The organism is Microbacterium deferens (assembly GCF_045517775.1).
Taxonomy (GTDB): domain Bacteria; phylum Actinomycetota; class Actinomycetes; order Actinomycetales; family Microbacteriaceae; genus Microbacterium.
On record NZ_JBEUWT010000004.1, the window covers coordinates 113389 to 204760 of the forward strand.

Sequence of the window (91372 nt, forward strand, 5' to 3'; positions counted from 1 at the left end):
CCGCCGGGAGCGGGCGAAGACCGCACGCCTCATCGAGGAGGCGCGCGCCGAGGGACGGGCAGCATCCGCCCGGCCGCGCCTCGGCGGCGACGCCGGCCCCCGCGCGGCGGAGGCACAGTCCGAAGCCCCGCCGCAGGACGAGGCGCCGACCGGCGGCCCGCGGGTGCCGCTGCGCCGCCGCGACGCGCGACCGTCCGCGCGGCTCGTCGCGGGTCTGCTGATCGGCGCGGCGACACTCGCCGGTGCGGGTTTCTCGACGGGCGACGCTCAGGCGGCCACGACGCGGGAGCTCACCGGTGTGGACGTTCGCGTCGAGATCACTCCCGCCCCGGACCCCGGGGCCACCAGCGAGCCCACGCCGACCCCTCAGCCCTCGAGCACGATGCCGACCACGGGGCCGGGAGGCGCGACCCCGCTGCCGCCCACCGGCGGCGGGATCGATGCCGGACTGCTCGCGCTGGGCGGAATCCTGGTGGCGGGCGGGATCGCCGCCGGAGTGGCCGTGCGCGCGCGCCGACGCTGATCGGCGCGGCGCCGCCCCGAGGAGCGGGTCAGGCCGTGAGGCGCGCGACGGCTTCGGCCGCCGGCACCACCTCTCGGTCGCCGGTGCGACGATCCCAGAGCTCGACCTCGCCGTCGGCGGCGCCGCGTCCGACGATCACGATGCGCGGCACGCCCACGAGCTCGGCGTCACCGAACTTGACGCCGGGAGAGACCTTCGGGCGGTCGTCGTAGAGCACGTCGAACCCGGATGCTTCCAGGTCGGCCGACAGCGACGCGGCGAGCTCGAAGGCGGCAGCATCGCGCCCGGTGGCGACCACGTGCACGTCGAACGGCGTGACGGACGCCGGCCAGATGAGGCCCTTGTCGTCGTTGTTGAGCTCGGCGATGTTGGCGAGGATGCGGGTGACGCCGATGCCGTAGGAGCCCATGGTGACGGTGACGAGCTTGCCGTTCTCGTCGAGCACCTTCAGGCCGAGCGCCTCGGCGTACTTGCGACCGAGCTGGAACACGTGCCCGATCTCCATACCGCGGGCAAGACTCACCGGGCCCGAACCGTCGGGCGCCGGGTCGCCCTCGCGGACGGTGGCGACCTCGATGAAGCCGTCGGCGGTGAAGTCGCGACCGGCGACGAGGGAGTGCACGTGCTTCTGATCGATGTTGGCGCCGGTGATCCACGACGTGCCGTCGACGACGCGCGGGTCGAGGAAGTAGCGGATGCCGGTGGCCGATTCCTCGCCGAGGATCGGGCCCGTCTCGGACCACGGTCCGATGTACCCCTTCACCAGGAGCGGGTTGCGCTCGAAGTCCTCCGCCGTGGCGGCTTCGACCGCGGCGGGCGCGAAGGCGACCTCGACGCGCTTGTCGTCGACGTCGCGGTCTCCGGGGAGCCCGACGGCGACGACCTCGCGGGTGCCGTCGAGGTGGGTGAGGGCGAGCACGACGTTCTTGAGCGTGTCGGCGGCCGTGTAGTCGCCGTCGAGCGTCGCGTTCGCGTGGTCGACGAGCGTCTGGATGGTCGGGGTGTTCGGCGAATCGAAGATGACGGGTGCGGGGAGGCCGTCGAAGGCGATCGGCTCGGGAACGACGGTCGTGAACGCCTCGACGTTCGCCGCGTACCCACCCTCCGAGCGCACGAAGGTGTCTTCGCCGATCGCGGTCGGGTGCAGGAACTCCTCGGACTTCGATCCACCCATCGCGCCGGCGTCGGCCGCGACGATGACGTACTCGAGCCCGAGCCGCTGGAAGATGCGTTCGTAGGCGTCGCGCTGAGCCTGGTACGACGCATCGAGACCTGCGTCACTCGCGTCGAACGAGTAGGCGTCCTTCATCGTGAACTCGCGCCCGCGCAGCAGGCCGGCGCGCGGCCGGGCCTCGTCGCGATACTTGTCCTGGATCTGGTAGATCGTCAGCGGCAGGTCTTTGTAGGAGTTGTAGAGGTCTTTCACGAGCAGCGTGAAGACCTCTTCGTGCGTGGGCGCGAGGAGATAGTCGGCACCCTTGCGGTCTTTCAGACGGAACATGCCGTCGCCGTACTCCTCCCACCGGCCCGAGAGCTCGTAGGGCTCGCGCGGCAGGAGCGCCGGGAAGTGCACCTCATAGGCGCCGGCATTCGCCATCTCGTCACGGATGATCGCCTCGATCTTCGCCTTCACCCGCAGTCCGAGCGGCAGCCAGGCGAAGATGCCCGGCGCCTGGCGGCGGATGTATCCCGCCCGCACCAGCAGTCGGTGACTGGGAACCTCGGCATCAGCCGGGTCTTCGCGGAGCGTGCGGAGGAAGTAATGCGACAGACGTGTGACCACGGTTCGAGTTTACGGGCGCCGGATGCTGCGCCTCACCCGCCTGTCGCATCGTTCCGTGCGGCTCAGCTCCCGACGGTGTCGATGATGGCGCTCGCCACCTCTGCCGCGACTCTGGAGCGATCGTTCTCCGGCACACTGATCGGCATCGTGTACCTGACCCAGTTGCCATCCGCAAGGACGTCGACGATGCAGGCGTTGAGTTCATCAGGCTGGCACAGAGCTGTCGCCGCGTCCGTCGGCGCAGAACCGGGCAGTGGGATCTGCTCTCCCGAGACCGCCTCCCGATAGGCCCACTCGCCGCCGGGAAGCCATGTCACGGATCCGTAGTCCGCGGCAGTCCACAGGTCGGCGCCGCCCTCGCGGTAGAAGCAGGGCGTCGCACCCCAGAAATCCGAGATCATCCACGCCTTGATGCTCCAACCGCCGTCGGGATTGCCGGTCTCGATCCCCGAGACCCCGAGGATCGCCTCGAGACGAGTGGTCGGCAGAACCGCCGAGCAATCGCCGGAGACGGGGCTGGTTCCCGTGGGCGGCGTCCACGAGCGAGGAGAGATCTGCGAGCCGCGCACACGCTCACGAACGGCTTCGACCGCGGTTGAGCCTGCCGCTGTCTGCAGCGCCGGATCGTCGAAGCCGGTGCGGGGTTGCCCGACGACCTCGACGAATGCGCCGTCGAACAATTCGCACGGGGAGCCCCCTTCGCAGGAGTCACCGCTTCCGAGCGTTTGCTGCCGGTCTTCCACGGCACCGGCGGCGTCGGGAACGAGTGTGACAGTGGCCCACCCCGTGCTCCCCATGCCCGACGTGCCGTATTCGCAGTACAGCGCGCCTGCCTGCGCAAAGGCGAACTGAGCCGGCCCGGCGACCCAACTCGCCCCACCCGCCGACCGTGGCAGGGCGGACGCAACGGGTGGCACCTGGCCGTCGAAGAACACCGCGACGTCTGCCGCAACGTCGTCGCAATCGAAAGCAAACCGCGACGACGGCGCAGTGACGACCCGCTCGGGAGGTGCGGCCGTCGCCGTCGGGGTGAGCGACGGCGTCGCGCTGCGCGTGGCGGTCGGTGTCGGCGTGGACGTCGGCGTCGAAATCGGTTCGGTCGCTTCCCCCATCCGCAGGACGTTGGCCGCGCCGATCGCCGTGCCGGCGAGCCCGGCGACGAGCACGACGGCCACCGTGGAGGTGATGATCGCACGCCGGTGCGCGCCGGCGGGCTTGATGCGCTTCGTTCCGGCCATCAGGCGCGAACGCATCGCATCGTGCTCGGCAGCGCTCAGCTGGTCGTCGTTCATGCCCATGACGCCTCCAATGACGTGATCTCGTCGCGCAGCTTCGACTTCGCGCGCGAGAGGCGGGATTTGACGGTCCCTGCCGGGATCCCGAGCACCGCAGCGGCGTCACGCTCGGAGTACCCCTCGAGCACGGTCAGGACGAGCACGCTCTGCTCCTTCGCCGGCAGCCGCTTCAACGCCGCCAGCACACCGCTCTCGTCGTGAGCGCCGGGGTGCTGCACGTCGCGGATCGGCGCGCGCTCCAGGAGAGCGGCGTACCGGCGTCCCGAGCGCTGGAGGTTGCGCGCGCTGTGAGCGACGGTGTTGAGCAGCCACGGCAGCGGCGACCCGTCGACGAGGCGCACCGATGCACGCTTGCGCCACAGCTCGAAGAACGCGATGGTCACCGCATCCTTCGCATCCTCCCGCGACGACAGCAGACGCAGGGCGTGCCGGAACAGCCGCCCCTCGTGCCGGTCGAAGAGGGCGGCGAGGGCGGCATCGTCTCCGTCGCGGACTCTCGTCCACAACGCGGCGTCGTCTGTATCCACACTTCCTAGTGTCCGCGAACCGCGAAATGGTTCACGACGGTCGGGGCCCGATGATCACAGATGGGTATCGACGCCGTACGGGTGCGGAAGGACGCTCTCGCTCCGGGCTCATGGACGACACAGGAGGAGCCCGTTCCCGGCGATGCCTGCGGAGGAGCGGCCTAGCCTGGAGTGATGACAACCGTGCTGCTCACCGGCTTCGAGCCCTTCGCGGGTGACGCGACGAACCCCTCGGGCGACGCCGTCCGAACCGTCGCTGAACGGTGGACGGGAGCGGAAACACTGGTGACCGAGGTACTGCCCGTGACCTTCGCCGGTGCCGCCGAACGCCTCAGGGTGCTGATCGCCGAGCACTCCCCCGATGTCGTCATCGCCACAGGGCTCGCGGGAAACCGTGCGCAGGTGACACCGGAGCGCGTCGCGATCAACCTCGCCGACGCCCGAATCCCCGACAACGCGGGCGCGCAGCCGCTCGATGAGCCATCCGTGCCGGGATCACCGGCCGCCTATTTCGCGACGCTGCCCGTCAAGGCGATCGCCGCGGCCATCGCCGATGCGGGGATACCCGCATCGGTCTCGCACTCCGCCGGAACCTTCGTCTGCAACCACGTCATGTTCACCGCCCTCGACGCCGTCGCCTCGCAGCACGGCGTGAGAGCGGGCTTCGTGCACGTGCCGTGGGCGGCAGAGACCGCACCGGAGGGCGCACCCGCCCTGCCTCTCGCAGAGATCGTGCAGTCGCTCGAGGTCGCCGTGCGCGTCGCGGTGGACGCGCGCGGCGATGCGCGCATCACCGGGGGCACGCTCGACTGAGATCGGGCACTGCCGCAGCATCCGACCCTGCCAGCGCCGTGTCGCGAGCGGAGGAGAAGTCACGGGCGGAGGACCCGAGGCGGCTCGCTCCTCCTCCCCCGGTGAGATGTCCTCCACCGGTGACGCGGATGCTGCGTCAGCGACGCCCGACGTGCAGCACGGCGCGCACGATCAGCCCGGCGGCGAGCGCCCAGAACGCCGCGCTCACCCCCGCGATCGCGATGCCGGATGCGGCGACGAGGAAGGTGACGACGGCCGGCACCCGCTCGCCCGGGTCGTCGATCGCCTGCTGGATCGCCGAACCGAACGCCCCGAACAGCGCCAGGCCCGCGACGGCCGGGATGACCCCGACGGGGGCGAGCAGCACGAGAGCGGCGAACGCGGCGGAGAGCGCACCGAGCACCAGGTACGAACCCCCCGCGGAGACACCCGCGACCCACCGGCGCGTCGGGTCGGGGTGGGAGTCGGGGCCGGCGGCGATCGCCGCGCTGATCGCGCCGAGGTTGACGGCGTGCCCGCCGGCGGTCGCGGCGGCTGCCGTACCGAGACCCGTGACGAGCATCGCCGGCCGCCACGGGATCTCGTAGCCGAAGCTGCGCATGACCGCCACGCCCGGCACGTTCTGCGACGCCATCGTCACCACGAAGAGCGGAAGCCCGATGCCGATGACGGCGCCCACGGTGAAGGTCGGAGCGGTGAACTCCAGTCGCGGCAGGAGCGCCGCAGCATCCGTCCCCACTCCGGTGCGTGCGAGCTCGACCGCGACCACCACGATCGCGGCCACGAAGGCCAGGGGCACCGCCCAGCGCGGCAGCAGCCGCGAGAAGACGAGCCACACGACGATCACCGGCGCCACGCCCCAGGGGTTGGCGACCAGGCCGCCGAACGGCGCGACGCACAACGGCAGCAGCACTCCGGCGAGCATCGCCTGGGCGATCGACGGGGGGATGCGGGCGATGAGCGCGCCGATCGGCGGGAACAGCGCGGTGAGCAGGATCAGCGCCGCCGCGACGAGGAACCCGCCGACGGCGGCCGACCATCCGCCCTCGACCGCGCCGGTCGCCGCGAGGAGGGCGACGCCGGGTGTCGACCAGGCGATCGTGATCGGCATGCGGAAGCGCCAGGCCATCACGATGCAGCCCAGCCCCGCCGCGAGGGTGACGGCGAGCAGACCGCTGGCCGCCTGTCCCGGCGTCGCGCCGACCGCGCGAAGCCCGGTGAGCACCACCGCGAACGTGCTCGTGAACCCGACGAGGGCGGTCACGACACCCGCGATGATGGGTCGCGACAACGAGGCGGTGGGCGGGGCGGACGGCGTCGACGACGCGGCGGACGGTGGCACGGCGGACATGAGGTCGAACGCTACCGCACCGGATCCTTCCGCCGACAACCCGGCGTCGCCGCCGAAGTGTCGACGAAAGTCGTCAGGCCGTGATGACCTGCGCGGTTCCGATCTGGGCGTCGGGGCCCATCTCGGCGGCCATGCGGTTGGCCTCCTCGATGAGGGTCTTGACGATGTCGGCCTCGGGCACGGTCTTGATGACCTGGCCCTTGACGAAGATCTGCCCCTTGCCGTTGCCGGAGGCGACTCCGAGGTCGGCCTCGCGCGCCTCACCGGGACCGTTGACGACGCAACCCATGACGGCCACGCGCAGCGGCACGGTCATGTCTTTGAGCCCCTCGGTCACGTCGTCGGCGAGCGTGTACACGTCGACCTGGGCGCGCCCACAGGACGGGCACGAGACGATCTCGAGCTTGCGCTCGCGCAGGTTGAGCGACTGCAGGATCTGGTGACCGACCTTGACCTCTTCGGCCGGCGGCGCCGACAGCGACACGCGGATGGTGTCGCCGATGCCCTCGGAGAGCAGGATGCCGAAAGCGGTGGCCGACTTGATCGTGCCCTGGAACGCGGGGCCCGCCTCGGTCACGCCGAGGTGCAGCGGCCAGTCGCCCATCTGAGCGAGCAGACGGTAGGCCTGCACCATGATCACCGGGTCGTTGTGCTTGACCGAGATCTTGAAGTCGTGGAAGTCGTGCTCCTCGAACAGGCTGGCCTCCCAGCGCGCGCTCTCGGCGAGCGCCTCAGGGGTGGCCTTGCCGTACTTCTCGAGCAGACGGGGGTCGAGCGATCCGGCGTTGACGCCGATCCGCAGTGACACGCCCGCGGCCTTCGCGGCCGCGGCGATCGAACCGACCTGGTCGTCGAACTTGCGGATGTTGCCCGGGTTGACGCGCACCGCGGCGCACCCGGCGTCTATCGCCTGGAAGACGTACTTCGGCTGGAAGTGGATGTCGGCGATGACGGGGATCTGGCTCTTCTTCGCGATGATGTGCAGCACGTCGGCGTCGTCCTGCGACGGCACGGCGACGCGCACGATCTCGCAGCCGGATGCTGTCAGCTCGGCGATCTGCTGCAGCGTGGCGTTGATGTTCGTGGTCGGTGTCGTCGTCATCGATTGGACGCTGACGGGAGCGTCACCGCCGACGAGGACCTTACCGACCTTGATCTGACGGCTCTTCCGGCGGGGGGCGAGAACCTGGGCGACTCGCGGCATCCCTAAATTGACTGCAGGCACGTGCCCAGCCTACGCCGGGCGACCTGCGAAGAGGCCGAAGCCGGTGTGGTACGTTCGGCGCATGTCCGCGAACCGCTCCTGGTGGCCCACCGTTTAGGCGGTGGGCGTTCGCACGTTGACAGACCGCCCGCGAGGCGGTCTTTTTCGTTAGGCAGCCGCGTCGGGCGACCGCCCCTTCCGACGAAAGACCGACCATGACCGGCCCCGCACCCCTCTCCCGCCTGCACGCCCTCGCCGCGGGAACCGAGCCGTTCGCGCTGATCGCGCGCGACGGCCGCACCGTCGAGATCCTCACCGGCGACGTCGTCGACGTCTCGCTCCTCGCCGACATCCCGCTCACCGACACCGACGGGACCGCTCGCGAGATCCTCGCCCTCGTCCCGTACCGCCAGGTCGTCGAGCGCGGCTTCGTCTGCCGCGACGACGACGCGCCGCTGCGGTGCCTGGTCGTCGACGAGCACGTGGCGGTGACGCGCGACGAAGCTCTGGCCGCGCTGCCGTCCGAACCCGTGCCGTTCGAGGATGCCGGGTTCGACATCGCCGACGAGGAGTACGCCGACATCGTCCGGCGGGTGATCTCCGACGAGATCGGCCGCGGCGAGGGCGCGAACTTCGTGATCCGTCGCGACTTCACCGCCCGGGTCACCGCCGACGAGCGCACGGCCGCGCTGACCTGGTTCCGCGCCCTGCTCGAGCACGAACGCGGCGCCTACTGGACCTTCGCCGTCATCACCCCCGGTCTCGTCGCCGTCGGAGCGAGCCCCGAGGCGCACGTGATCGCCCGCGAGGGCGTCGTGACGATGAACCCGATCTCGGGCACCTTCCGCCACCCCGCGGGGGGCGCGACGGCCGAGACCCTGAGCGAATTCCTCTCCTCGACGAAGGAGACCGAGGAGCTCTTCATGGTCGTCGACGAAGAGCTCAAGATGATGAGCGCCGTCTGCTCCGACGGCGGACGCATCACCGGGCCGCATCTCAAGGAGATGTCGCGCCTGACCCACACCGAGTACGTGCTGCGCGGGCGCAGTCGCCTCGACCCCCGCGACATCCTGCGCGAGACCATGTTCGCCCCCACCGTGACCGGGTCGCCGATGCAGAACGCCTGCGCCGTGATCGCGCGCCACGAGCGAGGGCCTCGCGGGTACTACTCCGGCGTCGCCGCCCTCTTCACACCCTCCGCGACGAAGGACGACGGCGCCACCCACGATCTCGACGCGCCCATCCTCATCCGCACCGCCTATCTGTCCGACGGGCAGCTGCGGGTGCCGGTCGGCGCCACCCTCGTCCGCCACTCCGACCCCGACGGCGAGGTCGGCGAGACGCACGGGAAGGCCGCGGGCGTGCTGGGAGCCATCGGCGCGATCGCTCGCGACGTGCCCGTGGCGCAGCATCCGACCGCCGACCCCGACTCCCCCGCCGCCGTCGAGCGCCCCTCTCTCGCGGACGACCCCGCGGTGGCCGAGCTGCTGTCGTCGCGGAACTCCCGGCTCGCACCGTTCTGGATGAACCCGCAGGAGAGCGAGGTCGTCGGTCCCTTCGCCGGACGGCGTGCCCTCGTCGTCGATGCGGAGGACCGCTTCACCACGATGCTCGCCCATCAACTGCGCCACCTCGGTCTCGAGGTCGACATCGCGCCCTGGGCCGACGTCACCGACGCGCAGATCGACGACGCCGAGCTCGTCGTGTCCGGCCCCGGTCCCGGTGACCCCCGCGACACCTCCAGCGCGCGCATCCGCCGGATGCGCGAGGTGGTGGAGCGCCGACGCGAGGCGGGCACCCCCCTCCTCGCCGTCTGCCTGAGCCACCAGATCCTCGCCGACTCGTTCGGCCTCGACCTCGCTCCGCTGGAGCGCCCGCACCAGGGCCTGCAGAAGACCGTCGACGTCTTCGGCGAGGAGGCGTCGATCGGCTTCTACAACACGTTCACCGCTCGACGGTCGGATGCTGCGCGCACGGGTGACGTCGAGATCGCGGCCGATCCGGTCACGGGCGACGTGTACGCGCTGCGCGGGGCGGGTTTCGCGTCGGTGCAGGGGCACCTCGAGTCGATCCTGTCGCGCGACGGCATGCGCACCCTCGAGAGGCTGGTCGCCCAGGCTCTCGCCTGAGCTGTCGTCAGACGATCGAGATCGGGTTGAACAGGTCGGCGAGCACCAGGATTCCGCCCATCCCGACCAGCAGCACCACGACGACCAGCGTCACCGGAACGAGCTTGGTCGCATCCACCGGTGTGCTGACGCGGTTGCGAAGACGCGCCCAGAACCGCTTGACGCCGTCCCACAGGGCAACGACCACGTGCCCGCCGTCGAGCGGCAGCAGCGGGATCAGGTTGAACACGAACAGGGCGATGTTCAGCGACGCGAGGAGCTCGAGGATTCCCGCAGCGCGATTCTGGATCGGCGCATCGACCGCGGCGATGTCGCCGGCGAGGCGGCCCGCCCCGACGACGCTCAGCGGTCCATTGGGGTCGCGCTCCTGCCCGGTGAAGAGGTCGACGGCGGTCTCGTAGACCCGCACGGGAAGCTGCGTCATGACACCCGCAACCGCGCCGAGCCGTTCGAAGGTCATCTCGGTACCCACCCACACGGGCTGCGCCACGAGCGCGGTCTGCGCGCCGACGCCGATGAACCCGACCTCCTCGGTCTGCACCGCACCGTCGTCGCCGACGACCGCGCGCCCGAGATCGTCGGTGACGGCGCGAGTGGTCAGCGCCGGGGTGATCGAGAGAGTCTTCTCGACGCCGTCGCGCGAGATCACGATGGGGAGCGCCTGATTCGGCGACTGCTGGATGATGGCCGACGCATCGGCGAACGTCGACACGGGGGTGCCGTCGACCGAGACCAGCACGTCTCCGGGCAGCACCCCGGCCTCGGCGGCGGGAGCCACCGGATCCGACGCGACGCAGTCGGTGCGACCCGCATCTGCCGAGATCACGCATTCGTTGACCGAGGCCAGGGTGGTCGTGGCCGTCTGCACCCCGATGCCGCTCGCGAGAACCGTGAAGATCACGATCGCCAGCAGCAGGTTCATGACCGGGCCGCCCAGCATGATCACGACGCGCTTCCAGACCGGCAGTTTGTAGAAGACGCGGTCTTCGACCCCGACGAGCGTTTCGTCGTTCGCCGCGCGCGCGTCCTGCACCATCGTGGCGAACATCGCGCGCATGCGACCGCGGGGCTTGCCGGCGTCGGCGTCGTCGGAGGACGGCGGATACATGCCGGCCATCGAGATGTAGCCGCCCAGGGGAAGGGCCTTGAACCCGTACTCCGTCTCGCCGATCCGCTTCGACCACAGGGTCGGCCCGAACCCGATCATGTACTGCCCGACGCGGACGCCGAAGAGCTTCGCGGGAACCAGGTGCCCGACCTCGTGCAGCGCGATCGACACAGCCAGTCCCACCACGAGCAGGACGACTCCGACGATGAAGGCAAGGGCGGTCACAGCGATCACCGTACTCCGGCATGTCTTTGAATGGGCCGAGCGTGCCGACCCTTCCCCCGCAGCCGGTCGCACCGTGGCGCGCTAGCCTGGCGGGATGAGCACACGGGCGGCGCGCGCGATCCGCGGCGCCGTGTTCGCGGGCATCGCCACGGTCACGGCCGCTGCCGCCCATACCCTCGGCGGCGGCGCCGCGCCTTCGCCCCTGTTCTGCGCGATCCTCTTCGCCCTCGCCGTTCCCCCGACCACGGCTCTCGCCTCACCGCGACCGGCTCCCGGGCGCGCGGCACTGGCGGTCGGCGCCGGCCAGCTGCTCTTCCACGGAGCCTTCGCCGTGGTGGGCGACATCGGAACCGTGGCGGCGACCGCATACGCGACACGCGGCCATGTGCACGGGGCCGCCTCGACGTGGACGATGGATGCGACGGGGGTCGCCGGCGTCGACATGACGCTCGCCCACGTGCTCGCCGCGATCGTGACGATCGCCCTCGTCTGCCACGGGGAGTCGCTGCTCGCGCGGATCGGCGCCTGGGTCATCCGCCGGGCCTGCGCTGCGGTGGCCGTGCCGTCCGCGTCCGCCGTCCTCCGCCGTGTCGATGCGCTTCCCACCCGACCGCGCGCCCGGGCGGTGCTGCCGCCCGGACTCGGACGCCGAGGACCACCGACCCCTCTCCCGGTCCCCTTCGCCGCCTGAGCGCGGCGTCCCTTCGCTGCGGCATCCGCGGCACCCCCACTTTCGGCGATCGCCGCAGCCGCGTATGCGCGCGGCGTCGCCCGCATCCGAGAGAGAACCATGACTTCCACCACCCGTACCCGCATCCTCGCCGGCGTCGTGCTGGGGGCGGCCCTCGCCGTCGCCGTCCCGCTCGCCGCATCCGCCCACGTGCACGTGACCCCCGAGAACGCGTCGGCCGATGCATCCACGAGCCTCACGTTCTCGTTCAGCCACGGCTGCGACGAGTCGCCCACCACCTCGATGATCATCGACATCCCCGAGGGCGTCACGAACGTCGTGCCCGTCGCCGACGCGAACTGGACGATCGAGCGCGACGTCGCAGACAACGGCACCGTCTCGCGCGTCACCTACTCCGCGGTCGCGCCCGTCGAGAACGGGATCAAGGGCGAGGTGAGCCTCGACGCCCGCTTCAGCGCAGAGCTCGCCGAGACCGACGTCGCCTTCCCCGTCACGCAGGTGTGCGTCACCGGGCAGACCGCGTGGACCGAGGTGGCCGCCGAGGGAGCCGACGAGCCCGAATCGCCCGCACCCATCGTCTCGGTCGGAGCCGTCTCAGCGGGCGGCGACGAGCACGCCGGCCACGGGGCCACGGCGGAGGACGACACCGCTGATGCCGTCGACGCCGCCCCGGCCGCCTCACTGCGCGCCGACCCGACGGCCCTGTGGCTCGGCGGCGCAGGGCTCGCCCTCGGCGCGATCGCCCTGGTCGTCGCGGTGACGGCGCTCGTGCGTCGACGCGCCTGACACACCCGTCACGGCCGCCTCGACACGGGGCGGCCGTGACACCGCGCTCTCGGGAGCCGACGCGCGCGGGTGCGAGAATGGATGCAACATGCCGACCGCTGCCTCGAACCTCCCTCCCGTGCTCCGACCGGAGCACCCGCCCGTCCGTAGCCTCGACGAACTGGCCCGCCGGTTCGCGACGCGCGTCGACGGCGACACGTCCTCGGTCACCCTGACGGGCATCACGCTCGCCACCGCCGACCTGCGGCCCGGCGAGGCCTTCGTGGCCATCCGCGGCGTCAACAGCCACGGCGCCTCCTATGCCGCGACCGCGGCCGAGAAGGGCGCGGTGGCCGTCATCACCGACGATGACGGGTCCCGTCTCGCCGCCGACGCGGGCCTGCCGATCGTCGTGGTCGACGATCCGCGCGCAATGCTGGGCGCGCTCTCGGCCTGGATCTACGGCACCGGGCCCGAAGACGACCTCCCCGTGCTCTTCGCCACGACCGGCACGAACGGCAAGACGAGCGTCTCGCACCTGCTCGAGGGCATCCTCGGCCAGCTCGGCGTCGTGACCGGACTCTCGTCGACGGCCGAACGTCACATCGCGGGCCAGGTCATCGTCTCGCGCCTGACGACCCCCGAAGCATCCGAATTCCACGCCCTCCTCGCCCTCATGCGCGAGCGCGGCGTCGAAGCCGTCGCCGTCGAGGTGAGTGCGCAGGCCCTCAGCCGTCATCGCGTCGACGGAATGCTCTTCGACGTGGCGGCGTTCACGAACCTCTCCCACGACCACCTCGACGACTACGCCGACATGCGCGAGTACTTCGAGGCGAAGCTGCCCCTCTTCCGCGCCGACCGCGCCCGCCGGGCGGTCGTGTCACTCGACTCGGTGTCGGGCCTCGAGGTGCGGGACCGGGCCGAGATCCCCGTCGTGACCATCGCGACCCCCGACATCGCCGAAGACGCGGATGCCGCGTCGGGTGCGGACTGGATCGTCGAGATCGTGGACGAGCGGCAGGATGGCACGCAGTTCCGCCTCCGCGGTCCGGAAGGACGCACACTCACGACGGTCGTGCCCGTGATCGGACGCCACATGGCAGCCAATGCGGGCCTGGCGATCGTCATGATGCTCGAAGCGGGCTACACCTGGGACGCCCTGGTCTCGGCCCTCGACGGCGGCCGCGTCGACGCCTACCTCCCCGGTCGCACGCAGCTCGTCTCGGGCCAGCGCGGTCCCGCCGTCTACGTCGACTTCGGCCACTCCCCCGACGCGTTCGAGAAGACCCTGGCCGCTGTCCGTCGCGTCACACCGGGGCGCGTGCTGATGCTCTTCGGCGCCGACGGAGACCGCGACGCGACCAAACGCCACGACATGGGCCGCACCGCCGTGGAGGGAAGCGACATCCTCGTCGTCACCGACCATCACCCCCGGCACGAGAACCCCGACACCATCCGCGCGACCCTCGTCGAAGGGGCGCGACGCGCACGACCCGACGGCGAGATCCTGGAGTTCTCACCCCCGGAGCGGGCCATCGTCGAGGCCGTCGCACGCGTCGGCGAAGGCGACGCGATCCTCTGGGCGGGCCCGGGGCACCAGGACTACCGAGACATCCGCGGCAGCCGCACCCCGTACTCCGCCCGCGAGCTCGCCCGTCGCGCCCTGCGCGCCGCCGGCTGGCCCGTCGCCGAGCCGCACTGGCCCGTGCCGTACCCCGACGACTCGACGCCGAGCTCCGATCCCGAGCGGCTCTTCGACTCGCGCTGACCAGCGGTGATCAGGATGCTGCGGCGATCGCCCGATCCGCGGCATCCCGAGCCCAGCGCTCCGCGTCGGCGAGCGTCTCGCGGGTGAGTTCGGCGGGCGCCTCGTGCGACTCGACGACACGTTCGATGAGCTCCACGATCCCGGGGAAGGGAAGTCGACCCTCGTGGAACGCGTCGACGGCCTGCTCGTTCGCCGCGTTGAACACCGCGGGATAGGTGCGCCCGGCACGGCCGACGCGCTTCGCGAGAGCGACCGCGGGGAACGCCTCCTCGTCGAGGGGCTCGAACGTCCATGACGTGGCGGTCGTCCAGTCGAGCGGGCGCCCCACGCCGGCGACGCGCTCGGGCCAGTCGAGGCCGAGGGAGATCGGCAGCCGCATGTCGGGTGGCGAGGCCTGGGCGATGGTGGACCCGTCGACGAACTCGACCATCGAGTGCACGATCGACTGCGGGTGCACCACCACGTCGATGCGGTCGTAGGGCACATCGAACAGGAGATGGGCCTCGATGACCTCGAGCCCCTTGTTGACGAGGGTGGCGGAGTTGGTGGTCACCACCCGCCCCATATCCCACGTGGGATGCGCCAGCGCCTCAGCGGGGGTCACCCGCGAGAGCGAGGCACGCGAGCGGCCGCGGAACGGACCTCCCGAGGCCGTCAGCACGAGGCGGCGCACCTCGTCGGCGGTGCCCGAGCGCAGGGCCTGGGCGATCGCCGAGTGCTCCGAGTCGACCGGCACGATCTGGCCGGGAGCGGCGAGCGCCGTGACCAGCGCTCCGCCGACGATCAGCGACTCCTTGTTCGCCAGCGCCAGGGTGCGTCCGCTCTCCAAGGCCGCGAGCGTGGGGCCGAGGCCGACCGACCCGGTGATGCCGTTGAGCACGACGTCGGCGTCCACATCGCGCACCAGCTGCTCGGCCTCGACCGCCCCGAGCGCGGTGTGCTCGACGTCGAACTCTTCCGCCTGAGCGCGCAGACCCGCCCGGTCCGTGCCCGCGGCGAGCCCGACCACCTCGAACCGCCCGGGGTTTGCCCGGATGACGTCGAGTGCCTGAGTGCCGATCGAGCCGGTGGATCCGAGGATGAGAACGCGCCGCATGCGGTCAGCCTACGGCGCGCTCCCCCGACTCAACCGGCGGCAGGCTCGGCGCTGGCGATCTGGAGCACGAACACGAGCGCTTCGCCCGCGAGCGCGTTGCTCGAGGTGCCCGCGACGCCGTAGCCGCACGAGGCCGGCATGGCGACGAGCACGGTCGAGCCGACCGTCTGCCCCTCGAGCGCTGCCTTGAAGCCCGGAACGACGGCGTCGGTCGTGAACGGCGCGGGGTCTTCCGGCGCCCAGGCCGAGTCGAAGGCCGAACCGTCCGACCACTTCAGACCCGAGTAGTAGACCTCGACCGCAGCGCCGGGCTCGACCACAGCGCCGTCGCCCTTCTCGAGAACCTCCACCGAGACCGTCTCCGGAGGCGCCGTCTGCGGAACGGTGACCGTGGGGAGGGCTCCGTCGTTGAGGACCACCGTGGGCGCCTCGCCCGTGAAGTCGCCGGCGACGCACCATTGCGAGGCCGGGGTGGCGTCGAGGATGTCGAGCACGTAGATCTGCGCGCCGCCCTGGTCGCTGGCCGGGAGTGTCGCAACGACGCGCGAACCGACCGGGGAGCATCCGAACAGCTGCGCGAGCACGCTGTCGGAGGTGATCTGCTGCGGCTGAAGGGGGGTGTCGGCGTACCCTGCGCTACCGAGCTGCTCGCCCGAGGCCGCGTCGAAGGCCGTCAGCGCGTAGGAGAGGTAATCGCCGTCGGCGATCTCGGCGCCGTCGCCCTCGCTGACCACCGTGCGCTCGACACCGGGCACCTCGAGGGGCGATGAGAAGGACGCGGTAGCCTCGGCACCGAAATCACCATCGACGGTCACACCATCGGACGCGGCGCCCGACGGCGCGGCGGCGGCACACAGACCGGTGCCCGCGCTGGCGGTATCGGTCGCATCCGGAGTAGAGCCCCCCGCGCACCCCGCGAGAAGGAGCACCGCTGCGGCGGCGACGGACAGGGAGGCGATCGGACGGAAGCGCACAGGAGACCTCTCGGCAGACGAAGGGGAACCACACCATCCTTCCGCATCGCGCCTTTGCCCGCGCTGTGAACCCCATGCCCGAGTGCGCATGGAATCCGGAGTAGCCTCGTTGGGTGACTCCCGACGACGATTCCGCGCGCGCCGAGGAAGAAGCATCCGCACCCGTCACGCGGATGGGTGCCACCTACGCGCTCGGCCGTTTCGTGCTGGCTCCGCTCGCTCGGCTGGTCTACCGGCCCCGCGTCGAAGGCCGCGCGAACGTGCCGCGCACCGGCCCCGTGATCTTCGCGAGCAACCATCTGTCGTTCATCGACTCGATCGCGATTCCCGTCGCCGCGCCGCGCCCCGTGCACTTCATGGCGAAGTCGAGCTACTTCGACCGCTGGGCCTCGCGACAGTTCTTCACGGCGATCGGCGCGATCGCCGTGCAGCGCGGCGCGGGCCAAGCGGCCCTCGACGCCCTCGACCAGCAGCGCAAGATCCTCGACGACGGCCGCGCGGTGGCGCTCTACCCCGAGGGCACCCGCTCGCTCGACGGCCGCCTCTACAAAGGCCGCACGGGAGTGGCGTTCCTCGCGCTGCAGACCGGCGCCCCCGTCGTTCCCGTCGGCCTCATCGGTACGGACGTCGTCATGCCCGTCGGGGCCCGCATGCCGTCGGTGAGCGAGCGGATCACCGTGCGGTTCGGTGAGCCGCTCGATCTGTCCCGCCACGGTGCGGCGACATCGGGGCGCGCCCGCCGCGGAGCGACCGACGAGATCATGGCGGCCATCCACGCCCTCTCCGGCCAGGAGCTCGCGGGCGTCTACAACGAGGTGCCGGCGCAGAACCCGATCGAGCGGATCAAGCGCGCCCTCCCCTTCGAACGCCTCTGAACAGACGTTCACGTCGGTGCTCTTGACACACCGACCGGTGCGCGGGAGATTCTCCCCAGGCCCGCGCATCGGTGCGCGCGGCGAACAGAGGAGTCATCGTGAAGAAGTTCATCAACGACCCGGCGGATGTGCTGGCGGAGGCTCTGCGCGGCATCCAGGCGGCGCACCCCGATCTGCGCGTCGATCTCGACGATCGCGTGATCTACCGGGCTGACGCGACGCGGGCCGGGAAGGTCGCCCTGGTCTCGGGAGGCGGGTCGGGGCACGAGCCTATGCACGGCGGGTTCGTCGGAGTCGGGATGCTCGACGCCGCGTGCGCCGGTGAGGTGTTCACCTCGCCCACGCCCGACCAGATGCTCGCCGCGACGAAAGCGGTCGATTCGGGGGCGGGCGTGCTCCACATCGTGAAGAACTACACCGGCGACGTGCTGAACTTCGAGATGGCGGCAGAGCTCGCCGCCGCCGAGGGCATCAGGGTCGAGTCGGTGGTCGTCGCCGACGACGTCGCCGTGCAGGACTCGCTCTACACCGCCGGCCGCCGCGGCGTCGGCACCACCGTGGTGTTGGAGAAGATCGTCGGGGCGGCCGCCGAAGAGGGCGCCGATCTCGACGCGATCGTGGCTCTCGCGCAGAGGGTCAGCGACAACGGACGCTCGATGGGAGTCGCACTGACCAGCTGCACGGTTCCCGCCGCGGGCAAGCCCACGTTCGATCTCCCCGAGGACGAGATGGAGGTCGGCATCGGCATCCACGGCGAGCCGGGCCGCCGCCGGGTCCCCCTGGCCTCGGCCGCTGAGATCGCCAAGCTCCTCGTCGACCCGATCCTCGCCGACTTCGATGCCACCGGACCGGCGATCGTGCTGCTCTCGGGGCTCGGCGGCACTCCCCTCATCGAGCAGTACCTCATGTACGGCGAGATCGCGCCGCTTCTCGAGCAGGGCGGCGTCGAGGTCAAGCGTTGCCTGGTCGGCGACTACATCACGAGCCTCGACATGGCCGGGATCGCGCTGACCGTCGTGAAGGCCGACGACGAACTCCTGCGACTGTGGGACGCGCCCGTGGTCACCCCCGGCCTGCGATGGGGTGCGTGACGTGGCGGGGGATGCGAGCACCCACGACCTGATCGTCTGGATCGAGCGCTTCCACGACCTCGTGCGAGAGCATCAGGCTGAGCTCACCGAACTCGACTCCGTGATCGGAGACGCCGACCACGGGTCGAATCTCGCACGTGGGATGGATGCCGTCGTCGCCAAGGTCCGGGCGGACGCCCCGACCACGCCCGCCGATCTGTTCAAGACCGTCGGGATGACGCTCGTCTCCACCGTCGGAGGGGCGAGCGGCCCGCTCTACGGCACCTTCTTCCTGCGATTCGGCGGGTCTGCCGGGGCGTCCGAATCGCTCGACGCCACCGCTCTCGGCGCTGCGTTGCGCGCCGGGCTCGACGGCGTCGTCGCGCGCGGAAAGGCGGCGCCGGGCGACAAGACGATGATCGACGCGCTCACACCCGCCGCCGATGCCTGGGACACCGCGGCGGAGGGCGGAGCCTCCCCCCGTGACGCGGCGATCGCGGCACGGGATGCTGCGCGGGAAGGGCGGGACGCCACCATCCCGCTCGTCGCGCGGAAGGGCCGGGCGAGCTATCTCGGCGAGCGCAGCGCCGGGCACCTCGATCCCGGTGCAGCCTCGACGACGCTGTTGATCGAGGCCCTCTCCGACGCGTTGACGACGCCATGATCGGCATCGTCGTCGTCTCGCACAGCGACGCCCTCGCTCGCGCGGCGGTCGATCTCGCCCTGCAGATGGGCGGAGACGCTCCCCCGACGATCGAGATCGCCGCCGGCGTCGACGGCGGTTTCGGCACCGACGCGGTCGCGATCGCGGCGGCGATCGACCGGGCGTCGGGCGAGGACGGCGTGCTCGTCGTCATGGATCTGGGCTCGGCGATCCTCAGCACCGAGATGGCGACGGAGTTCGCCTCCTCGACCGGGCGCGTCGTGTTGAGTCCCGCGCCGTTCGTCGAGGGACTCATCGCCGCCGTCGTGCTCGCGGCCGCCGGAGCCGATCTCGACACCGTCGCCGCTGAGGCCCGGGAAGCCCTCTCGGCCAAGCACGATCAGCTCGGCCCGCCCGAGCCGGCCGCTGCGGACCTGTCGCAGGAGGCGCCGGCGGACGCAGCATCCGAGGAGCATTTCGACGCGGTGATCGACAACCCCTCCGGACTCCACGCCCGTCCTGCGGCGCTGTTCGTGAAGGCGGCGAGCCGGCACGACGCGATCGTCGAACTCGCCGACCTGGATCGCGGGGGCCCGCCCGTCCCGGGCCGCAGTCTCATCGCGCTCATGGCGCTCGGGGTGCGACCCGGAACCCGGGTGCGCGTCAGCGCGAGCGGCCCGGAGGCGCGCGCTGCCCTCGACGAGCTTCGTGCGCTCGTCGAAGACGGCTTCGGCGAGCGCTGACTCAGCGCCCGACGATGGCGAGCAGACGTCGCGCGAGGGTCTCCTCGACGACGAGCTCGGTGATGATCCCCGCCGCGAGCGCCCCGCGGAGGGCGTCGAGCTTCGACAGGCTCGATACGACGCAGAAGCGGGTCGGGATGCGCCGCACGCTCTCCAGGTCGGGCCCGCTCGATCGGGCGTTCAGATCGATGCCGTCGCTCGATCCGTCGAGCCGGTAGAACACCGTCGCGCAGTCGCCGACGACGCCGGCACGCTCGATCGCGCGAAGGTCGATGTCGTCGAAGTAGTCGCCGGAGTAGACGTGCGAGGGCACCTCCGCGTGCGGTGATCCGAGGCCGAACACGAACACGCTCACACGCTCCTGCATGTCGAGCACCGCCCGGATCGACCTCTCACGCCACATGGCGTCCTTGGTGAGCGGGTCGTCGAACAGTGCGGGGACGGGGAACTGGTGCACCGACGCCGAGAGGGCCGACCCGAACCGGTCGAGGATCTCCCCGGCATACGGGATCCCCGACGTCCGCACGTTCGCCGCCCCGTTCATCTGCACGATGTGGCTGTCGTGGGTGACCTTCGCCTGCAGGTGTCGTCCCACCACCGACAGGGTCGCGCCCCAGGCGACACCGATTGTCATCGACGAATCGAGCCGGTGCGCGAGAATCCGTGCAGCCGACAAGGCGGTTCTTTCCAGGCGGTCGGCCTCGCTGATGCGCTCCGGCGTCGGCACGACGTGGGCGATGACCCCGAACCGCTCCGCGAGCCGGCGCTCGACGAGGCTCCGCGCGTCCTGCGGTGAGTGGACGTTGATGGTCACGAGCCCGACATCGCGCGCGTGGGCGAGCATTCTCGACACCGACGAGCGCGAAACGCGCATTTCATGGGCGATCGCGTCCATCGTGAGGTCCTGAAGGTAGTAGAGCTGGGCGGCGCGCAGCGCGTCCTGCTCGCGGCTGGCCGCAGCATCCGTCGACATCATTGACTCCTGGCGTCGGGCCGCACGACCCGATTCTCCCCTAGTTTGCACATTCGTGCACGACGGTTGCAAGGACGTTCAATCGGGGGCAGGCTGTCGCATGTACCTCACGAAAGGCCTACAAGTGACTACGTCGACGCCGACCACTCCCGTCCGCCAGGACGTCCAGACCCTCCGTGACCGCGGGGAGGTGGATGTACTCATCATCGGCGGCGGCATCAACGGCCTCGCCACCCTCCGCGACCTCGCGCTCCAGGGCGTGAGCGTCGCACTCGTCGAGCGCGGCGACTTCGTCTCGGGAGCATCCTCCGCGTCCAGCCACATGGTGCACGGCGGAATCCGCTACCTCGAGAACGGCGAGTTCCGTCTCGTCAAGGAGGCGGTGACCGAGCGCAACGACCTGCTGAAGACCGCCCCGCACTACGTGCGACCGCTGCAGACGACGATCCCCGTCTACAAGACGTTCTCGGGCATCATCTCGGCGCCGTTCCGCCTCCTGATCACGCACGGTCGCGGCAAGCCCAACGAGCGCGGGGCCGTGCTCATCAAGATCGGCCTGGTCATCTACGACACCTTCTCGCGCAGCGGCGGCACGGTTCCCCGCCACAAGTTCGTCGGCCGGAAGAAGTCGCTCGCCGAGTTCCCCGAGATGAACCCGGCGCTGAAGTACACGGCGACCTACTACGACGCATCGATGCACGACCCCGAGCGCCTCGCACTCGACGTGCTGCACGACGGCATCGTCGCCGGCGAGGGCCGCGCGACGGCCGTGAACTACGTCTCGGCCGTGGGCTCGGGCGACGGCGCGGTGCGCGTGCGCGACGAGCTGTCGGGCGAGGAGTTCGACGTCCGCGCCAAGGTCGTCGTCAACGCGAGCGGCCCCTGGACCGACCTCACGAACGGAGCGATCGGAACGGCGTCGACCTACATGGGCGGCACCAAGGGCTCCCACGTCGTGCTCGAGAACGAAGAGCTCCTCGCCGCCACCAAGGGCCGCGAGATCTTCTTCGAGCACTCCGACGGCCGCATCGTGCTCATCTACCCGCTCAAGGGCCGCGTGCTCGTCGGCACCACCGACATCGACGCCGATCCCGCGAAGCCCGTCGTGACCACCGATGCCGAGATCGACTACTTCTTCGACCTCATCGGCCACGTGTTCCCGAAGATCGAGGTGAACCGCTCTCAGATCGTCTACACCTTCTCGGGCATCCGCCCGCTCCCCCGCCACGACGACACCGCACCCGGCTTCGTCTCGCGTGACTACCGCATCGTGCAGGACTCGCAGGGCGGTCTCCCCGTGCTCAGCCTCGTCGGCGGCAAGTGGACCACGTTCCGCGCACTCGCCGAGCACCTGAGCACCAAGACCCTCGAGCTCCTCGGCCGCTCGCACCGCATCGGCACCGCCGGGCTCCCGATCGGCGGCGGCGCGGGCTTCCCGCGCAGCGTCTCGGCCCGCAAGCGCTGGGCGCAGTCGCACGCGGCCGGGCACTCGCCCGAGGTCGTGGAGCGCATGCTGTCGCGCTACGGCACCCGGGCGACCGAGGTGCTGGCGGCACTGCCCGTCGACGCCACCCCGCTCGAGAACGCGCCGGGCTACTTCCGCGAAGAACTCGCCTACGTCGCGGCGAACGAGCAGGTCGTGCACCTCATCGACGTCCTGCTGCGCCGCACCGACATCGCGTTCGTGGGCGGCATGACCGCACGCACGCTGCGCGAGGTCGCCGAGGCGGTCGCTGCGCCCCTGGGCTGGGACGCCGATCGCACCGATGAAGAGATCGCGGCCGCCACGGACATCCTCCGCACGGCCCACCGAGTGGAGTTCGAGGAGGTCGACACCGCGCGCGCCTGACAACGATGCCGGGCGCACGACAGGTGCGCCCGGCTCGCCGAGCCTCTAGGTTCCAGATACGGTCACCGCGGCCGTGCGATCTCGCGAAAAGCGGCCTCGCTAGCGAAAGGTCAATGACGACATGCAAGAAGTAAATCTGGGGTTGTACTTCCTCTCTGAGACCGTCGGCACCGCGATGCTCATCCTGCTGGGATGCGGCGTCGTCGCCAACGTCGCTCTCGCCAAGACCAAGGGCAATGCCGGCGGGTTCCTGATGGTCAACTGGGGCTGGGGGCTCGCGGTGTTCGCGGGTGTCATCGTCTCCGCCTACTCGGGCGCGCAGCTGAACCCCGCCGTCTCCATCGGTCTGCTCGTTCACGGCGACATCACCATCGGACAGTTCTTCGTCGCCATCGCCGCCCAGCTGATCGGTGCCATCCTCGGTGCCATCCTGGCCTGGGCCGCGTACAAGCAGCACTTCGACGACGAGCCCGACCCCGCCAACAAGCTGGGCGTCTTCTCGACCGGTCCCGCCATCCGCTCGTACGGCTGGAACCTCCTCACCGAGATCATCGCGACCTTCGTGCTGGTGTTCGTGATCTTCGGCTTCCGCGATTACGGTGTGGCCGACATCGGCACGCCGGGCGGCCTCGGCGGCCTCGCGGCCGTGCCCGTGGCGCTGCTCGTGGTCGGTATCGGCGCCTCCCTCGGTGGTCCGACGGGCTACGCGATCAACCCGGCCCGTGACCTCGGGCCCCGCATCGCTCACGCCATCCTGCCCATCAAGGGCAAGGGTACGAGCGACTGGTCCTACTCGTGGGTGCCGGTCGTCGGCCCGCTCATCGGAGGCACGCTCGCCGGTCTTCTCGCGCCGGTGCTGCTGGGCCTCGCCGCATAACGCTCGGATGCTGCCGCGCCCACGTCGTGCGGCAGCATCCGCCCCTTCGTATTCCTCTTTCCCGCACATTCCTCAACAGACAAGGAAGTCCACGTAATGGCTGATTACGTCCTCGCCATCGACCAGGGCACGACCTCGAGCCGCGCCATGATCTTCGACAAGAAGGGAAGCGTCATCTCGGTCGGGCAGAAAGAGCACGAGCAGATCTTCCCGAAGGCAGGCTGGGTCGAGCACGATCCCGCCGAGATCTGGCGCAACGTCCAGGAGGTCGTCGGCCTCGCACTCGCCAAGGCCGACATCACCCGCCACGACCTCGCCGCGATCGGCATCACGAACCAGCGCGAGACGGCGGTGGTGTGGGACAAGAACACCGGCAAGCCCGTCTACAACGCCATCGTCTGGCAGGACACCCGCACCCAGCCGATCGTCGACCGCCTCGCCGCCGACGGCGGCGTCGAGCGGTTCAAGGAGATCGTGGGCCTCCCCCTGGCGACCTACTTCTCGGGTACGAAGATCGTCTGGATCCTCGAGAACGTCGACGGCGCCCGCGAGAAGGCGGAAGCCGGCGATCTCATCTTCGGCACCACCGACACCTGGGTGCTGTGGAACCTCACCGGAGGCATCGACGGCGGCGTGCACGCCACCGACGTCACCAACGCCAGCCGCACGCTGTTCATGGACCTCGAGACCCTCTCGTGGCGCGACGACATCCTCGAGACCTTCGGCGTGCCGCGCTCGATGATGCCCGAGATCCGTTCGTCCTCCGAGGTGTACGGCACCGCCGAGTCGTCGTCGCTGCTGCGCGAGACCCCGGTCGCCGGCATCCTCGGCGACCAGCAGGCGGCCACGTTCGGCCAGGCGGCGTACGACGCGGGTGAGAGCAAGAACACCTACGGAACCGGCAACTTCCTCATCTTCCAGACCGGCGAGGAGATCGTCCGCTCGAAGAACGGTCTGCTCACCACGCTCGGATACAAGCTCGGCGACGGTCCGGCCCACTACGCGCTCGAGGGATCGATCGCGGTGACCGGTTCGCTCATCCAGTGGCTGCGCGACCAGCTCGGCATCATCTCGAGCGCCCCCGAGGTAGAGGCCCTCGCCCGCACGGTCGACGACAACGGCGGCGTGTACTTCGTGCCGGCGTTCTCCGGCCTGTTCGCCCCGTACTGGCGCCCCGACGCCCGCGGCGCGATCGTCGGCATGACGCGGTTCGTGAACAAGGGCCACATCGCGCGTGCAGCCCTCGAGGCGACGGCGTTCCAGACGCGCGAGGTGCTGGAGGCCGTCAACGCCGACTCGGGCGTCGACCTCACCGAGCTCAAGGTCGACGGCGGCATGACCGCCAACGACGAGCTGATGCAGTTCCAGGCCGACATCCTCGGCGTGCCGGTCGTCCGGCCGGTCGTCGCCGAGACGACCGCGCTCGGCGCCGCGTACGCGGCCGGTCTCGCGGTCGGGTTCTGGGACAACCTCGACGACCTCCGCGCGAACTGGCAGGAAGACAAGCGCTGGGAGCCGAACCTCGACGAGGACGAGCGGGCCCGCCAGATCCGCCTGTGGAAGAAGGCCGTCACGAAGTCGATGGACTGGGTCGACGAGGACGTGCGCTGACCCCGCCCCCTACCACGTCCGCGAGACTTCATCCTGGGCTCGAGACTGCGACCGACGTTCGCAGTCTCGTAGCCAGGATGAAGTCTCGCGGTCGTTAGGGGGCGGCGACGAGGATGGTCGGCTCGTGACGCACGGGAAAGTTCACCGAGTTCGCGATGAAGCACCACTCGCGGGCCTGCGCGTGTGCGGCGGTCGCCGCATCCGTCATGGATGCGTCGGCCACCGTCACGCGGGGCCGGAGGGTCACTCCGGTGAACGCTCCCCCGCCCTTGCCGTCTTCCAGAAGAGTCGCCGTCGCATCGTCCTCATAGCCCACGACGACGACACCGACCTTCACGCAGGCGTAGAGGTAGGACAGTAGATGGCACTCGCTGAGCGATGCGAGCAGGAGGTCCTCCGGATTCCACCTCTCGGGATCCCCCCGGAAGGGCACGTCGGCGGAAGCCAGGAGCGCCGGCTTCCCCTCGACGTCGATGGTCACGCTGCGGTCGTAATCGCGGTATCCGCTGGTGCCGGTGCCGCGGTCGCCGGTCCACCGCGCACGGAGACGGTAGGTGTGCTCGCCGTTCATGCAGTCATTCTGACACCGGGCTGCGCTCAGTAGACTGGAGGGATGCCATCGAGCCCTGCAGACGTCGTCGAGCTTGCCGTCGTCGAGCGCGGCGGGTTCATCGAATCCCGTCACCTCGGGCGCGCGGTCGTGCTCTCCCCCGACGGCTCGGTGGTCGACGCGCTGGGTGACACCGCCGCACCCTTCCTGCCGCGCTCGAGCATGAAACCGCTCCAGGCGCTCGCGTGCTTGTCGGCCGGTGCGCCGCTCGCCGGCGAGAGTCTCGCGTTGGCCATGGCCAGCCACGCCGGCACCGAGCGTCATGTCGCGGGCGTGCGCGAGATCTTGAGTGCGGCCGGTCTCGGCGAGAACGACCTCGGCTGCCCGCCCTCCTACCCCGGCGACACCGCCTCGCGCGACGAGCTGGTGCGCGAGCATCTCGAACCCTCGCGCATCTGCATGACCTGCTCCGGCAAGCACGCCGCCATGCTGCTCGCGTGCTCGACCAACGGGTGGGACCCGGCGACCTATCTCGACCCCGCCCATCCGCTGCAGACACACATCCGCGAGGTGATCGAGCGCCTCACCGGCGAGCGGATCACCACGACCGTCGTCGACGGTTGCGGTGCTCCGGTCCACGCCATGACCCTCGCCGGCCTCGCGCGAGCCGTGCACCGCATCGGCACGTCGTCGGAGCGATCGCCCTTCGCCCTGCACCGCAGCGCTGCGACACTCGTGCGCGCGGTTCGCGAGAACGCCTGGGCGATCGACGGCCCCGGCCGCCCCGACACGATCGTCATCGAACGTCTGGGCGTCTTCGCCAAGAGCGGCGCCGAGGGGATCATGGTGATGGTCGCCCCCGACGGCACGACCGTCGCCCTCAAGGTGCTCGACGGCAGCGGCCGGGTGGGCACCGCGGTCGCTCTGCGCCTGCTCGAGCGGGCGGGTGCCCTGCCGTCGAACGACGTGGCGCTGACTCTTCGCTCCCTCCCCCTCGCCGTCTACGGCGGAACGAAGGTCGTCGGCAGCATCCGCGCCGCGTTCTGAGGCCGGGCCCGGCTCACCCGATCGGCTTCTCCTCGATGCCCCACGGCGATCCGTAGCCCGCGGGTGCCGGCGCCGCCAGCAGGTCGAGGAACGGCCGGGCATCGAAAGCCTCCGGGCCGAGCACCCCGGTCCCCTCCCAGTCGCCGCGGGCGAGCAGTTCGAGGGCGATGACGGGATTGATCGCCGTCTGCCAGACCACGGCCTGCGATCCGTACTCGGCCATCGTCTGCTCGTTGTCGGCCACGTGGTACAGGTAGGTCGAGCGCGGCGCGCCGTCCTTCCCCGTGCCCCGCACCCAGACGCCCGCGCAGGTCTTCCCCGTCATGCGATCGCCCAGTGTCGCCGGATCGGGCAGCACCGCCGCGACCACGTCGCGGGGCGAGACCTCCACACCCTTCACCCGCACCGGCGAGGTCTTGTCGAGCCCGAGCTTGTGGAGCACCTTCAGCACCTCGATGAACTCGTCACCGAGGCCGTACTTGAACGTCACGCGCTTGGCCTTCGTCCACCGCGGCATGAGGAGCACCTCTTCGTGCTCCACGTTGACGCACTCCACCGGCCCGATGCCGTCGGGGAAGTCGAAGACCTCGGGCTCGCTGAACGGAGCGGTGGTGTACCAGCCGCGCCCCTCCTCGTAGACGACGGGCGGGTTCAGGCACTCCTCGATCGTCGTCCAGATCGAGAACGACGGCGCGAAGTCGTAGCCGGCGACCACGAGGCTTGCCCCGTCCCTGACGCCGAGCTCGTCGATCTCGTCGAACAGCTCGTCCTCGGCGTAGCGCGCGAACACGTCCGACAACCCCGGCTCGACGCCGATGCCCACCACCGCCAGCCTCCCCGCGGCCTCCCAGTCCGCGGCTTGCGCGAACTGCTCGTCGCCGAGCTTGACGCCGGTCAGCTCGTGAGGGTGATCAGGATGCGGCGTCGACAGGCTCATCGCCATGTCGAGGTAGACAGCGCCCGTGTCGAAGCATCCGGTGAAGATGGGCATGACGAATCGGGGATCGACGGCGTTGAGCACGTGGGTGGAGCCGTGCTCGCGCACGAGCGCGGCAACGGAATCCGCGCGGGACGCGTCGACCTGCGCGGCCGAGAGGCGCCCGTCGCCGAGCTCGTCGACGAGCGCCGTCGGACGCGCGGGGTCGTAGTCGGCGATCACGAGCGTGTCGAAGAACTCGCGCCGCACGGCGATGCGCGCGGCGGCCGACCCGACTCCCCCGGCTCCGATGATGAGGATGCGCATGCCGGCTCCGTTCACGACAGTCCGCCGTCGACGGATCGCGGATACGCGATGGGTTCGTCGGGGACGAGGACAGGGGTATCGCGGTTCAGGCTCTCGCCGCGGAAGAACGCCTTCGAGCGGGGGAACGCGAACCACACGAGCATCAGGACCACGCCGAACGCCAGCGAACCGACGCCGAGCACGAAGGTGCCGCCGATCCCGAGGAGCACCGTGTACCCGTAGTCGACGTCGTACATGTCGATCGCGGACTGCACGAACGCGTACCCGAGCATCAGCCCCCCGAGGAGGGGGAAGATACCGCGGAAGACGAGGTTGCGCGCCGACGTGAACAGGTCACGGCGGAAGTACCACACGCACGCGAAGCACGTGATGGCGTAGTAGAAGGCGATCGCGAGGCCGAGCGAGAGGATCGAGTCCTGGAGGATGTTGTCGCTGATCAGGCTCATGCCGACGTAGTAGAGGCTGGCGACGATCCCCATGACGAGGGTCGAGAAGGAGGGCGTCTTGAATCGGGGATGCACGGTCTGGAAGCGACGCGGCAGCGCCTTGTAGGCGGCCATCGCGAGCGTGCCGCGGGCGGTGGGAAGGATCGTGGTCTGCGTCGAGGAGACCGCCGAGATGAGCACGGCCACCACGAGGATCCACCCGAAGGGCCCGAAGAGGTCATCCTTCATCCCGAGGAAGACGTCATCGGCGTTGGCCTCGTTGCCCAAGCCCACGCCCGTCTCGCCGAGGCCCGCGTACATCATCGCCGCGACCGTCACCGCGACGTAGGTGAACAGCAGGATGACCGTCGTCAGCAGCGCCGCCCGGCCGGGGGTGCGCTTCGGGTCCTTCGTCTCCTCGTTGAGCGCGAGACAGGTGTCCCAGCCCCAGTAGATGAAGAGGGCCAGGAGCACCGCCTCGGTGAACCCCGACCAATCGGTGAAGCCGAGCGGGTTGAACCACGCCCAGTCGAACGGCGTCGGGTCGGGCGCGGTGCCGTCGAAGAACTTCCACAGCGCGGCGACGACGAAGAGGGCCAGCACGACGTACTGCACCCCGAGCAGCACGTTCTGGATGCGTTCGCCGAGCTCGACGCCGCGCCAGCTCACCCAGGTCATCGCGGCGATGAAGGCGACGCCGGTGGCGGTGACGAGCGGCACGCTTTCGGACAGCGAGCCGTCGCCGATGAGCGACCAGAAGTAGATGCCCGCGATCTGCGCGAGGTTGGCGAGCACGATCATCCCGGCAACAGCCACGCCCCAGCCGCCCATCCAGCCGATCCAGGGGCCGAACGCCTTGGTACCCCACGTGAACGTCGTGCCGCAATCGGGGGCGGCCCGGTTGAGCTCGCGATAGGCGTACGCGCTGAAGAGCATCGGGATGAAGGCGACGATGAAGGCGATGGGGGCCTGCGCGCCGACGGCCAGCACCATGAAGCCGAGGGTCGCCACGAGGGAGAACACCGGCGCCGTCGATGCGAGGCCGATCACCGTCGATCCCCACAGCCCGAGCGTGCCGGTCGCGAGTCCTTTGCCTTCGATCGGTCGCCCGTCGGTGGTCGTCATGGTGTGACCGTAGGGGCGGGGGCTCGTCGCGGTCAAGCATCGCCCCCATCCTCGAGCGCGCCCGCGAGCACCACGCGCCGAACGCGGCAGCCGGCGCGGTACTCCCACGCGCGCCCTCTCCCCGGCACCGCGAACGGGGGGAGGTCGCGATCGCCCGTGAGCAGGCGGACGTCGGCAGCACACGCTGCGTCGATGACGAGAGCATGGGCGTTGCGAATACCCGCCAGAAGACGCGGGTGTCCGAGCCAGACCTCCGGGTCTCCGACGACGACGACCCTGCCGCCCGGCTCGGGTGCGGCGACGTCGCCCGCACCGTCGACGTCGCGCACCCGTACGCCAGTGCGCTCCCACCGTTCCAGCACTCCCGCCGGCGGTCGTCTCACGACGTAGCCGGTCACACCGGGGCCCGGCTCCCACGCGGGAGAACCGGCATGGCCCGCCGGGCCGGCGTCGGCATCCGTCGTCGCGACCTGCACCTGCCGGCGACCCACCCAGCCCCGCCCAGGCGGACGATCCGGAAGGTAGTCCGCACCGTCACCTCCTGCCGCCACGTGCTCGGACCGTGAGGGCGTGCCCAGGACGAGTCGGCGGGAGAACAGGTCGGCGAGCCTGCCCGCCGCGCCGGTGAGACGCTGAGCCGCGACGAAGACGCGGATCCGAAGGTCGCCCGCGCCTCGGATCCACCGCTCGAGCTCCTCCGCGGCGACGCGCCCGTACTCGCCGGGAAGCCGCCCCGCGAGGGCGTCGACATCGTCGACGAAGACCGTGGTCCCCGGTGGCGGCGGCACTCCGGCGCCGAGCGTATCCCAGGCGGCCTCGGCGTCGGGCCCGACCCACAGACGCGACGACTCGGGCACCTGGGCCGCGAGCGTGCGGAGGGCCGTCGACTTGCCCGAGTGTGCGCCGCCGACGATCAGGAGGCTGCGATCGGCGATCGCGAGGGGTCCTTGCCGTTGGCGGTCGGGCTCATCGACGAGGCCGAGAATGACGGCCCCGTCGCCGGGCGGGCCGAGTCGGTCGAGCGGGATCGACGAGGGGAGGGCCGGGAGCCACGGACGCCGCGTCGCGTCGCCGCCCGCACCCGCGGCCGCGGCGATGTCGGTCGGATCCGTCACCGCGATCCGCACGCGCTCGGCCCGTGCGTCACCGGCACGACGGACGACGGCCATCCCGCGCCCACGCGCACCCCCGGGCAGCAGAGCCGCGTCATCGCTGCCGACCACCGCACGGCTGTCGTGCGCGTCGGATACACGGAGGCTGAGACGGAGCGGACAGTTCGCGAGAAGGTTCTCTCGCAGCACGCCGGGCGCGCGCTGGGTTCCGATCACGAGGTGCATCCCGAGGGCCCGACCGCGCGCGGCGAGGTCGGTGAACAGAGCCTCGAGCTCGGGATGACTCTCGCGCAGGGCGGCGAACTCGTCGATCACGACCACGAGGCGAGGAAGGTCGACCTCCGAGATGTCACGCACGCCCGCGCGCGCCAGCTCCGCTTCGCGATGGCGCAGCTCCGCCCTGAGGCTCTGGATCGCCCGACGCGCCACCGCCGCATCGAGATCGGTGATCACGCCGGTGACGTGCGGCAGGCGGGCGAGCGCATCGAACGCCGTGCCGCCCTTGAAATCCACGAGCAGGAACGACACGACGGAAGGCGCGTAGGCGGTGCACAGTGCCGTGATCCAGGTCACGAGCAGTTCGCTCTTTCCCGAACCGGTCATGCCCGTGACGATCGCGTGGGGTCCGTCGCCGACGATGTCGACCTCGGCGCGCCGCGCCCCGGCGATGCCGATCGGCACCGGCAACCCGTCGGGCCGGTCGCCGCGCCGCACGACGGCGAGGGAGGCGAGGGCGACCGCGGGGGCATCGGGGCCGTCGGCGTCGAGACTCGCGGCGCGCGAGGCCAGCGCGGCGGCGATGATCTCGGACTGCTGCACCGAGACCGCCTCCACCGTCACTCGCCGCGTCTCCCCGCCGGATTCGACCCGCGCCTCGGCGGCGTCGAGGAGGAAGACGACCGTCTCGCAGCGCGGCGGCAGAGCCTCGCCGGGCCGCGCGGACACGAGAACGAGGTCGGCCTCCGCGAGGGCCTCGCCCGCTCGACCGACGGTCAGGGCGACAGGAGCGGGCGTCTCCGCGTGCGGTAGCGCACGCATCCAGGATTCGGATGGTTCCACGACGGCCAGGCTCCCCGGCGGACGCGCGTGGGCCACCTGCAGCACGAGTGCCCGGATGACGGCGTCCGCGACCAGCCGGGGCCCGACCACGGCGATCCCCGTTCCGACACGGCTCACCACCGGTGCCCTCGCCACCGTCTGTGCTCGGCGTGTCAGCCCGGCATCGTCGTCACCGCCGCCGGTGATCCGCACCGCGCTCGGAACGTCACCGCTCCCGATGACGATCGTCGTCGCCCTGTCGGGAACCGCTCGCCACGTCTGCTCGGGATGCTCGAGATACCCCGCGACGTCGGGATGCTTCGCGCGCAGCACGATCCGCTCCCCCGCGTGACGCTCGTCGACCTCCACCCCGATGCGAGCCCGCACGACCGCCGCCTCCTCTTCGGCAGTCCGTCCGACACGACGGGCCGTTCGCGCGCCGTCCAGCACTGCGGCAACGGCGATCAGCGGGCCGAGCAGCGCGAACCAGAGCGCGAAGACCGACCCCGTGATGGCCCAGAAGCCGAGCGCCCCCACGATGGGGACGGACGAGGCGAGCCAGGGTATGCCCGGCCGCGGCGGAGTCGGCGGGGGTGCCGCGAGCACGAGCGGCGCGGAGTCGACCGCCGACCGATCGGTCAGCGCGGGGACGAAGCCGGAACTCATCCCCTCAGTTCAGCGGTCGCACACACCGATCGGGTGCGCCGGACGTCGGCTTGTGGAGGCCCGGAGGAATGAGGGGGCTGTGCAGGAGAGGTCAGTCGGACGGACGGGCGACGTCGAGCACGATGATCGTGACGTTGTCGCGTCCGCCGTTTTCGAGCGCCGCGTGCAGCATCGCCTGAACCGCGTCGGAGGGGTCGCGGTTCTCGTCGAGGAAGTGCCGGATGCCGTAATCGGTGAGCTCTTTGGTCAGCCCGTCGGAGCAGATGACGAACCGGTCGCCGTCGACGACGTCGAGTCGCACGTAATCGGGCTTGACGCTCTCGCTCGGCCCCACCGCTCGGGTGATCACGTTGCCGTACGGGTGGTTCTCGGCCTCTTCCGGGCTCAGCCGCCCGGAGGCCATGAGCTCCTGCACCACGGAATGGTCGGTGGTGACCTGGGTGATCTCGCCGTCGCGGAGCAGGTAGACGCGGGAGTCGCCGATGTTCAGCGTGACCCAGTGCGGCGGATTCTCCGTCGCATCCAGGAACACCCCGGTGAGGGTCGTGCCCGTTCCGTCGTCGGTGGTCTCGGGGTGGGAGATGATGTCTTTGACCGCGCGGCCGATGGCCTTCTCGATCGTCTTCGGCGAGACCCCGCCCGCCTCGACGACCCCGCGGAGGCGATCGATGGTGCTCGCGCTGGCGATCTCTCCCCCGATGTGACCGCCCATTCCGTCGGCGACCACGTAGAGCGGATAGCTGGCGAGGACGGCGTCCTGGTTGGCTTCCCGGCGACGGCCGGTATCGGTGACCTCGGCCCAGGAGAGTACGACCTCGCCGCCGGGTAGGGGCACGGTTCGAGTGCGGGTCGTCACCTCGGGCACGCCACATCCTTCGGTCGGTCGACTGCGGTGCCGAACCTCGCGTTCGGCGCTCGTTCAGTGTAGTGGACGGCGTGATCGCCGCCTCGGACGCTGGCCCCCTCGGATTCCGCGCGGCCGCCGATCACCCTGCCGCCGGATCTGCGATGAGCGGGAAGAGGGCGTCGATCGCGGCGACCTCGTCGGCCGACGGCTGCCACGCGGTCGCGGCCGCGGCGTTCGACCGCACCTGCTCGGGACTCGTGGCCCCGGCGATGACGCTCGAGACCGACGCCCGGGCGAGGAACCAGCCGAACGTCGCCTCGAGCATGGTGATCTCGCGCTCCTCGCAGAACGCGCGGTACGCGTCGAGGGCGTCCCAGGAAGCGTCACGCCACAGGTGCGGACGCGTCGTCATGATGCGGCTGGACTCCGGCCCGCCCTCGCGCGTGAACTTTCCGGTGAGCAGACCGTTGTGGAGGGGGAAGAACGGGAAGAACCCGAGGCCGAAGTGTTCCACCGCCGGAAGCACATCACGCTCCGCGGCTCGAACGAGCAGGCTGTACTGGTTCTGCGCCGAGATGAAACGGACGCCGCGGTCGGCCCGGAGCTCCGCCTCGGCGAGCTGCCAGCCCGTGAAGTTCGAGTGGCCGATGTAACGCACCTTCCCCTCCCGCACGAGGTCGGTCAGCACGTCGAGCGTCTCGTCGATGGGTGTGTGCGGATCCGGGGTGTGCACCTGGTAGAGGTCGATCCAGTCGGTCCTGAGCCGACGGAGGGATGCTTCGACGCTCCGACGCACGGCGATGCGGGAGGCCTTCGCACCACCGTTGACCGCGGGGGCGAAGTCGGCATGACCGAACTTCGTCGCCAGGATCACCTCATCGCGGCGGCCCTGGAGAGCCTCGCCCATGAGCGTCTCGGAGACACCGAACTGCTTGCCGTAGATATCGGCGGTATCGAGGAAGGTGACACCGCACTCGATGGCCGACTCCAGGACCGCGCGCGTTCCTTCGAGCGTCTCGGTGCGCGTGCCCTTGCGACCGAAGTTGTTGCAGCCGAGGCCGACCGCCGACACGAGCAGGCCGGATGCGCCCACGCGGCGCTGCGGAAGGGAGGAAGACATACCCCCACGCTAACCGCTGAATGGACGGAACCCCCCGCCACGGGGCGAGGGGTTCCGTTCATCGGCTCAGGGACGCGGCGGCTCGGGGGCCGTCGGCGGCTCGCCCGGGCCGCCCGGTGCGGCCGGACCGCCGGGAGCCGGCGGGGGCGGCGTCGACCCGCCCGGGGCGGGCGGGGTGTAGCCGGCGGGCGGCGGCGGGTACGAGCCCGGCGCCGCCGGGCCCGTGCCGGGGTAGCCGCCGGGGCCGGCCGCCGCAGCGCCGGGCTGAACGGGGATGCCCTGCCAGACCGTCTTGTCGGCGAGGAAGGTGTTCGCCCACGGCGACGGCGCGATGTTCGGGTTCCAGCGCGACGAGCCGAAGGCGAGGATGCCCAGCCAGATGAGCGCTCCGAGCCCCGGGATCAGGAAGAGCAGCAGGTAGTACCAGTCCTGGCCGAACTTGAGACCGACCCGCCAGGCGTACATGATCAGGACCGCGATCGCCACGATGCTGAAGATCCAACCGATGACGGGGATCTGGCTGAGCACAGCGGTGGCCACCGAGGCACCGAGCACGATCCACGGAGAGACGTCGCCGAGCTTGCCGAGCACCATCGTGTTGTAGACGGGCACCCAGGCCCGCCACTTGCCCTGCACGCCGGCTTTGTCGAACACCTTCATCAGGAAGAAGGCGGCGATCACATAGAAGATGAGGCTGAAGATGAGAATGATCGGGATCAAGATCAGAAGGAGCGCCAGGTAGGCGGCGCCTGAACCCGAGTAGTCGGAGTACATGGGGGTGCCTCTCGCGAAGACGTCTGGCGTGCTTCCACGCCGCGAGGCGACTGCCCCGCGGACACATGCTAGCGATCCTGAGTGTTTCCTGTCAGTAGGTGTCGCGCCAGCGGGGCGTGGCGCGGCTCACACGACCACCTCGGTCTCTCCGGCGACGCCGTCGCGCAACCGCCACCCGGCCGCGTCCGCCCACGCCAGGAGGGCCTTCGCCTGGGATATGCGGGGCCGCGTCTGGGCGAGGTCTCGCACGAGGGCGCCCTTGGCGTGCTTGTTGAAGTGGTTCAGCGCTCGGCCGACACCGCCCTCCCCCTCGGTGACCACGCGCACGTAGGTCGACCGGACGGCGTCGGGTATCGGGCCGAGCGCGGCATACGCCTCGGAACGCAGATCGAGGATGAACCCCGCGCCGGTCCGGGAGAGGGCGTCTTCGACCGTCGCAGCCCACACCCGTCGCAGCGGTGGCAGGCCCGGAAGCGTGGTGCCCGCCGCCAGCCGATACGCCGGGATGCGGTCCAGTGCACCGACCGGCCCGAACGGCGCGGACTGGATGAGGACGTGCGCGCCCAGCCACCGCCGGGCCGCGGGCTCAAGGGTCTGCGCCCCCAGCGCGTCGTAGAGGACGCCGGTGTAACGATCCACGGCGGCCATCGTCGGTGCATCCCGGATCGCCGCATTCGCAGCGATCTCATGGCGCTGTCGTGCGCTCAGTTTGAGCACGCGCGCAGCCTCATCCTCGTCGGACGACAGGTCGATGAGGGCCGCCACGACCGACTCGCGTGCGCCCCGCAGCTCGGGAAGGGCGAGCCCATCGAGATCGAGCGGGTGACCGCTGCCACCCGGATGCTTCGTCTCGGACGGCGGGAGGAGGATCAGCATCCGGTCCCTCTTTCTGCTGCGGGAACGACGACGGCCGGCCCCGAAGGACCGGCCGACGTCGAAGGGATCCGGGTCAGGAGATCAGTGCGGCGTTCCCGGCGACGATGGTGAGCTCGTCGTTCTCCATCGACAGGAAGCCGTCCTCCGCGCGAGCGAGGATCTTCGAACCGTCCGGACGGGTGATGCGCACCTGCCCCTCGGCGAGGATCGCGAGCACGGGCTCGTGCCCCGACATGAAACCGATCTCGCCCTCGACCGTCTTGGCGACGACGAGCGTCGCCTCACCGGTCCAGAGCTCGGCCTCGGCCGAGACCAGGCTCACCTTCAGCGGCATGTCAGCCGTTCTCCTTCTGGATCTGCGCCCACTTGGCCTCGACGTCGCCGATACCGCCGACGTTGAAGAAGGCCTGCTCGGCCACGTGGTCGAAGTCGCCCTTGACGATCGCGTCGAAAGACTCGATGGTCTCCTTGATCGGGACCGTCGAACCCTCGACACCGGTGAACTTCTTCGCCATGTAGGTGTTCTGCGAGAGGAACTGCTGGATGCGACGTGCGCGCGACACGACGATCTTGTCCTCTTCGGAGAGCTCGTCGACACCGAGGATCGCGATGATCTCCTGCAGTTCCTTGTTCTTCTGCAGGATCTGCTTCACGTTGGTGGCGACGCGGTAGTGGTCGTCTCCGATGTACCGCGGGTCGAGGATGCGGCTCGTCGACGTCAGCGGGTCGACGGCCGGGTACAGACCCTTCGACGCGATCTCACGCGAGAGCTCGGTCGTGGCGTCGAGGTGGGCGAACGTGGTCGCCGGAGCCGGGTCGGTGTAGTCGTCGGCGGGCACGTAGATCGCCTGGAGCGAGGTGATCGAGTGACCGCGGGTCGAGGTGATGCGCTCCTGGAGCACACCCATCTCGTCGGCGAGGTTCGGCTGGTATCCCACGGCGGAGGGCATGCGGCCCAGCAGCGTGGAGACCTCGGAGCCGGCCTGGGTGAAGCGGAAGATGTTGTCGATGAACAACAGCACGTCCTGCTTCTGCACGTCGCGGAAGTACTCGGCCATCGTGAGGGCCGACAGGGCGACGCGCAGGCGGGTTCCCGGCGGCTCGTCCATCTGGCCGAACACGAGCGCGGTCTTCTCGAAGACGCCCGCCTCTTCCATCTCGTGGATGAGGTCGTTGCCCTCGCGCGTGCGCTCACCGACACCGGCGAACACCGACACACCACCGTGGTCCTGCGCGACGCGCTGGATCATCTCCTGGATGAGGACGGTCTTGCCGACGCCGGCGCCGCCGAAGAGGCCGATCTTTCCGCCGAGCACGTAGGGCGTCAGGAGGTCGATGACCTTGATGCCGGTCTCGAACATCTGCGTCTTCGACTCGAGCTGGTCGAAGTTCGGCGCCTTGCGGTGGATGCCCCAGCGCTCGCTGACCTCGACGGTCTCGCCGGGCGCGCCGTTGAGCACATCGCCGGTCACGTTGAAGACCTTGCCCTTGGTGACGTCACCGACGGGAACCGTGATGGGGCCTCCGGTGTCGCGCACTTCCTGGCCGCGGACGAGACCGTCGGTGGGCTTCAGGGCGATGGCGCGCACCAGGTCGTCGCCGAGGTGCTGTGCGACCTCGAGCGTGATCTCGGTGGACTCGCCGTCGATCGTGATGGTGGTCTTCAGCGCGTTGTAGATGTCGGGGAGCGCATCGTGGGGGAACTCGATGTCGACGACCGGGCCGGTGACGCGCGCGACGCGCCCGACGACCGTGGTCTCGGCCTTCTCGGCGGTGAGGCTCATGGTTTCTTCTCTCCTTGTGAGGACTATTTGCCCGACGCCAGGGCGTCGGCGCCGCCGACGATCTCGGCGATCTGCTGCGTGATCTCGGCCTGGCGCGCGTTGTTGCGCAGGCGGGTGTAGTCGGTGATGAGCTTGTCGGCGTTGTCGCTGGCCGACTTCATCGCCTTCTGCGTCGCGGCGTGCTTCGCGGCCGACGACTGCAGCAGGGCATTGAAGACGCGGCTCTGGATGTAGACCGGCAGCAGGGCGTCGAGCACCGTCTCGGGGTCGGGCTCGAAGTCGTACAGCGGGTACAGCTCGCGGTCGGAGGCCTGGTCGTCGCCCTCCACCACCTCGAGCGGCAGCAGTCGGACCGACTCCGGTGACTGCGTCATCATGCTGACGAAGCGGTTGGAGACGAGGTGGATCTCGTCCACTCCCCCGTTGTCGCCGCCGCGCTCATAGGCGTCGATCAGCGTCGCGGAGATCTCCTCCGCGGTGCGGAAGTGCGGAGCATCCGTGTCGCCGGTCCACTCGGCCTCGCTGGCCATACGGCGGAACTGGAAGTACCCGACCGCCTTCCGACCGATGAGGTAGTACGCCACGTCCTTGCCCTGCGAGCGGAGCAGCGTCGCCAGCTCGAGACCCTCGCGGAGGATCTGCGAGTTGAACGCGCCGGCGAGACCGCGGTCGGAGGCGAAGATCACGACCGCCGAGCGGCGGATCTCCGCGCGCTCGGTGGTCAACGGGTGGTCGACCGTCGAGTGCGTCGCGACGGCCGAGACGGCACGCGTCACGGCTCGCGCGAACGGCGACGCCGCACGCACACGCGCCATCGCCTTCTGAATGCGCGAAGCCGCGATGAGCTCCATCGCCTTGGTGATCTTCTTGGTCGTCTGGGCAGAATTGATCTTCTGCTTGTAGACCCTGAGTTGTGCGCCCATGATTGCGTCTCCGTGCCGCTTTAGCGGCGACCCTTGACGATCTTCTCCTGGTTGATGTCTTCCGCCTCGGCCGACTCGGTCGACTCGCTGCCGGGAGCGCCGATCGACTGGCCGTCGCCCGCGCGGAACTCGAGGAGGAACTCGTCGGTCTTCTTGCCCAGTTCGTCGACGATCTCGTCGCTCAGCACGTTCTTGTCGCGCAGCGTGTCGAGGATCGTCGTGTTGCGACGCAGGTAGTCGAGCAGCTCGCGCTCGAAGCGCAGCACGTCGGAGACCTCGACCGAGTCGAGCTTGCCGTTGGTGCCGGCCCAGATCGAGACGACCTGCTCCTCCACCGGGTACGGCGAGTACTGCGGCTGCTTGAGCAGCTCGGTCAGGCGCGCACCACGGGACAGCTGACGACGGGATGCGGCGTCGAGGTCGCTCGCGAACATCGCGAACGCCTGGAGCGAGCGGTACTGCGCGAGCTCGAGCTTGAGCGTTCCCGAGACCTTCTTGATCGACTTGACCTGGGCGTCACCGCCGACGCGCGACACCGAGATGCCGACGTCGACCGCGGGACGCTGGTTGGCGTTGAAGAGGTCGGACTGGAGGAAGATCTGTCCGTCGGTGATCGAGATCACGTTCGTCGGGATGTAGGCCGAGACGTCGTTCGCCTTGGTCTCGATGATCGGGAGACCGGTCATCGAGCCCGCACCGAGCTCGTCGGACAGCTTCGCGCAACGCTCCAGCAGACGGGAGTGGAGGTAGAAGACGTCGCCGGGGTATGCCTCGCGGCCCGGCGGACGACGAAGCAGCAGCGACACGGCACGGTAGGCCTCGGCCTGCTTCGACAGGTCATCGAAGATGATCAGCACGTGCTTGCCGCCGTACATCCAGTGCTGGCCGATGGCCGAACCGGTGTAGGGGGCGAGGTACTTGAAGCCGGCGGGGTCGGAGGCGGGGGCGGCGACGATGGTGGTGTACTCCATCGCTCCGGCGTCTTCGAGCGCACCCTTGACGGAGGCGATCGTCGAGCCCTTCTGGCCGATGGCGACGTAGATGCAGCGGACCTGCTTGTTGACGTCGCCCGACTCCCAGTTGGCCTTCTGGTTGATGATCGTGTCGATCGCGATCGCCGTCTTGCCGGTCTGACGGTCGCCGATGATCAGCTGGCGCTGGCCGCGGCCGACGGGGATCATCGCGTCGATGGCCTTGATGCCGGTCTGCATCGGCTCGTGGACGCTCTTGCGCTGCATGACGCCGGGCGCCTGCAGCTCGAGCGCGCGACGACCCTCGGGGATGATCTCGCCGAGACCGTCGATCGGGTTGCCGAGCGGGTCGACCACGCGGCCGAGGAAGTTGTCGCCGACGGGTGCCGAGAGCACCTCGCCGGTGCGGGTCACGGGCTGGCCGGCTTCGACGCCGGAGAACTCGCCGAGGACGACGACACCGATCTCGTGCTCGTCGAGGTTCTGAGCGAGTCCGAGCGTGCCGTCTTCGAACGTGACGAGCTCGTTCGCCATCACGCCGGGGAGACCCTCGACGTGGGCGATGCCGTCGGCCGCGTCGACGACGGTGCCGACCTCGGTCGCCGCCGCCCCGGTGGGCTCGTATGCGGCGACGAAGTCTTTCAGCGCGTCACGGATGACGTCGGGGCTGATGGACAGTTCTGCCATGGTCTTCCTTCGTTTGTGGGGCCGCAGCCCCCAGATCCCCGCCCGAATCGGACGGTACGTCTTCTAACCTGCGAGCCGCTGCCGCAGATCGGCGAGTCGGGTGGAGATGCTTGCGTCGATGACGTCGTCGGCGATCTGCACGCGCAGCCCGCCCACCACGTGGGGGTCGATCCGCGTGTTCACCGAGATCTCGGTGCCGTACCGCGCGGAGAGCGCGGCGCGGAGACGTTCGACCTGCGCGTCGCTGAGGGGTGCCGCCGAGACGACCGTGGCGACGGTGCTTCCGCGCTGGTCGGCGACGAGACGCATCGCCCACTGCAGGAGCACGCGCACACGACGATCGCGCGGCTGCTGCACGAGCGACGAGGCGATGAGAGTGGACGATGCGGCGGCGCGGCCCTCGAGCAGACGGGTCACGAGAGCACCCTTGGCCGATTCGTCGCCCATCCGGCTGCCGAGCGCGAGCTCGAGGTCGCCGTTCTCGGCAACGGTGCGCGAGAACCGGAAGAGGTCTCCCTCGACGTCGGCTCCGGGCTCGGCGATCGCGGCGGAGCGCACCGCGAGCTCCTCGACCGCTTCGACGAGATCGGCCGTGCGCGACCAGCGCTGTGCCACCACCGCAGTGAGCAACTCGACCGAGACCGGCGAGAGCACCGCTCCGAAGACGTCGGTGACGACCTTCGCGCGGGCGGTCGCGGGTGCGGCGGAGTCGGACAGTGCGCTGCTCAGCTGCGGCGAGCCGCCGATGGCGCGCGCCGCGGCGAACAGGTCGCCCGCGACGCCGAGGTCGACCCCGGCCGTCGCGTCGAGCGACGCCGCCGTCGACGACAGCGCGAGAGTGGTGGCACTGCCCATCAGGCCACCGGGCCCTGGGAGGCGCCTGCGGACTTCTCCAGCTCGGACTTCTCGAGGTCGGCCAGGAAGCGGTCGACGACCGACTGCGCCTTCTGGTCGTCGGTCAGCGCTTCGCCGATGACGTTGCCGGCCAGGTCGATCGCGAGCGTTCCGACCTCGCTGCGCAGCGACACGAGAGCGCTCTGGCGCTCCGCCTCGATCTGCGTGTGCGCGGCAGCGGTGACGCGTGCGGCTTCCGTCGTGGCGGTGTCGCGGGCCTCGGCGACGATCTTCTTGCCGTCCTCACGGGCGGCCTCGCGGATCTCACCGGCTTCCTTGCGCGCTTCTGCGAGCTGGGCCGTGTACTCCTCGAGGGCGGCCTCGGCCTGACGCTGTGCCTCGTCGGCCTTGGCGATGTTGCCCTCGATCGCAGCACTGCGCTTGTCGAGCACCTTCGTCACGCGCGGAAGCGCGTAGAAGACGACAACGAGCACGATGATGACGAAGCAGACGGCCGACCAGACGATGTCGTAATAGGCGGGCAGCAGCGGGTTACCGCTTTCTGCTCCCTCTTCGGCAGCGAGTGTGACAAGAGCGTTCAGCATCCTGCCTCCTTATTCGTGAGTCGCGGAGAGGGAGATCAGACCGCGGCGAAGATGAACGGCGTCGCGATGCCGATCAGCGCGAGGATCTCGATGAATGCGACACCGATGAACATCGTGGTCTGCAGGCGGCCGGCGAGCTCGGGCTGGCGAGCGGTCGACTCGATCGTCTTGCCGATCATGATGCCCAGGCCGATGGCCGGACCGATGGCCGCGAGGCCGTAACCCACGGTCGCGATGTTTCCCGTGATCTGCGCGAGAACCGTCGTAGCGTCCACTGGTGTTTTCCTTTCGTTGGGCGAACAGCCGATCAGCTGTTCGTCAGTGCTCTTCCGCGACCGCGAGCTGGATGTACACCGCGGTGAGGATCGTGAAGACGTAGGCCTGGAGCAGGCCGACGAAGATTTCGAAGAGGGTGAACCCGAACCCGAGGGCCAGGGTTCCGGCAGCCAGAGGCGTCAGCCAGCTGGCGCTGAAGAGGAAGAACTGCGTCGCCGCGAAGAACAGCACCAGCATGAGGTGCCCGACGATCATGTTCAGCAGGAGTCGGAGGAACAGCGACACCGGGCGGGCGATGAAGGTGGAGATCAGCTCGACGACCGCGATGATCGGGATGAGGTAGACCGGCACACCGCTCGGAACGAGCGAGTTCTTCACGAAGCGTCCGACGCCGTGCTTGCGGATGCCCGCATAGATGAAGGCGACGTACGCGGTGAGCGCGAAGACCAGGGGCGCTCCGGCCACCGACGTGCCCGGGATGTTGAGGAACGGTATGACGCTGGTGAGGTTCATGAAGGCGATCGCGAAGAACATCGCGGTCAGCAGCGGCAGGAACCGTCGACCGTCCTTCTCGCCGAGCACCTGGAAGGCGACCTGCTCGCGCACGAACCCGAAGGCCAGCTCGACGATGCTCTGGAAACGCCCGGGCACGACCGCCATGCGGCGTGTACCCCAGATGAGGAACAGCACGACCAGCGCGGTGGCGATGAGCTGCACCATCGTGATGCGCGTGAAGGCGAAGGGCGTGCCTTCGAACAACAGCGCCGGGGGGAAGAAGTCGCTGATGGAGGGCGGGTGGAACTCGTTGTCGGCCGCCATGGCGATCATCGTCGCTTGAGTCAACGGATTGGCTCCAGCTTCTCGTGCCAGCCTGAACCAGCTCGGTAAGAGTGAGAAGAATCTTTCACGGGGCCTCAGCGTCGCCGCTGCACACCAGCCGTAAAGTGTGAACCCAGCGTATCAAACCTCGGGGCCCCGCCCCGCCACCCGGACGGAAATGACCCGGTCAATCCTCCGGATTCGTCTGCGGCAGGGTCGTGTCCGACACCCCGGGGAGCCTCATCCGCGACAGGACGACGAGATCGACGACCAATGACGCCACCGCCGCGGCGACGAGCGCACCGTAGAAGACGGGCGTGACGAGCCACTCCACCCGCATCAGCAGGAGGAGGGCGACGATCACCAGCACGAACTTCAGGATCCAGCCGCCCATGACGACGCCGAAGAAGATCTGCAGGTAGTTGGGCGTGCCGAACCAGTGGTTGCCGACGAGGATGCTGACGGCCGTCAGAGCGGGGAAGAGGACGCCGACGAGCGCGCCGATCACGCCGCTCCACAGGCCGTCCGCTCCCCCGACGGCGACGCCGACGATCGCGGCGAGCACGACCACACCGAGGCCGACCAGCAGCCCCCAACGGAGCGCGGTGCGCAGGACGGGTGTGCTGGAGACGGGATTGGGACTCATGCGGGCTCCTGGAGGGGGCGGCGGCGCGACGTGCGGCGCGTGGGGATCAGGGTGACGACGAGACAGGCGACGACGCCGACCGCGCCGAAGACGATGCCGATGAGGTAATCGCCCGGCCAGCTCATCTGCGTGCCGACGTACATCAGCAGCACGGCGATGCTGACCACCGCGGTCCACGCATAGAAGATCAGCACCGCCTCGCGGTCGCTGTGGCCCATGTCGAGCATGCGGTGGTGGAGGTGCTTGCGGTCGGGCGAGAACGGCGACTTGCCGGCCCGCAGGCGTCGGATCACCGCGAGCCCGAAGTCGAGCAGCGGCAGGATGACCACGACGATGGGCAGCAGGATGGGGATGAACGCACCCAGCAGCTGCGAGCGCCCGAGCTGCTCGGGGTCGAGCACCGCGGGGTCGAGTTGCCCGGTGATGGCGATGGCGGCGCTGGCCATCAGCAGTCCGAGCATGAGGGCACCCGAATCGCCCATGAACAGCTTCGCCGGGCCCCAGTTCAACGGCAGGAAGCCGAGGCACGCGCCGACGAGCACGGCGGCGATGAACGACGCGAGGTTGAAGTAGGTGGTGTTGCCCGTGTCGCGCACCAGCATGTACGTGTACGCGAAGAACACGCCGTTCGCGATCAGGCAGACTCCGGCGACGAGACCGTCGAGACCGTCGATGAAGTTCACCGCGTTCATGACGATGACGATCGCGAAGATGCTCAATCCGAAGCTGACCCAGCTCGACCCGATCGAGAGGCCCCCGATCGGCAGCGAGAGGATCTGCAGTTGCCCGAACCACGCGATGATCCCCGCGGCGAGGAACTGCGCGCCGAGCTTGATCATCCAGTCGAGGTCCCACAGGTCGTCGGCGACGCCGATGAGCACGATGAGCAGGGTCGCGAACAGCAGCCAGAGCACGGGCCACGGGTCGGCCCAGAAGACGGAGAAGAACGGATGCTGGCTCGAGAGCGCGAATGCGGCCACCACGCCCAGGAACATCGCGATGCCGCCGAGTCGCGGAGTCGGCGCCTTGTGGACGTCGCGATCGCGGATCGCGGGGTAGAGCTTGTAACGCAGTCCGATGCGCCAGACGGCGATCGAGAGGACGAACGTCACGATCGCGGTGAACAGCGCGATCAGGAGGTACTGCGTCACGCCGAGCCGCCGGCCGCAGCATCCGGCTCGTCGTCGGGTGCGGCCTCCCGGCGCTCAGCGCCCTCCGGTTCGGCGTCGTCGAGGTCACCGGCGCCGGGGAGCGGCGGGTCGGGCTCGAGCAGGTCTCCGAGCACGGCGCGCAGGCGCTCACGGTCGACCGCCCCCTCGCGCAGCACCCGCACGAGAGGGTCGCTGCCGCCCACGAGGCTCGTGGCATCGACGATGGTCGAGGCGATCCCGGTCTCGGACGGGCCGGCGTCGATGTAGACCTCGACGGAGGTCTCGAGCATGTCGCGGGCCTCGTCGATGGTGGTGGCCGCGGGGCGCCCGGTGAGATTGGCGCTCGAGACGGCGAGCGGCCCGCACTCCTCGAGGAGTTCGAGGGTGAGGTTGTGGGCGGGCATCCGCACGGCCACGGTGCCGCGGGTGTCGCCGAGATCCCACGACAGCGAGGGCTGGGCGGGGAGGATGATCGTCAGACCGCCGGGCCAGAACTCCTCGACGAGGCGCTCGACCGGCTCGGGGATCTCGGCGACGAGCGCGCGCAGCGTGCTGACACCGGCGACGAGCACGGGCGGCGGCTGCTCGCGTCCGCGGCCCTTGGCCTGGAGCAAGCGGGTGACCGCGCCGGCGTCGAACGCGTTGGCGGCGATGCCGTACACGGTGTCGGTGGGCAGCACGACGAGCTCGCCGCGGCCGATGGCCTGCCGGGCGTGGCGCATGCCGGAGAGAAGTTGTGCCTCGTCACGGCTGTCATAAACGGGTGACATGTCGCCGCACAGTCTACGGGGCCGAGCCGCGCCGGCCGTGAGGACTACGCGGGTCGCAGTGCCGTCGTCGCCCGATCGCGCGTCGTCAGGTCGGGGTGGGTGGCCGCGGCCTGCCAGCCGTCGGCGGCGAGGATGGCGCGGATGGCCTCCCCCTGCCATTCGCCGTGCTCGATGACGATGAGCCCGCCGGGGTGGGCCAGGCGCAGACCGACGTGACTGAGGGTCCGCACGACGTCGAGACCGTCCTCCCCTCCGTACAGGGCGGCGGGCGGGTCGTAGTGACGCACCTCCGGATCCCGGGGGATCGCCGCATCCGGCACGTAGGGCGGATTGGACACCACCACCGACACCGTCCCGTCGAGGTCGCCGAACGCGTGCTCGAGGTCGATGAAGGCCAGCCGCAGGTTGTCGGCGCCGATGCGTGCGGCGTTCTCCTTCGTCCACACGAAGGCATCGACGGAGTTCTCCGCCGCGAACACCCGCGCGTGGGGCACCTCCGTGGCGAGCGACAGGGCGATGGCACCGCTACCGGTACCCAGGTCGACCGCGATCGGAGAGGCGGATGCTGCGGCCCGCAGCGCGTCTATCGCGAGCTGGGCCACCATCTCGGTCTCCGGCCGGGGGACGAACACTCCCGGACCGACCGCGAGTTCGAGGTGACGGAAGGGGGCGACGCCGGTGAGGTGCTGCAGCGGCACGCGGGCGCTGCGCCGCTCGACGAGCGCATCGAACTCCGCCGCGTCGGCTGCCGTGATGCTGTCGCCGCGGATCGCCGCGCCCTGCACCGCACCGCGACTCGTGCCCAAGACGTGGGCTGCGAGAAGCTCGGCGTCGACCGCGGGATCGGTGACGCCCGCACGGCCCAGACGCGCCCCGGCGGAGCGAACGAGGTCGGCGAGGGGCACGTCGACGGGCGACGCGAGCGGGGGGACGGGCTCGGGCATGGCGGGCCCAGCATAAACGCTCCGGCGTGTGCGGTCACATTGCGCCCGCGCGCAGCGTGCTCGCCTAGGCTGGCGATATCCGCGTATCGACGGCGAAAGGCGAGCCATGCCCGGCATCCACCCCGACATCACTTCCGCGTTCGGCGAGACCCCGTTGGTGCGGCTCAACCGCGTCGCCGAGGGCGTCGAGGCGACCATCCTCGTCAAGCTCGAGTTCTACAACCCGGCGGGGAGCGTCAAAGACCGCCTCGGCATCGCGATCGTCGACGCCGCGGAGGCGTCGGGAGAACTCAAGCCCGGGGGCACGATCGTGGAATCCACGAGCGGCAACACCGGCATCGCCCTGGCGATGGTGGGTGCGGCCCGCGGCTACCGGGTGATCCTCACGATGCCCGCCTCGATGTCGAAGGAGCGGCGCCTTCTGCTGAAGGCGTTCGGCGCGGAGCTCGTGCTCACCGACCCGACCAAGGGGATGTCGTACGCCGTCGACGAGGCCAAGCGCATCGTCGCCGAGACCCCCGGCGCGGTGTGGGCGCGGCAGTTCGAGAACGAGGCCAACCCCGAGATCCACCGCAAGACCACCGCCGAGGAGATCCTCCGCGACACCGACGGCAAGGTCGACTACTTCGTCGCCGGCATCGGAACGGGCGGCACGATCACCGGCGTCGGACAGGTGCTGAAGGAGCGCGTGCCGGGCGTGAAGATCGTCGCCGTCGAGCCGTCGGATTCCCCCATCCTCACGAAGGGTCACCCCGGACCCCACAAGATCCAGGGCATCGGGCCGAACTTCGTCCCGGCGATCCTCGACCGCGACCTGCTCGACGAGGTCATCGACGTCGAGTTCGATGACGCGATCCGACTGGCGCGCGAGACGGCCACGAAAGACGGCATCCTCGTCGGCATGTCCAGCGGTGCCGCCATCTGGGCAGCCCTCGAGATCGCGAAGCGGCCCGAGGCCGCCGGCAAGAACATCGTCGTGATCATCCCCTCGTTCGGCGAGCGATACCTCTCCACGGCGCTGTACGAGAACCTGCGCGAGGACTGAGCGTGGCGTTCGGCAGCCGCATCCGCGAAGACCTCGCCGCGGCGAAGCTCCGCGATCCCGCCGCGCGCGGGGCGATGGAGATCGCACTGCTCTACCCGGGTCTGCACGCGATCTGGGCGCACCGCGTCTGGCATCGTCTGTGGCTCGCCGGCTGGCGGTTCCCCGCTCGCCTGGGCTCGCAGGTGACCCGCTGGATCACGGGCATCGAGATCCATCCCGGTGCGGTGATCGGGCGACGCTTCTTCATCGATCACGGCATGGGCGTCGTGATCGGCGAGACGGCGGAGGTCGGCGACGACGTGCTGCTGTACCACGGGGTCACCCTGGGCGGGCGGCAGCGCGAGGGCGGCAAGAGGCACCCGACCATCGGCGACGGCGTCGCCGTCGGTGCCGGGGCGAAGATCCTCGGGCCGATCACGATCGGTGCGCGCTCCGCGGTCGGTGCGAACGCCGTGGTCACCCGTGACGCGGCCGAGGACAGCGTGCTGGTCGGCGTCCCCGCGAGGGCCCGCGCCCGTCGCCAGGGCGAGGACACCCGCGCACTGCTGACGGCGCCCGAGTACTCGATCTGACCGCGTTCCCCTGTCGCATGCGGCGGGAGCGACCGGCACTCCGCGACAGCGGAATCGGCGAGGGTCCGTTCCCCTGTCACGACGGGCGGGTGCGGCCCGCACGCTGCGACAGGGGATGCGGGCCTACGCTCGGAGGGTGACCGAGCTGCACGAGCTGACCGCCGTCGACCTCGCCGGAGCGCTGCGGCGCGGCGACATCACGCCGGCGGCGGCAGCGGCGCACTACCTGGCCCGCATCGAGCACCACGCGGCTCTCGGCGCGTTCGCCGAGGTCACGCCGCACGCGGCCTTCGAGCGAGCGGATGCTGTGGGCCGCTCCCCCGATCGCGGCCCGCTGTACGGCGTGCCGCTGGCCGACAAAGACCTCGTCGCGCGCGCCGGCGTGCCCACGCGCTACGGCTCGCTCGCGCGCCGGGAGTACGTTCCCGCAGCATCCGACCCCCTCGCGGCGGCGCTCGACGACGCCGGCGCAGTGAATCTCGGCAAGACCGCGACGAGCGAGTTCGGCCTCACGGGGTACACCGAGCCGCGCACCGGTCACCCCGCCCGCGACCCGTGGAACCCCGAAAACGGGGCGGGGGGCTCGAGCGGCGGCGCGGCCGTCGCGGTCGCCGCAGCGCTCCTGCCCTTCGCGGTGGCATCCGACGGCGGCGGGTCGATCCGCATCCCGGCGGCCACCGTGGGCGTGGTGGGGTTGAAGCCCTCGCGCGGACGGCTGCCGATCGGGTCGGGCTTCGACTCCCCCGACGGCCTCGCCGTGACCGGGCCGATCGCCCGTACGGTCGCCGACGCCGCGTTCCTGCTCGACGCGCTGGTCGGCCTCGCCCCGTTCCGCTACGCCACGCGCGCGCCGGGCGACGGGCCGTTCCTCGCGGCCGCGACCGCCCCGTCCCCGCAGCGGCGGATCGGGGTGACCACGACCTCGCCGTGGGACGACAGCGAAGACATCCGCGTCGACCCCGACGCCGCGGCGGCCGTGGATGCGGCCTCGGCGGCCCTGACCGCACTGGGTCACGGGACGGACGACGCCCGGTGGCGGCCGCGGGGCTACGCGGAGCTCTTCCGGGTGCTCTGGCGGGCGAGCGCCGCGCGGATCCCCCTGAGCGACGCCGACCTCGACGTCGTCGAGCCGCTGACGGCGTGGCTCGTCCGTCAAGGACGCGGGCTCGCCGCATCCGACCTCCTCGGCGCCCTGAGCGCTGCCCGCGTGTTCGAGCGCGAGACGATCGAGGCCTTCTCGCCGTTCGACGCCGTGCTCACGCCCGCGCTCGCGCTGCCACCGCAGCGGGTGGGCTGGTACGACGGACTCGACCCCGAGCGAACCTTCGCGCGCCAGGTCGAGTACGCCCCGTTCAGCAGCTTCGTCAACGTGGCCGGGCTGCCGGCGGTCACCGTGCCGTTCACCCGCGACGCGTCGGGGCACCCGGTATCGGTGCAGCTGATCGGTCGCCCCGGCGGCGAGGCCACCATCCTGTCACTGGCGGCGCAGCTGGAGTCCTTCCGCGGGCCGCTCCCCTCCCCGCCGAACGGGTAGCGCCGTCGGAGCGGCCGGAATACAGGAAGAATCGCGCTCGAGGCGTCCTGGAGCACCCCCGCAGCGCGATTCGTCCTGCATTTTGGCCGGCGAGGGCTGTCCGGTCGGCCAGCGATGCCGGCCGGTTCGGGCTCAGCGCCTCAGTCGTCGCCGGCGAGGGCGGCCAGCTGGGCTTCCTCGTCGGCGGAGATGGCCGACTCGATGATCGGGCCGAGCGCCCCGTCCATGACCTGGTCGAGGTTGTAGGCCTTGTAGCCGGTGCGGTGATCGGCGATGCGGTTCTCGGGGAAGTTGTACGTGCGGATGCGCTCGGAGCGGTCCATGCCCCGGATCTGCGACTTCCGCGCGTCGGACGCGATGGCGTCGCGCTCCTCCTGCTGCTTCGCCAGGAGCCGGGCGCGCAGCACGCGCATGCCGGCCTCGCGGTTCTGCAGCTGGCTCTTCTCGTTCTGCATCGACACGACGATCCCGGTCGGCACGTGCGTGATGCGCACGGCGGAGTCGGTCGTGTTGACCGACTGCCCGCCCGGACCCGACGAGCGGAACACGTCGATCTTCAGATCGCTGGGGTTGATCTCGACCTCGTCGGGCTCGTCGACCTCGGGGAAGACGAGCACGCCGGTGGTGGAGGTGTGGATGCGGCCCTGCGACTCGGTCGCGGGAACCCGCTGCACGCGGTGCACACCGCCCTCGTACTTGAGGCTCGCCCATACGCCCTGCGCGGGGTCGCTCGAGGAGCCCTTGATCGCGACCTGCACGTCTTTGAAGCCGCCCAGGTCGGACTCGTTGCGCTCGAGCAGTTCGGTCTTCCAGCCTCGGGATGCGGCGTACTGCAGGTACATCCGCAACAGATCGGCCGCGAACAGCGCGCTCTCCGCGCCGCCCTCGCCCTGCTTGATCTCCATGATCACGTCGCGGGCGTCGTCGGGATCACGCGGGATCAGCAGGCGGCGGAGACGCTCCTGGGTCGCCACGACGAGCTCGTCGAGCGCGGGCACCTCTTCGGCGAACGCGGCGTCTTCCTTCGCGAGCTCCCGCGCCGCGGCGAGGTCATCGGCCGCCTGCGTCCACGCCTCGTAGGCGTGGACGATGCGGTTGAGCTCGGCGTAGCGACGGTTGACGCGCTTGGCTCGCCCCGCATCGGCGTGCACCGCGGGGTCGTTCAGCTCGAGTTCGACCGCTTTGTGCTCGTCGAGCAGCCCGCGGACGGACTCGAGCATCCCCGACGCTTCGACAGGCTCAGCGGACACGGGGGTCAGCGGATGCTGTTGTCGTGCCCGTGGCTGCCGTTGCCGCCGTGCGTCGGGGCAGGCATCGACTTCTGCATCTGCACGAGGAACTCGACGTTCGACTGCGTCTCCTTGAGCTTGCCGAGCACGACCTCGAGCGCCTGCTGCGGGTCGAGACCCGCGAGCGCGCGACGCAGTTTCCACGTGATCTTGACCTCGTCGGCCGAGAGCAGCATCTCTTCGCGGCGGGTGCTCGACGCGTTGACGTCGACGGCCGGGAAGATGCGCTTGTCGGCGAGCTGGCGGCTCAGGCGCAGCTCGCTGTTGCCGGTGCCCTTGAACTCCTCGAAGATCACGTCGTCCATCTTCGAACCGGTCTCGACGAGGGCCGTCGCGAGGATCGTGAGCGATCCGCCGTTCTCGATGTTGCGCGCGGCGCCGAAGAAGCGCTTGGGCGGGTACAGGGCGGATGCGTCGACCCCACCGGTGAGCACGCGACCCGAGGTCGGCGCGGTGATGTTGTAGGCGCGGCCGAGGCGGGTGATCGAGTCGAGCAGCACCACGACGTCGCGACCGAGCTCCACGAGGCGCTTGGCACGCTCGATGGCGAGCTCGGCGACCGTGGTGTGGTCTTCGGCGGGGCGGTCGAACGTCGAGGCGATGACCTCGCCCTTGACCGTCCGCTGCATGTCGGTGACCTCTTCGGGACGCTCGTCGACGAGGACGACCATCAGGTGCACCTCGGGGTTGTTCTGCGCGATCGCGTTGGCGATCTGCTGCAGCACGATCGTCTTGCCGGCCTTGGGCGGCGCGACGATGAGGCCGCGCTGGCCCTTGCCGATCGGAGCGACGAGGTCGATGATGCGCTGGGTCAGCTTCTCGGGTGCCGTCTCGAGGCGCAGGCGGTCCTGCGGGTAGAGCGGGGTGAGGTTGCCGAACTCGACGCGGGTCGCCGCGTCTTCGACCGACAGGCCGTTGATCGCATCGACCTTGACGAGCGCGTTGTACTTCTGACGGCCCGACTGCTCGCCCTCGCGGGGCTGCTTGATCGCGCCGACGACGGCGTCGCCCTTGCGAAGGTTGTACTTCTTCACCTGGCCGAGCGAGACGTAGACGTCGCTGGTGCCGGGGAGGTAGCCGGTGGTGCGCACGAACGCGTAGTTGTCGAGCACGTCGAGGATGCCCGCGATCGGGATGAGCACGTCGTCCTCGCCGATCTCGGTGTCGAACTCGTCGCCCGTCGTCTGGGGGCCGCGTCGCTTGTTGCGCTGGCGGTTGCGCCCGTTCGACTGCTCGTTGTCGGCCTCTGCGGCGGGTGCCGGCTCGGCCTTCTCGGGCGCGTTGGTGTTGCCGCGTGCGTTGCCGCGGCTGTTGCCGTTGCCGTTGCTCTGCGCGTTGCCGCCGTTGGACGCACCGTTCTCGGCGGCGCCCCCCTCGGCGTTCGCGGCGTTGCCGCGGTTGCGGTTGCGGTTGCGGCTGCGCCCACGACCCCGCGGGGCGGAGTCTTCGGCGTTCTCGGAGTTGTCGGAGTTCGACGAGGAGTTCTCGGCAGCCGCGTCTTCGGCGGGCGTCTCGGTCTCGGCCGGAGCCTCGGCGGGGGCCTTCTCGGCGTCTGCGGCCTTGTCGGCGTCTGCGGCCTTGTCGGCGGCGGGCTCCTCGGCGGGAGCCTCGTCGGCCGGAGCGTCGGTGGCGGGTTCGTCGGCAGCGGGTGCTTCGACGGCGACCTCGGCGGGCGCGGACTCAGCGGCGGGCGTGACCTCGGCCTCGGGGGCCGGCTCCGCGGCGGGTGCGGCCTCTTCCGGCTTCGGGTCGGTGCTCTTCGCACGACGCGGTGCGCGCTTGCGCGGCGCCTTGACGGGCTTCGTCTCGGCGGGCGTCTCTGCCTCAGCGGGCGCAGCCTCGGCGGGCTTCGCCTCAGCGGGCGCAGCGTCGGCGGGCGCAGCGTCGGCGGGCGCAGCCTCGGCCGAGGCTGCCTCGGCGGCCGCGGCGTCGGCGACGGCCTGGGCATCGGCCTCAGGCACGGGCGGCGCCTCAGCGACCGGGGTCTCGGGCGACGACTCGGCGGATGCCGTAGCGTCGGGGGTGGTGTCGACGGCGGCGTTCGATTCTTCGGACGGCGCGTCGGCAGTGTGGATCTCGGAGATGGACTCCACGAGTGCTCCCTTGTAGACGGATGATCAGACCGCACTCGACGCCGGTACGACAGGCATCGTCATTCACCGCAGTTCGTCAAGCGCAGAGGCGCTATATCGGGTTGCGGGTGCGTGCGGTAGTTCGCAGAATTGCGACCGGGGCCAGATTCACGTGGGATACGTGGTACCCCCGGCATTGTCCCTCACTGTACCACCCTTGACATCGACGGCGAGCATGAGGGCGTTCCACGGGGTGTCGGCCACCGAGGCGGCCAGGTCGGCCGCTTCGAGGCGTCGACCGGGGCCGTCGGCGAGCACGAGGACGCTCGGCCCCGCACCGGAGACGACGGCGGCGAACCCGGCCGCGCGCAGTGCGCGCACCAGCTTGTCGGTCTCGGGCATCGCCTGTGCGCGGTAGTTCTGGTGCAGTCGGTCTTCGGTCGCCGCCAGCAGCAGATCGGGGCTCTGCGTCATGGCGGCGATGAGCAGCGCGGAGCGCGACAGGTTGAACACGGCGTCCTCGTACGAGACGTGCTCCGGCTGCAAGCTGCGTGCGACCTTCGTCGACATGGTGAACTCGGGGACGAGCACGAGCGGCGACACGCCGCGGTGCACGATGAGCTGCTTGTGCTGCGGCGACGCAGCATCCATCCAGGCGATGGTCAGACCGCCGAACAGGGCGGGGGCGACGTTGTCGGGGTGGCCCTCGAGCTCGGTCGCCAGGCGCAGGAGGGTCTCGTCCGACAGCTCCACGTCGCCCGCGAGCAGGCCCTTGGCCGCGAGGAGCCCCGAGACCACCGCGGCTCCCGACGAGCCCATGCCGCGTCCGTGCGGGATCACGTTCACCGCCTCCAGCCGCACCCCCGGGAGGGTTCGGCCGACCGCGGCGTAGGCGTGCGCCATCGACCGCACGACGAGGTGTGACGCGTCCAGCGGCACGGATGCTGCGCCCTCGCCCGAGACGACGATCTCGACCTCATCGGTCTCGAGCTGGGTGACGACGAGCTCGTCGTAGACGCTGAGGGCGAGCCCGAGCGTGTCGAAACCCGGTCCGAGGTTGGCGCTCGTCGCGGGGACCCGGACGACGACCGAGCGGCCGCCGCCCTGGGTCACGCCGACGCCTCGGCGACGAGCCCGAGCACCGATGCGACCTCGGAGGTGGCGGCGTCGACGACCGTCGGCTCGACCTGCGACCCGTCGGGCTGACGGAGCGCCCACTGGGGATCCTTCAGACCGTGGCCGGTGACCGTGAGCACCACGCGGGAGCCCGCGGGGATGACACCGGCCTCAGCGCGCTCGAGGAGTCCCGCGACGCTGATCGCGGAGGCGGGCTCGACGAAGATGCCGACCTCGCCCGAGAGGATCTTCTGCGCCGCGAGGATGCGCTCGTCGTCGATGGCTCCGAAGTAGCCGTCGGTCGCCTCGCGCGCCTGCAGGGCGAGATCCCACGATGCCGGGTTGCCGATGCGGATCGCGCTGGCGATCGTGTCGGGGTTCTTCACGACCTCGCCGCGGACGAGCGGCGCGGAGCCGGCGGCCTGGAAGCCGAACATGCGGGGCACCCGGTTGGCGACGCCGCGGTCGGCCTCTTCGCGGTAGCCGCGCGAGTAGGCGGTGTAGTTGCCGGCGTTGCCGACGGGGATGAAGTGGAAGTCGGGAGCGTCGCCGATCACTTCGACAACCTCGTACGCCGCGGTCTTCTGACCCTCGATGCGGTCGGGGTTGACGGAGTTCACCAGGTGCACCGGATAGTGCTCGGCGAGCTCGCGCGCGATCTCGAGGCAGTCGTCGAAGTTGCCGCGCACCTGGATGAGACGGCCGTCGTGCGCGACGGCCTGGCTGAGCTTGCCCATCGCGATCTTGCCCTCGGGCACGAGCACGGCCGCGGTGATGCCGGCGTGCGCGGCGTAGGCGGCGGCGGAGGCCGACGTGTTGCCTGTCGAGGCGCAGATGACCGCCTTCGCACCGTGCTCGACGGCCCGGGAGAGCGCCACCGTCATGCCGCGGTCCTTGAACGACCCGGTCGGGTTCATGCCCTCGAACTTCACCCACACGTCGGCGCCGGTGCGACGCGAGAGCGCAGGGGCGGGAAGCAGCGGCGTGCCGCCCTCGCCCAGGGTGACGACGGTCGAGGCGTCGGTGACGCCCAGTCGGTCGGCGTATTCGCGGAGGACTCCGCGCCAGAGGTGTGCCATCTCAGTCTCCTTCTACCCGCAGTACAGATACGACCCGGTCGACCACGCCGGTGGCGGCGAGCCGATCGACGGTCTCGCTGAGGTCTTTCTCGCGTGCCTTGTGCGTGCCGATGACCAGGCGGGCCTTCGGTGCGTCTTCGGTCGGGGGTTCTGCCGTCGGCGCGGCCGCCGCGGCGAGTACCGTCTGCTCGACGGTCGCGATCGAGACACGCCCCTCGTTCAGGATGCCGGCGATGGTCGCGAGCACTCCGGGCTGGTCGTCGACCTCGAGCGTGATCTGGTAGCGCGTGATGACGCGTCCGATCGGCGAGACCGGCAGGTTCGCGCGCGTGGACTCGGCGACTCCGACGCCGCCGGCGACGTGCCGACGAGCAGCCGAGACCACGTCGCCGAGCACGGCCGAGGCGGTCTGCACTCCCCCGGCACCCGCGCCGTAGAACATGAGGTTGCCGGCGGCCTCCGCCTGGACGAAGACCGCGTTGTTCGCGCCGTGGACGCTGGCGAGAGGGTGCGCGCGATCGACGAGGGCGGGGTAGACCCGCACCGAGATCGATTCGCCGTCGCCGTCGGTCGCCGCGAGGCGCTCGCAGACGGCGAGGAGCTTGATGACGTAGCCGGCGTGACGTGCGGCGTCGATCATCGAGCTGTCGATGCTCGTGATGCCCTCGCGGTGCACGGCCTCGAGCGGCACCGCGGTGTGGAACGCCAGGCTCGCGAGGATCGCGGCCTTCTGCGCCGCGTCGTAGCCCTCCACGTCGGCCGTCGGGTCGGCTTCGGCGTAGCCGAGCGCCTGCGCCTGCGCGAGCACGTCGGCGAAGTCGGCGCCCTCGGCGTCCATGCGGTCGAGGATGTAGTTCGTCGTTCCGTTGACGATGCCCATGATGCGCTGCACGCGGTCGCCGGCGAGCGAGTCGCGCAGGGGCCGGATGATGGGGATCGCACCAGCGGCGGCGGCCTCGTAGTAGACCTGCGCGCCCACCTGGTCGGCCGCGTCGAAGATCTCGGGGCCGTGGGTCGCCAGGAGCGCCTTGTTGGCCGTCACGACGTCGGCGCCGGAGTTGATCGCCTGCAGCACGTACTCGCGGGCCGGGTCGATGCCGCCCATCAGCTCGATGACGATGTCGGCACCGACGATCAACTGCTCCGCGTCGGTCGTGAACAGCTCGCGGGGCAGGTCGACGTCGCGGGGCGCGTCGACGTCGCGGACGGCGATGCCGGCGAGTTCGAGCGAGGCTCCGGCACGGTCGGCGAGCTCGGCGCCGTGCCGCAGGAGGAGCGAGGCGACTTGCGAGCCGACGGAGCCCGCACCCAGCAGCGCGACTCGGAGGCGACGGTAATCGGTCATGCGATCCCTTCGGTGGTGGTCTCCGCCGCCACGACAGCTCCGACGTCGCGGGAGAGGAGGTCGGCGACGCTCTCGCGGCGCACGATGACGCGGGCTTCACCGTCGCGCACGGCGACGACCGCGGCCCGCGGGGTGTAGTTGTAGGTGCTCGCCAGCGAGAAGCAGTAGGCGCCGGTGGCGGGCACGGCGAGGAGGTCGCCCGGGGCGACGTCGCCGGGGAGGTACTCGGCGTCGACGACGATGTCGCCCGACTCGCAGTGGTGTCCGACGACGCGGCTCAGCGCGGGCGCGGCGGCGGTCGTGCGCGACGCGATCCGCGCGCTGTACTGCGCGCCGTAGAGGGCGGGGCGGGCGTTGTCGCTCATGCCGCCATCGACGCTGACGTAGACGCGCTCGAGGTCGTCGCCGACGCGGACGGGCTTGACCGTGCCCACCTCGTAGAGCGTGACGCCGGCCTGACCGACGATGACGCGGCCGGGCTCGAACGCGATGTCGGGGATCGGGATGCTGCGCGCCGCGCACTCGGCGGCGACCGCGTCGACGATGCCCGACGCGATCTCTTCGAGCGGGCGCGGGTCGTCGTGGGACGTGTAGGCGATACCGAAACCGCCGCCGACGTTGAGGAGCGGGATCTCTCCCCCGGCCAGGAGTTCGGCGTGCAGCTCGACCAGACGCGCCGCCGACGCGCGGAACCCGGAGGCGTCGAAGATCTGCGAGCCGATGTGGGCGTGGAGTCCGATGAAGTCGAGTCCCGGCACCTCGCGGATCCGCGCGACCGCGGTCGCCGCATCCGTCATCGAGAAACCGAACTTCTGGTCTTCGTGGGCCGTCGCGAGGAACGCGTGCGTCTCGGCGTGCACACCCGTGCGCACGCGCACGAGCACGCGCTGCACCGCGCCGAGGCGCTCGGTGATCGCCGCGAGACGTTCGATCTCGATGGGGCTGTCGACGATGATCGATCCGACGCCGACCTCGACCGCGCGTTCGAGCTCGGACACGGACTTGTTGTTGCCGTGGAAGCCGATGCGCGCGGGCTGGGCGCCACCGGCGAGGGCAACCTCGAGCTCACCGCGCGAGCACACGTCGACCGAGAGGTCTTCGCTCGTCACCCAGCGGACGATCTCGGTGCTGAGGAACGCCTTGCCGGCGTAGTAGGTGCGGGCCTTCACGCCGTGCGTCGCCGCGGCCGAGGCGAACGCGTCACGCGCGCGGCGCGCGTGGGCGCGCACCTCTTCTTCGTCGACGACGTAGAGCGGCGAGCCGAACGTCTCGACGAGCTCACGGGCCGACACACCGCCGAGCTCGAGGGTCCCGTCGGCGTCTCGGCGGGCGGACGCCGGCCAGATGCGGGCCGACAGGTCGTTCGCGTCGGCGGGGACGGACAACCACTCGGGTGCGAGCGGCGCGGCAGGCGAGGCGGACACGGAGGGGACCAATCGACGGATGCGGCGGCGCCGGTCGCCAGGCAACGGATGCCGTGGGCTCGTCCACGCCGCGGGTGGTTGAAGTCTAGGGCACCGCCGCGCACTGCCCCGGCCGAACCGACGCTGCGCGTCAGCCGCAGGTGCCCTTCTCGCCGAGGGCGGCCGCGTCGAGGGCTGTCGCGTCGACCGCGAAGCGCGCCACGAGCTGCTGGCCTTCCACAGCCACCGACGTGATGCGCGCCGTCGCGGGGAGCTCGGTCGCGAGGCACACGGAGCGCGGCTGCAGCGAGGCGAGGGCCTCGTCGCCGTACCGGGCGCGCAGGTCGTCGACCGTGCTCTGCGCCTCGTCGAAACGCACCAAAGAAGTGGTGAGCGTGATCGCCCCTTGGGAATGACCTGGCGCGAGGGTCAATCCGACGGAGGCTTTCCGCCCGCCCGCCGAGACCGCGGTCGACGCGGTGACGTCGGCACCATCGAAACCGAACGTCGCACTGCCGCCGCTCGCCGCCGCCATGTAGGCGAGCTGGCTCGCATCGATGCGAAGCTCGCCGCGCACCTCGCGCGCCGTGCTCTGCTCGCCGAGAGACACGTCCGTGAGTTCGAGTGACGAATCGCCCGCGCCGCCGGCGAGGTTCACGTTCTGCGACGACACGGTGACCAGGCTCAGATTGCGCAGCAGCAACTGGGGCAGCACCGGCCCGGAGATCTCGGTGTCGACTCGTTGCGTGGCGGGCAGTCCGCTCACCTGGATGACCGATCGGCTGATCGTCGACTGCAGCATCGAGCGCGCGATCCAGTCGAGGACGCCGAAGACGAGCCCGACGAAGACGAGCACGACGACCACGACCACGGCGATACGCCCCGCGCGCCCCGATCCGCGGGACTCGGGGTTCACCGCGGGAACCGGAACGACGGGCGCCAGCACCTCGGTGCGCTCGGATTCCATGACCATTCACGCAGTGTGCCGACACCTCGGGGCGTGCCGGGCGACGGTGGGAGGAACGAGAGCGGATCGCGCGGTGAACGGCAGGCGAATCAGCCGCAGGTGCCGTTCTGACGCAGCAGCGGATCGACGACGACGGCGCCGTCGATGTCGAAGTCGGCGACGACCTCCGCTCCGTCGACGGAGACCGAGGTCAGCGTGAGGGCCGACGGGAGGTACTGGGCGATGCAGACGTCCCACGTGCGCAGCACCGTGTCGGCGAGACCGCCGAACTGCTGGCGCAGGGCGTCGGCGGTGAGCTCTACCCCGCCCGCCGAGAACGACGACGGCGTGAGGGTGAGATCCCCCGCACTCCCCGCGGCCGGGAGGAGCGCGATCCCCACCGGGATACCGACGCCGAACAGGCTGAGCTCGGTCGATACGGTCACGTCGGGCGCGGCGATCCCCGCAGCATCCGCCGGAAACCCGTCTACCGTCGAGAGAAGGGCGCGAAGCTGGGTCTGGTCGAGGCGCACGGTGGCGGTTCCCGGTCCGGCGGCGGCATCGGCCCGGATCGGCATGTCGGTGATCGTGACCCGCACGTCACCCGACAGCTCGCCGAACGTCACATCGTCTGAGGCGATGGTGACCTCGTCGAGCGTTCCGGAGATCAGCTGGGGAATGACGAGCCCGGGCACCTCGACGTCGACGGGCTGGTCGGCGGGGAGGCCGGCCTGCGACACGACCAGGGTGCGGATGCCGCCGGTCACCGCTCCGCGCGCGAGCCACTCGGCGCCGAAGGCGGCCGACCCGACGAGCACGAGCACGATGACGAGCGTGACCATCCACGGCCACAGGCGACGCCGACGCTTCGGCTGCTCCGTCGGTTCGAACGGCAGCGTGTCGGCGTCGGTCATCGGGTCACATCCGTTCCGGAGCGCTCACGCCCAGCAGGTCGAGTCCGTTGCGCAGAACCTGACCGGTGGCGTCGTTCAGCCACAGGCGGGTGCGGTGCACGGATGCGACGGGTTCGTCGCCGAGCGGGATCACCCGGCAGCTGTCGTACCAGCGGTGGTAGAGGCCTGCGAGCTCTTCGAGGTAGCGGGCGACGCGGTGCGGTTCGCGCACCTCGGCGGCGAAGGCGACCACGCGCGGGAACTCCTGCAGGGCGCCCAGGAGCGCCGACTCGGTCTCGTGATCGAGCAGTTCGGGGGCGAACTCCGAACGGTCCACACCCGAGGATGCGGCGTTGCGCGCCACGTTGTGCGTGCGCGCGTGGGCGTACTGCACGTAGAAGACGGGGTTGTCGTTCGTGCGCTTCTGCAGGATCTCGGGATCGAGCGTCAGCGGCGAATCGGCCGGGTAGCGCCCGAGGGAGTAGCGCAGCGCATCGGTGCCGAGCCAGGCCTGCAGGTCGTCGAGCTCGATGATGTTGCCCGCGCGCTTGCTGAGCTTGGCGCCGTTGATCGACACGAGCTGCCCGATGAGCACCTCGACGTTCTTCTCGGGGTCTTCGCCGGCCGCGCCCGCGAGCGCCTTGAGACGGTGCACGTAGCCGTGATGGTCGGCGCCGAGCAGGTAGATCTTGTGCGCGAAGCCGCGGTCGCCCTTGTTGAGGTAATAGGCGGCGTCGGCGGCGAAGTAGGTGTACTCGCCGTTGGACCGCCGGATGACGCGGTCTTTGTCGTCGCCGAAGTCGGTGGTGCGCACCCAGACGGCGCCCTCGTCGTCGAACACGTGACCCTGCTCGCGGAGGCGGTCGACGGCCTCGTCGACGAGGCTCGGGGCGCCGTCGTTCCGGGCGTGCAGCACGCGCTCGGAGAACCAGACGTCGAAGTGCACGTTGAAGCGCTCGAGAGACGCCATGATCTCGTTGAGCTGGAATCCGTAGGCAAGCTCCGTCGCGAGCTCGATCTGCTCGGAACGCTCGAGCGACGCGATATCGGTCCGGGCTTCGACGACACGGGCCGCGAGCTGCCGGATGTAGTCGCCGGCGTAGCCGTCTTCAGGTGCGGCTTCATCGTTGACGGCCGCGACGACCGAGCGGCCGAAGCGCTCCATCTGCGCGCCGGCGTCGTTGATGTAGAACTCCCGCACGAGGGTCGCGCCGCTGGCCAGCAGCAGGCGCGCGATCGAGTCGCCCAGGGCCGCCCACCGCGTGTGCCCGATGTGCAGCGGTCCGGTCGGGTTGGCGCTGACGAACTCGAGGTTGATGGAGGTGCCGCGCTGGCTGTCGTTCGACCCGAAGGCGGCACCGGCCTCGACGATGGCCTTGGCCAGGGCGCCGGCAGCGGCGGCATCGAGGCGGATGTTGATGAACCCGGGGCCGGCGACCTCGACGCTCGCGATGCCGTCGACGCTCTCGAGCCCGGCGGCGATCTCGGCGGCGAGCTCGCGGGGGTTCGCGCCGACCTTCTTGGCCAGCTTCATGGCGGCGTTGGAGGCCCAGTCGCCGTGGTCGCGGTTCTTCGGACGCTCCAGCGGCAGGTCGGCCGCGGTGAGACCCTCGGTCGACCCTTCGCGTCGCGCCTCGGCGAGAGGCGTCACGACGGCGAGCAGGGCGGCGGAGAGAACGTCAGGATCCATAGCCTCACCAGTCTAGGGTTTGCGCGGCTGCGGGCCGGGTCGGCGCCGCAGCCCCGGTCAGGCCAGTTGCACGAGCGTCGCGTGATCGTCGGCGGGCTCGGGCGCAGCATCCGTGACCCACGCGTCGACACGCATGCGCTCGAGCGTGAGGTTCGCGCCGTGATAGCTGAGGAAGGCGCAGTCGGCCGCGTCGCGGCCCGTCGCGATGCGCACGAGAGAGCGCCGGTCGGCGAGGCGGGTGGCGTCGATGACGTACCACGACCCGTCGATGTAGGCCTCGGCGACCGCGTGGAAGTCCATCGGCTCGAGTCCGGGCGCGAAGCACGCGGCGTAGCGGGCGGGCACGTCCATCGCGCGCAGCAGGGCGATCACCACGTGCGCGTAGTCGCGGCAGACGCCCTGGCCAGTCATCAGCGTCGTCACCGCGCTGTCGGTTCCGAGGCTGAGCCCGGGCGTGTACACCACGCTCGCGGAGACGAACTGCGAGACGGCGTCGACGAGTTCGACACCGGTGAGTCCTCGGAACTGACGCCGCGCCTGGGCGAACACCTCGTCGGACTGGCAGTAGCGGCTCGGGCGCAGGTAGGTGATGGTCTCGAGATCGCTCGTGTGGGCGATCGCTGCTGCGCCCGAGACCGTCGCGTCGTAGCGGACCGTGAGGGCTCCTGCCTCGCCGGTGAAGCGGTGCAGACGACTTCCCGACTGGTCGACGATCTCGGTCGGGGTGTAGACGCGATCGCCCTGCGTGAAGGTCAGCTGCTCGCTCGAGACCGGCACGTTCGACGCCGCGGTGATCTGGAAGATGAGGTCTGCGGATGCTGCGAGCTCGAGGTCGAGTTCGGCGGTAACGAGGCGCTGCACCGAGCAATCCTCGCACGCGTTTCCGACGTGTTCGCGCGCCGCCGACCGGGCCCGCTCGAGGTGCCGCCTGTCGGGCGATGGCTCCCTGCGCAAGCCCCGTTCTGAGGCATGTCAGCGGGCACGCGGACGGACGAATCGTCGGATGCGGCGGACGTCCGGTCGGGCGGCGGTGGCCGGCGACCGCGAGAGTGGACCAATGACTACGACCTCCCCCGTGCCCGTCCAGGTCGCCACCGGAGCGCCCCGCATGCCCTATGGCGCGCTCATCGCTCTCATGCTCATGAGCTTCCTGCTGGTCACCGCCGAATTCCTCCCGAACGGCGTGCTCACCGAGATGGCGGAGGGGCTCGGGGTCACCCCGGGGCAGGCGGGTCAGACGGTCACCGTCACCGCGCTCGTGGGTCTCGTCGTCGCCCCGACGGTCGGGCTGATCTTCCCCCGGCTCGACCGCCGAACCCTTCTCGTCGTGATGGCCCTCGCGGCGGGGGCATCGGGAGTGCTCGCCGCGATCGCGCCCAACCTCGTGCTCGTGCTGCTCGCCCGCTTCCTGCTGGGGGCGGCCATCAGCGCCTTCTGGGCGATGTCGATCACGGTGGCCGCGCACGTGGCGGGCCCCGAGCGGGTCGGTCGCGCGGTGATGTTCACCTCCGCGGGCATGTCGCTCGCCACCGTCGCCGGCGTTCCGCTCGGCGTCGTGTTGAGCGAGCTGGTCGACTGGCGAGCGACGTTCCTCATCATCGGGGTCGCCACCGCGCTCCTGGCGATCCCGCTTCGCGTCTCGCTGCCGAGCGTGCCGGCGACCCAGGCCGCCAGCATCCGGATTCTCGTCGACACCGTGCGCCGGCGCGGCGTCGGGCTCGGACTCGCCGGGCACGTGCTCATCGTGCTGGGCCACTTCGTCGCCTACACGTACGTCCGGCTGGCGCTGGAGCGCACGCCCGACGTCGACGCGGGCACCGTCGTGGTGCTCCTCGCGCTCTTCGGCGCCGGCGGCCTGATCGGCAACATCGTGATCGGGTTGGTCATCGACCGCTCGTTCGCGTTCTTCGGCGTCTTCGCGCCCGTCGCCATGGCCGTCGCGGTGGTCGGCGTGCTGCTGCTGCCCGGGGCGGTCGTGGCGGTCGGTGCCGCCGTGTTCGTCTGGGGCATGTTCTTCGCCTCGTGGCTGATCATCGTCAACGCGTGGGTCGGTCACCGGATGCCCGACCGGCTCGAGGCGGGCGGGAGCCTCGTCGTCGTCGGGTTCCAGGGGGCCATCGTGCTGGCGGCCGGCTTCGGCGGCCTGCTCGTCGACAGCCTCGGCGTCGAAGCGAACTACGTCATCGGCATTGTGCTGCTCCTGGTGGGCGCCGCCCTCTTCGGGGCGTCGAACCGCGCGTCGTCGAGAGCCGAGGTCGGCGAGCGCTGAGCCACGGGGAGGGCGAGGGCGGCTGCACCGCCCCGCCCGATCTCAGACCGCGACGCCGCCGCGACGACCGGCGCGCCACGATGACGGCACGACGCCGACGTGCCGGCGGAAGGCTCGGCTGAACCCCTCGTCGGATGCGTACCCCAAGGCGCGCGAGGTCTCCGACACGCTGCGTCCTGCCTGGAGCAGCTCCTGGGCACGACGCATGCGCACCTCGGTGACGTAGCTCGCGGGTGAACGGCCGAAGGCCGCGCGGAACCGCTCGGACAGCACCGTGCGCGACATCGCGCCGATGGTCGCGAGCGCGTCTACGGTCCAGAGCCGCCCCGGGTCGTCGCGCACCGCCGCCGCCACCCGGTCGAGGTAGTCGTCGCCCGTCGTGAGCGGCAGCCGCGATGCGGTGTCGTGGTCGGCCCACGCCCGGATCACCGACAGCAGCACGGTCGACACCATCAGACGGCAGATCATGGGGTCGCCGGCTCGCGTCGCGTCGCCGTGCCCCGGACCGAGCTGCGCGGCGAGTGCGGCGGCTGCCGGCTCGAGCCGCGCGAACCCCGTGACGAAGATCACGCCCGGCAGCGATCGGACGGCGTCGAGGGAGGTCACCTGCACCTGCGCCGTCATCAGCCGCGCTCCCGAGGTCGACGTCAGCGTCACCTCGCGCCGGCCGAAGGAGAGGAACGCGTCACCGGCGAGAAGGGTGCGGGTCGCGCACAGCGATGCGGCGCCCTCGGCGACGTCGACCGCGCAAGCGGTCTCGGTCGACGCATCCCCGGTGATCTCCCCCGCGACGACGTAGACGAGCGTCAGAACGCCGCGATCCACCCCCAAGCGGGCTCCGGCCGACAGCGATCGCTGTTGTGTGTCACCCAGCCGAACGTCGAGGGACGAGAGCACGCTCTCGAGCGTTGCAGGATCGAACATCACACGGCTGGCAACGACGACTCTTCGAGCCGTATTCCAGCTGCCGTGTCAAGGGCGGTGATTCCCTCGCGCAACCGGAGTTGACTGCGGGCATGGCTCAAGACGAAGTGCACACCCGTTCGAACCGCGGTCAGTGGGAGAACTACGTCGAGGGGCGGCCCGAACTGTCGGCGAGCTTCTCGAGCAAAGAGGAAGCCGTCGACCAGGGACGCGCTCTCGCCGACGAGCTCGGCACCCACCACACCGTGGATGACGCGGAACCGACCGGCACCATCACCGACGAGGGCGAACCCGCCGCCGACTCCGACCCCGTCATCTGACGGATGCTGCGCGCCGCCCGGGTGACGGGCGAGCGGCGCGGCCGGTGGTAGCCTCGTTCAGTCCGCCTCCGTAGCTCAGGGGATAGAGCGTTGGTTTCCGGTACCAAAGGTCGCTGGTTCGATTCCAGTCGGGGGCACCACAACATCGGCTAGAATTCGCGCCAAAGTATCAGTGCGGTGCGAGTGTCGCGGCGTGTACGCCGCGGTTGCCGTGCTCACGGGAGTGGAAAATTTCTCTGGCAACTCAACTGCGACCCGCACGCCGCCAGGTTCGTCGTCGTCCGGAAAGACGAACACCTCGTCGAACAGCGCATATCGTGACCGATCCCGACTGGAACAGCCACTACCCCGAGGTGGCCGGGCGGACTTCGTTCACGGTGACTGTTCTCTTGCGACTGGAGTCCGATTCGGAGATCTCCGAATCAGAGTTTTGGGAACTGATCGTGTAGCTGTGCATCCATTAAGCCAAGGTGTCTCGCCTCGCGCACATGTTTTAGTTTCTTCATGGTCGATGTGAGCAGCGCTACTGTGATGGCACACACCGCGGGATGCGGGCTGGCTGGGCGAGACGAGGATAGATGTCGGACGGCGATCTGAGCATAAGTATCGGGGTTCCGGGTCTGCGGGTGAACCTGGGGCCTCAGTCCCTGGTCGCTGTTCGAAAGGTATTCCGCAAGCAGATCTTCCGGGGAGCATGCCTCCTTATTGACCGGTGGTCAGGGCTTGCCCTTGATTCGACACAGGACCCCAGAGTCGGGACGAAACCTGTTCTGTGGACTGTCCACGGGGAGCCCTGGCAGCGGTGGCACCTCCGCCGCGCCAACGCGAGTCATATTTACGTACAGAGCGCTCACACTGGGCTGGTGCTCACGACATCGTCTGCTCGAGGGAACTGGGCGGAAGTCCGATTGGATACCTGGCGTGGGGCTGACGAGCAGAGGTGGAGGGTCCACCGGTCGACCGACGGATCCGCGTATCAGCTGAGTTCAGGCTCGACGAACTTCATGCTCGACGCCGGGGACAACGTCAAGATCCCTGCGGCGACAGAGCAGCGGTCAGTAGATGAACCGGACTCTCCGCACCTCTGGGAGAACTGGAGCGGACGTTGCCAGGAGTGGTCGATCGCGCGACTTTGATGACCTTCGCTGTCGCACGGGACGCGAATGTGGCGACGTCAGATGCCGCCACCGGAATTCACTAGCTAAGCAAGTGTGAACGAAGCGGACGTCGTATCGTTCGTGCATGTCGAAACTCTCGGAGTACGTTCTGTGGGTCAAGCGCGCTGACGCGACGTTGGCGACTGAATCGGAGCTTCGAGAACGAGTCGGTGTGGACGACGACTCTGTCGAGGTTCGCACCAGCGTTTTGAGTGATTGGAGCATGGCTGCCGTCCCGCCGGGCTCGGTGGATGAAGTTGGCCGCAAGCTCCGCGATGTGCTCAACATTGGGGAGAATCAGTTGCCGCCTGAAGGTCGGGTCTTTCTGGTCCGTGAAGTCTGATTTGTGCACGGCCGTCGGGTGACACATGTGCTCTCTGGCGATTTAGACCAGCTCAGTCCAATGGGACTTCAACTCGGTCGGATGTAGCTCCGCACCGTCTGCATAGAGAAGCCCACTCTGCTTGCGATTGCGGGCATACGTCTCGCTGGCATCTCGCAGCCTCGCATGTCCGCAATCTGCTGTTCGGTGGGTCTTACGCGGGTGAGTGGCACTCCAGCCCGCTCGACGGCTCTTGACACCGTGGTCCGATGGACGCCGAACTGTGCAGCCAACTGAGTCGTCGTCCGTCCCTCCCGGTACAGCTCGACGATCTTCGCTTCGTCCGACGGATCTAATGCTCTCCGGGACTTGGTGACTGTCTGGACAAGGGGGTAGTCGGGTTCTTCGAGACTGAACGCTTTCAGAGGTGGCCGCGCCACGTTTCGCCTACATACCTCTGCCAGCTCGACCCATTTTCCACAGTCAGCTGCTGATGGGGGCATCACAGGTGCAAATCGTGCGGGTTCGCACGCTGCACCGATCCGAGGATGGTTGGTACCCTCCCGAGATGATCTCGGTGAGGACGTGGCTCGTCGTCGACGCGGTTCTCGACAACGTGGCCGCAGTCGCCCTGCAGTCCGACGGAGATGACGATGTCATTGCGCGGGCGAATGCTCTCCGTAAGCGCGGATGGGATGCGGCCGCGGCGCATCCGCAGCGCGGTCGAGGCCCCGTCGGATGGCCACCGTCGGACACCGCGCTCGAGATCGAGTTGCACGACGCCGACCTGCAGTTCGTGAGCGATCGCGTCGACGCAGCCGTCGTCGTGGCCACGCATCTCGTCTCCGCCGACGACCTGACGACTCTCCGTGATGCGCGCGCCGAACTCCGCGATATCACCACCGTGGCCTGAGGAGCGGCTGTGTCGGACGACGACCTCGCGCCTGATGACCACGTCGGGTCGCGCCGGAGATGGCGTCGAGGTCATCGACCATCGATCCGACGTTCGGGCCACGTCCTCGACGTGGCGATGTGGGTGCTGCTGCCCTTCGCCGCGCTGTTCTTCGTCGGGTCCGGAGCCGGGGCCTCAGGACGCCGGTTCGCGGGTCCTGTCACCGCTGATGGATCGGCGGGCGCACTGCTGTGGGCCGCTGTGATCCTCTCGGTCGTGCTCGTGCTCCTGATCGTCCGGCGAGCGTTCGTGCCGCACCCCGACTCCTATCCGCGATGGGCGTTCGTCGTGGTCGCCGTCACGGTGCCCCTCACCGTCGGATTCCATCTCCTCCGCTACGGCGAGCAATCGACCCTGGCACCCGCCACGTTCGCCTGGGCGGGCGCGAGTTTCGCCCTGTGCGTCGCGATGTGCGTGATACCCCGCAGGCACCGGCCGGACGCCGAGCCCGTCAGGCGTGGGTGACTTGTTCGTCGACGGTGAGGAAGGAGGGGCCGGGCGGCATGCCCGACCCCTCCCCTCACGTCAGTCGCCCTTCACGTTCACCAGCTGACGCAGCGTGTGCCGCACCGACACGAGGTCGGCAGCATCCGCCATCACCCGGTCGATCGGCTTGTACGCGGCCGGGATCTCGTCGAGGAACGCGTCGGTGTCGCGGTACTCGATGCCCACCATCGCCTCGCGGAGCTGCTCGTGCGTGAAGGTCTTGCGGGCAGCCGAGCGGGAGTACTCCCGCCCCGCTCCGTGCGGCGACGAGTTCAGCGACAGGGGGTTCCCCTTGCCGGTGACCACGTACGACGCCGTACCCATCGACCCGGGGATCAGCCCCGGCCGACCGTCGTCGGCCATGATCGCGCCCTTGCGCGATACCCACACACGCTTCCCGAAGTGCATCTCCGATTCGGTGAAGTTGTGGTGGCAGTTGATGCGCTCGCGCTCCTCAACGGCAACCCCGAGGAAGCGGCCGAGCTGGTTCGCGACCCGGTCCATCATCTCCTCGCGGTTGAGGAGTGCGAACCGCTGCGCCCACCGCAGCTCGCGGATGTAGGCCGCGAACTCCGGCGTCCCCTCCACGAGGTAGGCGAGGTCGGGGTTCGGCAGCTCGATCCACCACTGCTTCGCCAGGCGCTGCGCGACCTTGATGTGGTGCTGCGCGATCTTGTTGCCCACGCCCCGCGACCCTGAGTGAAGGAACATCCACACCGTGTCGCCCTCGTCGACCGACACTTCGATGAAGTGGTTGCCGCTGCCCAGCGACCCGAGCTGGTTGCGCCAGTGCCTGGTGTAGGTGGCCGGGTCGAACTCGGCCGCTTCGGCGAGCGCTTTAAGCTCGGCGACACGCGGCTCGGCCGTTGCGACGATCTTGCGGTTGTCGCGACCCGCCGACAGCGGGATCGACCGCTCGATCTGCTCGCGCAGCTCGGACAGATCACGCCCGTCCAAGTCGGAGCGGGTGAACTGGGTCTTCACGGCGATCATGCCGCATCCGATGTCCACTCCGACGGCCGCGGGCATGATCGCCCCGAGCGTCGGGATGACCGACCCCACGGTCGCACCGAGCCCGAGGTGGGCGTCGGGCATGAGCGCGAGGTGGGGGTAGATGAACGGCATGCTCGCCGAGGTGCGGGCCTGGTCGACGGTCTTCTCGTCGATCAGGCTCGCCCACGAGAACAAGCGGTTCGTGAGCCTTTCCATGATTTCTTTCCTTCGTCGGCGCGCGAGATCGCGCGGGTGCGTGGCGGGGCGGCACGGCCCGGCGGGTTGCTCTCGACGCTGCTGCGGAAAGAAGAACGCCCCGGACCTGTGCGGTGCGGGGCGTGGAAGAAGCGGATGCTGCTACACGGCCGGCGCCGGAGGGTACGACTCGTATCGGTGCTGGAACGTGAGTTCCAGAACCGGCGCGTACTGACGATCCCCCTGCGGGTTCATCTCGTCGTTCCTCTCGACCTGCCTTGCGCCGTGTCGGTGACACAGCTTCGCAACGATAGCGACACGCCCGGGCGTCGCGCAACCCTGGGAGCCTACGATCGAGGCGTGGACGAGCCCCTCCCTCGCGCTGAGCGCGCCGCCGTGATCATCGTCGGCGCGGTGATCGCGGCGATCATCGCGACTCTCCTGCTGGCTCCGATGATCTCCGGAGGGTATTGCAACGACTCTTCCGACCCCGCTAAAAGCGTGTGCGGCACGATCGGTCCGCAGACCCTGGCCGGGTGGCCGATCAGCGTGTGGCCGTGGGCGGCGGCGCTCGTCGTCATCGCCGCCGGGGCGATCGGTCTCCTGATCCGCGCGGCACGCAGGCGCGTTTAACGGGACGTCAGCCGGCGAGGTTTCGGGTGTCGGCACGCGCGGGCGCCGTTCAGCTGCGCCGTGCGAGGAACTGGTCGCGGATTCGAGTCGGAGATTTCGTGACGGGGCGCCACCTGCCCCCGGGATCCCACCAACTCGGACCACGCACTTCGGGAATGCCGCCGCGCATGCGGATGTGCCATCCGTTGGTGTCGAGGGTGCGGTGGTGATGCCAGCAGAGCAGCACTCCGTTGTCGGTGCTGGTGGGTCCGCCGCGGGCGTGTTCGCGGACGTGGTGGATCTCGCACCACGCGGCCGGAACGTCGCAGCCGGGGATGATGCATCCGCCGTCTCGGAGGGTGATCGCACGGCGTTGGTGGGCGTTGAAGACGCGGTCGATGACCTCTACTCGTTCGATGCGGCCATTGCGCGCGAGCGTGGTGCGGTAGATGCCGCCGGTGCATCCCGCGTGGCGCACCACGGTCATCGGGACGGGTTCGTCGATCCCGTCGATGTGCCCTACCCCCTCGCCGGCGGCGAGGTCGTCGGCCCGCACCGACACGACGAGTGTCGGGGCGGCGCCGCCGATCGTGGGCAAGTCACCGGACCGGGCAGCGACCGTCACGATCGTCGCCAACGCGTCGTGGTTCTTCTGCGGGTGCGTACGGGGATCGGGCGGGCACTCCGCCTCCCCATCTTCGCCACCCTCGTCGCCGTCGGTGAAGTGCACGCGGCCGGCACGCGGATGCGTGATCGCGTCGATCGCGCGCTTCAGCTGCGCGGCGACATCGGGGAGGAGATCGCCTCGCAGCGGCACGAGCCCGTTGCGGCACCTCCCCAGCGTCAGACCACGCTTGCGCTGCGCCGCCTCGTCGCGGGGCTCGGCACCGTCGGGGTCGAGGTAGGCAGCCCACACCTGCGCCTGCAACCTGAGCTCGTCGGCGGAGGGCAGCCCTCCCCCGTCTGCTCCGCCGCCGCGGGCCGCTGCGGCCAACTCGGCGTCGGCTGCGGTCCGCGCCTCGTGAGAGTCGATCGCCGCGGAGTCGAGCGTCTGCACCACAGCGACGACCGCGTCGACTCCCACGGCACCATCGGCCAGGGCGGCACGCATGGCCGGGTACCGCGCAGGCAGCACCTCACCGGTGAGCACGGAAAGAGTGGAAGCGGTCGCGACACCCGCCCGTGCGTAATCGCCGGCCGTCCGCCCCGAGACTCGCGTGACACGCTGCACGAACTCGCGAACGTTCCGACACCCGAACCTCGTCGTCATCCGCTCCGCCGCGACCGGGGAATCCGATCTGGCCTGCACCTCACCAGTGGCCTCGGCGATCAACGCCTCCGCCCGGCGCGACAGCGACGCGGCAGCATCCATCACCGCCATCACCTCGTCATCGGACCACCCCCGCATGGCCGAGGCCTCGAGGGTGCCCGACACGACCTCGTGCAGCCGCGACCCGAGGTCGCCGAGAGCATCGATCGTGTCGTTCATATGTTCGATTATCGCAGTGGCCTCCGACATCGACCCGAGCTGTTTCCCCAGGTCGTGACGACAAACAGACCCTTGCGCGCGGAGCCTCACGCGCCGGTGCGCGAAGACGTGGGCACCGTTCTCGGTCGCGCCCCGACGACTCAGGCGACGCGGAAGAACCGCGGGCCGACGTACCCGTCGCGCTCGACCGTCTCGGCGAACATCACAGCGGGTCGCACCCAGAAGCCGTAGTCGCCGTAGAGCGCCCGGTAGAAGACGAACGGCTCCTCGGTCTCGCTATGCGCTCCAACGCCCACCACCTCGTAGCGACGGCCCCTGAAGTGCTCGTAGATGCCCGGCTCGATCGTCATCGGCGTTTCCTTCCCTCATCGCGCTCCGACGTGGATGCTATCCGCGACGCGCGAGCAATCGGCGTCCATCCCCGCCGAAGATCATCCTTGCGGCGTACGTCGCTGATCCTCCGGGCCGATGCCCCGCGAAGTACGCCTCCGTAGCGTCGACGACATGGCCCTCACCGCTCCGAACCCGATACTGCACAAGCGATCCGCCCACGCCCGCGAGATGCCGCGCTGGTGCGCGGGGATACTCGCCATCGCGGGCAACATCGTGATCCTGGGCATCATCGCAACAGCCGGAGTACTGATGCTCGCCGCCGCCGCTCTCGTCTTCGGCACGGCGTTCCTCGCGAACCTCTGACGAGACCTCACCGGCGCCCGCTCGCCCGCACCTGTGCGATCTGCGATGCGAGCTACTCGTCGGTGCCGGAGAGGTCGTCGAAATCGGCGGCGTCCTCCTCGACCTCGACGGTCTCGACCTCCAGCTCGCTGTCGAGCTGCACCAGGATGCGCGAATCGGGGAACTGACGCCGCGCCGTGAAACGCAGCAGCACCGCATCGGCGAAGACGACGACCGAGGTGGCCTCGAGGTCGTCGCGCAGATCGATCTGCTCGGCGACCGCGTCATCGGCGACGCCGTCGCCGATCTCGTCGGCGACGGTATCGATGACCGCGCGCCACTGGGTCTCGCTCATCGCGAGGGTGCGGGTGACCCCGTCGACCAGCGCGTCGAGATCCGGGGAGTCGCCGTCGCCCTCGTCTTCCTCCTCGAGCTCGGGGTCGACGTTGACCGTCACCTCCGAGCCCGCGGCATCGAGGCTGGCGCGACCGCGCACGATGCCGTTATCGGCGACGGGTTGGTCGAGCAGTCCGCTCTCTGAGATGCGGTCGAGGAGGGCGTCGAGCGAGGGCGAGGTCATGAGTGCATTCTTTCGCACGAGCGGATGCGACGCGCCGAAGCGGTCGGCGTGCTCCCCCGCGCAGCTTCTGAGGAGATTCCAGCGGAGTCCTCAGAAACTGACGCGCATACGGGAGAGCGCTCGTGTCACTCCCCGGCGTCTTCGTCGACCTGCGGGCCCCCGACCACACCGATACCGACCGCCTCGTGGTCGGCTTCGGGCTGAGTCGTACCGCCCTTGGGCTCTTCTCCCGGCGCCTTCTCGGTGCTCGGCTCCTCGAGCTCCTCGGTGTCGGGCGTCTCATCGTTCTGCGGCTGCACGTCGTCGGCCATGGTGGGTCCTTTCGTCTGGCGTGATCCCACCGTCGCATCCCTCCGGCCCCGACTGAACCGGCTTGACGAACGCGTCGCAGAGGCCTCGTCCGGTCGACTCCACGGGCGGCTCGATGTGACAGGATTTCTGGAATGCCCGTCTCCCCCGCTTCCGAGTCCGAATACACCGTCGCGACAGACGGGGCGTGCAAGGGCAACCCTGGACCTGCCGGCTGGGCGTGGGTCGGCGAAGACGGCGAGTGGGCCGCGGGCTCGGTTGTGAAGGGCACGAACAACATCGGCGAGCTGCTCGGGCTGCTGCGAGCGCTCCAGCACCACGCCGACGTTGCGCATCTGCGCATCCAGGCCGATTCGAAGTATGCGATCGACACCTACGAGTCGTGGATGGACGGTCACCGCCGCCGCGGCTGGAAGACCTCCACCGGCGCTCCCACGAAGAACCGCGAACTGCTCGAACTGCTCATCGAGGCGCGTGACGCCCGGAAGGCGGCGGGCCTGCCCCCCGCCGTGCTGGAGCACGTGCGCGGTCACGCCGGCCACTTGCTCAACTCATGGGCCGACAACCGCGCGGTGCGCGCCTCGCTGCGCGCCGCCGAGGGAGTCGCGCACGAGTGGTCGTCGCGCGCCGGTCAAGACCGGCTCGACGTCAGCGAGATGCCGCCACGCTCCGCCGAAGACAAGCCGAAGCGCCGCTGACCGTCACTCGATGCCGCGCTCGTGGATCGCGGTGTCGAAGGTCTCGCCGTTGAGCTCGAGGTAGAGCTGACGTTCGGTGACCGAGACGGTCATGGTGTTGCGCCGACTGAGGGCGGTCACGGCTCGGTCGATGAACCCGGGGTCGAAACTGACCAGGCGCAGCGCGTCGGCACGGTGGATCTTCTTCCCCGCCCAGGGGGCTGCGACCTTCGCGGGATCGCGGTGGGTGTAGACGGCGACGCGCTCGGCGAGTTTGCTCCCGTGGTGCAGGCGCGCAGCATCCGGCGCCCCCACCTCGATCCACGCCTGCAGCGCGCCGGTCAGGTCGCGCACGACGACGGCCGGCTCCTCCGTCGACGACAGCCCCTCGCTGAAGGCGATGCCCTCCTCGAACTCCAGGCAGTAGGCCAGCACACGGGTGACCATGTAGGCGTCGGTCTCGGACGGATGCCGCGCGACACGGAGCGCGAGCTCGTCGTAGACGCCGCGGTCGACGTCGGCCAACTGCACGTCGAAGGTGTGGATGGTCGCGCCGGTAGCCATAGCGCTCGAGCCTACGGGGTGCGGATGCTGCGCACCGACCCGAGAGGGCTCGCTACCCGCAGGGGTACTGTCGCGTCATGACGAACGCCGATCGCCCCTCCCTCTCCGGCGACGAGACCCTCGAGCTGCAGGAGTTCGACGCTCCTCCCGCGGCGCCCCTCCCCCTCGCCCAGCGCTGGCTCGCCGACGCCCGGGAGCGCGGAGTGAGCGAGCCGCTGTCGATGACGTTGGCGACGGCCTCCGCCGACGGGGTCGTCTCGGCGCGCACGGTCGACGTGAAGCGGATCGACGAGCGCGGTCTCGTCTTCGGCTCCTCGACCCGCAGCCCGAAGGGGCGGCAGCTCGGCGAGAACCCGCATGCGGCGCTCCAGGTGTACTGGCGCGAGACGATGCAGCAGCTGCGATTCGAAGGCCGGATCGAGACGCTGACGGATGCGGAGTCCGACGCGCTGTTCGCCGACCGCTCGCCGAAATCGCGCGCGGCGACCGCGGTGGCGCAGCAATCGGTGCCGTTCGCCGACGCGTCGACGCTCGCCGCACTGATCGAGGAGGCCGACGGCATGCTCGACCGCTTCGGCGACGACGTGCCGCGACCGTCCGACTGGGTCGCGTACCGCGTCGTGCCCGCCACGGTCGAGTTCTGGCACGGGAGCCGGGATCGCATGCATCGGCGGCTGCGGTATGTCGCGATCGGCCACGGCTGGCGCGCAGAGCGCCTCCAGCCGTGACCCGCGCGTGCGTAGCATCGAGCGCATGACCTCCGTCACCGACACGACCGCCGCCCTCCTCGCCGCGGCCGACGAGCTCGACGCCGCAGATCCGCTCGCCGCGTTCGTCGACGAGTTCGAGCCCGCGGCCGGCGTCGCCGCCTACCTCGACGGCAACTCGCTCGGACGCCCGGTGCGCGGCACGGCCGAGCGCATCTCGCGTTTCGTGGCCGGCGAATGGGGCACGGGCCTCATCCGCTCGTGGGACGAGGGGTGGATGCAGCGTCCGTTCGACGTGGGCGACCGTATCGGGCGCGTCGCGCTCGGGGCAGCCGCCGGGCAGACCGTCGTCGCCGACTCGACCACCGTGCTGCTCTACAAGCTCGTCGCCGCCGCACTCCGCGGAGTGCCGGCGGGCGGTCGCATCCTCATCGAGCGAGGAAACTTCCCCACCGACCGCTTCATCGTCGACGCTCTCGCCACCGCCCAGGGCCTCAGCGTCGACTGGCTCGATCCCGACCCGATCGTCGGAGTCATGCCCGCCGACGTCGCCGCCGCGCTCACCGACCGTACGGCGCTCGTCGTTCTGAGCCACGTCGACTACCGTTCGGGCGCGCTCGCCGACATGGCCGCGATCACCGCCCTCGTTCGCGATACCGACGCCATGATGCTGTGGGACGTCTGCCACAGCGCGGGAGTCGTGCCGATGCGACTCGACGAATGGGGCGTCGATCTGGCGGTGGGCTGCTCGTACAAGTACCTCAACGGTGGCCCCGGCGCGCCCGCGTTCGCTTACGTGCGCGCAGAGCTGCAGCACCGCATCGAGCAGCCGATCCAGGGCTGGATGGGTGCGGCCGACGTCTTCGCCATGGGCCCCGCTTACCGTCCGGCGGCCGGCATGCGCCGGCTCTTGAGCGGTACGCCCCCGATCGTGGGGATGCTGCCGATGCAGGGCATGCTCGACCTGCTCGACCGCGCCGGCGTCGACGCCGTGCGGGAGAAGAGCCGTTCGCTGACGACCCTCGCGATCCGCGCCTACGACGAGGTTCTGGCGGAGCGAGGTGTCGAGCTGCTCACCCACCGCGACGCCGCACGCCGCGGATCGCACGTGCTGCTCGGCCACCCGTCCTTCCGCGCGGTGACCGAGCAGCTGTGGCTCGACGGGGTGATCCCCGACTTCCGCGGGCCCCAGGGCATCCGGATCGGCCTGTCGCCCCTGAGCACGACGCACGCCGAGACGGTGCGCGGAATCGCGGCGATCGCCGCCATCCTCCGCGACTGAGCGTTCGCTACGCTCGGAGGCCGAAGGCGGCGCGCACTCCCGCGTTGCGCACCTCGCCCGCACGGACGTTGAGCCCGGCGGCGAGAGCGGGATCGGCGGCGGATGCGGCGTCCCACCCCGCGTCGGCGATCGCCGTGATGTAGGGCAGGGTCGCGTTACCGAGCGCCCGCGTCGAGGTGAACGGCACGGCGCCCGGCATGTTCGCGACGCAGTAGTAGAGCGATTCGTGCACGCGGAACGTCGGGGCGTCGTGGGTCGTCGGACGGGAACCTTCGAAGCATCCGCCCTGGTCGATCGCGATGTCGACGAGCACCGAACCCGGCTTCATCGACGCGACCATCTCGTCGGTGACGAGCTTCGGCGCCGCCGCGCCCGGCACGAGCACCGATCCGATGACGAGGTCGGCGTCCGCGACCTGCTGGCCGATCTCGTAGCGGGTCGAGGCCCGTGTCTGCACGGCGCCTCCGAAGCGCGCCTCGAGCGCGCGCAGGCGGGGCACGGAGAGGTCGACGACCGTCACGTCGGCGCCGAGTCCGAGCGCGTTGGCCGCGGCGTGCTCGCCCGCGACCCCACCCCCGATGACGACGACCTTGCCCTTCGGCGTGCCCGGGATGCCGCCGAGCATGACGCCCCGGCCACCGTGGGCGGCGAGGAGCGCGTTGGCACCCACGACGATCGACAGCCGGCCCGCGACCTCGCTCATCGGCGCGAGGAGAGGGAGCGAACGGTCGGGGGCCTGCACCGTCTCGTAAGCCACCGCGGTGATGCCGCTCTCGACGAGCGCGTCGGTCAGCGGGCGATCGGCAGCGAGGTGCAGGTAGGTGAACAGCGTGAGATCGGGCCGGAAATTTCCGTACTCGCTCGCGATCGGTTCTTTGACCTTGACCACGAGCTCGGCGAGACCCCACGTCTCCTCGGCCGTGCCCACGACATCAGCGCCTACGGCTTCGTACTGCGCATCGGTGAAGCCGCTCCCCTCTCCCGCGCCCTCCTGCACGATCACCCGGTGACCGCGATGGATGAGCGCATCGGCGCCCGCGGGGGTGAGAGCGACACGGCGCTCGTTGTTCTTGATCTCGAGCGGGACGGCGATGCGCATGGGTACTCCTTCTGGGAGATGTCCTGCGATCATCGCAGCTGCGCGGCCCGATTCGGCAAAGGACCACCCCGGGCCCATCCGATTCGGCCTCCGCTACGGATAGAAGTGCAAGGCGGGGGGCCTTCTCCCAGACGCGCCTGTCTCCCACGACAGAAGGACGGCATCGCGACATGGCACATCTGTTCTACGGCGGCGGGGCGACTCCGATCGAACTGCCCGACCGGCTGCTCGCGCACGTGAAGATCGTCATCGCGGCGAAGCTACGCCGGGGCGAGAGCTTCACGCTGACGTGGCGGCACCCGCACGACGCTGTCGACGGCCGCACCACGGTGTGGATCCAGCCGTCGATCGCGTTGCGTTTCGTGTTCGCCAGCGCCGAACCCGAGCTGCTCGATCCCGACCTGCTCCGCGGATTGGCGATGCAGGCGGCCTCGACCGGGGGGCTCGTCTTCGACCTCAACGACCTCGAGCACCAGCCGGTCGAGCGTCGGACGACAGCGGTGATGGCCTAAGCGATCGCCCTCCACGCGGGAGGATCGGCGCCCGCGGGAAGGCTACGCCGAAGAACGCGAACGGATGCTGTCGGCCCACGCCGCAGCATCCGTTCGCGCGATGGCGACTAGCCGATCCGTGCCCGGCGCCGCAGGAGCACGATCGCCCCACCCAGCAGGAGCAGCAGAAGACCCGCCGCCGCCGCGGTCGCCGGCGCCGTGCCGCCGGTTGCCGGGAGAGTGTGCGCCGCGACCGCGGCCGGCGAGGCGGAAGGACTCTGCGAGACCGCGGGGCTCGGCGTGACCGAGGGGTTCGGGGTCGGTTCGGTCGGCTCGGTCGGTGCGACCGCGGGCAGGCTGCCGAGGTGCAGCGCACCCGACGTCACGCCGTCGGCGAACCACCACGCCGGCCGATCCTGGCCCGCGACCAGCGGAGTCGGAAGCGTCGCGAAGCCCTCGTTGTTGAGGTTCGGCATGCTCGCCGGTCGGGCGAACCGGGCGAGACCCGGCTCGGCCGTGCCGTTCAGCGTGATCTGGGCCGACGCACCTTCGCACCCGTCGTCGCAGACCGCCCACATCACGCCCAGCGCGGTGTCGTAGTCGAGCGCCATGACGCCCGCGATACCCGGATCAATGGTCGAGACGAGCGTGGCGACGCCGTTCGCGGCGAGCGCGAAGGCGTACACGTCGCCGGTGTCTTCGACCGCGACGAAGAACAGGCCGTCGCCGTGACCGGCGTAGAGGGCCGAGTCGTACGGGGCGTTCGTGCGGTCGTCGTAGAGAGCGCCCGCCAGATCGGTGTCGGCGACCCATTCGACCGCTTCGATCCCGAGGTTCGCACCGACCGCCGGGAGCAGAGCGGTGAGGTCCCACTCCTGGGTGGCCACCACGTCTCGACCGGGAGCGACGGGGTCGAGCTTGAGCACGACGTTCTGGTTGACGCCCTTCGCGCTGTTGTCGCGCTCGGAGGCGACGTACACGTAGCCGTCGTTCGCGACCGTGATGCCCTCGGTGTCGGGGCCTGCTGCCGACGGGTTCGTGGCGTCCTTCTGGAAGCGCGCGCGCTTGCCGTCCTTCCAGCCGTCGGCGAACGACGTGCTGCCGTCTGCGGCGACGTCGAGCTTCCAGAACGTTCCCGTGCCGTTGTCGATCGCCCACAGGAAGGTGCCCCCTGCGGTGACCTGCGTGTCGAGTCCGGAGCTGTCGGCGAGGAACGTCGCCGTGGCGTCGAGCGCCGAGACGTCGGGCGACCCGGGCCAGACGCCCACCGGCACCTCGCCGGCGCACACGTTGGCTGCGCCCTTCGTCGACTCGGCGGTCACCGTGAAGGCGCCGGTCGTGTCGGCGCAGCGGCCCCAGGTGGTGGCGGCGTGATCCGCGCCCCACGACGTCTCGTCGATCAGCGCGTCGCCTTCGAACAGTCGCACGACGTCGTCGCCGCCCAGGCCGAAGCCGAGGTCGGCCCGCTCGATGACGAGGTAGCCGCGTGGGGCGATCATCGTTCCCGCGGGGATGGCGAATCCGTGCGTGTCGTCGTCGTCTTTCACGATGATCCCCGACACGTCGAGCGACGCGCCCGTGGGGTTCACCAGCTCCACCCAGTCGTCGGGCGATCCGCCGTCGGATTCCACCTCGTTGATGCGGACGGGGTTGCCGCACGCGTTGCGCAGGCCCTTGGTCGAGACCGCGACATCGCCGAAGGCACCGACGCCGTCGGCGCATCGTGCCCACACGCCGTCCGCGTGCGCGCCGTAGACATGCTCGTCGACGGTGTTGCCGGTCGCATCGCGAACGGTCACGGTATCTCCGTTGCCGAGTCCGAACGAGAAGTTCGTCGGCTGGTCGAACACGAAGAATGCGCCGGGTTCGATCACGGTGCCGTTCGGCAGCGGCGTGGTCTCGGCGGCATGACCGGCGGGGTCGTTGTCCATCACCGTGAAGCCCGAGAGATCGACCGTTGTGGCGCCGGTGTTGACGACCTCCACCCAGTCGGTGGCGTCACCATTCGATTCGATCTCGTTGATCTTCACATCGGGCATGACGCACGAGTTGGTCGCACCGGGCGTCGCCTCTGCGAGGCGGAACGGTCCGACGCCGTCGGGGCAGCGTGCGTAGGTGGCCGCGGCGACGTCACCGTCGACGGCGGCGTGGTCGGTCCAGGGCAGCGTGTCGTCGACCAGTGCGCCCGCGGTGTCGAACAGACGGATGCGGTCGGCCTTCCCAATCCCGATCGGGTCGCTGAATCGCGTCTCGATACCCGCGACGAGGCCGATGCTCGCTTCGTCGACGACGAGGTGCTCTCCGGCAGCGATGGAGGTGCCGGGCCGGAACTGCCAGCGGTGATCGTCGGAGTTGTCTCGGATCTCGAAGCCCGAGATGTCGAAGGGCTCGGTGCCCGGGTTGTAGAGCTCCACCCAGTCCGCCGGCTGAGAGTCCACCTCGTTGATGACGACGCTGCCGGGCACGGTCAGCGGATCGCAGACGTTCGCCCCGCCCGGTGTCGCCTTCGTCGCGGCGGCCCAGGCTCCCGACCCGTCGGGGCAGCGTGCGAAGACCGCGAGCGGAGCCGTGTTCGTGTAGGGGTGACTGTCGACGACGGTCTTCGACGCGTCGTACAGCACGACCTCGTCGCTCTTGCCGAGGCCGAAAGCGAAGTCCACGTCGGTCACGAGCACGACGAACCCGCCCGGCGCGAGCACCGTTCCGGACGGCACCGCGCCGAACCGGTCGCGCTTGTCGTCCGACATCGTCCAGCCGGTCAGATCGACCGCGCTCTGTCCCCCGTTGAAGAGCTCCACCCGGTCGGAGTACCCCGAGATCTCGTCGTAGATGATCTCGTTCAGCACGACACCGGCGGGCCCCGCCGGTTCCGACGGCGTCTCGGGTTCGGTCGGCGCGAACGCGTTCGGTTCCCCCTTCGTCGCAGCGCTCGTGCTCTGCCAGTCGGGGCTTGCCCCCTCGCGCACTCCCCACGTGGTGGCGCCGTGCGCGGTCCACGAACGCTCGTCGACGAGCGCTCCGGTGGTGTCGAACAGACGCACCTTGTCGGCACCGCCGAGGCCGAAGTCGAAGTCGCCCTCGCCGGAGGAGAGAAGCTCGTCGATCACGAGGAACGCATTCGGGGCGAGCGTCGTCCCCGTGGGGAAGACGTAGGAGCTGGCGTCCTTGTCGTCCTTCACGACGAAGCCGTCGAGCACGATCGCCGCGTCCGTGGGGTTGTGGAACTCGATCCAATCGCCCGGCACACCGCCCGACGATTCGACCTCCGAGATGCGGACCCCGGGTTCGGCAGCGATGGCGGCGGCGGGCAACGAGACGATCGCGGCGGCGCTCAGGGCGCACACGGCGGCGGCCGCGAGCCCGCGGGAAAGGCGGGACATGGGTCTCCTCGGGAAAGACGTGATCGGGTCACGTCCAACCCACCACCTCGAGGTGACGCGCACACAGACAGGAGGTGGACGACGGATGGACGCCGACGGCGGCGTCCGCCTGCCGGACGGTTGCGGCGGACCCCCGCAGCATCCGCTCCCCCGCGTCAGTCGACGCTGTCGGGCAGCACGATCCAGATGCTCGCGCCGCCGGCGGGCGACGCGTCGATGCCGATGCGTCCGCCGTGCGCCTCCACGATCCGGCGGCACGTCGACAGCCCGACGCCGAGACCGGGCACCTCCTGAGCCGTCCCGCGTTCCATGAGTTCGAACACGCGCTCGCGCTGCTCGACGGGCACACCCGGACCGTTGTCGTCCACGGTGAGGCGCCACCCGCCGGTGAGCCCGTGGGCGCGCACCTCGACACGCGGCTCGACACCGGCGGCGCTGCTGAACTTCACCGCGTTGGCCACCAGGTTCTGCACGAGCACCCGAAGCAGAGTCTCGTCACCGATGACCACGACCGCGGCGTCGACCGACACGGTCGCACGAGCCTCCGTCAGCGCGGAGTCGAGGTCGTCGAGCACACCGCGCACCACCTCGTCGAACTCGACCTCGTCGCGCCGAGGCTGCAGGCCGCCGAGCCTCGCGTAGGCCAGCAGATCGGCGATCATCGAATCCATGCGCGCCGCGGCCGACTCGGCACGGGCGAGGGCACGGGCGGCCTGCGGGGCGTTCGCGAGCTCGGGGCTGTCGGCGGCCAGTTCGATGAACCCGGCGATCGCGGTGAGCGGGTTGCGCAGGTCGTGGCTGACCTGACTGGCGAAGTTCTCGAGCTGCTCGTTCGATTGACCGAGCTCGCGGGTGATGCGGCGCAGCTCGAGCACGTCGACGACCTGGTGTGCGAGGAGCTCGAGCGCGCGGCTGTCTTCGGGGCTGAGATCACCGGGCTGCTCGTCGAAGACGCACAGCGTTCCGATCGCGGTTCCGTCCGGCGTGATGAGCGGGCTCGAGGCGTAGAAACGCACGGAGGCGATCTCGCCGGTGACGAAGGGATTGCGAGCGAACCTCTCGTCCTCGCGGGCGTCCGGGACCACGATGTGCCCGGGCTGTTGGAACACCACCGTGCACATGGAGTCGTCGCGACTGCAGACCGACGCCTGCACGCCGACGGCGGCGATCTGGTGCTGCAGGCGGTCGTCGAGGATGTTGATCACCGCGGTGGACACTCCACACACGCGCGCTGCGAGCTGCACGAGACCTTCGAGATCGGGCTCGGGAGGAACCCCGACCACGCGGTACTGGGCGATCGCTTCTCGCCGCGCCACTTCCTGGACTGTGCTCACGTTTCCCCCACCGCGATCCTCGCGGCCCGGATGCGCCGCTCGACACCCCACCATATGGGCGCGGGAGCGCGATCGGACCGATCGACCTAGCCGTGGTCGACGGGGACGGCGTCGACGGAGGGGTGACGCTGGCGCCGGATCGTCAGATAGAGGCGATGCGCGGTGATCACGAGCGCCAGCCACAGCGCGCCGAGGATCCATCCGACGAGCACGTCGGTGAACCAGTGATGACCGAGGTACACGCGGCTCATGCCGACGAGGAGGTCGAACGCGACCGCCGCGGTGATGATCGCGATCCGCGCTCCACGGGAGGTGCGCCGCAGCACGAGCAGGTAGGCGATCGCGCCGATGACGGCGACCGCGTTGAGGGTGTGGCCGCTGGGGAACGAGGGCGAGTACTCGAACGGGGGCACCGCGTCGACCAGCGGCGGACGCTCTCGCTGGATCAGCCCCTTGCCGGCGATGGTCATGAGCAGCGAACCCGCCCCGGCCGCGGCGATGATGACCACCGGGGTCCACGACCTTCTCTTGATACCGAGCACCAGCATGCCCAGCACCGCGATGACGGGCATACCGATCGTGCCGGCGATGTCGGTGAAGGCCGTCACCGCCACATCGAGTCCCGGGCTCCTCAACGTCATCATGAACAGCAGCATCGGCTCGTCGACCCCGGCCACGCCGTCGCCGTCCGCGACGGCGTCGTAGACCTCGACCGCGGCCACACTCAGCGCCACCACCAGGGCAAGACCCACGAGGAGGGTGATGACGAGCGCGGTGTAGGGACCGATCCGCTCCCCCACTCGACGAGCGACCTGCTCGATGGTGGCGCCCGCGCCGGTTCGCCAATGCGTGAGGTCGCGACCACCGACGTAGCGATCCTCTGCCAGCTCCCCTTCGACGCCAGGAGCGCTGTCGCTCGGATCTTCGGTCTGCTCGCGCTTCATCCCCCTACTGTGGCCCACAGCGCGGACCGGGAGGTGCCGTTGCCCGTCGACGGGCCGTCGGCTACGGCGGTGCGGACGTAGGAGATGGCGCCGGCGTAGGACGATTCGCGCCACGGCGGCCTGCGTTTGCGCCATGTCCTACGTCGGGAACGGATGCTGCGCCGTACGCGCGGGTCGCCGGTTCGGGCCCCTCGCGTGAGGATTGCGCAGGCACGTTCTCCGCCTCGTCCGGACTGGGCGAGACTTGTGCGGTGCCCATCATCGACAACGCCGTGTACGTCAGCGGTCAACGCATCGAGAACCCCGAGAGCCTCGAGCAGACATTCGCGTACATGCGAGACAAGGGCGGCATGGCGTGGATCGGGCTTTTCCGTCCGACCCCCGAGGAGATCGAGAAGGTCGCCGCGGAGTTCTCCCTGCATCCCCTGGCCGTCGAAGACGCCCTGACCGGTCATCAGCGCGCCAAACTCGAACGGTACGGCGACATCCTGTTCGCGGTGCTGCGACCGGCGCGCTACATCGATGCGACGGAGACGGTCGAGTTCGGCGAGTTGCACGTCTTCGTCGGCCGCGACTTCGTGGTCACCATCCGCCATGCCGACTCACCCGACCTCGCACGCGTGCGGCGGAGACTGGAGCAGCAGCCCGAGCTCCTCTCGCTCGGCCCGGAGGCGGTGCTGTACGCGATCCTCGACGAGGTCGTCGACGAGTACTCGCCGGTCGCGGCCGGCGTGCAGAATGACATCGACGAGATCGAAGACGCCCTCTTCGGCGCCGGTGAACCGAACCTGTCGCGACGCATCTACGATCTGTCGCGCGAGGTGATCGCGTTCCAGCGCGCCTCGGAGCCGCTCGCCGTCATGCTCGAGTCCCTTCAGCGGGGCGCGGAGAAGTACCGCGTCGACCTCGAACTGCAGCGGTCTCTGCGAGACGTGCTCGACCACGTGCTGGTCGTCTGCCAGAAGCTCTCGGGGTTCCGGGCCACGCTCGAGAACGCCCTCACCGTCAATGCGACCCTCGTCACCCAGCGCCTCACCGAGACCTCGCTCGAACAGGGTGAGCAGGTGAAGAAGATCTCCGGTTGGGCGGCGATCCTGTTCGGACCCACCCTCGTCGCCGGGATCTACGGCATGAACTTCGAATCGATGCCCGAGCTGAGTTGGCAGTTCGGCTATCCGCTCGCCCTCGCGCTCATGGCGGCGACGTCGCTCACGCTCTACATCGTGTTCCGCCGCAAGCGCTGGCTCTGACCCCTACGGGTGGTTGACGGTCCAGAGCACCCAGACGCAGAGCGTCTGCAGCCCGATGCATCCCGCGATGATCGCGGTGCGCCGCTTCTTCGTCTTCGACAGACGCTCGTCTCCGAGCAGAGGCGACAGCGGCACCATGAGTCGGAACGTGCTCTGCTGCGGCAGGAACACCGCGAACAGGTAGAGACCGTAGCTGAACGCGAACGAGACGATGACGATGCCCAGGCGCCGCACCGAGCGCGACCACAGCAGCATCGCGAAACCGACCATGAGCGCGATCACCAGGATGGGCCCAATCACGCCGAGGTGCGTGGCAGCCTGGCGGAACCAGGGGGTCAGCGGGATGAACTCGTCGTTGCCGACCGACTGCAGCCACCAGCCCGTCTCGGTGCGGATGTAGGCGTTGCGCGTCCCGGTGACCGCCTGCGCGATGACCGGCCACATGAGACCGGCCGCCGCCGAGAGCGCACCGGAGACGAGGATGCCGATCACCTGGATGCGGGGGAACGGGTCGACACGTCGACGGAAGAACCGCACGAGGAAGAGGATGCCGAGCGCCAGCGCGATCGCGAGCGCGCCGGGGCGGGTGAACGCGGCGATGACACCGATGGGTGCGACAGCCAGATACCGGCGCTGATGGATCAGCAGGAGGGCGCTGAACAGCAGGAGCATGAGGAGCGACTCGGCGTAGCCCAGCACGTACACGAACGACAGCGGCGCGAACGAGAAGAAGACGACGGCCCACCAGGCGGCCTTCGGCGTGGTGGTGCGGCGCAGCAGGAGGAACAGCACCCAGGTGGCCCCGAGGGTCGCCAGGATGCTGATGCCCACGCCGGCGAGCTGCCACGACCCTCCCGCGAGCGGCGAGAAGATGCGCTCGAGCGTCGGGAAGACCGGGAGGAACGCCCAGTTGTTCGGCAGGATGTCGCCCTGCACGTTCATGGGGAGGGAGACCGGATAGCCCTCGAGCGAGATCTGACCGTAACGGTCGGCATCCCACTCGGTGATGAAGTCGAGGAACGTCCCGATGCGCTGGCCGTCGGGGCCGTGGCTGAAACCGAGCGACCGGGCGAGCTCGTAGGCCCCCCACAGCAGACCGAGGCTCGTCGCGCGCGCGACCGCCCACAGCAGGAAGACCTGGCGGAACATGCCGCGCTCGATGACGGGGACCGCACCCCGAGGAGAGCGGAACAGGTCGGCGGCGGCGAGCCGCAGCATCCGGTGCACTCGCGACCGACGCACTCTCGAGCCGTCGACCCGTACCGGTTCGACGATGGTCTCGATCACATCGGTGGAGGGTGCACTCACGCGGGGGCCTTTCGCAAAGGGAGACTGCGGCGGTCCGTGCGCGCGAGGGCGTCCGTGACGACAGGAAGCCCCGCGACATTACGGCTTTCGAAGCCTACCGCGCGGCCCCTGTGAGGATCCAGTATTTATCAGATCAGCGGCTAAAAACTGCCCGCTCAGACGAGGAAAATCGGGAGAGCGCCCGGGTTGTGGGCGTGAACGAGCACCGAGAAGACGACCGCGTCGAACAGCAGATGCACCGTCACGACGTAGGCGAGCGACCGGGTGCGGAGGAACACGACGCCCTGGATCAGGGCGAACGGGATCGTCAATGCCGGGCCCCACGCCTGGTAGCCCAGCTCCCAGAGGAAGGCCACGAACACGATGGTCTGCAGCACGTTCGCCTGCCAGGTCACGGCGTGCCGGCGAAGCAGCACGAACACCGTGCAGATGAAGAAGAGCTCGTCCCAGATGCCGACCGCGCCCACCCCGACGAACAACCGGGCGATGAGGTCGGGCGTGTTCACGACGGGCCAGTTCTGGTAGACGCCGGAGGTGATGAAGTAGAACGGCAGGATCAGCCATCCGAGCGCGAGCACGCCCACGAGCCAGATCCACTGCACCCGCGACCACCGTCCGCCGCCGCGCCACGGGAAGCGAATCGCGTAGTCACGGTAGACGAAGCGCGAGATGACGTAGGGCACCACCACCGCGCCGCCGAGCGCCAGCGTGAAGCGCAGGAAGGCGGGGTTGTCGAGCTCGGCGTGCAACGGGATGGCCGAGACGATCAGCTGCCCGATCGCGATGAGCGACAGGTCGCGGAACAGGCTCGGGGCCGCCTTGCCCACCCCGCTCTGGCGAGACGGCATGATGGCGACGCCGTGGTGGCGGTCGACGACCCAGGCTCCGATGAGCGCCGCGGCCAGCAGCATCCAGCCGAGCCAGGCGATCTGCACGACGAAGAACGCGGGAGCGGCGAGGCAGACCAGGAGTGCGGGCGCGAGCGACCACGTCCAGGTGGCGGTGGTCGGTGCGACGGCGGCGGGGGTCTTCATCGCTCGGTGGCTCCGGTGCGTCGGTAAGCGAGATCGCGGATGCTGCGGCCCACCCTTGCACCCTTCTGCTCGAACGCGGTGAGGATGCGGCCGTCGAACCTCTCGGCCCACTCCCCCTCGAATGCGCGCTCGAAGTCGGGCGAGGCGTCGAGGACGGTACGCATCTGGCGGGCGTAGTGCTCCCAGTCGGTGGCGAGGCGCAGCATCCCCCCGTCTTTCACGGCGCGCGCGGCGATCCCGGCGAACTCCTCGTCGATGAGGCGCCGCTTGTTGTGCTTGGACTTGTGCCACGGGTCGGGGAAGAAGATCCACAGTTCGTCGATCGATGCCGCCGGGAGCAGGTGCTCGAGAACCTCGGGGGCGTTCGCCTCCACCAGGCGGAGGTTCTCGACTCCCTCGCGCGCGGCGTCGAGCATGGTGCGGGCGAGGCCTGCCCGGAAGACCTCGACGGCGAGGAAGTCGACGTCAGGCCGGGTCGAACTGGCGTGGATGATCGCGTGGCCCTGACCGGAGCCGATCTCGACGATCAGGGGAGCCTCGCGGCCCCACACGACGGCGGGTTCGACCGCCGATCCGGCGAGGACGCTGGTGACCGCGTCGTCGCGCGGCACATCGATCAGGTAGAAGTCGGAGTACGCGGCCCACGCGCGTTCCTGCCCGTCGGACATCCGGCCGCTGCGGCGGACGAACGACACCGGGCGCTCTCGGAACGTGGGCTCGGGAGTGGGCTCGGGCATTCCCCCAGGCTACGCGAGCGCGCCGGGCGGCCCGGTGCGCCGCGAGCAGGCGGCGACGCTACGGGCCGACGGTGACGAAGTCGATGAGCTCCTCGACGCGGCCGAGGAGGGCGGGCTCGAGATTGCGGAAGGTCGTGACCCGGGCGAGGATGCGCTGCCACGCGCGAGCGATGTCGGCCTGGTCTTCGGCGGGCCAGCCGAAGGCGCGGCAGATGCCGACCTTCCACTCGACGCTGCGGGGGATCTCGGGCCACCGCTCGATGCCCATCGTCTGCGGCGTGACGCACTGCCAGACGTCGACGAACGGGTGGCCGACGATGCGCACGTGCGCACCGTGCTTCCCGCGCGCGACGGCCTCGGCGATGCGCGACTCCTTCGACCCCTTCACGAGGTGATCCACGAGCACCCCGTAGCGCCGCTCTGCGGACGGCGGCTCGGCGTCGAGCAGGTCGTCGAGCAGATCCACGCCCTGGAGGTATTCGACGACGACGCCTTCGGCGCGGAGGTCGGCGCCCCACACCTTCTCGACCAGCTCGGCGTCGTGACGCCCCTCGACGAGGATGCGACTCGCCCGCGCCACCCGCGCCCGCTCGGAGGCGGGGGCGAACGAACCCGAGGCGGTGCGGCGGGTTCCGGTGGGCGCGGCCTTCGGAACCACCAGCACGACGGGCTCGCCGTCGACGAGAAAGCCCGAACCCAGCGGGAACAGGCGACGGCGCCCGTGACGGTCTTCGAGTTCGACCGTGCTGGAGGCGATGCCCACGACGGCGCCCACGTATCCGTCGGCCGCCACCTCCACGACGAGGTCACGGGATGCTTCGACCTGCGCGGCGACCTTGCGGCCGGCGTCGCGCCATCCCTTCGCGAGCACGTCTGCGCCATATCGATCGTCCATGCTGCTCCTCCCGACCGGCCGAGCCTAGACCGGCTCCCCCGCCCCTGCGGCGGGGCACGCCGGGCGCTATCGTGCATGCCCGCCGGTGCATAGACTCGACCCGTGGCTGTCCGGACGCTCCTCCCACGAGTGCGCCTCCGTGCGCGCCTCTCGGCCGCCGCCGCCCTCGCGCTGGCTCTCGTGATCGGCGGCCCCGCCGTCGCCGCCTCCGCGACGGAGCCCGTGGAGCTCGGGTCGACCCGCGTCTACGACCAGGTCGACGCGCTCAGCCCGCAGCAGGAGTTCGACGCCCAGGCGCGGATCGAGCAGCTGCGCACGAGCACGGGACTCGATCTCTGGGTGGTCTTCGTCGACGAGTTCACGAACCCCTCCGACGCAAGGGGGTGGGCTACGGAAACGGCCGAGCAGAACGGCCTCGGGCCGACGCAGTACCTGTTGGCCGTCGCAGTCGACGCGCGCCAGGTTTACCTGTCGGGAGACTCGGCCGGGCCGATCTCGTTCGAGCAGCTCGGCGCGATCGAACAAGATCGCATCTTCCCCGTGCTGGCGACCGACGACTGGGCCGGGGCCGTCGACGCGACGGCCGAGGGGCTCGAGGAAGCTGACCAGGCGGGGTCCGGCGGCACCAGCGACGATCCGCTGATGGGAACAGAGAACTCGATCAGCAACATCCTGACCTTCGCGCTCCTCATCATCGTGATCGTCGTCGTCATCGCCGTGATCGCCGTTTTCGTGATCCGCTCCCGCCGGAAGAATGTCACCACTCCCCCCGGCGTCGCGCCGGGCCCGCCGCCGGTTCCGACCGAGGAGCTGCGGCGGCAGGCAGCATCCGCCCTCATCGACACCGACGACGCCATCCGCACCAGCGAGCAGGAGCTCGGCTTCGCCGCGGCGCAGTTCGGCGAGGCCGCCACCACCGAGTTCGCCGCGGCCCTGCAGTCCGCGCGCGACAAGCTGGGCCAGGCGTTCACCCTGCAGCAGCAGCTCGACGACGACGTGCCCGACACCGAGGAGCAGGTGCGGGCGTGGAACACGCAGATCATCCAGCTCTGCGCCGACGCGAACCAGGGCCTCGATGAGAAGGCGGACGCGTTCGACGAGCTGCGGAAACTCGAAGCCGACGCCCCCGCCGCCCTCGTTCGGGCGCGCGATGCACGCACCGCCGCAGCCTCGGCGATCGACGAGGCCGCAGCCGCGCTGTCGGCGCTGCAGGGCTCGTACGCACCGGAGGCGCTCGAGACCGTCGACGACAACGTCGACCAGGCCCGCGCGCGCATCGCGTTCGCCGACGAGCAGCTGACGGCGGCGCAGACCGCGCTCGACGCCGGCGAGACGGGTGAAGCGGCCGTCGGCATCCGCGCGGCCGAGGAGGCCGTCGGTCAGGCCGTCGTGCTCGAGACCGCGATCGACACGCTCGCCACCGACCTCGCAGCCGGAGACCGACAGGCCGCGGCGGTCATCGAGGGCATCGAACAAGACGTCCGTACGGCGATGACGCTGCCCGACCCCGACGGACGTGTCGCCGCCGTGATCGACGTCACCCGCGGCGATCTCGACGCCGCGCGGGCGGAGCTGGCCGGCACCCGGCGCCGACCGCTGCACACGCTTCAGACCCTGCAGGCGACCGACCAGCGCATCGACGAACTCGTGCAGTCGGTGAGGGATGCTGCGGCCCGGTCGCAGCGCGTGGCGCAGCAGCTCGGTTCCGAGCTCGCCCAGGCGCAGGCCCAGGTCTCGGCGGCCGAGAACTTCATCGCGGCCCGTCGCGGCGCCGTCGGATCCGAGGCGCGCACGCGTCTGGCCGAGGCGGGCGCGGCTCTCACCCGCGCGCAGCAGCTGCAGGGCGTCGACCCGGAGCAGGCGCTCGGCGAAGCGCAGCGCGCGAACAGCCTCGCCGGACAGGCCGTGCAGTACGCCCGCACCGACGTCGGCGGCTTCTCCTCGTCGAATGACATGTTCGGCGGCGGCGGCGGAGGCGGCGCCGGGGCGAGCTTCATGGGAGCCCTGCTCGGCGGCATCGTCAGCAGCGCGATCTCGGGCGGCGGACGGTCGCCGCGCAGCTATGGCGGCGGCTTCGACTCGTTCGGCGGCGGCGGATCGCGCTCCAGCGGTCGCAGCGGCTTCGGTGGCGGCGGGCGCCGCTCCGGCAGCTTCGGCGGCGGCGGTTCGCGCTCGCGACGCGGCGGCGGGCGCTTCTGATGCCGCCCTCGCCGCACCGGCGCGTCACAGGCAACTCGTAGCATCCACCGACACACTCGGAACAGACGTCAACAGGAAGGAACCCCGATGGCCAAGCAGTCCATCTTCGGTCGCATCTCCACCCTCATCCGCGCGAACGTCAACTCGCTGATCGATCAGGCAGAAGACCCGCAGAAGATGCTCGACCAGCTCGTGCGCGACTACACGAACTCGATCCACGATGCCGAGTCGGCGATCGCCGAGACCATCGGCAACCTCCGCCTCCTCGAGCGCGACCACCAGGAAGACGTCCAGGCCGCGGCCGAGTGGGGCAACAAGGCCCTGGCCGCGTCGAAGCGCGCCGACGAGGTGCGCCCCACGAACCCGGCCGAGGCCGACAAGTTCGACAACCTGGCCAAGATCGCCCTGCAGCGTCAGATCTCGGCCGAGAACGAGGCGAAGTCGGCGGCTCCGACCATCGCGTCGCAGACCGAGGTCGTCGACAAGCTCAAGGACGGCCTCAACGGCATGAAGGGCAAGCTCGAGCAGCTGCGCTCCAAGCGCAGCGAGCTGCTGGCCCGCTCGAAGGTCGCCGAGGCGCAGAACCGCGTGCACGACGCCGTGAAGTCGGTCGACGTGCTCGACCCGACGAGCGAGCTCGGACGGTTCGAAGACAAGATCCGCCGCGAAGAGGCACTCGCCGCGGGCAAGCAGGAGCTCGCAGCATCCAGCATCGACGCGCAGTTCAACCAGCTCGAAGACGTCGGCGAGCTCACCGAGGTCGAGGCACGCCTCGCCATGCTGAAGTCGGGCGGACCCCAGCGGGCCGCGATCGACGCGCCCAGCCCCGACGCGGTCTGAGCCATACCGAAAGGGGCGTCGCTTCGGCGGCGCCCCTTTCGCGTTCCCAGCCCGGACCCTTCGACAAGCTCAGGGACCGGACTGGTCGCCGAGGCACCGGCCCGGACCGGTCGGTCAGGTACCAGCCCGGACCCTTCGACAAGCTCAGGAACCGGACTGGTCGCCGAGGCACCCGCCCGGACCGGTCGCCGAGGCACCCGCCCGGACCGGTCGCCGAGGCACCCGCCCGGACCGGTCG

87 protein-coding genes and 1 tRNA gene (1 of these 88 cut by a window edge) are annotated in these 91372 nt (G+C 70.0%); 33 read left to right on the plus strand and 55 right to left on the minus strand.

Features of this window, described 5'->3' with window-relative positions:
• A protein-coding gene (locus tag ABTU82_RS14315; RefSeq protein WP_407173915.1) for a COG1470 family protein crosses the window boundary here: on the plus strand, positions 1–523 show its end. It extends 986 nt beyond the left edge of the window; the window shows 523 of its 1509 coding nt (coding positions 987–1509); its start codon lies off the left edge, out of view; it ends in the stop codon at positions 521–523.
• 28 nt (positions 524–551) lie between these two features.
• On the opposite strand, the gene ABTU82_RS14320 is transcribed toward ABTU82_RS14315, so the two are convergent.
• From ABTU82_RS14320 to ABTU82_RS14330, 3 genes are all read right to left on the minus strand, one after another.
• A complete protein-coding gene (locus tag ABTU82_RS14320) occupies positions 552–2306 on the minus strand; it encodes a proline--tRNA ligase (protein ID WP_407173916.1) in 1755 nt (584 codons plus the stop codon).
• A 62-nt stretch (positions 2307–2368) separates the two neighbouring features.
• Positions 2369–3598 (minus strand): hypothetical protein, encoded by a 1230-nt coding sequence (locus ABTU82_RS14325; protein WP_407173917.1) that lies wholly within the window; start codon positions 3596–3598, stop codon positions 2369–2371.
• On the minus strand, positions 3595–4128 hold the full coding sequence (locus tag ABTU82_RS14330) for an RNA polymerase sigma factor (protein ID WP_116647399.1): 534 nt from the start codon (positions 4126–4128) through the stop codon (positions 3595–3597). The genes ABTU82_RS14325 and ABTU82_RS14330 overlap by 4 nt, the downstream gene beginning before the upstream one ends.
• 174 nt (positions 4129–4302) lie before the next feature.
• On the opposite strand from ABTU82_RS14330, the gene pcp reads away from it, so the two are divergent.
• Positions 4303–4941 carry a pyroglutamyl-peptidase I gene (pcp, locus tag ABTU82_RS14335; protein ID WP_205781239.1) on the plus strand — a complete coding sequence of 213 codons (639 nt, stop codon included), beginning with the start codon at positions 4303–4305 and terminating at the stop codon, positions 4939–4941.
• A 136-nt stretch (positions 4942–5077) separates the two neighbouring features.
• Here pcp and ABTU82_RS14340 read toward each other — a convergent pair whose 3' ends face one another.
• Complete coding sequence (locus ABTU82_RS14340) at positions 5078–6292, minus strand: benzoate/H(+) symporter BenE family transporter (protein WP_407173918.1); 1215 nt, start codon at positions 6290–6292, stop codon at positions 5078–5080.
• 73 nt (positions 6293–6365) lie between these two features.
• On the minus strand, positions 6366–7517 hold the full coding sequence (ispG, locus tag ABTU82_RS14345) for a flavodoxin-dependent (E)-4-hydroxy-3-methylbut-2-enyl-diphosphate synthase (RefSeq protein ID WP_187266800.1): 1152 nt from the start codon (positions 7515–7517) through the stop codon (positions 6366–6368).
• Positions 7518–7711: 194 nt separating this feature from the next.
• Here ispG and ABTU82_RS14350 point away from each other — a divergent pair, with 194 nt between their 5' ends.
• On the plus strand, positions 7712–9625 hold the full coding sequence (locus ABTU82_RS14350; protein ID WP_407173919.1) for a chorismate-binding protein: 1914 nt from the start codon (positions 7712–7714) through the stop codon (positions 9623–9625).
• Between the two features lie 7 nt (positions 9626–9632).
• Here the strand turns inward: ABTU82_RS14350 and ABTU82_RS14355 are convergent, their stop codons facing one another.
• Positions 9633–10958, minus strand: coding sequence for a M50 family metallopeptidase (locus ABTU82_RS14355; protein ID WP_407173920.1), 1326 nt, complete (start codon positions 10956–10958; stop codon positions 9633–9635).
• Between the two features lie 94 nt (positions 10959–11052).
• Between ABTU82_RS14355 and ABTU82_RS14360 the strand changes: the two genes are divergently transcribed.
• From ABTU82_RS14360 to ABTU82_RS14370, 3 genes are all read left to right on the plus strand, one after another.
• Positions 11053–11649 carry a hypothetical protein gene (locus ABTU82_RS14360; RefSeq protein ID WP_407173921.1) on the plus strand — a complete coding sequence of 199 codons (597 nt, stop codon included), beginning with the start codon at positions 11053–11055 and terminating at the stop codon, positions 11647–11649.
• Positions 11650–11748: 99 nt separating this feature from the next.
• Positions 11749–12435, plus strand: coding sequence for a DUF1775 domain-containing protein (locus ABTU82_RS14365; RefSeq protein WP_407173922.1), 687 nt, complete (start codon positions 11749–11751; stop codon positions 12433–12435).
• 88 nt (positions 12436–12523) lie between these two features.
• The gene (locus ABTU82_RS14370; RefSeq protein ID WP_407173923.1) at positions 12524–14182 is read left to right on the plus strand and encodes a Mur ligase family protein; all 1659 of its coding nucleotides are present in this window, start codon (positions 12524–12526) and stop codon (positions 14180–14182) included.
• 10 nt (positions 14183–14192) lie between these two features.
• On the opposite strand, the gene dxr is transcribed toward ABTU82_RS14370, so the two are convergent.
• Positions 14193–15278 (minus strand): 1-deoxy-D-xylulose-5-phosphate reductoisomerase, encoded by a 1086-nt coding sequence (gene dxr, locus ABTU82_RS14375; protein WP_116647405.1) that lies wholly within the window; start codon positions 15276–15278, stop codon positions 14193–14195.
• A gap of 29 nt (positions 15279–15307) precedes the next feature.
• The gene (locus ABTU82_RS14380) at positions 15308–16252 is read right to left on the minus strand and encodes an FKBP-type peptidyl-prolyl cis-trans isomerase (protein WP_165817954.1); all 945 of its coding nucleotides are present in this window, start codon (positions 16250–16252) and stop codon (positions 15308–15310) included.
• A gap of 173 nt (positions 16253–16425) precedes the next feature.
• On the opposite strand from ABTU82_RS14380, the gene ABTU82_RS14385 reads away from it, so the two are divergent.
• From ABTU82_RS14385 to dhaM, 4 genes are all read left to right on the plus strand, one after another.
• Positions 16426–17127 (plus strand): lysophospholipid acyltransferase family protein, encoded by a 702-nt coding sequence (locus tag ABTU82_RS14385; protein WP_116647407.1) that lies wholly within the window; start codon positions 16426–16428, stop codon positions 17125–17127.
• Between the two features lie 98 nt (positions 17128–17225).
• Complete coding sequence (gene dhaK, locus ABTU82_RS14390) at positions 17226–18218, plus strand: dihydroxyacetone kinase subunit DhaK (protein WP_116647408.1); 993 nt, start codon at positions 17226–17228, stop codon at positions 18216–18218.
• A 1-nt stretch (position 18219) separates the two neighbouring features.
• The gene (gene dhaL / locus ABTU82_RS14395) at positions 18220–18861 is read left to right on the plus strand and encodes a dihydroxyacetone kinase subunit DhaL (protein WP_116647641.1); all 642 of its coding nucleotides are present in this window, start codon (positions 18220–18222) and stop codon (positions 18859–18861) included.
• A complete protein-coding gene (gene dhaM, locus ABTU82_RS14400) occupies positions 18858–19583 on the plus strand; it encodes a dihydroxyacetone kinase phosphoryl donor subunit DhaM (RefSeq protein ID WP_407173924.1) in 726 nt (241 codons plus the stop codon). Before dhaL ends, dhaM begins: the two co-directional genes overlap by 4 nt.
• 1 nt (position 19584) lies before the next feature.
• On the opposite strand, the gene ABTU82_RS14405 is transcribed toward dhaM, so the two are convergent.
• The gene (locus ABTU82_RS14405; RefSeq protein WP_116647410.1) at positions 19585–20556 is read right to left on the minus strand and encodes a sugar-binding transcriptional regulator; all 972 of its coding nucleotides are present in this window, start codon (positions 20554–20556) and stop codon (positions 19585–19587) included.
• A 124-nt stretch (positions 20557–20680) separates the two neighbouring features.
• Here ABTU82_RS14405 and ABTU82_RS14410 point away from each other — a divergent pair, with 124 nt between their 5' ends.
• The 3 genes from ABTU82_RS14410 to glpK all read left to right on the plus strand — a co-directional run bounded on the left by ABTU82_RS14410 (position 20681) and on the right by glpK (position 24893).
• Positions 20681–22405 carry a glycerol-3-phosphate dehydrogenase/oxidase gene (locus ABTU82_RS14410; RefSeq protein ID WP_240606862.1) on the plus strand — a complete coding sequence of 575 codons (1725 nt, stop codon included), beginning with the start codon at positions 20681–20683 and terminating at the stop codon, positions 22403–22405.
• Positions 22406–22526: 121 nt separating this feature from the next.
• Positions 22527–23282 carry an MIP/aquaporin family protein gene (locus ABTU82_RS14415; protein ID WP_116647412.1) on the plus strand — a complete coding sequence of 252 codons (756 nt, stop codon included), beginning with the start codon at positions 22527–22529 and terminating at the stop codon, positions 23280–23282.
• 96 nt (positions 23283–23378) lie between these two features.
• Positions 23379–24893, plus strand: a complete 1515-nt coding sequence (gene glpK, locus ABTU82_RS14420) for a glycerol kinase GlpK (RefSeq protein WP_407173925.1) — start codon at positions 23379–23381, stop codon at positions 24891–24893.
• A gap of 94 nt (positions 24894–24987) precedes the next feature.
• Here glpK and ABTU82_RS14425 read toward each other — a convergent pair whose 3' ends face one another.
• Positions 24988–25464 carry an OsmC family protein gene (locus ABTU82_RS14425; protein WP_407173926.1) on the minus strand — a complete coding sequence of 159 codons (477 nt, stop codon included), beginning with the start codon at positions 25462–25464 and terminating at the stop codon, positions 24988–24990.
• A gap of 42 nt (positions 25465–25506) precedes the next feature.
• Between ABTU82_RS14425 and ABTU82_RS14430 the strand changes: the two genes are divergently transcribed.
• Positions 25507–26490 (plus strand): asparaginase, encoded by a 984-nt coding sequence (locus ABTU82_RS14430; RefSeq protein WP_116647415.1) that lies wholly within the window; start codon positions 25507–25509, stop codon positions 26488–26490.
• A gap of 13 nt (positions 26491–26503) precedes the next feature.
• Here ABTU82_RS14430 and ABTU82_RS14435 read toward each other — a convergent pair whose 3' ends face one another.
• The 19 genes from ABTU82_RS14435 to prmC form a co-directional block, all read right to left on the minus strand.
• On the minus strand, positions 26504–27733 hold the full coding sequence (locus ABTU82_RS14435; RefSeq protein ID WP_407173927.1) for a saccharopine dehydrogenase family protein: 1230 nt from the start codon (positions 27731–27733) through the stop codon (positions 26504–26506).
• An 11-nt stretch (positions 27734–27744) separates the two neighbouring features.
• A complete protein-coding gene (locus ABTU82_RS14440; RefSeq protein ID WP_407173928.1) occupies positions 27745–29283 on the minus strand; it encodes an APC family permease in 1539 nt (512 codons plus the stop codon).
• 32 nt (positions 29284–29315) lie between these two features.
• A complete protein-coding gene (locus tag ABTU82_RS14445) occupies positions 29316–32099 on the minus strand; it encodes an FtsK/SpoIIIE domain-containing protein (RefSeq protein ID WP_407173929.1) in 2784 nt (927 codons plus the stop codon).
• Positions 32100–32190: 91 nt separating this feature from the next.
• Positions 32191–32964, minus strand: a complete 774-nt coding sequence (locus ABTU82_RS14450) for a PP2C family protein-serine/threonine phosphatase (RefSeq protein ID WP_116647419.1) — start codon at positions 32962–32964, stop codon at positions 32191–32193.
• A gap of 121 nt (positions 32965–33085) precedes the next feature.
• Positions 33086–34066, minus strand: coding sequence for an aldo/keto reductase (locus tag ABTU82_RS14455; protein ID WP_407173930.1), 981 nt, complete (start codon positions 34064–34066; stop codon positions 33086–33088).
• Positions 34067–34132: 66 nt separating this feature from the next.
• Entirely contained in the window at positions 34133–34840 is a 708-nt protein-coding gene (locus ABTU82_RS14460; RefSeq protein ID WP_407173931.1) for a large exoprotein, read from the minus strand.
• Between the two features lie 126 nt (positions 34841–34966).
• Positions 34967–35716: a YaaA family protein gene (locus ABTU82_RS14465; RefSeq protein ID WP_407173932.1), complete on the minus strand. Its 750-nt coding sequence runs from the start codon at positions 35714–35716 to the stop codon at positions 34967–34969.
• 73 nt (positions 35717–35789) lie between these two features.
• Positions 35790–36050: a F0F1 ATP synthase subunit epsilon gene (locus ABTU82_RS14470; protein WP_116647423.1), complete on the minus strand. Its 261-nt coding sequence runs from the start codon at positions 36048–36050 to the stop codon at positions 35790–35792.
• A gap of 1 nt (position 36051) precedes the next feature.
• The gene (gene atpD / locus ABTU82_RS14475; RefSeq protein ID WP_116647424.1) at positions 36052–37500 is read right to left on the minus strand and encodes a F0F1 ATP synthase subunit beta; all 1449 of its coding nucleotides are present in this window, start codon (positions 37498–37500) and stop codon (positions 36052–36054) included.
• Positions 37501–37523: 23 nt separating this feature from the next.
• Complete coding sequence (locus ABTU82_RS14480) at positions 37524–38423, minus strand: F0F1 ATP synthase subunit gamma (protein WP_116647425.1); 900 nt, start codon at positions 38421–38423, stop codon at positions 37524–37526.
• Between the two features lie 20 nt (positions 38424–38443).
• Positions 38444–40081 carry a F0F1 ATP synthase subunit alpha gene (gene atpA / locus ABTU82_RS14485; RefSeq protein ID WP_116647426.1) on the minus strand — a complete coding sequence of 546 codons (1638 nt, stop codon included), beginning with the start codon at positions 40079–40081 and terminating at the stop codon, positions 38444–38446.
• Positions 40082–40144: 63 nt separating this feature from the next.
• Complete coding sequence (locus ABTU82_RS14490) at positions 40145–40936, minus strand: F0F1 ATP synthase subunit delta (protein WP_407173933.1); 792 nt, start codon at positions 40934–40936, stop codon at positions 40145–40147.
• Positions 40936–41520, minus strand: a complete 585-nt coding sequence (locus tag ABTU82_RS14495) for a F0F1 ATP synthase subunit B (RefSeq protein WP_116647428.1) — start codon at positions 41518–41520, stop codon at positions 40936–40938. Before ABTU82_RS14495 ends, ABTU82_RS14490 begins: the two co-directional genes overlap by 1 nt.
• 35 nt (positions 41521–41555) lie before the next feature.
• Entirely contained in the window at positions 41556–41795 is a 240-nt protein-coding gene (gene atpE, locus ABTU82_RS14500; protein ID WP_116647429.1) for a F0F1 ATP synthase subunit C, read from the minus strand.
• 43 nt (positions 41796–41838) lie between these two features.
• Positions 41839–42615 (minus strand): F0F1 ATP synthase subunit A, encoded by a 777-nt coding sequence (atpB, locus tag ABTU82_RS14505; protein ID WP_310793510.1) that lies wholly within the window; start codon positions 42613–42615, stop codon positions 41839–41841.
• Between the two features lie 187 nt (positions 42616–42802).
• Positions 42803–43261 (minus strand): Cg1360 family ATP-synthase-associated protein, encoded by a 459-nt coding sequence (locus ABTU82_RS14510; protein WP_116647431.1) that lies wholly within the window; start codon positions 43259–43261, stop codon positions 42803–42805.
• Positions 43258–44412 (minus strand): MraY family glycosyltransferase, encoded by a 1155-nt coding sequence (locus tag ABTU82_RS14515; protein ID WP_116647432.1) that lies wholly within the window; start codon positions 44410–44412, stop codon positions 43258–43260. The genes ABTU82_RS14510 and ABTU82_RS14515 overlap by 4 nt, the downstream gene beginning before the upstream one ends.
• A complete protein-coding gene (locus tag ABTU82_RS14520; RefSeq protein WP_116647433.1) occupies positions 44409–45182 on the minus strand; it encodes an L-threonylcarbamoyladenylate synthase in 774 nt (257 codons plus the stop codon). The genes ABTU82_RS14515 and ABTU82_RS14520 overlap by 4 nt, the downstream gene beginning before the upstream one ends.
• Before the next feature lie 44 nt (positions 45183–45226).
• Positions 45227–46126 (minus strand): peptide chain release factor N(5)-glutamine methyltransferase, encoded by a 900-nt coding sequence (prmC, locus tag ABTU82_RS14525; RefSeq protein WP_407173934.1) that lies wholly within the window; start codon positions 46124–46126, stop codon positions 45227–45229.
• A gap of 106 nt (positions 46127–46232) precedes the next feature.
• On the opposite strand from prmC, the gene cysK reads away from it, so the two are divergent.
• From cysK to ABTU82_RS14540, 3 genes are all read left to right on the plus strand, one after another.
• Entirely contained in the window at positions 46233–47171 is a 939-nt protein-coding gene (gene cysK, locus ABTU82_RS14530; protein WP_116647435.1) for a cysteine synthase A, read from the plus strand.
• 2 nt (positions 47172–47173) lie between these two features.
• Positions 47174–47743, plus strand: coding sequence for a serine O-acetyltransferase EpsC (gene epsC / locus ABTU82_RS14535; RefSeq protein ID WP_116647436.1), 570 nt, complete (start codon positions 47174–47176; stop codon positions 47741–47743).
• A gap of 136 nt (positions 47744–47879) precedes the next feature.
• Positions 47880–49277, plus strand: coding sequence for an amidase (locus ABTU82_RS14540; RefSeq protein WP_407173935.1), 1398 nt, complete (start codon positions 47880–47882; stop codon positions 49275–49277).
• A 140-nt stretch (positions 49278–49417) separates the two neighbouring features.
• Here ABTU82_RS14540 and prfA read toward each other — a convergent pair whose 3' ends face one another.
• From prfA to ABTU82_RS14590, 10 genes are all read right to left on the minus strand, one after another.
• Positions 49418–50497, minus strand: a complete 1080-nt coding sequence (gene prfA / locus ABTU82_RS14545) for a peptide chain release factor 1 (protein ID WP_407174015.1) — start codon at positions 50495–50497, stop codon at positions 49418–49420.
• Positions 50498–50532: 35 nt separating this feature from the next.
• Positions 50533–52659 (minus strand): transcription termination factor Rho, encoded by a 2127-nt coding sequence (gene rho / locus ABTU82_RS14550; RefSeq protein WP_407173936.1) that lies wholly within the window; start codon positions 52657–52659, stop codon positions 50533–50535.
• Positions 52660–52806: 147 nt separating this feature from the next.
• Complete coding sequence (gene thrB, locus ABTU82_RS14555; protein ID WP_407173937.1) at positions 52807–53751, minus strand: homoserine kinase; 945 nt, start codon at positions 53749–53751, stop codon at positions 52807–52809.
• Positions 53748–54833: a threonine synthase gene (gene thrC / locus ABTU82_RS14560; protein ID WP_407173938.1), complete on the minus strand. Its 1086-nt coding sequence runs from the start codon at positions 54831–54833 to the stop codon at positions 53748–53750. The genes thrB and thrC overlap by 4 nt, the downstream gene beginning before the upstream one ends.
• Before the next feature lies 1 nt (position 54834).
• Positions 54835–56178, minus strand: coding sequence for a homoserine dehydrogenase (locus tag ABTU82_RS14565; RefSeq protein ID WP_116647442.1), 1344 nt, complete (start codon positions 56176–56178; stop codon positions 54835–54837).
• Positions 56175–57602: a diaminopimelate decarboxylase gene (gene lysA, locus ABTU82_RS14570; protein ID WP_116647443.1), complete on the minus strand. Its 1428-nt coding sequence runs from the start codon at positions 57600–57602 to the stop codon at positions 56175–56177. The genes ABTU82_RS14565 and lysA overlap by 4 nt, the downstream gene beginning before the upstream one ends.
• 130 nt (positions 57603–57732) lie before the next feature.
• Entirely contained in the window at positions 57733–58554 is an 822-nt protein-coding gene (locus tag ABTU82_RS14575) for an LmeA family phospholipid-binding protein (protein ID WP_133241717.1), read from the minus strand.
• 83 nt (positions 58555–58637) lie between these two features.
• Positions 58638–59441 (minus strand): LmeA family phospholipid-binding protein, encoded by an 804-nt coding sequence (locus ABTU82_RS14580; protein ID WP_407173939.1) that lies wholly within the window; start codon positions 59439–59441, stop codon positions 58638–58640.
• Positions 59442–59445: 4 nt separating this feature from the next.
• Positions 59446–61110, minus strand: a complete 1665-nt coding sequence (locus ABTU82_RS14585; RefSeq protein WP_116647446.1) for an arginine--tRNA ligase — start codon at positions 61108–61110, stop codon at positions 59446–59448.
• Between the two features lie 57 nt (positions 61111–61167).
• On the minus strand, positions 61168–61971 hold the full coding sequence (locus ABTU82_RS14590) for a transglutaminase-like domain-containing protein (protein WP_116647447.1): 804 nt from the start codon (positions 61969–61971) through the stop codon (positions 61168–61170).
• Between the two features lie 196 nt (positions 61972–62167).
• On the opposite strand from ABTU82_RS14590, the gene ABTU82_RS14595 reads away from it, so the two are divergent.
• Positions 62168–63379: an MFS transporter gene (locus tag ABTU82_RS14595; protein ID WP_407173940.1), complete on the plus strand. Its 1212-nt coding sequence runs from the start codon at positions 62168–62170 to the stop codon at positions 63377–63379.
• A gap of 42 nt (positions 63380–63421) precedes the next feature.
• Here ABTU82_RS14595 and ABTU82_RS14600 read toward each other — a convergent pair whose 3' ends face one another.
• Positions 63422–64303, minus strand: coding sequence for a helix-turn-helix transcriptional regulator (locus ABTU82_RS14600; RefSeq protein ID WP_116647449.1), 882 nt, complete (start codon positions 64301–64303; stop codon positions 63422–63424).
• 92 nt (positions 64304–64395) lie between these two features.
• Between ABTU82_RS14600 and ABTU82_RS14605 the strand changes: the two genes are divergently transcribed.
• From ABTU82_RS14605 to ABTU82_RS14620, 4 genes are all read left to right on the plus strand, one after another.
• Entirely contained in the window at positions 64396–64623 is a 228-nt protein-coding gene (locus ABTU82_RS14605) for a DUF2188 domain-containing protein (protein ID WP_121150302.1), read from the plus strand.
• Positions 64624–64687: 64 nt separating this feature from the next.
• Positions 64688–64763: transfer RNA gene (locus ABTU82_RS14610), tRNA-Arg, on the plus strand.
• A gap of 438 nt (positions 64764–65201) precedes the next feature.
• A complete protein-coding gene (locus ABTU82_RS14615; RefSeq protein ID WP_407173941.1) occupies positions 65202–65759 on the plus strand; it encodes an RICIN domain-containing protein in 558 nt (185 codons plus the stop codon).
• Between the two features lie 106 nt (positions 65760–65865).
• On the plus strand, positions 65866–66123 hold the full coding sequence (locus ABTU82_RS14620) for a hypothetical protein (RefSeq protein ID WP_407173942.1): 258 nt from the start codon (positions 65866–65868) through the stop codon (positions 66121–66123).
• A gap of 68 nt (positions 66124–66191) precedes the next feature.
• Here the strand turns inward: ABTU82_RS14620 and ABTU82_RS14625 are convergent, their stop codons facing one another.
• On the minus strand, positions 66192–66605 hold the full coding sequence (locus ABTU82_RS14625) for a helix-turn-helix domain-containing protein (RefSeq protein WP_407173943.1): 414 nt from the start codon (positions 66603–66605) through the stop codon (positions 66192–66194).
• Between the two features lie 65 nt (positions 66606–66670).
• Here ABTU82_RS14625 and ABTU82_RS14630 point away from each other — a divergent pair, with 65 nt between their 5' ends.
• Both ABTU82_RS14630 and ABTU82_RS14635 read left to right on the plus strand, forming a co-directional pair.
• Positions 66671–67015, plus strand: coding sequence for a hypothetical protein (locus tag ABTU82_RS14630; RefSeq protein WP_407173944.1), 345 nt, complete (start codon positions 66671–66673; stop codon positions 67013–67015).
• A 9-nt stretch (positions 67016–67024) separates the two neighbouring features.
• Positions 67025–67519, plus strand: coding sequence for a hypothetical protein (locus tag ABTU82_RS14635; RefSeq protein ID WP_407173945.1), 495 nt, complete (start codon positions 67025–67027; stop codon positions 67517–67519).
• Between the two features lie 60 nt (positions 67520–67579).
• Here ABTU82_RS14635 and ABTU82_RS14640 read toward each other — a convergent pair whose 3' ends face one another.
• Positions 67580–68749 (minus strand): RtcB family protein, encoded by a 1170-nt coding sequence (locus tag ABTU82_RS14640; RefSeq protein WP_407173946.1) that lies wholly within the window; start codon positions 68747–68749, stop codon positions 67580–67582.
• 339 nt (positions 68750–69088) lie between these two features.
• Here ABTU82_RS14640 and ABTU82_RS14645 point away from each other — a divergent pair, with 339 nt between their 5' ends.
• Positions 69089–69361 (plus strand): hypothetical protein, encoded by a 273-nt coding sequence (locus ABTU82_RS14645; protein ID WP_116647458.1) that lies wholly within the window; start codon positions 69089–69091, stop codon positions 69359–69361.
• A gap of 49 nt (positions 69362–69410) precedes the next feature.
• Here ABTU82_RS14645 and ABTU82_RS14650 read toward each other — a convergent pair whose 3' ends face one another.
• Complete coding sequence (locus ABTU82_RS14650; protein WP_407173947.1) at positions 69411–70829, minus strand: HNH endonuclease signature motif containing protein; 1419 nt, start codon at positions 70827–70829, stop codon at positions 69411–69413.
• A gap of 140 nt (positions 70830–70969) precedes the next feature.
• The gene (locus tag ABTU82_RS14655; RefSeq protein ID WP_116647460.1) at positions 70970–71179 is read right to left on the minus strand and encodes a DUF1653 domain-containing protein; all 210 of its coding nucleotides are present in this window, start codon (positions 71177–71179) and stop codon (positions 70970–70972) included.
• A gap of 154 nt (positions 71180–71333) precedes the next feature.
• Here ABTU82_RS14655 and ABTU82_RS14660 point away from each other — a divergent pair, with 154 nt between their 5' ends.
• Positions 71334–71525, plus strand: coding sequence for a hypothetical protein (locus ABTU82_RS14660; protein ID WP_407173948.1), 192 nt, complete (start codon positions 71334–71336; stop codon positions 71523–71525).
• 52 nt (positions 71526–71577) lie between these two features.
• Here the strand turns inward: ABTU82_RS14660 and ABTU82_RS14665 are convergent, their stop codons facing one another.
• Together ABTU82_RS14665 and ABTU82_RS14670 are read right to left on the minus strand one after the other, a co-directional pair.
• Positions 71578–72084: a cytochrome C5 gene (locus tag ABTU82_RS14665; protein WP_407173949.1), complete on the minus strand. Its 507-nt coding sequence runs from the start codon at positions 72082–72084 to the stop codon at positions 71578–71580.
• 125 nt (positions 72085–72209) lie between these two features.
• A complete protein-coding gene (locus ABTU82_RS14670; RefSeq protein ID WP_407173950.1) occupies positions 72210–72425 on the minus strand; it encodes a hypothetical protein in 216 nt (71 codons plus the stop codon).
• 102 nt (positions 72426–72527) lie between these two features.
• Between ABTU82_RS14670 and ABTU82_RS14675 the strand changes: the two genes are divergently transcribed.
• Positions 72528–73091: a ribonuclease H family protein gene (locus tag ABTU82_RS14675; RefSeq protein ID WP_116647464.1), complete on the plus strand. Its 564-nt coding sequence runs from the start codon at positions 72528–72530 to the stop codon at positions 73089–73091.
• A 3-nt stretch (positions 73092–73094) separates the two neighbouring features.
• On the opposite strand, the gene ABTU82_RS14680 is transcribed toward ABTU82_RS14675, so the two are convergent.
• Positions 73095–73634 carry a YaeQ family protein gene (locus ABTU82_RS14680; protein WP_116647465.1) on the minus strand — a complete coding sequence of 180 codons (540 nt, stop codon included), beginning with the start codon at positions 73632–73634 and terminating at the stop codon, positions 73095–73097.
• Positions 73635–73711: 77 nt separating this feature from the next.
• Here ABTU82_RS14680 and ABTU82_RS14685 point away from each other — a divergent pair, with 77 nt between their 5' ends.
• Complete coding sequence (locus tag ABTU82_RS14685) at positions 73712–74362, plus strand: pyridoxal 5'-phosphate synthase (protein WP_407173951.1); 651 nt, start codon at positions 73712–73714, stop codon at positions 74360–74362.
• A 25-nt stretch (positions 74363–74387) separates the two neighbouring features.
• On the plus strand, positions 74388–75623 hold the full coding sequence (locus tag ABTU82_RS14690; RefSeq protein WP_407173952.1) for a kynureninase: 1236 nt from the start codon (positions 74388–74390) through the stop codon (positions 75621–75623).
• Between the two features lie 7 nt (positions 75624–75630).
• Here the strand turns inward: ABTU82_RS14690 and ald are convergent, their stop codons facing one another.
• On the minus strand, positions 75631–76722 hold the full coding sequence (gene ald / locus ABTU82_RS14695; protein ID WP_407173953.1) for an alanine dehydrogenase: 1092 nt from the start codon (positions 76720–76722) through the stop codon (positions 75631–75633).
• A 170-nt stretch (positions 76723–76892) separates the two neighbouring features.
• Between ald and ABTU82_RS14700 the strand changes: the two genes are divergently transcribed.
• On the plus strand, positions 76893–77234 hold the full coding sequence (locus ABTU82_RS14700) for a DUF7882 family protein (protein ID WP_116647468.1): 342 nt from the start codon (positions 76893–76895) through the stop codon (positions 77232–77234).
• Positions 77235–77341: 107 nt separating this feature from the next.
• Here the strand turns inward: ABTU82_RS14700 and ABTU82_RS14705 are convergent, their stop codons facing one another.
• From ABTU82_RS14705 to ABTU82_RS14715, 3 genes are all read right to left on the minus strand, one after another.
• Complete coding sequence (locus ABTU82_RS14705; RefSeq protein WP_407173954.1) at positions 77342–80593, minus strand: lamin tail domain-containing protein; 3252 nt, start codon at positions 80591–80593, stop codon at positions 77342–77344.
• A 155-nt stretch (positions 80594–80748) separates the two neighbouring features.
• Positions 80749–81927 (minus strand): sensor histidine kinase, encoded by a 1179-nt coding sequence (locus ABTU82_RS14710; RefSeq protein ID WP_407173955.1) that lies wholly within the window; start codon positions 81925–81927, stop codon positions 80749–80751.
• Between the two features lie 86 nt (positions 81928–82013).
• On the minus strand, positions 82014–82871 hold the full coding sequence (locus ABTU82_RS14715) for a phosphatase PAP2 family protein (RefSeq protein WP_116647471.1): 858 nt from the start codon (positions 82869–82871) through the stop codon (positions 82014–82016).
• Between the two features lie 251 nt (positions 82872–83122).
• Between ABTU82_RS14715 and ABTU82_RS14720 the strand changes: the two genes are divergently transcribed.
• Positions 83123–84121, plus strand: a complete 999-nt coding sequence (locus ABTU82_RS14720) for a magnesium and cobalt transport protein CorA (RefSeq protein ID WP_116647472.1) — start codon at positions 83123–83125, stop codon at positions 84119–84121.
• A gap of 3 nt (positions 84122–84124) precedes the next feature.
• On the opposite strand, the gene ABTU82_RS14725 is transcribed toward ABTU82_RS14720, so the two are convergent.
• From ABTU82_RS14725 to ABTU82_RS14740, 4 genes are all read right to left on the minus strand, one after another.
• Entirely contained in the window at positions 84125–85429 is a 1305-nt protein-coding gene (locus ABTU82_RS14725) for a threonine/serine exporter family protein (RefSeq protein WP_407173956.1), read from the minus strand.
• A gap of 155 nt (positions 85430–85584) precedes the next feature.
• Entirely contained in the window at positions 85585–86463 is an 879-nt protein-coding gene (locus ABTU82_RS14730) for a CPBP family intramembrane glutamic endopeptidase (RefSeq protein WP_116647474.1), read from the minus strand.
• Positions 86460–87200 carry a tRNA (guanosine(46)-N7)-methyltransferase TrmB gene (gene trmB / locus ABTU82_RS14735; RefSeq protein ID WP_407173957.1) on the minus strand — a complete coding sequence of 247 codons (741 nt, stop codon included), beginning with the start codon at positions 87198–87200 and terminating at the stop codon, positions 86460–86462. Before trmB ends, ABTU82_RS14730 begins: the two co-directional genes overlap by 4 nt.
• 58 nt (positions 87201–87258) lie before the next feature.
• Positions 87259–88095 carry a DUF3097 family protein gene (locus ABTU82_RS14740; protein WP_121150185.1) on the minus strand — a complete coding sequence of 279 codons (837 nt, stop codon included), beginning with the start codon at positions 88093–88095 and terminating at the stop codon, positions 87259–87261.
• A gap of 102 nt (positions 88096–88197) precedes the next feature.
• On the opposite strand from ABTU82_RS14740, the gene ABTU82_RS14745 reads away from it, so the two are divergent.
• The gene (locus tag ABTU82_RS14745; RefSeq protein ID WP_407173958.1) at positions 88198–90294 is read left to right on the plus strand and encodes a TPM domain-containing protein; all 2097 of its coding nucleotides are present in this window, start codon (positions 88198–88200) and stop codon (positions 90292–90294) included.
• Between the two features lie 87 nt (positions 90295–90381).
• Positions 90382–91134, plus strand: a complete 753-nt coding sequence (locus ABTU82_RS14750; protein WP_116647478.1) for a PspA/IM30 family protein — start codon at positions 90382–90384, stop codon at positions 91132–91134.
• The last annotated feature ends 238 nt before the right edge of the window (positions 91135–91372 follow it).

Coding starts and splice junctions, on each gene's coding strand:
- trmB (WP_407173957.1), bottom strand. CDS start 87,200: ATGCCCGAGCCCACTCCCGAGCCCACGTTCCGAGAGCGCCCGGTGTCG.
- ABTU82_RS14520 (WP_116647433.1), bottom strand. CDS start 45,182: ATGTCACCCGTTTATGACAGCCGTGACGAGGCACAACTTCTCTCCGGC.
- ABTU82_RS14460 (WP_407173931.1), bottom strand. CDS start 34,840: ATGTACTCCGACTACTCGGGTTCAGGCGCCGCCTACCTGGCGCTCCTT.
- ABTU82_RS14565 (WP_116647442.1), bottom strand. CDS start 56,178: ATGACCGATTACCGTCGCCTCCGAGTCGCGCTGCTGGGTGCGGGCTCC.
- ABTU82_RS14455 (WP_407173930.1), bottom strand. CDS start 34,066: ATGTCTTCCTCCCTTCCGCAGCGCCGCGTGGGCGCATCCGGCCTGCTC.
- ABTU82_RS14445 (WP_407173929.1), bottom strand. CDS start 32,099: ATGAGTTCCGGCTTCGTCCCCGCGCTGACCGATCGGTCGGCGGTCGAC.
- ABTU82_RS14700 (WP_116647468.1), top strand. CDS start 76,893: ATGGCACATCTGTTCTACGGCGGCGGGGCGACTCCGATCGAACTGCCC.
- ABTU82_RS14650 (WP_407173947.1), bottom strand. CDS start 70,829: ATGAACGACACGATCGATGCTCTCGGCGACCTCGGGTCGCGGCTGCAC.
- thrC (WP_407173938.1), bottom strand. CDS start 54,833: ATGGCACACCTCTGGCGCGGAGTCCTCCGCGAATACGCCGACCGACTG.
- ABTU82_RS14660 (WP_407173948.1), top strand. CDS start 71,334: ATGGCCCTCACCGCTCCGAACCCGATACTGCACAAGCGATCCGCCCAC.
- ABTU82_RS14690 (WP_407173952.1), top strand. CDS start 74,388: ATGACCTCCGTCACCGACACGACCGCCGCCCTCCTCGCCGCGGCCGAC.
- atpA (WP_116647426.1), bottom strand. CDS start 40,081: ATGGCAGAACTGTCCATCAGCCCCGACGTCATCCGTGACGCGCTGAAA.
- ABTU82_RS14625 (WP_407173943.1), bottom strand. CDS start 66,605: ATGCCCCCATCAGCAGCTGACTGTGGAAAATGGGTCGAGCTGGCAGAG.
- ABTU82_RS14510 (WP_116647431.1), bottom strand. CDS start 43,261: ATGAGTCCCAATCCCGTCTCCAGCACACCCGTCCTGCGCACCGCGCTC.
- ABTU82_RS14740 (WP_121150185.1), bottom strand. CDS start 88,095: ATGGACGATCGATATGGCGCAGACGTGCTCGCGAAGGGATGGCGCGAC.
- ABTU82_RS14685 (WP_407173951.1), top strand. CDS start 73,712: ATGACGAACGCCGATCGCCCCTCCCTCTCCGGCGACGAGACCCTCGAG.
- ABTU82_RS14600 (WP_116647449.1), bottom strand. CDS start 64,303: ATGTTCGATCCTGCAACGCTCGAGAGCGTGCTCTCGTCCCTCGACGTT.
- ABTU82_RS14595 (WP_407173940.1), top strand. CDS start 62,168: ATGACTACGACCTCCCCCGTGCCCGTCCAGGTCGCCACCGGAGCGCCC.
- ABTU82_RS14750 (WP_116647478.1), top strand. CDS start 90,382: ATGGCCAAGCAGTCCATCTTCGGTCGCATCTCCACCCTCATCCGCGCG.
- ABTU82_RS14705 (WP_407173954.1), bottom strand. CDS start 80,593: ATGTCCCGCCTTTCCCGCGGGCTCGCGGCCGCCGCCGTGTGCGCCCTG.
- ABTU82_RS14470 (WP_116647423.1), bottom strand. CDS start 36,050: ATGCCGCTGAAGGTGAGCCTGGTCTCGGCCGAGGCCGAGCTCTGGACC.
- ABTU82_RS14585 (WP_116647446.1), bottom strand. CDS start 61,110: ATGGATCCTGACGTTCTCTCCGCCGCCCTGCTCGCCGTCGTGACGCCT.
- prfA (WP_407174015.1), bottom strand. CDS start 50,497: ATGCTCGAGTCCGTCCGCGGGCTGCTCGACGAGCACAAAGCGGTCGAA.
- ABTU82_RS14465 (WP_407173932.1), bottom strand. CDS start 35,716: ATGCTGATCCTCCTCCCGCCGTCCGAGACGAAGCATCCGGGTGGCAGC.
- prmC (WP_407173934.1), bottom strand. CDS start 46,126: ATGCCCGAGCCCGTCCCCCCGCTCGCGTCGCCCGTCGACGTGCCCCTC.
- ABTU82_RS14350 (WP_407173919.1), top strand. CDS start 7,712: ATGACCGGCCCCGCACCCCTCTCCCGCCTGCACGCCCTCGCCGCGGGA.
- ABTU82_RS14715 (WP_116647471.1), bottom strand. CDS start 82,871: ATGAAGCGCGAGCAGACCGAAGATCCGAGCGACAGCGCTCCTGGCGTC.
- ABTU82_RS14580 (WP_407173939.1), bottom strand. CDS start 59,441: ATGACCGACGCCGACACGCTGCCGTTCGAACCGACGGAGCAGCCGAAG.
- ABTU82_RS14730 (WP_116647474.1), bottom strand. CDS start 86,463: ATGAAGACCCCCGCCGCCGTCGCACCGACCACCGCCACCTGGACGTGG.
- dxr (WP_116647405.1), bottom strand. CDS start 15,278: ATGCGGCGCGTTCTCATCCTCGGATCCACCGGCTCGATCGGCACTCAG.
- ABTU82_RS14480 (WP_116647425.1), bottom strand. CDS start 38,423: ATGGGCGCACAACTCAGGGTCTACAAGCAGAAGATCAATTCTGCCCAG.
- ABTU82_RS14675 (WP_116647464.1), top strand. CDS start 72,528: ATGCCCGTCTCCCCCGCTTCCGAGTCCGAATACACCGTCGCGACAGAC.
- ABTU82_RS14605 (WP_121150302.1), top strand. CDS start 64,396: ATGGCTCAAGACGAAGTGCACACCCGTTCGAACCGCGGTCAGTGGGAG.
- ABTU82_RS14360 (WP_407173921.1), top strand. CDS start 11,053: ATGAGCACACGGGCGGCGCGCGCGATCCGCGGCGCCGTGTTCGCGGGC.
- ABTU82_RS14365 (WP_407173922.1), top strand. CDS start 11,749: ATGACTTCCACCACCCGTACCCGCATCCTCGCCGGCGTCGTGCTGGGG.
- ABTU82_RS14435 (WP_407173927.1), bottom strand. CDS start 27,733: ATGCGCATCCTCATCATCGGAGCCGGGGGAGTCGGGTCGGCCGCCGCG.
- cysK (WP_116647435.1), top strand. CDS start 46,233: ATGCCCGGCATCCACCCCGACATCACTTCCGCGTTCGGCGAGACCCCG.
- ABTU82_RS14495 (WP_116647428.1), bottom strand. CDS start 41,520: ATGCTGAACGCTCTTGTCACACTCGCTGCCGAAGAGGGAGCAGAAAGC.
- atpD (WP_116647424.1), bottom strand. CDS start 37,500: ATGAGCCTCACCGCCGAGAAGGCCGAGACCACGGTCGTCGGGCGCGTC.
- pcp (WP_205781239.1), top strand. CDS start 4,303: ATGACAACCGTGCTGCTCACCGGCTTCGAGCCCTTCGCGGGTGACGCG.
- dhaM (WP_407173924.1), top strand. CDS start 18,858: ATGATCGGCATCGTCGTCGTCTCGCACAGCGACGCCCTCGCTCGCGCG.
- ABTU82_RS14405 (WP_116647410.1), bottom strand. CDS start 20,556: ATGTCGACGGATGCTGCGGCCAGCCGCGAGCAGGACGCGCTGCGCGCC.
- ABTU82_RS14415 (WP_116647412.1), top strand. CDS start 22,527: ATGCAAGAAGTAAATCTGGGGTTGTACTTCCTCTCTGAGACCGTCGGC.
- ald (WP_407173953.1), bottom strand. CDS start 76,722: ATGCGCATCGCCGTCCCGCTCGAGATCAAGAACAACGAGCGCCGTGTC.
- ABTU82_RS14340 (WP_407173918.1), bottom strand. CDS start 6,292: ATGTCCGCCGTGCCACCGTCCGCCGCGTCGTCGACGCCGTCCGCCCCG.
- ABTU82_RS14630 (WP_407173944.1), top strand. CDS start 66,671: ATGATCTCGGTGAGGACGTGGCTCGTCGTCGACGCGGTTCTCGACAAC.
- atpB (WP_310793510.1), bottom strand. CDS start 42,615: ATGGCGGCCGACAACGAGTTCCACCCGCCCTCCATCAGCGACTTCTTC.
- ABTU82_RS14665 (WP_407173949.1), bottom strand. CDS start 72,084: ATGACCTCGCCCTCGCTCGACGCCCTCCTCGACCGCATCTCAGAGAGC.
- ABTU82_RS14385 (WP_116647407.1), top strand. CDS start 16,426: ATGGGTGCCACCTACGCGCTCGGCCGTTTCGTGCTGGCTCCGCTCGCT.
- ABTU82_RS14325 (WP_407173917.1), bottom strand. CDS start 3,598: ATGAACGACGACCAGCTGAGCGCTGCCGAGCACGATGCGATGCGTTCG.
- ABTU82_RS14640 (WP_407173946.1), bottom strand. CDS start 68,749: ATGGAAAGGCTCACGAACCGCTTGTTCTCGTGGGCGAGCCTGATCGAC.
- ABTU82_RS14615 (WP_407173941.1), top strand. CDS start 65,202: ATGTCGGACGGCGATCTGAGCATAAGTATCGGGGTTCCGGGTCTGCGG.
- ABTU82_RS14370 (WP_407173923.1), top strand. CDS start 12,524: ATGCCGACCGCTGCCTCGAACCTCCCTCCCGTGCTCCGACCGGAGCAC.
- ABTU82_RS14575 (WP_133241717.1), bottom strand. CDS start 58,554: ATGGTCATGGAATCCGAGCGCACCGAGGTGCTGGCGCCCGTCGTTCCG.
- ABTU82_RS14680 (WP_116647465.1), bottom strand. CDS start 73,634: ATGGCTACCGGCGCGACCATCCACACCTTCGACGTGCAGTTGGCCGAC.
- ABTU82_RS14655 (WP_116647460.1), bottom strand. CDS start 71,179: ATGACGATCGAGCCGGGCATCTACGAGCACTTCAGGGGCCGTCGCTAC.
- ABTU82_RS14620 (WP_407173942.1), top strand. CDS start 65,866: ATGTCGAAACTCTCGGAGTACGTTCTGTGGGTCAAGCGCGCTGACGCG.
- ABTU82_RS14430 (WP_116647415.1), top strand. CDS start 25,507: ATGCCATCGAGCCCTGCAGACGTCGTCGAGCTTGCCGTCGTCGAGCGC.
- glpK (WP_407173925.1), top strand. CDS start 23,379: ATGGCTGATTACGTCCTCGCCATCGACCAGGGCACGACCTCGAGCCGC.
- ABTU82_RS14490 (WP_407173933.1), bottom strand. CDS start 40,936: ATGGGCAGTGCCACCACTCTCGCGCTGTCGTCGACGGCGGCGTCGCTC.
- ABTU82_RS14440 (WP_407173928.1), bottom strand. CDS start 29,283: ATGACGACCACCGACGGGCGACCGATCGAAGGCAAAGGACTCGCGACC.
- ABTU82_RS14425 (WP_407173926.1), bottom strand. CDS start 25,464: ATGAACGGCGAGCACACCTACCGTCTCCGTGCGCGGTGGACCGGCGAC.